Genomic DNA, 109202 nt, shown 5'->3' with positions numbered 1-109202 from the left:
GCGGTGCAGCACTTCCATCTGGCGCAGCGTCTCCACGCCCTCGGCGATGACGCGCAGGCCCAGGGCCCGCGCCAGCGCGATGATGGCCGTGACGACGGCCGAGCTTTGCGGCGTGATGCCCAGGTCGCGCACGAAGGTGCGGTCCACCTTCACTTCGGAGATGGGCAGCGTGGTCAGGTAGGCCAGCGACGAGTAGCCGGTGCCGAAGTCGTCGATGGAGATCTCCACGCCCACTTCGTTCAGACGGTGCAGAGACGGGATCACGTTCTGCAGGTCCTTCATCAGGTTGTTCTCGGTGATCTCGAGCTGGATGGACCGGTGGGGCACGCCGTAGGCGCTGACGCACTGGTGGATGTGCTCGACCAGATCGGTGCGCTCGAACAGCCGGCTGGGCAGGTTCACGGCGATGGAGTCGGCAAAGCCGAACTGCAGCGACCACAGCTTGGCCTGGCGGGCGGCTTCCTTCAGCGCCCATTCGGACAGCGGCACGATGAGGCCCGTCTCCTCGGCCAGCGGGATGAAGTCGGCCGGCGGCACCAGCACATTGCCGCGCTGCCAGCGCATCAGCGCCTCGGCGCCCACCATGCGGGCAGCGCGCACGTCGATCTTGGGCTGGTAGTGCAGCACGATCTCGTTGCGCTCCAGCGCCTTGTGCAGCGCGCTTTCCAGCTCCAGCTTCTGCTTGCCGTGGCCGGCCAGCTGCGGCGAGTACACGGCCGAGGCGTTGCGGCCCTGGCTCTTGACGGCGTACATGGCCACGTCGGAGTTGCGCAGCAGGTCGGCCATGCTCTGGCCGTCGCGTGGGTAGATGGCGATGCCGACGCTGGCCGTGACGAAGCATTCCTGGCCGCCGACGAAGATGGGCTCGCGCAACGCGTCCAGCACGCGCTGGGCCACGCGCTCGGCGTCGCGCTCGTCGGCCACCTCGGGCAGCAGCGCGACGAACTCGTCGCCGCCCAGGCGGCCCACGGCTTCAAGGCCGCGGTGGCTGCGGTTGGACAAGCCTTCCAGCACGCCTTCCATGATCTGGTCGGAATGGCGCACGCAGCTGCGCAGGCGGCGGCCGACCTCGATCAGCAGCTCGTCGCCGGCCGCGTGGCCCAGCGTGTCGTTGATGACTTTGAAGCGGTCCAGGTCGATCAGCAGCAGGCCCACTTCATGGCCGCCGCGGCGCGCGCTCTCGATGGCTCGCTCCACGCGCCAGATCAGCTGGCGGCGGTTGGGCAGGCCGGTCAGCGCGTCGAAATGCGCCAGCTGGCGGATGCGGTCCTCGGCCTGGCGGCGGTCGGTCACATCCTGCAGGATGCCGGTGTAGCCGCCCACCGCGCCTTGCTCGCTGAACTCGGGCTCGGCCTCGATGTGCACGACGCGCTGGCGGCCGTCGGGCAACGTCAGCGGCAGGTCGGTGATCAGCACCGAGGTGTGGGCGACGACGTCGCGCAGCAGGCGCAGGAAGACGTGGCGGTCGTCCGGGGGCACCATGCGCATGACGCTGAGGAAATCCAGCCGGTCCTGCGGGCCGCGGCCGAAGACACGCAGGCCCTCGGCGGAGATGGCAAAGCTGCCGGCCACGCCGCGCCGCCATTCGAAGCTGCCCATGCGGGCCAGATCCTGGGCGCGCGCCAGCTTGGCCTTGCTGCGCTCCAGCTCATGGCGCGTGCGCGAGCTGCGCAGCAGGTAGCGCAGCCGGCCGTCCAGCAGGCTCCACTGCGGCGACTTGACGAAGAAGTCGGTGGCACCCGCCTGGTAGGCACGGTTGATGGAGGCCTCGTCGTCGAGGCCGGTCAGCATCAGCACGGGCAGGGACTCGAAGCCCGGCGTGGCGCGCAGCAGCGAGCAGGTCTCGAAGCCGTCCAGCTCGGGCATCAGCGCGTCCAGCACGACGACGTCCGGCGCACGCGTGGACAGCTGGGCCAGCGCCTCGGTGCCGCTGGGCGCCTCCGTCACGTCGAAGCCGCGTTCGCGCAGCGCCGCCGCGGTCAGCAGCAGATTGACCTCGTCGTCATCGACCAGCAGGACGCGGGGACGCGTGGGCAGGTCGTCGATAGCTTGACCAGGTGGCAGCATGGGGCTGGGTGTCAAAGCAGCGCGGCCAGCGCCGCGCGTACTTGTTGGATGTCCTGGAGCATAGCGTCCAACTGCTCGGAAAGCCCGTCGATACGGCCATCGCGGGCCATGGCTTCGATGTCCGCGCAACGCGCCGACAGCGCCAGCGCGCCCAGGCTGGCCGACGAGGATTTCAAGGTGTGGCTGATATGGCGCACGACGGTGAGGTCAGGGGTGGTTCCCGCACGGGCTCGCGCCAGTTCGGGCAGCAAACGGTCCAATGAGCCGGAGAAGGCTGTCACGACGCGCTCCAGCAGCTTGTTGCTGCCACTCGGGTCAAGCTCGCGCAGGCGGCGGATCGCTTCGGGATCGAGCAGGGCTGCGGTGTTGGGAGCGGTCATGGTGGCTAGGCACTCGGCATGCTGCAAATGTATCGCGGCTGGGTGGGGGTAACAGCGCGAAGAAATGCACAGATTCCGGCCTATCCACACGCCTGTGCATATGCACGAAGCCTGCACGAACCCTGCACAAGCGCTGCCTACAATGCCCTGCATGAACAGCCTCAGCGACGACAGCGCGCCATCGCGCCGCCTGGAGCGGCGACTGCCGATGCGACTGCTGGTGCTGGGTCTGGCCGGGGCTGCGCTGCTGATGCTGCTGCTCGGCACGCTCGTCGTGCTGGCCCTGATGCGGGTCTGGGGTGGCGAGGTCGGCCTCGTGCATGCCGCCCTGGTGCTGACGGCTTTCTTCACCGGAGTCATGGTGCTCGCCGCGGCGGCGCTGGGCTGGCATGCCGGTGTGCGCCTGACGCGCCAGCGCCTGGCGGAGCCGCTGCGCGAGGTGCGTCAGCAATTGCTGATGCAAGCCCAGTTGCAGCGCGACTGGCAATGGGCGACGGACGCCCATCACCGCCTCGTGCGCTGGCATGCGCCCCAGGGCGCGCCGGCGTCCAGCTGGGTGGGGGCGGGCGCCAGCACCCAGCTGCTGTGGGATCGCTTTGCACCGGCGGAGCCTATGGCCGAGCTGCGCCAGCGGCTGGATGCCCACCAGCCCTTTGCCGAACTGCAGCTCGCCGCCGCCGATGGCGAGGCGCATTGGTGGCTGCGCGGCCTGCCCTGCATCGATTCGCACGGCCATTTCGCTGGCTATGTCGGCACGGCGCGGCCCGACGAGCCCCTGGCGCTCGCGGCGCCGGCGCAGCCCGACCTGGCTGCCGAGCAGGAGTCCTTCAGCTACACGGTCTCGCACGACCTGCGCGCGCCGCTGCGCGTCGTCGAGGGCTTTGCGCGCATCCTCAAGGAAGACTACGGCGGTCGCCTGGACCGCGTCGGCAACGACCACCTGGACCGTGTCATGAGTGCCGCGGCGCGCATGAACAGCATGATCGACGCGCTGCTGTCGCTGAGCCAGCTGTCCACGCGGCCGCTGGCGCGCCAGCCGGTCAACCTGTCGCAGCAGGCCGGCTATGTGATGGACGAGCTCAAGCGCGCGGCGCCGCAGCGGGACTTCGTGCTGGACATCGAGCCCGAGATGACGGTGCAGGGCGACCCCACGCTGCTGCGCATGGTGCTGGAGAACCTGCTGGGCAACGCCTGGAAGTACAGCGCCAAGGTCGATTGCGCGCAGATCCGCTTCGGCAGCGTCGAGCAGGGCGGGCGACGGACCTTCGTCGTGTCGGACAACGGGGCCGGCTTCGACATGCGCTTCGCGGAGCGCCTGTTCGGCGTGTTCCAGCGCCTGCACAGCGCCAGCGACTTCCAGGGCACGGGCGTGGGCCTGGCGCTGGTGCGGCGCATCATCCGCCGCCATGGCGGCGACATCTGGGCCGAGTCCGCGGTGGACGAGGGCGCGCGCTTCTACTTCACGTTGGGCTGAATGGCGGCACCTTGGCCGTTCCCCCGAGGGGAAGGCGATCCGGCTTCTTGGGGCGGCCCGGCGCCCGGCCCGCGCACAGGCCCTGCGGCCCAACGATGGGTCAGTCAGCGTTGCCCAGGGCGCGCCAGCAGCTCCAGCGCGTCGACGATGCGTCGGGCCTGCTCCTGCAGGCTGTGGTCGTCGGCGGCGGCAAGGCTCATCAGGCGGGACAGCGCTTCGTCTCGTGGCAGCGAGTAGCGGTGCATCAGCACACCGACGGCCAGGGCCGTAGCGTCAAGCGCCGGCAGCTCGGAGGGCAGCCCAGAGGGCGAGAAGGCCTCGGACAGCGCCGCGGGCGCCGTGGTGGCGGCGGCCGGTGCCGAGCGCGCGAACGCGGCCTCGACGGCGGGCACGATCTGCGAGATGTCCAGCGGCTTGACGAGGTAAGCGACGGCGCCCAGCTCCTTGACCTTGGCGACCGTGGCCTCGTCGGCGAAGGCGGACAGGAACATGAAGGGCGTCTGCAGGTACTCGCGCAGGTAGGCGGCGACGTCGAAGCCGGTCAGGCCTTCCATGCGGATGTCCAGCAGGGCCAGCTCGGGCCGGTGTTCGCGGGCCAGCAGGATGGCGTCGTCGCCGTTGTCGGCGTCGATGACCTCGAAACCCGCCTGCGTGAGCCCATAGCTCAGCGTTGCCAGCACCAGTCGGTCGTCGTCGACGACCAGGATCTTGCCCTTGCTCACCGCGCCCCTCAAGAACTTGATTTTGTGGCCGGATTGTGAACCACGCTCGGTGGAATCAGTTCCAGCCGGCAAACGACGTCGTCGCCCACCTGTTCCAGGCTCAGGATGGCGCTGCGCCGCGGCAGCAACGCGCGCACCAGGCCCAGGCCCGATACGCCGCTCTTCACGTTCTGCAGCGCGAAGCCCTCGGGCAGGCGGCCGGCATTGACGATCTCGACCGTCACGCCGGCCGTGTCGCAGATCAACTGGCAGCGCACCTGCGCTCCGTTGCTGTGGCGCAGCGCGTTGCCCAGCAGCTCGTTGAGGCTGAGCGCGATGGGGATGGCTTCGGCCTCGGGCAGGCACCAGTCGTCCATCAGCGCGCCACCCTCGGCGGCGGTGGTGATGACGCGGCCCTGCATGCGCTGCACCGAGCCGACGATGGCGTCGAACACGCGCTTGAGCTGCAGCGGCCCGCTCGCGCCCACCTGCAGGCCGTACACCTGGGCGATGGCCTGCACCTGGCCGACGGCCTCCTTCAGCACCGGCGCCACCTCGGGCCGGCGCACGGCGATCTGCTGCAGCAGGCCCGCCACACCCTGCAGGTTGTTCTTGATGCGGTGGTGCACCTCGCGCACCAGCAGCTCGCGCTGCGAGATCGCGGCCTGCAGCCGCGCGGCCTCGGCGGCGCGCTGCTCGGTCACGTCGCTGGCGACAACCAGCAGCAGTTCGGGCGTGTCGCCGCTGCCGAGGTTGTTCAGGTGCAGGAAGCGCGTGTCCCAGACGCGCGTGTTGGCGTCGCGGCCGAGGCGGTACTCGCGCTGCACGACGGCCAGCGACGCCAGCGCCTCGCGCATGTCGGCTCGCACGTGGTCGGCCTCGGTGTCGCCGAATAGCGCCGCCGGGCCGTGGCCCAGCAGCGTGTTCTCCGCGCGCCCGGCCATGGCCGCGGCGGCCTGGTTGAGCTTGACGATGTTCAGCGTGGCCGCGTCGTGCAGGCTGATGGCCAGCGGCGCGGCTTCGATGATGCGGGCCAGCGACGCCTGGGCGACGCGGCTCTGCGCCTCGGCCTGGCGGCGGCGGTCGATGTCCAGCAGTGCGTAGGTCAGCTGCGTTTCACCGTCCTCGCGCGGCGTCTGCACCGCGTTGCCGATGACCCAGAACTCGCGCCCGTCGCGGCCGCGCAGGCGGCACTCGAACACGTCGGCCCCGGGCTCGGCGTGGAAGGCATGCGCGTCGTCCTCGGGCGCCAGCACGCCCATGGGCTGGCCTTGCACGTCCTCCAGCTCGCAGCCGAACATGCGCCGCGCCGAGCGGTTCATCCACTCGATGCCGTTGGGCCCGACGGTGACGATGCCCACCAGCACGGAGTCCAGCACGGCGCGTTCGCTCTCGGCGCGCAGCAGCAGCGCGTTCTCGGCCTGGGCCTGGGCCGTCACATCCAGCGTGACGACCGAGGTCGAGCGCCGCCCGCCCGCCAGCAGCCCTGGGGCGACGCGGGTCAGCAGCCAGCGCCGCCCCAGCTCAGGGTGGCGCACGGCGTAGCGCACCTCGACGGGGTCGCCTTTCTTCAGCGCGCGCTGCAGGCGTTCGAACTCCGGCAGCGACGCGGGCTCGACGATGTCGCGGCTGATGCCTTGCAGCGAGCCGGCCGCACCGCCGTGGTTCTTGGCGCCCGCCTTGAAGGGCGAGCCCTTGCGGTGCGCCTTCAGCCAGCCCGCCTCGGGCTGGAAGGTCGCCAAGCCGACGGCTGCCGTGTCCATCAGCGCATCGATCTGCTGATGGGCCAGGTCACGCTCGTGCAGCGTGCTCTGGTCTTCCAGCGTCGCCAGCAGCAGCGCGCGGCCGCCATGGCGCCACAGGCGCAGCCGCGCCTGCAGCCAGCGCTGGCGACCTTGCGGGTCGACGAACTCGGCCTCGGTGACCAGCGGGCCGTCCTGCGGGCGCTGCGTCGTCAGCGCCGGCAGTGGCGCGCCGCGGTTCCAGCCCAGCAGCGCCTGCAGCAGGTCGGGCAGGTCGTTCAGGTGCCGGGGTGAGCCGGCGCACAAGGCCTCGAAGGCGGCGTTGTGGCGCAGCAGCGCGCCACCCAGGGCGTCGGCCAGCAGCAGCGGCAGCGGCGACAGCGCCAGCCATTCAGCCGTCGGCGGCTCACCCGGGTCCGCCGCGATCAGGCGGGCGTGCAGCAGCCAGTTGGGCCGGTCGCGCAGCAGGTGCAGCGTCGCGCGCTGGCCGTCGGCGAGCTTCAGCGGCGGTGCCGGCGGCGGCATGCGGCCGGCGTCTATGGCCTGGGCGGCATCGCGCAGCCAGGTCTCCAGCCGGCTGCCGGCGGCGTGGCGCAGCAGCCGCCAGCCCTCGGCGGCGTCGACGCCCAGCCATTCACGCGCGGCCGGGTTGGCGCGCAGCGCGGACAGGTCGGCCCGCAGCGTCAGCACGGGGTCGCCGACGAGGTCGAGCAGCGCTGAGGGGGCGGGGGAGCCGAACATCAGTCCGACAGGCGCGGCATGCTCATTCGAGCTGGGCGGCCTTGTGCAGCGCCCGCAGCACGCAGGCATTGATCTCGCCGGCGCCCAGCATCAGCGCGTCGGCGCTGTCGCGGTAGTCGAACACCGACTCGGCCTCCAGCGCGCGCACCAGCTGCAGATAGGGCTGGTACGGGCCGCTGTCGTCCACCAGCGCCTGGCGCACCCGATCGGGCACGGGGATGGACTGCAGCAGCTTCTCGAAAGGCTGCTTGAGCATGTGGTCCAGCAGCGAGAACAGGCCGCAGATGAACATCTCGTCGCGCTGCTCGCGCTCGCTCATGTTGTGCGCGAACTCCTCCATCAGCAGGCCGCGCCGCAGCGCGCCGAACATGATGGGCCGCATGCTGTGGTCCTTGCTGGCCGTCGTCAGCAGCAGCGCCAGCCAGCGCTTCATGCGCGCATAGCCCAGCAGCATGATGGCGTGGCGGAAGCTCGACACCTCCACCGGCAGGCCGAAGGCGGCGGAATTGAGGTAGCGCAGCAGCTTGAAGGCCAGGCTGGGGTCGCGCTTCAGGGTCTGTTCCAGGCGCTCGACGTCCTCGCCCTGGTCCACGCGCGACATCAGCTCGACGATGACTTGCAGGTCGGCGGCCATCTCGGTCTTGCTGGCGCCCGGCGTGGCCTCGTAAGGGCCGTCCATGGGCCAGCCGATGACGGCGCTGGCGCCGGCGCTGAAGCTGGCGTCGATGGCCTCGGCGCCGCGCACGCCGGCATGCACCAGCGTCAGGCCCGCCGGGGCGGCCTGGCCCGGCTCCAGCACGACCTGCTTGAACACGGCGGCGACGTCGGCCGGCAGCGCCGTCTGCGGCAGGCCCTTGAGCACGCCGGTGTGGCCGGCGGCCTTCAGCGCCGCCAGCGAGGCGGTGTGGACCGGGTCGGCCGCGATGAAGGCGGGCACCTCGATCTGCGTCGGCTGAGCCGGTGGCTGGGCCAGCACGGCGGCGAGCAAGGCCTCGCCCTGCGGGTTGATCAGCTCACCGCCGTTCGGCCAGGTGGCGGCCAGCGCGGCCAGCAGCTCGGCGTGGTCGATGCGGGCGTCGGCACGCAGCGGCACCAGCGTCAGGCGGGTGCTGGTGATGGTGCGCTGGCGGTCGATGACCGGGGCATAGCCCAGGGCGACACCGGGCAGGATGGCGTGATCGAGGGCGGCTGGGATGTTGTCGGACATGGCGCGGCACGGGGCTGGCGGTGAATGCGGCAGTCTGCCATGAGCCCCGCCGCCGCATGGGGACGATTCGTGACGAATTCAACCGCCGGCCGCGACACTCGGGCCATGGACCGTCCCCGCGTCAGCATCCGCCCCTGGGGCAGCGCGGCCGGCGTGGAGCGTTTCGAGGCGCATCTGGCCGGGCCGGGCTTCGCGCCGCACCGGCACGACTGCTATGCCGTGGGCCTGACGCTGAGCGGCGTGCAGCGCTTTCGTTACCGCGGCGCGACCTGGCATGGCCTGCCCGGCCAGGTCCATGTGCTGCACCCGGACGAACTGCACGACGGCCAGCCCGGCACGGCGGCCGGCTTCGGCTACCGCATGGTCTATCTGGACCCCGCCCTGGTCGGCGCGGCGCTGGGCGGCGCGCTGCCCTTTGTCGCCGCGCCGCTGCTGGACGGCGCGGACCTGTCGCCCTGGGATTTCGATGCGCCGCTGGACGAACTGGCCGCGCACGACCTCGCCCAGGCGCTGGCGGAGCTGCTGGCTGGCGCTTCCGGGGTCCGCCCGGCGACGGCGGGGCTGGACCGCCTGGCGTTGGGTCGCGTGCGCGAGCGCATCGCCGCCGCGCCCGAGCAGCTGCCGGCCATGGCCGAGCTGGAGGCCTGCGCGGGGCTGGACCGCTGGGCGCTGGCGCGGCAGTTCCGCCTGGCGTACGGCGTCAGCCCGAGTGGCTACCGCGTGCAGCGCCAGGTGGCGCGTGCTCAGGCGCTGTTGCGCGCGGGGTTGCCGTTGGCGGAGGTCGCGGCGGCCGCCGGCTTCAGCGACCAGAGCCACCTGGGCCGGCAGTTCCGCCGCGCGACCGGGCTCACGCCGGCGCAGTGGCGCGCGGCGCTCGCGCCTCCAGCGCGCGAATGACGGCGGCCATGTCGTCGCGGCCCAGGCCCAGCGCCTCGGCGGCGGCGAACAGCTGCAGACTGTCGTCCAGCAGCGGCGTGGCGGCGCCGGCGCTGCGCGCGGCCTCGGCGATCAGGCGGCAGTTCATCAGCACGTCGCCGATGGCGGCCTGCACGCCGAAATCCCGCGTGACGAGCTTGTGCAGCTTGATGCGCGACACCGCGCTTGCCATGGGGCCGGCGTCGAGCACGGCGTTCAGCAGGTCGAGGGCGACGCCTTGCCGGCTGGCGAAGTGCACGGCCTCGGCCAGGCCAGTGACCAGCGTGATGAGGTAGAGGTTGACCGACAGCTTGAGCCGCAGCGCGCCGGGCGTGGCGCCGCAGTCGAAAGCGTCCTTGCACAGCGGCGCGACCAGGTCGCGCACGCGGGCCACGTCGGCGGCGTCGCCGGCCAGCATGCAGACGAGCTGGCCGTTCTCGGCCGGCACGCGCGAGCCCGACACGGGCGCCTCGACATGGCGGCCGCCCGCCTCGCGAACGTCGGCCGCGAGGCCGGCGGAATACTCGGGCGCCGTCGTGCCCATGGTGACGAGGGTGCGGCCCTGCACGCGGCGCGCGAACTCGGGCGTGCCGCGCGCCAGCACGTCATCGGCGGCGGCTGCGTTGGCCAGCATCAGCAGCACGGTGTCGGCGTGCGCGAAAACCTCGGCCGCGCTGGCGGCGTGGTGCACGCCGGGCAGGCCGTTCAGCGCGGCGGTGCCGCTGCGGCTCCAGACCCGCAGCGGCTGGCCGGCAGCCGCGAGGCGACGTGCCATGGGCAAGCCCATGACACCCAGGCCGATGAATCCGATCTCCATGCGCGTCTCCCTGCCCATCCCTGGGCGGGTGTCACGCTAGCGCCGCGGGTCGGCGCCGTCTGGAAGGTTTGTGCAGCCCGCTTGTTCGACGGGCTCAGCCGCTGATGTACTGGAACAGCGACATGCGCTGCACCATCGCGTAGGTCTTCAGCGCGGTGTCGTAGCCGGTCTGCTGGTTCTGGAAGTCGGAGATGCCTTGCACCATGTCCAGGTCCTCGGCGGCGCTCTTCTCCTCGGTGCTGTACTGCTTCAGCGCGGCCAGTCGGGTCTCGGTGCCGTCGAGGTTGTTCAGCCGCTCGCCGACCTGGCTGCGTGCGTTCTGCAGGTTGCCCATGACGGCGTCGATGTCGCGCAGCCGGCCGGAGTTGCTCTGCGAGACCTGCGCGCCGGTGCGCAGCGGCGTCTTCAGCTCGGCGATGGCGCGGTCCATCACATCGAAGACCTTCAGCGAGTTGGTGGCCGGGGCGATGGAGAAGTTGTCGCCGTCCACCGGCGCGCCGGCAATGGCGACGGACATGCCGTCGAACTCGATGCTCTGGCCGGCCTTGAACGTGCCGGCCGCCGCTGCGGCGCCGGTGTCGACGTTGGTGACGGCGTAGGTCTGGGCGGGTGCGGTGCCGGCGATGTCGATGCGGTAGTTCTGGCCCGTCAGCAACGGCGGGTTGGTCACGCGGCCGGAATCGATCCAGCCGCTGGACGGCTGGGTGGGGTCGAGGCTGTTGGGGTTGGCGTCGGTGACGAAGCTGCCGTTGCCGCTGCGCGCTTCTTCCCAGGCGGCGCGGCCGTCGACGGTGAGCTGGAAGTTGTCGAGGTTGCCGGTCTGGATGTTGCCGGCCACGCCGACGTAGGCGACGCCGCCAGCCTGGTCCAGGAAGGGCGGGTTGGCCGAGCCCTGGCCGGAGAACAGGTAGCCGCCAGCGCCATCGGGCCTGTTGGCGATGGCCAGCAACTGGTCGCGTATGCCTTGCAGCTTGTTGGCCAGGCCCTTGCGCTCGGCGTCGGAGTAGCTGGCGTTGCCGGCCGAGATCATGGTCTCACGGGCCTGCTGCAGCAGTTCGTTGGCGTCGCCCAGGCCGGCCTCGGCCAGCGTCATGCTGTTGCGGCTGGCCTCCAGCGCGCGCTGGTTGGCCTCGACGCGGCCGATGGAGGCCAGCGCGCGCTCGGCACGCGCGGCGCCGGTGGGGTCGTCGCTGGCCAGCGCGATGCGCTTGCCGGACGTGAGCTGCTGCTGCTGTTCCTGCAGCGAGTTCTGGCGCCGCTGCAGGTTGGCGATGGAGGCGTCGAAGAGGTTGGCGGTGGAGAGTCTCATGGTCTACCTCGGAAGCCTTAGCGGGCGGCGATGCGCATCAGTTCGTCGAAAAGCGTTTGTGCGGTCTGCAGCACCTTGGCGGCGGCCTGATAGCCCTGCTGGAACTGCATCAGCCGTGAGGCCTCCTCGTCGAGGTTGACGCCGGCCTGGCCCGCGCGGTTGGCTTCGGCATCGCTGGCGACGCTGGTGGACACGCCGGACAGGTAGCTGGCGCTCTGCACGCGGGCGCCGACATCGCTCATCGCGCTGGCATAGGCGTCGGTGATGGTCGCACCGGGAGACAGGCTGCCGTCCGGCTGCAGGCGGCGGCCGACGAAGCCGTCGTTCTGGATGTTCAGGAAGGCCTTGGCGTTGCCGTTGTTGGTGGCCGTGTAGACGGTCGGGTCCAGCGAAACCTTGTCGCCCTTGCGCGGCACGCCGTTGGTGCGCAGCTCGAAGCCCAGGTCGATGCCGGCCGCGGGCTGGTTGCCGATGGCCTGGCCGGGGCTCCAGATGCCGGCGACGACGCTGCCGTCCGCCAGCGTCAGCGTGTACTGCAGGTTGGCGGCGTTGGCGGGGTCGGGGTCGCCGAACTCCAGCGTGATGGGCGCCTTGGTCGCGTCGAAGCTGCTGTTGACGGCGTAGATGCTGTCGACGCTGAGCGTGCCGGTGTTGTTGACGGACGTGGAGGCCGTCAGCGGCGACGCGGCGGCGATGCCGGCCGGGTTGTCCAGCACGCGGCGCATCTCGATCGCCGCGGAGCCGACTGGCTCGATGAGGAAGCTCTCGCCCACGGCGGGTGCCGCGGGGCTGAAGCTGAGCTTGAAGCCGTCCAGCGTGTCGCCGTCGTTGACCGTGCGCACCAGGCCGTCGGACAGGCGCGTCATCTCGTAGACACCCGGCGCGCTGGACGTCAGCTTGTAGCTGCTGGCCTGCAGCTGGCTGGCATTGACGATGGTGGCCTGCGCACCGCTGACGAAGCTGCCGTCGGGGTTGCGCTGGTTGCTGGCGGCAGCCAGCACGCGCGGCGGCGCGACGTTGAAGATGTTGGCGCCCTTGCCGGGCGGGTTGGACAGGTCCAGGCCCAGCGCGTTCTGGTCGTTGACGCGCGTGCCGATGGCCGCGGCCAGCTGGCCCAGCATGTTCTTGGCGTCCTGCAGGTCGTGGTTCTGGAAGGCGAGCAGGGCGGTCATGGAGCCGCCGGTCAGCACGCTTTCGTCCAGCGCGCGGTTGATGCCGCCTTCCTTCAGCGACAGCACGGCGCGTTGCGGGTCGTAGGCGTCTGCCGAGACCTGCAGCGACGAGGCCTGATTGCCCAGCACCAGGCGCTGACCGCCGCCGATGAAGACGCCCACGGTCTCGTCATCGGCCGCCAGCGTCGTCACGGCGACATGCTCGCCCAGCTGCGAGATCAGGCGCTCGCGCTGGTCCAGCAGGTCGTTGGGCGTGTGGCCGCTGCCGCGCGTTTTGGAGATCTGGTCGTTGATGTTGGCGATCTGCGCCGCGAGCTGGTTGACGACGGTGACCGTGGCCTTCAGGTCGCTGACGACGCCGGCCTGGATGTCGGAGAGCTGGGCGCCGGCGTTGGAGAAGCGCACGGCCAGCTCGCTGGCGCGGCCCAGTGCCACCTGGCGGGCCGAGGGGTCGCTGGGGCGGCTGGTCACGTCGACCATCGCGTTCAGGAACTGGCTGGCTGCATAGCCCAGGCCGTCGGTGCCGGGCGGGAAGATCTTTTCCATGCGCGCCAGCTGCTCGGCGCGCGTCGAGTCGGCCATGGCCGTGGACTTGGACGAGGCGGCTTCCTTGGTCAGGAACTCGTTGTGCGAGCGCACGACGGTCTGCACGTCCACACCCTTGCCGAAAAAGCCGGCGCCGGTGTACTGGCCGGGCGAGGTCGTCAGGACGACGGACTGGCGCGAGTAGCCGACCGTGTTCGCGTTGGCGATGTTCTGGCCGATGGTCTGCAATGCCGCCTGGTTGGCGAACATCGCGCGGGCGCCCAGCGAAAGCAAGCCTGCCATCGTTCAGTCCTCAGGCCATCAGCGTGCTCTGCACGCGTTGGGTGGTGTTGATCGTCTTGGCCAACTTCTCGGCATAGGCCGGGTCGGTCGCGTAGCCGGCCTGCTGCAGGCCGCGCGCGAACCCGGCCGCGTTGCCGTTCTGGGCCTGCGCCACGACCTTGGCGTAGCGGTCGTTGCTGCTGATCAGCTTGGCGTAGTCCTTGAAAGCCTCGTCGTAGCTGCCGTAGGCGCGGAACTTGGCCGTCACCTTGACGGCCTGTCCGTTGATGACCTCGGTGGTCTTCACGTCGACCGTCTTGCCCGTCCAGCCCGGCGTGGCCTTGATGCCGAACACGTTGTGGCTCTTGCTGCCGTCTGCCGCCGTGATTTCGCGCTTGCCCCAGCCGCTCTCGTGGGCTGCCTGGGCGACCATGAAGCTGGCCGGGATGCCGGTGGCGGCCGATGCCGCCTTGGCCGACGCGTCGTGCTGCTGGATGAAGCTCTGCACGTGGTTGGGGATGCCCTTGGTGGCCAGCGCCGGCAGCGCCTGGGCCAGCGTGGTCTGGCTGGCCTTCTTGACGCTTTCGGGCGACAGGTCCTGGATGCCCATCTGGCGCTGCAGCTGCTTCTGGATCGCCTCGGACAGTCCGCCAGGCAGGCCGCTCATCTTGCCGGCGAACTGGGTGTCCAGCATCTCCGTGCCCAGCTGCGTCGCGTTGTTGTCCAGCATGCCGCTGGACAGCGTGGACGCGCGCATGCTCTTCATGACTTCCTGCATGAAGAGCGATTCGAACTGCTTGGCCGTTTCGCGGATGCTGGCCTTGGGGTCGCGCGAGGCGGCCGCCTTGAGCGAATCGAGGCTGCCCAGGCTCTGGCCGGAAACGGATTGGAAGGACGACATCAGATCACCTCGAGCTCGGCATTCAAAGCGCCCGCGCTCTTCATGGCCTGCAGGATCGCGAGCAGATCCTGGGGCGTGGCGCCGAGGGAGTTCAGCGCCTTGACGACGTCCGACAGCCGCGCACCGGCCGGCATCTGGATGAGGCTGCCGGGCTCCTGGCGGATGGAGATGTCGGCCTTCTCGGCCACCGTCGTCTGGCCGCCCGACAGCGCATTGGGCTGGCTGATGATGGGCGTGGAATTGATGGTCACCGACAGGCTGCCGTGGGCCACGGCACAGGCCGACAGCGTGACGGCCTGATTCATGACGATGGAGCCGGTGCGGGCGTTGATGACCACGCGGGCCGCCGGTGTCGCCATGTCGAAGGCGAGGTTCTCGACGTCGGCCAGGAAGGCGACGCGCTCATCGGGCGTGGCCGGGGCGCGCACGCGCACGACGCGGCCGTCCAGCGCCTGGGCCACGCCGGCGCCCTTGGCCTTGTTGATGGCCTGGGCGACCGCGCGGGCGGTCGCGAAGTCGCTGCTGTTCAGGTCCAGCTGGATGCTGTCGCCCTGGGACAGGGGGGTCGGCACCGAGCGCTCCACCAACGCGCCCGCGGGGATGCGGCCGGCGCTGAGGTGATTGATCTGCACCTTGGAGCCGCCGGCGGAGGCGCCCGCGCCGCCGACCACCAGGTTGCCCTGGGCGATGGCGTAGACCTGGCCGTCCGCGCCGCGCAGGGGCGTCGCGATCAGCGTGCCGCCGCGCAGGCTCTTGGCGTTGCCGATGGAGGAGACATTGATGTCCAGTTGCTGGCCCGGCTGGGCGAACGGTGGCAGCGACGCCGTCACCATGACGGCGGCGATGTTGCGCGGCTGCATGGTCACGCCCTGGGGCAGCAGCACGCCGAACTGCTGCAGCATGGCTGTCAGGCTCTGGCCGGTGAAGGGCGCCTGCGTCGTCTGGTCGCCGGTGCCGTCCAGGCCCACGATCAGGCCGTAGCCCGTCAACGGGTTGGAGCGCACGCCGGCCACGGACGCGACTTCCTTGATGCGGGCGGCCTGGGCAGGGGCCACGGGCGCCAGCACGATGGCCAGGCTGAGGAGGAGGGATTGCAGGTACTTCACTCGACCGATTCTGCGGATGCTTGAGACCGCGAAGCCGACGAAAAGGGCAGCGTCGCCCCCCCTTTTCAAAACCGTAGCGGCGCCAGCCGCGCCGGGCGAGGGTTTTTTCACGCTGTAAGGAGCGCCCGCTTGGGCGGCCACTGGCGACCTTGGACAACTGAGGCGCAGACAGCACAGCGATCCTTGCCATCCTCCACGCCCGGCGTTCGCTGAAATCTGATCCCAGGCTACTGAAGCCGCCCGACCCGCCCGGTCCGGCGGCTTTTCCTTTGCAAGCTTGGGCTCAGGTCGACGGCTGCTTCGCGTGAGATCCTGTCAATCCCAATTTCGGCCCGTCCGAAAGCGGCAGAAGCGCCGGTATGGCGTCGCCGCCGGCGGTCGTGCTGCAGGTTTTCCCGCAGATCGCGCCGTTTGGCGGCTTTTCACACGGAATGCAGTGCCGGCGACCACCCAGTCCGGGGTGGTGGGGACAGGTTTCTGAATGTGTCTGTCAGTAAAGTTTTATTTGCCGACCGAGCTGCATTCGTTTGCAAGACCTGCCATGCCCCCGCCCTTCGAACCGCTGACCCTGGTTCATGTCGTGTTTTCGTCCCGCATCGCGGGCGGTGAGCGGCATTGCATCGACCTCGCCAACGCCCAGGCGGCGCTTGGCCACCGCGTCCACGTCATTGGCTCGGCCGGCTCGGCGGTCGCCGCTGCGCTGGCGCCGGGCGTGCGTTTTCATGGGCTGAAACTGCCGCTGCTGCGCGGCTGGCGCGTCGCGGCGCTGGCGCGCCGCCTGGGCGCCGACGTCTGCCACGGCCACCTCGGCCCGGCCTGCAAGGCGGTCGCCCATGCCGGCCGCGCGGCGCGCGTCGGCACGCTGCACGTCGGCTACAAGGCCCACCACCACGCGCGGCTGGACGGTCTGGTCTGCGTCAACCGTGCCCAGCACGAAGGCCTGCCTGCGGGCGACTCGCTGGCCAGCGTCATCTACAACTGGGCACCGGAGCGCGACGCCGCAGCCGCCGCCCGCCACACCGACCTGCGCGCCGAACTGGGCCTGGCGCCCGGCCAACTGCTGGTCGGCAGCGTCGGCCGCCTGCACGTCAGCAAGGGCATGGACTTGCTGATCGCCGGCTTCAAGGCCCACGCGCCGGCCGATGCCGTGCTGGCCATCCTGGGCGAGGGTCCGGACGAAGCCGCGCTGAAGGCGCTGGCGGCGGGCGACGCCCGCATCCGCCTGCTGGGCTATCGCAGCGACGTCGACCAGGCGCTGAAGTCCTTCGACCTGTTCGTGTCGCCGTCGCGCGAGGAAGCCTTCCCGCTGGCCATCCTGGAGGCCATGCGCGCCGGACGGCCCGTGCTGTCCACCGCCACGCAAGGCCCGCGCGAGATGCTGGCCGGCCAGCCGGCGCGGCTGGTGCCGGTCGGTGACGCGCAACTGCTGGGTCGCGCCATCGCCGAAGAACTGGTGCGGCTGCGCTCGCTGGCGCCGCAGCAGCGCGCCGTGCGTTATGCGACGGCCGCTTACGATCGCGCCAACGCGGTGGCCCGCACGCTGGGCTTCTACCGCGACGTCATGCTTCATCGGGCCGCCCTGGCCCAGCACTTCGAGGACGAGGACGAGGCCTACGCCGCCCAGCAGTTCTGATGTTCAAAAGGCCGCGCACCGACTTCTGGCAGGTCGGCATCGTTCCCGTTGCCCTTGAAGACCTCGATGCGCGCACGCTGAGCGCGGCGCGCGGCCACATCACCTGGTTGCCGGACGCCGGCCCCTGGCGCTACCTGGCCGACCCCTTCGGCCTGGTGCGCGGCGACGCCCTGCATGTCTTCGTGGAGGCCTATGACTACCGCATCAAGCGCGCCACGCTGGAGCGGCATGAGTTCGGGCTGGACGACCTGACCTGGCGCGGCCAGGCGACGGTGCTGGACCGGCCGTTTCATCTGTCCTACCCGCAGGTCTTTGAGCACGACGGCGAGACGTGGATGGTGCCGGAGAGCTACCAGGCGGGCGAGATCGCGCTGTACCGCGCGACGGACGCTTCGCTGGACCGCTGGGAGCGCGAATGCGCGCTGCTGGGCGGCCTGCCCGGCGCGGATGCGTCGCTGATCGAGCACCAGGGACGCTGGTGGATGTTCTACACACTGGTCGGAACTGGCGCACGGGACCAGCGCGAGCTGCACATTGCCCACGCCCCGGCGCTGACCGGGCCGTGGACGCCGTTGGCCGCCAATCCGGTGCGCGTCAATCGTGACGGCGCCCGGCCGGCAGGCCGCCCCTTCGTCGGCCGTGACGGCGTGCTGACGCTGCCGGTGCAGGACTGCTCCACCGGCTACGGCGGCGCGACCCGGCTGCTGCGCTTCCCGCGGCTGACGCCGGAGCGCGTCGACATCGAGGCCGCCACGGAGCGCTTGACCGGCGACCTCGCCAGCGACAGCCACACGGCCGGCCTGCACACGCTGACCGGTTGCGGCGGCCTGACGCTGATCGACGTGAAGCGCATCGACCGCTCGCGCGGCCGCCAATGGCTGGACATGAAACGTCGCGTAAAGCGCCTGTTGGGCGGCTGACACGGCCCATGCACAGGGCGGCCGTCGAGGTCTACCATGGGCCGTCATGAGCCCGCAGCCCACCCTGAGCGAACGCATCGCCGCGCTGACGGCGGCCTTGGAGCCCCAGGTCATCGCCTGGCGGCGCGACCTGCATCAGCACCCGGAGCTGGGCAACCGCGAGTTCCGCACCGCGTCCATCGTTGCCGAGCATCTGCGTTCGCTGGGTTTTGACGAGGTCAAGACGGGCGTCGCCCACACCGGTGTCGTCGGTCTGCTCAAGGGCGGCAAGCCCGGTGGTGTCGTCGCGCTGCGCGCCGACATGGACGGGCTGCCCGTCACCGAGGAGGTCGAGCTGCCGTTCGCGTCCAAGGCCCGTGCGGTCTGGAATGGCGAGGAGGTCGGCGTCATGCATGCCTGCGGGCATGACTGCCATGTCGCCATCCTGATGGGCGTGGCCAGCATCCTGGCCGGCCTGCGCGCCGACATCCCCGGCACGATCAAGTTCCTGTTCCAGCCCGCCGAGGAAATGCCGCCGGAGGGCGAGGAAGGCGGCGCGGCGCTGATGATCAAGGAAGGCGCGCTGGAGAACCCGACGCCCGGCGCCATCTTCGGCCTGCATGTCACGTCCCGTCAGCCGGCCGGTGTCATCGGCTACCGGCCCGGGCCGACGATGGCGAGCAGCGACAAGCTCAAGATCACCGTGCAGGGCAAGCAGACCCACGGCGCCGCGCCCTGGCTGGGTGTGGACCCCATCGTCACGTCGGCGCAGATCGTGCTGGGCCTGCAGACCATCGTCAGCCGCACGCTGGACCTGAACCGCGAGCCGGCCGTCGTCACCATCGGCGCGATCAAGGGCGGCGTGCGCGAGAACATCATCCCGGACTCGGTGGAGATGCGCGGCACCATCCGCAGCTTCGACGAGGGCATGCGCGACGCCATTCACGAGCGCGTCATCACGATGGCCGAGGGCATCTCGGCCGGGTCGCGCGCCACCTGCAAGGTCTGCATCACGAAGAACTACCCGGTGACGCGCAACGACCCGGTGCTGACGGAAGCGATGGTGCCCACGCTGACGCGCGTGGCCAGCACGGGTCCCCGCCCCATGGGCATCGAGGTCGTGCCCAAGGCGACCGGCGCGGAGGATTTCTCCTTCTTCCAGCGGCTGATCCCGGGCCTGTTCTTCTTCGTCGGCGTCACGCCGCCGGACATCGAGCCTAGCAAGGCCTACTCCAACCACTCGCCGCGCTTCATCGTCGACGAGCGCGGGCTGGAGGTGGGCGTCAGGGCGCTGGCCAACCTGGCCGTCGACTACCTTGCCAGCCAGGCGGGCTGATCCGACGCGGGCGCCGCCTCAGCTCGGGGCGATGTTCAAGAAGAAGCGTGACAGCCAGCCCACCGCGTGAGCGTCCGATGTGGCGCCGCGGCCGCGCTGCTCGATGCGCACGTTGGCGACCGATGTGGACGGCACGGCATTGCCCTGGGCAATCATGCGCGGGTCCACCTGGCCGGAGAAGCGCAGCACGTCGACATTGCGGTTCACGCCGATCTGCTTCTCGCCGCTGATCATCAGGTGGCCGTTGGGCAGCACGCCGGTGACGACCGCCGTGATGGCGCCGGTGAACTCGTTGGTGTTCTGGTTGCTGCCCTTGCCCTTGTTGTCATTGGCGGAGGTTGCTTCGGCCGTCGCACGGGCAAAGGCCTTGGGCGAGATGCCCGGCACGGCGCTGATGCCGGCGGACAGGCTGCCGGTCTTGCTCAGTTCGCTGGTGCTGGTCTGCGAGGCCGACACGCGCTCGGTGATGTTGATCGTCAGCGTGTCGCCCACCAGCCGCGCGCGGTGGTCTTCGAACAGCGGACGGTAGCTGGCCGCCTGGTAGATGGCGCCGTTGGACGCCGCCATCGGCTGCACCGGCGGCAGGTTGACGACGGGCGTATGCGCCAGCTCGACCTGGGGCTCGGGGTAGGGCGTGGCGCAGCCGACGAGCAGGGCGGTGGCGGCGAGCAGGGTGAGGGTCTTCATGGCGGAGGTGCTCAGATCTGGGCCAGCTTCTGCAGCATCTGGTCCGAGGTTTGGACTGCCTTGGAGTTCAGCTCGTAGGCGCGCTGGGTCTGGATCATCTGCACCAGCTCCTCGACGACATTGACGTTGGACGTTTCGACGAAGCCCTGCTGCAGCGCGCCCATGCCGTTGTTGTTGGGCGCGCCGGTGTTGGGCGTGCCGCTGGCGGCGGTTTCGGCGAACAGGTTCTGGCCCTTGGGGTCCAGGCCGGCCGGGTTCACGAAGTTGGCCAGCTGCAGCTGGCCGACGGTCTGCGGCGTGGCCTGGCCGGGCAGCGTCACGCTGACCGTGCCGTCGTTGCCGATGGTCAGGCTCTGCGCGTTCTGCGGGATCGTGACGCCGGGCAGCAGCGTGTAGCCATTGCTGGTGACCATCTGGCCGTTGGCGTTGAGCTGGAAGCTGCCGTCGCGGGTGTACGACGTGGTGCCATCGGGCATCTGGATCTGGAAGAAGCCGTCGCCCTTGATGGCCAGGTCCAGGTTGTTGCTGGTCTGCTGCAGGTTGCCCTGCGTGTAGATGCGCGCGGTGGCCACGGGGCGCACGCCCAGGCCCACCTGCAAGCCGGTGGGCAACGTCGTCTGCTCGGTGCTGTTGGCGCCGGCCTGGCGCATGTTCTGGTAGATCAGATCCTCGAAGACCGCGTGCGAGCGCTTGTAGCCGTTGGTGGCCACGTTGGCGAGGTTGTGCGAGATGTTGTCCAGCTGGGTCTGCTGGGCTTCCATGCCGGTCTTGGCGATCCAGAGCGAGCGCATCATGGCTGGGTTCCTTAGGTGCTGCCGAGCAGCTTGGCGGATTGCTGGCCCTGGGTCTGGGCGATCTGCAGCAGCTTCATCTGCTGCTCGAATTGGCGGCCCGCGGCGATCATGGACACCATGGTCTCGACGGGGCTGACGTTGGAGCCCTCCAGCGCGCCGTCCTGCAGGCGGGCGGCCTGGTTGGCGGGCAGGTCGCCGTCGGCGGCGCGGAACAGCCCGTCGTCCCCGCGCGTGAGCTGGTTGGGCGCCTCGGGCGTGACGAGCTTGAGCCGGCCGATGGTGGTGGGCTTCTGGTTGGGCGACTTGGCGCTGATGGTGCCGTCGCTGCCGATCTCCACCGCGCTGTTGGGCGGCACGTTGATGGGGCCGCCGTCGCCCAGCACGGGCAGGCCGTTGCGCATGACCAGCAAGCCTTCGGCATTCACGTCCAGCGAGCCGGCACGGGTGTAGGCCTCGGTGCCGTCGTTGGCCTGCACGGCCAGCCAGGCGTTGCCCTGCATGGCCACGTCCAGGTTGCGGCCGGTGGGCGTCAGCGGGCCCTGGGCGTCGTTGTAGCCGATGGTGGTTTCCAGCGCGAAGGCGCGCGTGGACGCGCCGTCGCCGCGCACCGGCACGGCGCGGAAGGCCTGCAGCTCGGCACGGAAGCCGTTGGTCGTGACGTTGGCGAGGTTGTGCGAGAGCACGTCCTGCCGCTGCATGGCCGCCTTCGCGCCGGCCATCGAGAGGTAGATCATGCGGTCCATCGCGCGTCCTCAGCCTTTGTCTTGATCAGCGCAGGTTGACGATGGTCTGCAGGACCTGGTCCTGCGTCTTGATCGTCTGCGCATTGGCTTGGTAGGCACGCTGCGCCGTCACCATGTTGACCAGCTCGGCGGTCAGGTCGACGTTGCTTTCCTCCAGCGCGCCGGACTGCAGCGCGCCCATGTTGCCGTCGCCCGGCACGCCGACGACGGCGTCGCCCGAGTTGACGGTGCGGATCCAGACGTTGCCGCCCATGGTCTGCAGGCCTTGCGGGTTGCGGAAGCTGGCCAGTTCGATCTGGCCGGCGGGCTTGCTCTGGCCGTTGGAGTAGCGGGCCTGGATGACGCCGTTGTTGGCGACCTGGATGCCGGTCAGCTGGCCCGGCGCGTAGCCGTCCTGCGTCAGGTTGGTCACGGCGAAGCTGCTGCCGTTCTCGGTGGCGCCGGTCATGTCGAGCTGGATGCCGGGGATGGCCAGCGTCGCATTGCCGCGCGCGCTGGTGGCGGCGGGAATGTTCATCGTGATGGGTGCCGTCGGGCTGGTCGGCGAGCCGCCGGTGGGCGGGAAGGTGATGGTGGTGTACGGCGCCGTCGGGTTGCCGAAGGCGTCCAGCGCGATCGCGGCGCCGCTGGCGTCGGTGTCGAAGGGCGTGCCGTTGGCGGTGGCGTAGACGTTCCAGGTGTCGCTGCCGTCGGCGGCGGTGGCGGACTTCTGGAAGTAGAAGGTCACGGCCACGTCCTGGCCCTTGGCGTCGTAGACGGTCATGGACGTCGCGTTGTTGTACGTTGCGCTGTCCTTCAAGTCCATGCCGGTCGCGGTGCCGCCGCCGGGCGCCGTGGTCTTCAGGCGGGAGTCGAGGTTGAATTCCATCTTGACGTCAGACGTCACAGCTGGCGGGATGCCGCCGGTGGGCAGCTGCAGCGGCTGCGCCGTGCCGGGCTGGATGACGCCGGCGCCGTTGGCCGGGTAGCCCATCAGCTTGAGCTGGTCGTTGTTGACGATGAAGCCGTCCTTGCTGACCTTGAACTGGCCATTGCGGCTGTAGCGCGTCGGGTTGACGCCGTCGCTGACCTGGAAGAAGCCGCCGCCGTTGATGGCGAGGTCCATCGGGTTCTCGGTCGTCGTGATGTTGCCCTGCGTGAACTGCTGGGCCACGGCTTGCAGGCTGGTACCGATGCCGACCTGGTTCTGACCCGCGCCGTTCAGCGCCGCCGCATAGACGTCGGAGAACTCGGCACGCGAGCCCTTGGCGCCGTAGGTGCCCGAGTTGGCGATGTTGTTGCCGATGACGTCGAGGTTCTTGGACGCGGCGTTGAGCCCGGAAAGGCCTTGCTGGAAGCTCATGTTGGAGTCCTTGCTGTCGTGCGGGAAGCGGGTGAAAAAGGGGGGCGGGGCGGGTCAGTTGACGGCCGAGACGCTGGTGTAGTCCACGGGGCCGAGGCGATCGAGATTGAGCTTGAGGCTGCCGTTCTCGCTGTAGACGGCGTTGACCTTGTCGTAGGCGTAGGTCGTCGACGGCACGGCCGCGGTGCCGTTGGTGGCCGTGATGCGGTACTTCACCTCGCTGCCGTTGGCGGCCAGGCTGCCGGCGTTCCAGGTGAAGGTCTGGCGGCCGGAGCCCTGGGCGCCGAGCTGCTGGGTGTCGATGACGTTGCCGGCAGCGCCGAGGATCTCGAGCTTCACGTTCTTGGCCGCGCCGTCCAGCTCGTAGCTGCCTTCGGCCACGCCTTCGGTGACTTCGATCTTGTCGCTGGGCACGCTGACCTCGCGGCCCACCAGCGAGATGGACTGCAGCGCCTGCATCTGGCCGAGCTGGCCGCCCAGGCCCTTGATGCTGGTGTCCAGCGTGGACAGGCTGGTCACCTGCTGGATCTGCGCCATCTGGCTCGTCACCTGGGCGTTGTCCATCGGGTTCAGCGGGTCCTGGTTGTTCATCTGTGCGACGAGCAGCTTCAGGAAGCGGTCCTGGGTTTCGGCGGCGTTCTTGGCGGAGACGGTCGGGGCGCCCGTCGTGCTGCCGTTGAGTGCGGTGATGTCCATCAGCTTTGACCCAGTTGGAGGGTCTTGAGCAGCAGGCTCTTGGCCGTGCTCATCACCTCGATGTTGTTTTGATAGGAGCGCGACGCCGAGATCATGTTGACCATCTCTTCCACCGTGTTCACGTTGGAATAGGTCACATAGCCATCGGCGTCTGCCTGCGGATGCTTGGGGTCGTGGACGCGGCGGCCGGGCGTCTGGTCTTCGCTGATGTTGGTCACGCGCACGCCAGCGTTGCCGCTGTCGTTGCCCGCGCCCATCAGCGCCGTCTGGAAGACGACCTGGCGTGCCTTGTAGGCCTGGCCGTCGGGGCCGGCCACCGTGTCGGCGTTGGCCAGGTTGCTGGCCACCACGTTGAGTCGCTGGCTCTGCGCGCTGACCGCGCTGCCGGCGACATTGAAGATCTGGAACATGGACATGGTCTAGTTCTCCTCAGCCTTGGTTGGGCGACTTCATCGCGTCCAGCGTCGTGCGCACGGAGCTGTTGATGAATCGCAGCGTGGCTTCGTACTTCACCGAGTTGTCCGCGAAGCTGGCGCGCTCGCGGTCCATGTCCACGCCGTTGCTGTCCAGGCTGGTCTGGGACTGCAGCGCGTATTCCTTGCCGCTTTCGCCGCGGGCGCCGGCCAGCGGCGCGATGTGGCCGCGCTGGGTGGCGGCAAGCGCGCCGGGCGTGCCGACTTCGCCGGTGGCCTCGCGCAGCGCCCGGGCGAAGTCGATCTCGCGGGCCTGGTAGCCCGGCGTGTCGGCATTGGCGATGTTGCTGGCGAGCAGGCGCTGGCGCTCCGCCCGCAGCGTGAGCGCCTGGGTCTGGAAATTCAGCGTGTCGGTGAGTCGGTTCAACATCTGGGGCCTCTTTCGAGGGAGCGAAGCGGGAAAGCTCCTTGCGCAAATTGTCTGAACCAGGGCCGAAAACATGAGCGGGATTAGCGGCAGCAAAGCAGCTCAATTCCGACCTAGCGAATGCCTCCCCATCTCTAGAGTGGCGGCCATGCTGCGTCGAATTGCGTTCCTGCTGTGCTGTCTGTTCACCGGGCTTTGTGCCCAGGCCCAGACGGCGCCCCAGACCGTCCTTGACCCCGCGCTCATCGAGCGCGTGCGCCAGCTTGCCGAGACCGCTGCCCGGGCGGCGGTGCCCCCCAACACCCGCGTCGCCGTCGAGATCGGCGCGCTGGACGCCCGGCTGCGCCTGGCGCCCTGCCAGCAGATCCAGCCCTACCTGCCGCCCGGCATGGCCGTCTGGGGCCGCAGCCGCATCGGCCTGCGCTGCACGGATGGCGTCGCGCGCTGGAACGTCACGCTGCCGGTGCGCGTCGCCGTCTTCGGCCGCGCGGTCGTCGCCAGCGGCCCGCTGCCGGCGGGCGTGAATTTGTCTCAAGACCAGCTCGCGCTGGCCGATATCGATATCGCAGCCGAACCGGGCGCCGTGTTCACCGACCCCGCCCTGCTGGTGGGCCGGGTGCTGGCGCGGCCGGTGGCGGCCTCCGAGGCCTTGCGCGCGCCGGCGTTGAAGTCGCGCCAATGGTTTGCGGCCGGCGAGACCGTGCAGGTGCGTGTCGCCGGCGAGGGTTTTGCGCTGTCGTCGGAGGCGCAGGCCATGAGTGCCGGCATCGAGGGCCAGGAGGTTCGCGTGCGCTTCGAGAGTGGGCGCGTGGCCAGCGGCCGGGCGGTCGGCGAGCGCAAAGTGGAGCTGCTGCTGTGAGCCGGGCACCACGGATCGCCGGAGCTGGCGGCAAAAAACCGCCAATTCCCGCTCAAGTTCCTAGGCTGGGGGCCGATACAAGGGGAAACTCCCCTGCAATGCCCCATGCGGGGTCCGCCCCGCACCCTGGAGAAGCTCATGAAGATCGGTAACAGCCCTGAAGGAAGCGCCGGCCCGGCCAAGGCCGAGCAGCGCCCCGCCGCGCGAAAGCCGGAGGCTTCGGTCACGACCGACACCGTCCGCCAGACGGCAGCCGCGCCGGCGCCCAGCGCCCAGGTCGCCATTTCCAGCGCCGCCCAGCTGGCCGCCAGCGCCGGCCCGGACGACGGCAGCTTCGACGCCGCCAAGGTCCAGCGCATCTCGCAAGCCATCTCCGAGGGCAAGTTCACGATCAACGCCAGTGCGATTGCGGACAAGTTGGTCTCGAATGCGCAAGAATTGCTGAGTGCGCGCGCCAACAAGCACTAATCCAATGACAGCCATCGCCTCGTCCACCCCGCTCAGCCCCGAACTTGAACAGCCGTTGCTTGCTGTCGAGGCGGCGCTGAACCAGCTAGGCGATGCGCTGGCCCGCCGCGATGCCGCGGCCATCGAGCAGCATTCGGCCGAGCTGCACCAGCACCTGGCGCGCGCGGTGCAAAGCTTCAGCGAAGCCGCCCGCACCGGCAGCGTGCCCGCCGCGCTGCGCAACCGCCTGGTGCGTGCCGGTGGCCTGCTGGCTGCCCAGCGTGAGACGCTGGCCCGCGGCAACGCGTCGCTGGACCGCGCGCTGGACGTGCTGATCCCCAGCGAGCCCACCGGCCTGTATGGCGCCGGCGGCAAGGCCGAGCGCCGCAGCGTGGGCGGCGGCAGCTTCACGGCCTGAAGCGCACAGCCGCAACGAAAGCCACCTCGCGAGGTGGCTTTTTTGTGCCCGCTGGCCTCAGTTGCGGCCGGCCATCACGCCGCCGTCCACGTCCCACACCGCGCCGGTGACCCAGCTTGCCTGCTCCGACAGCAGGAAGGCGACGACGCTGGCGACATCCCGCGGCTGGCCCACGCGACCCAGCGGGTGGAAGCCGTCAAAGCCGCGCAGCGTCGTCTCGACCTGGTCCTTGGCGATGAAGCTCTCGTAAATCGGCGTCGCGACGACGGCCGGCGCGACCGCGTTGACGCGGATGCCGTGCGGCGCCAGCTCCATCGCCAGATGCTGGGTCAGCGCGTGCAGGCCGGCCTTGGCCATGGAATACGCCGAGGACGGCGTGGCCGCGACGGCCTGCCTGGCCCACATGGAGCCGATGCTGACGATGGCACCCGGGCGCTGGCTCTCCACCCACTGGCGCGCAACCGCCTGGGTCAGGAAGAAGCTGGCCCGGTTGAGGTCGTGATAGGCGTCGTAGTCGGCCGGCTCATGGGCGAGGAAGGGCTTGGGCACGAACACGCCGGACGCGTTGACGAACAGGTCGACGTCCCGGTGCGGCCCGTGCAGTGCCTGCGTGACGGCCTCGAAACCCGCCGGCGTCGTGATGTCCGCGGCGATGGTGGCCACGCGGTCCGGCGCATCCAGCCGCTCGACCACGGCCTGCAGCTTGGCGACGCTGCGCCCCACCAGCACCAGGTGGGCGCCCTGGGCGAGCAGATCGGCTGCCACCTGGGCGCCAATGCCGCTGCCGCCGCCGATGATGAGCGCCTTGCGGCCGCTGAAGTTCTGGGTCATTTTCATCTCCTTTGACTACCATCCAATTGGTAGGTATTGCGGGCGGAAAAATACCCGTGGGTGCACCTCCGCGCCGCGCGGTGCCGGGTTGGGAATGTTGAGAGCGCCGGCTGCTACGGCCAGCAGAGATTGAGCATGGCGCGGCCGACGGTGGACGGGCCCTGGTCGTTGGCCAGGCCGCGGCCCACGACCATCGCGCCTTCGAGGGCGCAGAGATAGGCGCGCGCCAACGCCTCGGGCTGGCTGGCCCGGCTCAGGGCGCCCTCGCGCTGGCCCAGCTCGAAGGCCTCCTGCAGCCAGCGCAGGTTGATGCCGAAGAAGCGCGCCACCTCGTCGCGTACGGCCTCGGGCAGGTCATGCGCCTCGGCGCCCAGCATGCCGCAGACGCACAGGCGGCGCTCGCGGGCGAAGGTGCTGTCGAACAGCGCGGCGTAGGCGGCAAGCCGGTCACGGGCACGCGCGTGGCTGCCGTCGATGCGCAGCAACTCCTCGCGGAAGCGGTGCGTGTAGCGCTGCACCACCATGGCGGCCAGGTCCGCCTTGGTCGGGAAGTGGTGGTGCACGCTGGGCTTCTTGATGCCCACCTGCTGCGCCACGTCGTCGTAGGAAAAGCCGTTGTAGCCCTGCTGCTGCAGCAGGCCCTCGGCGGCGTCGACGACGCGTTCGGCTGCGGGGCTCAGTTCGGAGAAATGCTTCATGGCGGGCCGGCAAGGCGCCGGCACAAAGTCGATGCACGGAATTTACCTACCAATTGGTAGGTTCGTCAAGCGGCGCGTTCGCCTCAGGTCGTGGCCTTGCGGCGCACCGAGTCCAGGTAGGCGTGGCCGTCCGGCGGCAGGCCGCTGCGCTGGGAGGCCCAGATCATCTCGCCCAGCGCGTCCATCGCCGCGTGATGCGCGTCGTGGCGCGAGTTGCGCCGTGCCGTCAGCAGATCGATGGCCTGGCGGATGCCGGAAGGCTGGTCGATGGCGTGCTGCTCGGTGATGGTGAGGTGCATGGACAGGTGCAGGAAGGGGTTGGTACGGCCTTCCTCCACCGTGTAGACCTTCTCCAGCGCGGCGGCCTCGTCGGCGAGCTCCTCGTGGTACTCGGGATGCTCGGCAATCCAGTCCGCGGCGAGGGCTTCCATCGGGATCAGCGGCGCGCCATCGCGCCATTTGCGGTAGGTGGCGCAGAAGAAGCGCCTGACTTCGAGCTGGGACGGGGCGAACATGGCCGCAATTGTCGCCGGCCGAGCAGCAGGGCCAGGCCCGCCACCATCAGCAGCCCCGCGCCCGGCTCGGGCACCGGCGTCGCGAAGTCCCAGCCGCTGGCGCCCACCGTGTTGAGGCCGGCGACCGACGGGACCAGTTGGTAGCCGGCGGAGTGGGCGAAGTCGGCCTCGGCGTAGCGACCCAGCCGCGCGTAGTCGCTGACCGAGGCGCCCACGGCCAGCATGCCGGTGACGAAGATGGTGCGGCCCACCTCGGTGTCCAGCGTGAGCTGGAAGGTGCCCGGTGCCTCGCGGCTGGCGTCCCAGCTGCGGATCTTGACCTCGCGGGTGGTCAGGTCGCCCAGCCGGGCCTCGGCCACGCCGTAGGCCGACAGAAAGCCACCGATCTCGAAGCTGGGGTTGGACAGGTGGCCGCCGACGCTGAAGTTGATCGTGTAGCTGACCGGCGTGCCCACGGCCAGCCCGGCGCCGGTGACGGCGATGCTGTCGTAGAAGTTGCCCTGCACAGTGGCGCCGGCATAGCCATAGTTGACGCGGTTGCCGGCCAGGTCGCAGCAGTAGGGAAAGCTGCCCGAGGCGAAGGCGCGCAGCAGGCCGACGCGCCCTTCGAAGCGGCCGATGCCATGCCCGCCGGCATGGCTGGCGATCTCGTACAGGTGTTGCGTCTGCGCCAGCCGCGGGTCGTCGCGCAGGTCCAGGTTGGGCGTGAAGCGCTGCTCGCCGTCACCGGGGGCGAGGAAGCTGGTGGCGTGCACGTTCATGTTCACGAGCAGCTGCGAATTGATGGCGGCGGCCGGCAGGCTGGCGGCCAGCAGCAAGGACAAGGCAAGAGCGCGGGCGGGCATGGAGGCTCCCTGGAGCAGCGCCAACAGCGGCGCACCTCCACACACGCAAGCCGGCCGCGAAACCGGCCACGCAAGTTAGGGGGCGGGGCAGCCGGGCAGGCCGGCTTCTGCGGCCAGGGCGCCTGCGGCGGGCGCATCGCTGCCGCAGCGGCGGGCGATGAGGGCGGCCAGCGGCTGCTGCAGGAAGGCGGCGCGCAGGCCCGTGCTGCCGCGCAGCAGTTGCAGCGCCTGGGCTTCGTCCTGCGGTGCGTCGACGAGGCTGGCGCGGTGCAGCAGCTGGCGCGCGTGGTCGCTGGCGATGTAGGGCCGGGCGTGCGCGACATGGGCCAGCGCCTGGTTGACGGCGGCCAGCGCCTCGTCGCGCCGGCCGGTCGACGCCAGCAGCTCGCTCACGGCCAGCCACGTGGCGGCGTGGCCGCTGTCGTTGGGCGCATCGGCGGCATAGCGGGCCAGCGCCTCGCGCAGCAGGCGTTCGCGCTCGGCGGGTGCGGCGCCCTGGCGCTGGCGCAGGTCGTGCCGGGCCAGCCACCACTCGGCGCGCAGCAGGCCGCGCGCGGGCAGGGCGCTGTCCAGCTCGGCCAGCAGCGCCGCGCTCGCAGCCAGGTCGCCTTCGGCCAGCAGCGGCCAGATCAGCCCCATGCCGGCGTACAGGCTGCGCTCATGGCCCGCGCCCAGGCGCGCCTTCAGCAACCGGTAGCGCCGCTCGCTCAGCACGCGGCTGCGCTTGGCCTCGCCAAGGTAGTCGTGCAGCGTGGCGGTGATGCGCAGCAGCTCGTCTGCCGTGTCGGGGTCGGTGGGCAGCGTGGCCTCGATGCGGGCCATGCGCTCGGCCAGCAGGCGGCGCAGCGCGGCCTCGGGCTGGGCGGCATCGGGCGCGCGGCGGTCCAGCGTCTTGAAGAGGTCCAGCAGATAGGCGTTGGCGGCCTCGGCGCGGCGGGCCTCGCGCCGGGCGCTGTCGGCCTGCCACAGTGCGGCGGTCAGGCCGATCAGCAGGGCCGCGGCGCCCAGCAGCGGCAGGCGCTGGCGGCGCAGGAAGCAAGCCAGCCGGTAAAGAGGCGCGCCGGGCAGCGCGGCCACGGGGCGGTGGTCCAGCAGGCAGTGGATGTCGGCGGCCAGCGCCTCGACGTCGGCATAGCGCGCCGCCGGCTCAAGGGCTTGGGCACGCGCGATGACGGCGGCCAGCGCGCGGCCGCGCTCGGCGGGCGACACCAGCGCGGCCAGCACGCCGCCCAGGCCGTAGACGTCGGCCGCAACGGTGAGCACCTCGCCGCGCTGCTGCTCGGGCGCCGCCAGCCCGGGCGTGAAGGCGCGCGGGCCTTGGGTGTGCAGCAGGCGGGCGATGCCGAAGTCCAGCAGCTTCACGCGGCCGTCGTCGCCGACGAGGATGTTGCCGGGCTTGAGGTCGGCGTGCAGCACCAGGCGGGCGTGCGCGTGGCGCACGGCGTCCAGCACCTGCAGGAAGGCGATCAGGCGTGCGCGCAGGGGTTGGTTCGCCAGCGCCTCGGTGATGGGCCGGCCGGCCACCCATTCGAGCGCGAGCCAGGGCTGGCCGTCTTGGCTGCCGGCGTCGTAGAGCCGCGCGATGTGCGGGTGCTCCAGGCCGATCAGCAGCGCACGCTCCTCGTCCAGCCGCTCGCTGAGGCGCTGGCCCGGCCGCGGCAGCTTCAGCGCCGCGCGGCGGCCCGCCAGCGGCCCGTCCACCTGCTCGGCACCCCAGACCTCGGCCATGCCGCCGGCGCCGATGCGCTCGATCAGCCGGTAAGGTCCGATGCGCTGGCCCGGTGCGGCGAGGGCGGTCGCCGCGTCCAGCGCCGGCAGCTCGGCCTCGCTGTCGTGCGCCCGCAGCAGCGCGCGCAACGGCGTGGCGATCTCGTCGGCCAGTTGCGCGATCCATGCTTCACGCGCGTCGGCCGCCAGGGCCAGCGCTTCGTCGAACGCGGCCGACACCCGCGGCCACAGCGCGGGCGGGATGGCTTCAGGCATCGAGTTGCATCAGCAGGAAAGCGCGCGCCTTGGCCCAGTGGCGGCGCACGGTGCGTTCGCTCAGGCCCAGCGCTTCGGCGGTCTCGACCTCGGTGTAGCCGCCGAAGAAACGCAGCTCGACGACATGCGCCAGCGCCGGGTCCATCGTGGCCAGGGCATCGAGCGCGACGTCCAGCGCCAGCAGCCGGTCGGCGTCGGCTTCGGGCGTGGCGGCATCCACGATGGCCGTGTCCCAGCTCAGCGCCTGCCAGTCGCCGCCGTGGCGTTGGGCCTGGCGGCGGCGCAGGTGGTCGATGACGATGTGGCGCATCGTCTTGGCGGCCAGCGCGTAGAAGTGGCGCCGGTCCGCCAGCGGTGTGGGCGAACCCTGGGCCAGGCGCAGAAAGCCTTCGTGCAGCAGCTCCTCGGTCGCGAGGCTGGGCGCACCCGGCCCGCGCAGCCTGGCGCGGGCGATGCGGCGCAGCTCGGGGTAGACCAGCGGCCAGGCGGCCTGGGCAGCAGCGTCATCGCCCTGGCGGGCGGCATCGAGCAGGGCGGTAAGGCGATCGGCGTTCATCGCGCGTAGTCCATGCCGCGTCGCCACATCTCGGTCATGTCGGCGAGCAGCGGCCGGGGGATGCGCGCATCCTGTCTGGCCAGCGCCAGCGTGTCGCGCAGCGCGTCGGCGATGCGCGCGAGCACGGGCGCGGGCTGGGCCACGCCGCAGACCTGGCGACCAAACCGCAGCAACTCCTCGGTGGTCGGGTAGGCGCGGCTCTGGCCGCGGCCGGCGAACAGGCGCAGCGCCAGCGTGCGGTCCTCCTCGCTCTCGGCGCCCGTCCAGCGCTGGTAGCGGTAGATGGCCGTCGTGACGACGTCGTACATCGGCGCCAGCCGCGCGCCCCAGGCCTCGTCGTAGCCGACGCCGAAGTTCTTCAGATGCCCGTCGCCATTGCGCACCATCACCGTGAAGGCCACCTGCTCGAAGAAGCGCGTCAGGTCGACGGCAGGCAGGGCCAGCGCCTTGAGTGCCTGCACGACGGTTTCGTAGCTGCCCTGGTACTTGCGGTCGGACAGCGTGTCGCGCACGGACAGGCCCATCAACGCGGCCACGTCCTCGAAACCCAGGCGCCGGCCGTCGGGCTGCAGGTCGAAGCGTTCGAGCACGAGCAACTGGCCGTCGTCCGACAGTGCATGCACCGGCACGGCGATGCCGGCGCGCGCTGCGGCCTGCAGGCACAGGAACTCGTTGGCGGCCAGGCCAGGGTAGGCCTCGGAGCCGGCCTTGACGATGAGGTTGGGCACCGGGATCGTGGCGCGGTCGGGCAGCATCAGCTTGGGCTGCATGCCGGAGATGCCAAAGGCGGTGCCGAAGCCGGTGGACAGGTAGGCGGCCACCAGGTCGTCGAACAGCGCTGGGCTGTAGGGCAGGCGCAGCAGCTCGGCCTGCGTCATCGGGGCGAGCGGCAAGGGCGTGTCGGCGTCGGGCAGGTGAAAGCCCAGCCGGCCGATGCCGTTGTCCCCCACCAGGCCCAGCAGATGCATGGCAGTGAGGGGTTGCTTGGGGTGGAGCGCGCGCAGACGCTCGAACAGATAGCCCTCCGGCAGGTTCTGGTCCATGACCGGGAACAGCGCGTTGCTGCGGTACAGCAGCTGGCGCGGAGGCATCAGCAGGCCCACCGATGGCTGCTCGTCGTCGTCGCGGCGGTAGCTGAAGACGAGCTGGGACTCGCGGCGCAGGTCGCCGCAGGGCGTGCCGTTCAAGTCCACGCGCAGATGCCGCACGCGCTCGGGAAACGGCTCAGGCCGCGTCGTCGTCATGGGCGTCGGCCGCAGCGTCTGTCGCAAAACGGCGCTGCATTTCTTCCAGCGTGGGCAGGCCCGCGGGCTGCAGCGCGAGGCTCAGGCCCAGCGCGCGCAGGATGTCCAGCAGCGCGCTGACCGTCACGTCCTCGCCGCGTTCAAGCCGGTAGAGGATGTCCCGGCTGCGGCCGGCGCGCGTGGCCACGTCGACGGCCGTGAGGCCGTGCTGCTGGCGGTGCGCCTTGAGCGCGGCGCCCAGGTCGGTGGGGAGACGCAGGGTGTCCATAGTTCTGGACATTTTGAAGGATTCCGCTCAAAACGTCCAGAATTCAGGTCAATCCTGGGGTGACGGCCTGTCCCAGCCGCCACGCTGCGCCTTGCGGTGCGCATCCTCGGCGTCACGCTCGGCGGCCAGCAATTGCTCGAACTGCTGCCGGCCCAACCGGGCGGCGGCGATCAACGCACCCTCGTCGCCCTGCAGTGGCACCATGCTGTTGAGCACGTCGATGTTGTGGCGCCTGAAACGCATGGCCTGGCGGCGCGCGGCGTGGGGCTCCATGCCGGTCAGCTCCAGCACGCTGCGGGCGCTCATCAGCGCGGAGTCAAAGGTCTCGCGTTCGATGTGACGCACGCCGGCCTCGTGCAGCTGGTAGTAGTGCTGCACGTTGCGCGCCCGGGCGACGATGGTGAGCTGCGGGAAATGCTCGCGCGCCAGCTCGGCGATCTCGACGCTCTGGCCGATGTCGTCGATGGCGATGACCAGGATGCGTGCCGTGGCGGCACCGGCGGTCTTCAGCATGTCCAGCCGGGTGGCGTCGCCGTAGTGCACGGTCCATTCGAAACGGCGCAGGCTTTCGATGGCCTCGGAGTCGTGGTCCAGCACGGTCGCCTCGATGCCGTTGGCGCGCAGCATGCGGGCCACGACCTGACCGTAGCGGCCGCTGCCGGCAATGATGATGGGTGCGGGCGGCGGTGGCGGCGCCTCGCCGCGCTTCCTGGCGCCGCGGCGAGCGAGCTTCTGCGACATCAGCCGGTCGCCGCCGGTCAGCAGCAGCGGCGTCAGCGCCAGCGACAGCGCGATGGACGCGACCAGCGCCGAGTTCTGCGCCGCGTTGATCATCCCCTCGCTCTGCGCCAGCTGGAACACGACGAAGCCGAACTCGCCGCCCTGGGCCAGCAGGATGACGAAGGCGGGCCGCTCGACCAGCGGGATCTTCATCGCCTTGGACATCGCGACGAGCACGAAGATCTTGCAGGCCAGCAGCGCCGTGACGAGCAGCACGACCAGGCCCGGCTGGGCGGCCACGGCCTTCAGGTCCAGCCCCATGCCGACGGCGATGAAGAACAGGCCCAGCAGCAGGCCTTTGAACGGTTCCAGGTCGGTCTCCAGCTCGCGGCGGTATTCGCTCTCGGCCAGCAGCACGCCGGCCAGGAAGGCGCCCAGCGCCATCGACAGGCCCACCAGCTGCATCAGCGCCGCCGTGCCCAGCACCAGCAGCAGGGCCGCGGCGGTGAAGATCTCGGGTGTCTTGCTGTGCGCGATCCAGCGCAGGGCCGGGCGCAGCAGCAGGCGGCCGCCGAAGACGATGACGACGATGGCACCGATGGCCTTGCCTGCCGCCAGCCAGGTGGCGCCGCCGTCATCGTCATGCGCGCCGCTGAGCGCCAGCACGGGCACCAGGGCCAGCACCGGGATGGCGGCGATGTCCTGCAGCAGCGCGACGGACAAGATGCTCTCGCCCGCGGTCGTGCGGCCGAGGTTGCGCTCGGCCATCACGGCCAGCGCGACGGCGGTGGACGACATCGCCAGGCCCAGGCTGACGACGACAGCCAGTCGCCACGGGTGGCCAGTGGCCAGGCCCACGGCCGTCAGCACCGCCGCGCAGCCCAGCAATTGCACGCTGCCCCAGCCGAAGATGGGCCGGCGCATGGCCCACAGCCGCTTGGGCTCCAGCTCCAGGCCGACGAGGAAGAGCATCAGCACGACGCCCAGTTCGGCCACCTCGGGGATGGCGGTGGACTCGGGGATCAGCCCCAGCACCGCCGGCCCGATCAGCACGCCGGCGACCAGGTAGCCCAGGATGGAGCCCAGGCGCAGCCAGCGCGCCAGCGGCACGGCCAGCACGGCGGCGGCGAGGAACACAAGCGGAAGCTGCAACCAGTTGCCGTGGCTCATTCGTCGCTCCCGGCATCCAGTGTCGAGAACAGCGGCGGCCGCTCGTCCAGCGCCACTGCCTCCTCGTCGCCGACGGCCGGCTCGGCGATGTGCTGGCACCACTCGGGGTAGTGCGCCAGCCGCTTCACGAACAGCTCGGCGTGGGCCGTGATCTCGGCGTCCGTCGCGCGGTGGGCCGCGTGCAGGATCTGCGGCGGCAGGTAGTTCATGCCGCAGGTGCGTGCGGACTGCTGGTAGGGCAGCAGGAACTCGGTGATGGGGTGGTGGTTGTGGCCGCCGGGCGCATAGGCCTCGGCACCGCCGCCGGTGGAGGCCACCAGCCAGAAGTCCTTGCCGTGCAGCGCCGTGCCGCCGGGGCCATAGGCCCAGCCCAGGCGTGGCACCTCGTCCAGCCAGAGCTTCTGCAGCGCCGGCATGCTGTACCAGTAGATGGGGTGCAGCATGACGACGAGCTTGGCGGCTTCCAGTGCGCGTTGCTCGGCGTCGATGTGGATGTGGAAGTCCGGGTAGAGACGGTAGAGGTCACGCAGCTCGACGCGCCCGGCCGCGGGCGAGGCGCGCAGTGCGTCGAGCACGGTGCGCGTCGCGTGGGAGCGGGCGAGGTCGGGGTGGGCGGCGAGGACGAGGATGTCGCGGGCGGTACTGTCAGGCATGGCCGGCTAGGTTACCGTGCCCGCTCGACAGCTCACATCTGGTCAGCCCGAATGCGCATCTTCGAGACTCTTTCCGATCTTCAAGCCTTGATCGGCCAGCCCCTGGGCCATAGCGACTGGATCACCGTCGACCAGGCCCGCGTGAATGCCTTTGCCGAGACGACCGAGGACCGGCAGTGGATACACATCGACCCCGAGCGCGCGAAGGACGGGCCGTTCGGCGGGCCCATCGTGCATGGCTTCCTGACGCTGGCGCTGATTCCGTATTTCTTCGAGACCGGCTTCTCGGTGCGCGAGACGCGCATGGTCGTCAACTACGGCCTGAACAAGGTGCGCTTCACGGCGCCGGTGCCAGTGGGCAGCCGGCTGCGCGCGGGGTTCAAGCTGCTGGCCATGGACGCGGTGGCCGGCGGGGCGATGCAGCTGACGGTGGAAGTGGCCATCGAGCGCGAGGGCTCGGCGAAGCCGGTCTGCGTGGCGGAGAGCCTGGCGCGGCACTTTCGCTGAGCCCGTCGTCCAGGGCATACCTTGGAGCGACCCGGCGCCCGGCCCCAGGACTGCTGAAATGGCCGGCTAGCATCGCGGCTTCTCCGACAACCGCCTCCGTGCTGCCCCATGGCCTCCAGCCTGCTCGTTCTGCTCGACGACATCACCACCGTCCTTGACGACGTGGCGACCATGACCAAGGTCGCGGCTAAGAAGACGGCCGGTGTGCTGGGCGACGACCTGGCGCTGAATGCGCAGCAGGTCACCGGCGTCAATGCCGACCGCGAGCTGCCGGTCGTCTGGGCGGTGGCCAAGGGCTCGATGCTCAACAAGGCCATCCTGGTGCCGGCAGCGCTGGCCATCTCGGCCTTTGCGCCCTGGGCCATCACGCCGCTGCTGATGATCGGCGGCGCCTACCTGTGCTTCGAGGGCTTCGAGAAGCTGGCGCACAAGTTCCTGCACAGCCCCGAGGAAGACCAGGCCCACCACGAGGAGCTGGTCAAGGCCATCGCCGACCCCAAAGTCGACATGGCGACCTTTGAACGTGACAAAGTCAAGGGCGCCATCCGCACCGACTTCATCCTGTCCGCCGAGATCATCGTCATCGCGCTGGGCACGGTGGCCAGCGCGCCGCTGCAGACCCAGCTGGCCGTGCTGGTGGCCGTGTCCATCGCGATGACGGTGGGCGTCTACGGCTTCGTGGCCGGCATCGTCAAGATGGACGATGCGGGGCTGTGGCTGACCCGACGCGGCGGCGCGGTGAAGCAGGCCTTGGGCCGCTTCCTGCTGGCCGCCGCGCCGCGGCTGATGAAGTTGCTGACCGTGTTGGGCACGGCGGCGATGTTCCTCGTCGGCGGGGGCATCCTCGTGCACGGCATCTCGCCGCTGCACCATGCCATCGCGCGCCTGGCCGAGGGCAAGGCCTGGCTCGTGTCGGCCCTGCTGGAGAACGGCGCGAATGCGCTGGTGGGCGTGGCGGCCGGTGCGCTGGTGCTGGCCGGTGTGATGGCCGTGCAGAAGCTGCGCGGCAAATGATGCGTCGGACTCAGTTGGCCGAGTAGGCGAGCCGCACGTAGATCGGCGCGAACGCCTCCGCCTGCGTGATCTCCAGCAGGCGCTCTTTCGCCAGCTCCAGCATCGCGATGAAGGTGACGACGACGACCGCGTGGCCGCGGGTCACGTCGAACAGGTGCTCGAACTCGACAAAGCGCTGGCCCTGCAGGCGGCGCAGCACGATGCTCATGTGCTCGCGCACCGACAGCTGCTCGCGGCTGATCTTGTGGTGCTGGTTGAGCTTGGCGCGCTTCAGGATGTCCAGCCACGCCTCGCGCAGGTCGTTGGTGTCGACGTCGGGGAAGCTGGGCGTCAGCGACTGCTCGATGTGCACCTGGGCGCGCAGGAAGTCGCGGCCCAGCACGGGCAGGCGGTCCAGCCGCGCGGCGGCCAGCTTCATCTGCTCGTACTCCAGCAGGCGGCGTACGAGTTCAGCACGCGGGTCCTCGACCTCCTTGCCGTCCTCGCTTTTCTTGGGCGGCAGCAGCATGCGCGACTTGATCTCGATCAGCATCGCGGCCATCAACAGGTATTCGCTGGCCAGCTCCAGGTTGTGGCGGCGGATCTGCTCGACGTAGCTCAGGTACTGGCGCGTCACGTCGGCCAGCGGGATGTCGAGGATGTTGAAGTTCTGCTTGCGGATCAGGTACAGCAGCAGGTCCAGCGGCCCCTGGAAGGCCTCCAGGAAGACCTCCAGTGCATCCGGCGGGATGTAGAGGTCCAGCGGCATCTGGAACAGCGGCTCGCCGTACAGGCGCGCCACCGCGACCGCGTCGACCACCTCGGGCAACCCCGAGTCGGCAGACGCGGCTTGGCTGGCTTCGTCAGCCATGGCCGTCAAGGCTTACTTGCCGGAGGTCTGGTAGACGTAGGGCTGCTGGGGCACCTTAGCGTCGTTGAAGTCGGCCTGGGCGGCGCGGTCCTGGGGCTTGTCCCACAGCAGGGCGCGGCCGGCGCGCTGTTCGGCTTCCAGCGTGGGGCGCTGGGCCTTGAGCTGTTCGATGAAGGAGGTGACTTCGGACTTGTAGGGCTTCCAGAACAGCGGCATGGTGGTCTCGCAAACGAATCCACTCATTTTAGTCGGTGGGCCTGGCGCGCAGCCGGCCCAGGTCGTCCAGAGTCGGTACGGCGCCCAGAAAGGCCAGCATCGCCGCCAGCGGCAGCGTGGCCGCATAGCCCAGCGCCTTGAAGGCCCAGGCGCCGGTCACGCCGCCCACGGCGAAGGCCAGCAGCAGCCCGGCCAGCAGGCGCAGCTTGGCCGCGTTGCCGTGCACGGGCGTGCCGCCCAGGCCATAGAGGAAGCGGCCGATCTCGATGCCGATGTCGGTGACGATGCCGGTGACATGGGTGGTGCGGATCTCGGCGCGCGAGACCTTGGTGATCAGCGCGTTCTGCAGCCCCATCGTGAAGCACAGCACCGCCACGGCGGCCGGGATGAACAAGGCGTCCATGCCCGCCAGCCAGGCGCCCATGAGCCCGAAGACGACCAGGCAGGCGGCCTCCAGCAGCAGTGGCAGCGCGAAGATGCTGTGGGCCTGGCGCTGCCGCCCGAAGTTGACCAGCAGCGACGTGCAGGCCGCACCAGCGCCGAAGGCCAGCAGCGCGCCGATGGCGGTGACCAGCGCCTGCGGCTGGCCCAGCACGAGGCCGTCGGCCGCGGCCGAGACCATGCCGGTCATGTGCGAGGTGTATTGCTGCACGGCGAGGAAGCCGCCGGCGTTGGTGGCGCCGGCGACGAAGGCCAGCATCCAGCCCAGGTGGGCATTGCCCGAGGCGGTGCGTTCGGCCGCGAGCAGGCGGCGCGCGTAATGGGTGGGCATGGCGGGCTCAGCGAGTGGGCGCGGCCCATTCTCGCTGGCGCCCGCGGCGCATCAGCGCACGCGCATGCCGGGCTGGGCGCCGGGGTAGGGCTCCAACACGAAGATGCCGGGGGTGGCCTTCTCATCGGCGTGGCTGGCGGCCAGCACCATGCCCTCGCTGATGCCGAACTTCATCTTGCGCGGCGCGAGGTTGGCGACCAGCACGGTCAGCTTGCCTTCCAGGTCCTCGGGCTTGTAGGCCGACTTGATGCCGCTGAAGACATTGCGCATGCGGCCTTCGCCCGCGTCCAGCGTCAGGCGCAGCAGCTTGTCCGAGCCTTCGACGTGTTCCGCCTTGACGATCCTGGCGATGCGCAGGTCCACCTTGACGAAGTCGTCGATCTTGATCTCGGCGGCGATGTCCTCGCCGCCCGGGCTGACGTGGGCCGGGGCGGGCGCCTCGAACAGCTGCTCGACCTTGGCCAGGTCAACGCGCTGCATCAGGTGCTGGTAGGCGCCGATCTGGTGGGCGCCCAGCGCGCGGGCGCTGTCGTGCCATTCCAGCGGGTCGACCTTCAGGAAGGCCTCGACCTGCGTGGCCAGCGCCGGCAGCACGGGCTTGAGGTAGATGGTCAGCAGCCGGAAGGCCTCGATGCAGACGCTGCAGACGTCGTGCAGCGCCGCGTCCATGCCGTCCTGCTTGGCCAGTTCCCAGGGCTTGTGCTGGTCGACGAACTCGTTGACCTTGTCGGCCAGCGCCATGATCTCGCGCAGCGCCTTGCCGAACTCGCGCGTCTCGTACAGCTCCGCGATGGCGCTTGCCTGGCCGCGCAGCGCGTCCAGCAGCATGCGGCCCTCGACGCCCAGGTCGCCGCTGAGGTGGCCGCCGAAGCGCTTGGTCAGGAAGCCCGCGGCGCGCGACGCGATGTTGATGAACTTGCCGACCAGGTCGCTGTTGACGCGGGCCGCGAAGTCCTCGGGGTTGAAGTCGATGTCCTCGACCTTGGCATTGAGCTTGGCGGCGATGTAGTAGCGCAGCCATTCGGCGTTCAGGCCCAGGCCCAGGTACTTCAGCGGGTCCAGGCCGGTGCCGCGGCTCTTGCTCATCTTCTCGCCGCCGTTGACGGTCATGAAGCCGTGCACGAAGACATGGTTGGGCGTCTTGCGGCCGCTGAAATGCAGCATGGCCGGCCAGAACAGCGTGTGGAAGTAGGTGATGTCCTTGCCGATGAAGTGCACCTGCTCCACGGACGGGTCGGCAATGAACGCATCGAAGTCCTTGCCCAGCTTGCCGAAGTAGTTCTTCAGCGACGCGAGGTAGCCGATGGGGGCGTCCAGCCAGACGTAGAAGTACTTGCCCGGCGCGTCCGGGATCTCGATGCCGAAGTAGGGCGCGTCACGGCTGATGTCCCAGTCGCTGAGACGGTTCTTGCCCTCTTCATCGGGCTCGAACCACTCGCGGATCTTGTTCAGCACCTCCGGCTGCAGGCGGCCGGGCTCCTGCGTCCACTGCGTCAGGAAGTCGACGCAGCGCGGGTCGCTGAGCTTGAAGAAATAGTGTTCGCTGGTCTTGAGCACCGGCGTCGCGCCGGACAGCACCGAATACGGGTTCTTCAGCTCGGTGGGCGCGTAGACGGCGCCGCAGACCTCGCAGGAGTCGCCGTATTGGTCCTTCGCGCCGCACTTGGGGCACTCGCCCTTGATGAAGCGGTCCGGCAGGAACATGGCCTTGTCCGGGTCGAAGAACTGCTCGATGGTCTTGGTGGAGATCAGCTCGTTGTGGCGCAGCGCCAGGTAGACCGACTTGGACAGCTCGTGGTTCTCCGGGCCGTCGGTGGAATGCCAGTTGTCGAAGCTGATGTGAAAGCCGTCCAGGTACTGCTTGCGGCCGGCCGCGATGCCGGCGACGAAGTCCTGGGGCGTCTTGCCGGCCTTCTCGGCCGCGATCATGATCGGCGCGCCGTGGGCGTCGTCCGCGCAGACGAAGTGCACCTGCGAGCCCGCCATGCGCTGAAAGCGAACCCAGATGTCGGCCTGGGTGTACTCCATGATGTGGCCGATGTGGAAACCGGCGTTGGCATAGGGCAGGGCGGTGGTGACAAAGAGCTGGCGGGACATGGGCGCGGTGAACGGGACGGGGCAGGGAAACGGAAGATTTTAGGTTTGCGGTTCCGCGGGGTTGGCGGGGTCGGCGGTGGAGGCCTCGCCATCAGCTTGCGGTTCGTCCGGCGCGCTGCCGTCATCCGGCTTGCCACTGAGCTTGCGCTGGCGCTTCTCTTCGGCCTTGCGTTTCTTGGCCAGTTCGCGCTGGCGTTTCTCGTAGCTGTAGTTCGGTGCGGCCAAGGGCGGTCTCCTGCGAGCGCCCGCACGTGCGGGCAACTCCCAATGTAACCGGCCCGTCTTCGGCTCAAGCCCCCGTACTTGGCAAGGAAAGCTACAGAACGCCTCAACGAAGACGGCTAAGTCACTGATTCGTAACACTTCTGAAAGCTATCCACCGAGTCTGTGGAAAACTTTGTGGAGAACTGCCCTCCGTCGACGCCAAGCCCTTGTGTGATGCGGCTCCGCTTAGGTTGCCCATTTTTTGAGCAGCGCAAAGTCGTCTATATGAATCAATCACTTAGCGTTATGGCACGGGGCGCGGGGCGGTCGCCGCGCGTCAGGGTCCAAAACGCTTGACGGGTGCCAGATATGGGGATAAGTCAAGCCGCGGCGGGCGGATGTCACGGGTCTTGATGACATCGGCATCCAGGTTGTCCCCGTCACCTGTGGACAAGTCTGTGGGGCAACTGCCCACAGCGACGCTAAGTGCTTGATCGGCTGCCAATGGCGTCGCTGTGCCCGAATTTGAGGCGGTGCTTGGGGGCAGTCCCCAACAGGCCCGCTGAAAGCCCGCAGCTAAACTCGCGCCCTTTTGAAGGGCTGGCTGGGGCAGATGGCGGACAACACGAGGGAGAACGGCGGGCGCAAGGCCACATCGCGCACCGGTGCGTTCGAATTGAAGTCGCGCCGCTTCAGCCTGCTGGGCCTGGTGCTGCACAGCGCCGACATGGCCGAGGTCGCCGCCGACTGGGCCGCGCGCGCCGGCCAGGGCGGTTTCGAGCATGAGCCCGTCGTCATCGACCTGAGCCTGGTCCCGCGCGCCACAGCGCCGGCGGCTGCGCCGGTGGAAGGCCAGGCGCCGCTGGCGCTGGACGGCCCGGCGCCGGTCGACCTGAGAGCCATCGTCGAGCTGCTGCGCGCCAGCCAGCTGCAGCCGGTGGCCGTGGCCGGCGCCACCGCCGACGAGCTGGCGCTGGCGCATGAATTGGGCCTGGCCGACGCGGCCGACGAACCGGCCGCCGAACGCGCAGCGCCCGTGGAGAGCGTGCGCGAGGTGGTCCGCGAAGTCATCGTCGAGCGCATCGTCGAAAAACCCGCCGCGCCCGCGCCGACGCTGATCATCGACAAGCCGCTGCGCTCCGGCCAGCGCATCTATGCCAAGGGCGGTGACCTGGTCGTGCTGGCGCTGGTGAACCATGGCGCCGAGGTCATTGCTGACGGCAGCGTGCATGTCTATGCGCCGCTGCGTGGCAAAGCCATCGCCGGTGCGCGCGGCGACACGTCGGCGCGCATCTACGCCCACAGCCTGGAGGCGGAGCTGCTGTCGATTGCCGGCATCTACCGCACGACCGAGAACCCGCTGCCGGCCGACGTGGCGGGCAAGCCGGCGCAGGTCCTGCTCGATGGCGAGAAGCTGCTGATGCAGCCGCTTGCCCTCTGAACCACCCCATTGCACTGAACGAACAGGAAAGCTCCAGATGACCAAGATCGTCGTCGTCACCTCCGGCAAGGGCGGGGTCGGCAAGACCACCACCAGCGCGAGCTTCGCCACCGGCCTCGCGATGCGTGGCCTCAAGACCTGCGTCATCGACTTCGACGTGGGCCTGCGCAACCTCGACCTGATCATGGGCGTCGAGCGCCGCGTCGTCTACGACCTGATCAACGTCGTCAACGACGAGATCAAGCTGACCCAGGCGCTGATTAAGGACAAGCAGCTGGACAAGCTCTACATCCTGGCCGCCTCGCAGACGCGCGACAAGGACGCGCTGAAGCAGGAAGGCGTGGAGCGCGTGCTCAACGAGCTGAAGGCAATGGAGTTCGACTACATCGTCTGCGACTCGCCGGCCGGCATCGAGACCGGCGCGCTGATGGCCATGCACTACGCCGACGAGGCGCTGGTGGTGACCAACCCCGAGGTGTCCTCGGTGCGCGACTCGGACCGCATCCTGGGCATGCTGTCCAGCAAGACCAAGCGCGCCATCGAAGGCGGCGACCCGGTCAAGGAACACCTGCTCATCACCCGCTACAACCCCAACCGGGTCGAAGGCGGCCAGATGCTGAGCCTGGACGACATCCACGAGATCCTGCGCACGCCGCTGATCGGTGTCATCCCGGAGAGCGAGAGCGTGCTGCAGGCGTCCAACCAGGGCACGCCGGCCATCCACCTGGCCGAGACCGATGTGGCCGAGGCCTACAAGGACGTTGTCGCGCGCTTCCTCGGCGAAGACAAGCCGATGCGCTTCACCGAGGCCGTCAAGCCCAGCTGGTTCAAGCGCGTCTTCGGCGCCAAGTGAGGGGAGCCACGCGATGGGATTCCTGAACTTCTTCCTCGGCGAAAAGAAGAGCTCGGCCAGCGTCGCCAAGGAGCGGCTGCAGCTCATCCTCGCGCACGAGCGCAATGGCCGCAGTTCCAGCCCTGACTACCTGCCGCAGCTGCAGCGCGAGCTGGTGGCCGTCATCAGCAAGTACGTGTCGATCAACCCGGACGACATCAAGGTGCACATGGAGCGCCAGGGCGACCTGGAGGTGCTCGAAGTCAAGATCGAGTTGCCGGAACCCGGCGGCCGCTGACCTGCTTACCGCGCGGCGCGGGCCTGCTCGCGCCGCATGAACAGGTACAGGCTTTCCACCTTGGCGCGCGCCCACGGTGTCTTGCGCAGGAACTTCAGGCTCGACGACACGCTGGGATCGACCTGGAAGCACTTGATGGCGATGCGCTGGCCCAGCTCGGGCCAGCCGAAATGCTCGACCAGCGCGGTCACGATGGCCTCCAGCGTCAGGCCGTGCAGCGGGTCTTTGGACTGGTTGGTTTGCATGGGCTGCCCTGCGCTAAGCAGGTGGTTTCGGTAGTAGGTATTAGGTATCAGGTATCCGGGCCCAGCGCCGGGCCGCTCCCAAGCCGGCCCGCGATGGCGATGTGCATGCGGCTCAATGCCGCGTGCATCGCCGTCCCCTCGGGGGACCTGCTGGATTTGCCCGCGTTCAGCGTGGCAAGGCCGGACGAGGGGCTCATCTACTCATGCGTGAACTGGTCTGAGTTCTTGCCCTTGTACTGGGCGTAGTAGCGCTTGATTTCGGCCATGTCGGCTTCGACGTCGCCGGTGGGCCGAAACAGCGGCCCGAGGCCCACCAGCTTGCGTGGGTAGTCCATGAAAGCCATGACGATGGGCAGCTCGGCGGTCACGGCGATCCAGTAGAAGCCGGTTTTCCAGTAGATGGTCTTGCTGCGCGTGCCCTCGGGCGGCACGATGAGCTGCACCGGGCCGTCGGCGTTCTTCAGCGCCTCGGCCGACGCGGCCACCAGATTGTTGTTCTTGCTGCGGTCCACCGGGATGCCGCCCAGCCAGCGCATCACCCCGCCGAACGGGAACCTGAAGATTGATGTCTTGCCCATCCAGTAGGGCGTCAGGCGCAGCGCGAAGGCGGCGAACAAGGTGTAGGGCAGGTCCCAGTTGCTGGTGTGCGGCGCGGCGATGAAGACGCTCTTGCGCGCCTCGGGCGTCAGCGCGCCCTGCACGGTCCAGCCCGCCAGCTTCAGCCAGACGAGCGAGAAACCGCGCAGCAGGGTGCTGACGACGGGGGTCGTGAAGATGGTGCGGTGCATGGCCGTGATTGTCCCCGCCGCGATGGCTGCCTCAATCTGAGGCAAGACAAGAAAAGCCCTGTTGTGCCAAGCACTTGCAGCTTTCGCCCGCAGCCTGTTCACGGGTTTGTCCACAGCTGCTGTGGATGGCGCGCGCGGCCTGTGCCTTCGTTCGTGCAGTCCGTCGCACATGGGCTTGCCTCGGCCGGCATCCGCCACGATGCTGGCCGGCGTCCCACTCAACAGCCTTCCCGCATGCGTCACCCACAGATTCCCCTGACCGTCCTGTTGTCGCTGCTGCTCGGCGCGGCCCATGCGGGCCAGCCCGCCGCGCCGGCTGCGATGGCGGCCTATGCCGACAAGCTGCTCGACGAGCAGAAGCTCAACCGCGACGGACCGGGCGTCACCGTGCTGGTCGCGCGCGGCGACCAGCTGCTCTACAAAGGCGCGCGCGGCATGGCCAGCATCGAGCTGGGTGTGCCCATGCAACCCGACCAGCTGATGCGCATTGGTTCGGTCACCAAGCAGTTCGCCGCGGCCACGCTGCTCAAGCAGATCGACGAAGGCAAGGCCAGGCTGGATGACCCGCTGTCCAGGTTCCTGCCCGACTATCCCGACGGTGGCCGCATCACGCTGCGCCAGTTGCTCAACCACACCTCGGGCATCAAGAGCTACACGGGCATCCCGGGCTACATGCTCAACCCGGTCCGCCGCGACCTGAGCACGGCCGAACTCATCAAGGAGTTCAAGGGGCAGCCGGTGGATTTCCAGCCCGGTGAGAAGTGGGCCTACAACAATTCCGGCTACGTGCTGGTCGGCGCGGTCGTCGAAGCCATCTCGGGCAAGAGCTGGCACCAGCAGCTGGACGACGCGCTGCTCAAGCCCGCGCAGATCACCAGCGTGCACTACCAGGCCGGCGACAAGCTCTTCAAGGGCATGGCGCAGGGCTACACGCTGAACAGCCAGCGCGAGGTGGCGCCGGCCGGCATCGTCAGCATGACCCAGCCCCATGCGGCCGGCGCGCTGATCGCCAACACGGAAGGCCTGTGGCGCTGGAACCAGGCGCTGCATGGCGGCAAGCTGATCAGCAAGGCCAGCTACGACGGCATGATCACGCCCGTGTCGCCAGCCAAGGCGCACCGCTACGGCTTTGGCATCGGCACCGGCACGCTGCGCGGCCAGCCGCTGTTGACACATGGCGGCGGCATCCACGGCTTCGTCTCGACGCTGAACTACCTGCCGCAGACCCAGACGACGGTGGTGATCCTGCGCAACAGCGATGGGCCCGGGTTCGCGATGGACACGGTGTCGCGCAAGCTGGCCGCGTTCGCCATCGGTGAACCGTTTGCCGAGCAAACGCCGGTGGCCGTGCCGGCCGAGCAGCTGAAGGCCGCCGAGGGCGTCTACACCCGGGACGACCAGAGCCGCACGCTGCGCGTCAAGGATGGCGTGCTGACCAACCAGCGCACGGGTGGTGGCGTCGGCCCCCTCGTGGCCTTGGGCAATGGCCGCTACAGCTTCCCCGGTTCGCTGACGGAGTTGCAGGTCGAACGCGGTGCCGATGGCAAGGCCACGGGCTTGAGCGTCTTCAACAACGGCGAGGACGACGCCGAACGCTGGACGCGCACCGGTGACCTGCCCGCGGAGCGCGCGTTCATGCCGCTGAGTGCCGCGCAGCAGCAGGCCTTGCTGGGCGACTACAGCTCGCCCCAGTTCTCCGTCAAGGTCTTCATCGACGACAAGAGTGGCCGCCTGCTGGGCCAGGCACCGGGTCAGCCGGCCTTCGAGCTCAAGGCCAGCACGCCGCGCCGGCTGCACGTGACCGAGGTCGATGCCCAGCTCGACTTCAGCCCCGAGGACGGCCAGGCGGTGTCCGTCACGCTGACCCAGGGTGGCAACAAGCTCGTGATGCCCAGGAAGTAGCGCCCGTTCACACCCACTGCAGCGTCACGTCGCTGCGTGGGCAGGCCACGCAAGGCAGCACCCAGCCCTCGGCCTTCTCCTCGGCCGACAAGCCCGGCCAGGGGATGCTGTGCTCGACGCTGCCCTGCAGCAGCCGCGAGATGCAGGTGCGGCAGGTGCCGTTGCGGCACGACCAGGGCAGCGTGACGCCCGCGGCCAGGCCCGCCAGCATCAGCGGCTGATCGGCGGCGCAGTCGAATACCTCGCCGCCGGGCAGCAGCGTCACGCGGAACAGGGCTGTCTCGGACATGACCGTCATCATGCCGCCAGCGCCGCTAGCATGCGCTTGCCGGTTCGCAAGACCGGCAGCGTTCTCAGGGCGGGGCGGAATTCCCCACCGGCGGTATTTGCGCAAGCAAGAGCCCGCGAGCGCCTTCGCCGCTGCGCGGTGAAGGGTCAGCAGACCTGGTGCGATGCCAGGGCCGACGGTCACAGTCCGGATGAAAGAGATCGCGTTGTGTCGGCGTCTCCGTGCAAGCGGTGGCGCCGCTGCTGCGTGCGCTTGCCCTGATTCTGGAAAAACCGTCTTTCAAGAGGACACCATGAATCAGACCCTCAATCCCAGCTTCAACCTCAGCCGCGTGCCGCGCGTCGCCATCGTCGCCGCCAGCTGGCACAAGGACATCGTCGGCGTCGCCGTGTCGGCCATCCGCCATGAATTCGACCGATGTCGAATCCCCTCGGACCAGGTCACCGTCGTCGATGTGCCCGGCGCCTTCGAGATCCCGCTGCATGCCAAACGCCTCGCGCGCAGCGGCCGCTTCGATGCCGTCATCGCCTGCGGCCTGGTCGTGGACGGTGGCATCTACCGGCATGACTTCGTCGCCCAGGCCGTCATCAGTGCGCTGATGCAGGTGCAGCTGGACACCGACGTGCCGGTGTTCTCGGCCGTGCTGACGCCGCACCACTTCCACGAGCATGGCGAGCACAAGCGCTTCTTCGCCGAGCATTTCTCCACCAAGGGCCAGGAGGTGGCGCGTGCCTGCCTCGCGACAATAGCGAGCCTGGACCAGCTGAACTCGCTGGCCGCCTGACCCGCTACCCGCGCGGCGCCACCCCGGCGCCGCGCCTTGATTCCCCACTGCATGCTTGCCGCCCGCTACCTCGCCGGCTATCCGCCCGAACTGATCGCCCAAGCGGAGCAACTGCGCCTGGACGGCCGCCTGGCCGACCACCTGGCCCGCCGGCTGCCCGAGCGCCACGAGGTGCGCAGCGATACCGCGCTGTTCGCCTACGTGCAGGACCTGAAGGCCCGCCACCTGCGCAACGCCGAGCCGCTGAACTTCGTCGGCTACGACGCCAAGCTGCGTGTGCTGCAGCACGCCCTCGGAACGCACACGCGCCGCGCGCAGGTGCAGGGCAGCAAGCTGAAGATGCGCCGCGAGATCCGTGTTGCGACGCTGTTCAAGGACGCGCCCGCCGCGCTGCTGCGCATGATCGTCGTGCACGAGCTGGCGCACCTGCGCGAGCTGGAGCACAACAAGCCCTTCTACAAGCTCTGCCAGCACATGGAGCCGGACTACTTCCAGCTCGAGTTCGACCTGCGGCTGTACCTGATGAACCAGGAGAACACGCCGTGATTCTTCTCGCCCCCATGGAGGGCCTGCTGGACCACATCCTGCGCGACGTGCTGACCCGCGTGGGCGGCGTGGACCGCTGCGTGAGCGAGTTCATCCGCGTGACCGACCAGCTGCTGCCCAGCCGCGTGTTCACGCGCATCGTGCCCGAGCTGAGGAATGGCGGCCGCACGCTGGCTGGCGTGCCAGTGCACCCGCAGCTGCTGGGCTCGGACGTGACCTGCCTGGCCGAGAACGCCGGCCGGCTGGCCGAACTCAAGCCCGAGGGCATCGACCTGAACTTCGGCTGCCCCGCCAAATGCGTGAACCGCCACCGCGGCGGCGCCGTGCTGCTGGACGAGCCCGAGCTGATCCACGAGATCGTCGCCGCCGTGCGCCGCGCGGTGCCGGCCGACGTGATGGTGTCCGCCAAGATGCGCCTGGGCTACATGGACGACAGCCGCACGCTGGAGGTGGCGCGCGCCATCCACGCGGCCGGCGCGCAGGAGATCGTCGTGCACGCGCGCACCAAGGCCGATGGCTACAAGCCGCCGGCCTACTGGGAACGCATCGCCGCCGTGCGCGAGGCCGTGCCGCTGACCATCATCGCCAACGGCGAGATCTGGACGGTGGAGCATGCCGAGCTGGCACGCGAGCGCAGCGGCTGCGAGCACCTGATGCTGGGGCGCGGCATGGTGGCCGACCCGGGCCTGGCGCTGCGCGTGGCCGGCCAGCGCGACATACCCGTGCCGTGGGCCGAACTGCTGCCGCTGATGCAGGTGTTCTTCGACCAGGTGCGCGCCACCGTCGCCGCACGCCACCAGGGCGGGCGGCTCAAGCAGTGGCTGCACTACCTGAAGCGCGCCTACCCCGAAGCCGACGCGGCGTACGCCGAACTGCGCACGGTCAACGACGCGGACGAATTGGCCAAGCGGCTGTTCGCCTGAAGAAGGAACGCGACCATGAAAAGATGCATGCTCGGTTTGACCGTCGGCTTTGCGCTGCTCGGCGCTGCAAAGGCGCAGTCCGTGCACCCCAGCATCCCCGACGCGGATCTGCCGGCCCTCGTCGCCGAGCTCGACGTGCGGCACTTCGATGCCTTCAACCACTGTGACACGGCCACGCTGCTGGCGCTCTACGCGCCCGACGTGGAGTTCTTCCACGACCTCAGTGGTCGCGTCCTGAACCGCGAGCAGTTCATCCAGGCCGTGCAGAAGAACATCTGCGGCAAGGTGCAGCGCCGCTTGATCGAAGGCACGATGGAGGTCTATCCGATGGCCAGGATTGGCGCCATCCAGATGGGCCGGCACTGCTTCCTCGAAGCCGGCAAGGCGGACTGCATCCAGCAGGGCCGCTACTACATCCTGTGGCGCTTTGACGGCAGCACCTGGCAGATCGCCAGGGTGTTCAGCTACGACCACCGGCCGATGACTGCCCCCTGATGCTTCCCGGCGCCGCTGAGCCACGGCATCGGCCTGCGCCGCCCTTGCGGGTGGGCCGGCGCCGAAAGCCTCGGGATCAGCTCGGCTGCTTGGTGATGCGCAGATAGGGCTTGGGCGCCTTCCAGCCCTGCGGGAACAGCGTCTTCGCGTCTTCGTCCGACACCGAGCCGGCAATGATGACGTCGTCGCCCTGCTTCCAGTTCACGGGCGTTGCGACCTTGTGCTTGGCGGTCAGCTGCATGCTGTCCAGCACGCGCAGGATCTCGTCGAAGTTGCGGCCCGTCGTCATCGGGTAGGTCAGCATCAGCTTGATGCGCTTGTCCGGGCCGACGATGAAGACCGAGCGCACGGTGGCGTTGGTCGCGGCGGTGCGGCCCTCGGACGTGCCCTCGATGTCGGCCGGCAGCATGTTGTACAGCTTGGCCACGGCCAGATCATGGTCGCCGATCATGGGGTACTTGGGCAGGTGGCCCTGGGTCTCCTCGATGTCGGCGGCCCAGCGGTGGTGGTTGTCCACCGGGTCCACCGACAGGCCGATCAGCTTGGCGTTGCGCTTGGTGAACTCGGGCTCGATCTTGGCCATGTAGCCCAGCTCGGTCGTGCACACCGGCGTGAAGTCCTTGGGGTGGGAGAAAAGCACGGCCCACTTGTCGCCGATCCAGTCGTGGAACTTGATCTCGCCTTGCGTGGTCTGGGCGGTGAAGTCGGGGGCGATGTCGTTGATGCGCAGGGACATGGAAGTTCTCCAACGAAGGGGCGGGGCGTGAATGATAGGAAGGAAGCAAGTACCTGTTGCGCATGAGCTTGTTCGCGCAGCGTCTATCGATGCCCGAACGCCGCCCGGTAGGCGCGCGGCGCCAACCCCAGCCGGGCCTGGAAATGATGGCGCAGCGTCTGCACGCTGCCGAAGCCGGCCTGCGCGGCGACGCTCTCGACGGGCAGGGCGCTGCCTTCCAGCAGCCGCTGCGCCTCGGCCACGCGCTCGGCGATCAGCCAGTCGCCGGGCGACTGGCCGGTGGCCTCGGTGAAGCGGCGCAGAAGCGTGCGCGGGCTCATCGCGCCGGCTTCGGCCATGCGCTCCAGCGTCCACGGCGCACGCAGGTCGGCGCGCACCTGGTCCATCACGCCGGCCAGCCGGTTCGTGCGGTCCCTGGGCACGGGCCGCTCGATGAACTGCGCCTGGCCGCCGCCGCGGTGCGCCGGCATGACGAGGCGGCGCGCGACGCTGTTGGCGGCGTCCACGCCGAAGTCGCTGCGCACCAGGTGCAGCATCAGGTCGATGCCTGCGGCGCTGCCGGCCGACGTGAACACGCGATCGCCCTCGACGTAGAGCACGCTGGCGTCCACGGCGATGGCCGGGTGACGCGCGCGCAGCTTGTCGGCGTAGCGCCAGTGCGTCGCCGCGCGGCGGCCGTCCAGCAGCCCGGTGGCGGCCAGCACAAAGGCGCCTGAGCAGATGGACGCCAGGCGCGCGCCGCGCTGCCAGGCCTTGCGCAACCGCTTGGCCAACGCGTCGGGCACCGGCACGTCCGCGCCCTTCCAGCCGGCCATGACGATGAGGTCGGCCTGGTCCAGCAGCTCCAGGCCGCCGTCGCTGGTCACCGTCAGCCCGCCGTGCGCGCGCAGCGGGCCGGGCTCGATGGCGGCGCTGGCGAAGCGGTACCAGCCCGGCCCCATCTCCGGCCGCGCCAGGCCGAAGACCTCGGCGGCGATGGCGAACTCGAAGGTGCACAGGCCGTCGTAGATCGGCGCGACCGCCAGCGGCCCGGTGGTTGGCTTGGTGGCGTTTGGCGTGATCTTGTCGATGTTGGTCATTGGCGCCAATTGTGGCGGCAACGCGGCTTGGCGACCATGGCTCCACCTTTCAACGGAGCCCACCATGCCCTCTCACGTGACCGCTGTTCCCGCCGCCCCGGCCGCTGCCGCCGAGGCCCACTTCGCCGCCGAGTTCGCCTTCGAGACCGACTGCTGGGACGTGCATGACGGCCTCGCCGCCGGCACGCCCGACTTCGTGCTGCTGGACGTGCGCTCGGCCGAGCTGTTCGCGCGCGGCCATGTGCCCGGCGCCATCCACTTCCCGCACGGCAAGCTGGTCGAGAGCAAGCTCGCCGCCTGGCCGATGGACACGCTGTTCGTCACCTACTGCGCCGGCCCGCACTGCAACGGCGCGGCCCGCGGCGCGCTGCGGCTCGCGCGGCTGGGCCGGCCGGTGAAGATCATGGCCGGCGGCATCACCGGCTGGCTGGACGAGGGCTTCGAGCTGGCGACAGTGGCCGCGCAAGCCGCCTGACAGCGGGGCGGCAAGCACGGCCGAACCCGGGCTTGCCGAGGCCTGAATGCGGCGCCCCGCGCGGGCGAAGGACACTAGCGGCCATGAGCGCCGTGTCTGCCGATGAACTGCCCCAGCTGAGCCGTCTGCTCGACGAAGCGCTGGCGCTGACGCCGCCTGAGCGCGAGAGCTGGCTGGCGGCGCTGCCGCCCACGGCACTGCGTGAGCAGCTGGCGTTTCTGCTGACCAGTCACGACGAGCTGCAGCGCCAGGAGGGCGGCTTTCTCGAGCGCCTGCCGGCGCTGCACAGGCTGGTGGCGGAGCCACTGACCGGCCAGGCCGGCGACCGCGTGGGCCCCTACCGGCTGCTGGGCTCGCTGGGGCGGGGTGGCATGGGCGAGGTCTGGCTGGCCGAGCGGGCCGACGGCCTGTTCGAGCGCCAGGTGGCGCTCAAGCTGCCGCGCCGGCGCTGGAGCAGCGAGGCCTCGGCGCACGAGCAGTTCCGCCGCGAGACCGGCATGGTCGCGCGGCTGGAGCACCCGCGCATCGCCCGGCTCTACGACGCCGGCCTGCATGCCGACGCCGACGGCAGCCTGCGCCCCTACCTGGYCATGGCCTTCGTCGAAGGCCGGCCGCTGGACGAGGCCGCCGCCGCGCTGCCGCTGCCGCAGCGGCTGCGCCTGTTCGTGGCCGTCGTGCGCACGGTGGCCTACGCGCACAGCCGGCTGGTGCTGCACCGCGACCTCAAGCCGGCCAATGTGCTGGTCGACGCGGAGCACCGGCCGCACCTGCTGGACTTCGGCATCGCGGCCGTGCTGGGCGCTGCCACCAGCGACACGCCGCTGGCCTGCACGCCGCGCTATGCGGCGCCCGAGCTGCGCACGGGCGGTGAACTCAGCGTGCAGGTCGACGTCTACGCGCTGGGCATCATGCTGACGGAGCTGCTGAGCGAGCCCGACGCCGACCTGGCCGCCATCGCTGCTCGCGCCCGCGCCGATGACCCTGCGCAGCGCTACGCCAGCGCCGACGCGCTGGCCGACGAGATCGAGCGCTGGCTGCGCCACGAGCCGGTGCAAGCCCGCCCAGCGGGGCCGCTGCGGCGGGTGCGGCTGGCGTTGCGCCGCCACGGCCGGGCCTGGGCGCTGGGGGCGCTGATCGTGGGCGTTGTCGGCGCGCTGGCGTTGCAGCTGGCCGGCCAGCACGAGCGCGCCGCGCGCGCGGCCGAGCGCGAGCGCATCGCCACCAGCTTCGTCACGGAGATGTTCCGCTTCGGCACCCAGCCGCAGGCCCGCCAGCCGCGTGGCGAAGGCCAGGTGCCGCTGCTGGAGCAGGGCGCCCGCCTCATCGAAGAGCGCTTTGCCGGCGACCCGGCCCAGCAGGCCCGGCTCTACCGCGTGCTGGGCGACGCCTATGCCGCGATGGGCGCCGCCCCGCTGGCCGTGAACCTGCGCGAGCGCGAGCTGGCCTCGCTGCGCCAGCAGGCCGGCACCGAGGCCGCGCAGCACGAGGCCCATCTGCAGCTGGCCCGCGCCGAGCTGGACGCCGGCCGCCCGGACGAGGCCTTGCCGGCGCTGCAAGGCCTGGCCACGCCGTCGCCTACCGAGCGGCTGCTGCAGGCCCGCGCGCTGGTCGACCTGGGCCGCATGGACGAGGCCGAGCGCCTGCTCGCGGCGCTGCCCGCGACGCTGACCGGCAGCGCCGACCGCGCCTGGCGCCGGCTGCTGCGCGGCGAACTGCTGAACCGGCGCGGCCAGGAGGCCGAGGCCATTGCCGAGTTCCAGGCCGCCACCACCGAGGCCGGCGACCCGCTGGACGCCGCAGAGGCCGGGCTGCGCGGCGCGCGCTGGGCCGCCCAGCAGGGTCGCCACGACGAGGCCCTGGCGCTGCTGCAGCCGGCGCTGGCCACCTTGCGCGGCAGCGGCGGGCTGTACGCGGTGCGCGCCGAGGTCGGGGCCATCAATGTCTGGAACGCGATGTTCGGCACGACGCGCTCCATGCCGTTCGAACGCGTGCGTGCCGAGCTGGAGGCCGGCATCCAGCGCTTGCAGGCGCTGGGGGACGGCGTGCCGCCGCTGCTGATGGGCGAGGCGCAAGGCCACCTGGGCGGGCTGCTGCTGCACTGGGGCGACGTGGAGCATGCCGTGCCGCTGATCGAGGCCGACTACGCGCAGCGCCAGGTCGTGCTGCACCGGCCCGTGGAGCTGACCATCGCCCACGGCCGGGCCGGCAGCGCCGCCCAGGACCAGGGCCGCCACGACGTGGCCGCCCAGCGGCTGGCGCTGCGCCGCCAGGCCCGCATCGCGGCCGGCAAGGGCGCCCACCCCATGGTGGCCGGCGACGTGCGCATGCAGGCGCTGAACGCCAGCATGGCCGGCGACACGGCCGGCGCGCTGCGCCTGCTGGACGAGGCGCCGTCGCCCGAGGCCTTGAAGGCCGCCGGCCACGATCCGACCACCTACTCGCGCATCCTGCGCGAGGCCCACGCCCGCGTGCTTGTCGACACCGGCGATGCGGCCCGGGCGCGCGAGGCGCTGGCGCTGGCCACGCGCACCGAGGTCAGGCCGCCGGACGCCATGCTGACCGCCGGCTTCGCCACCGGTGCCGAGCTGCTGCGGGCCGAAGCCGAGTGCCTGCAGCCCGACGCCCGCGCCGGGCTGCGCCGCATGCGCGCGTTGCTGGCCGGGTTGGACATGCCGCACCACCCGGCGGCGCCGCAGATCGCGCGCCTGCACGGTGTCGCGGCGCTGTGCGCGCGCCGCGCCGGTGCGCCGGCACTGGCCGCGCGCTGGGAGGGCCTGGCGCGCGCGGCATTGCAGGCGCAACCCGGCGTCAGCCCCTACTTCAGCGCGCCACTGCGGGCACTGGACGCGCAAGGCGGCCGCCGGCGTTGACGGGCCGTGGCGCGGCTAGCATGTCGCGATGAAGATCCTCATGACCTTGCTTGCCAGCGTCTGCGCCATCAGCGCCGCCGCTGCGCAAACCCCCTCCCTCAGTCTTGAACGCATCACCGCCGACCCGCCGCTGGCCGGCCGCCTGCCCCGTCAGGCGGAGGTCTCGCCCGGCGGGCAATGGGTCAGCCTGCTGCGGCCGTCCGCGACGGACAGCGAAGTGCTGGAGCTCTGGGCCCAGCCTGCCGGCGGTGGCGAGCCCCGCAAGCTCGTCAGCGCGGCCGACCTGCTCGGCGGCGCCGAACAGAAGCTCAGCGAGGCCGAGAAGATGGCACTGGAGCGCCAGCGCATCAACCAGCGCGGCATCACCGGCTACCAGTGGTGCGGCAGCGACGACGGCGCGCTGCTGTTCCCGTTGTCGGGTGACCTCTACCTGGTGCGGCTGACGGCCGCCGGCCCGCAGGCGCAAAAGCTCGCGTTGGCCTCGGGCGCGCCCAAGCTGGAGCCGCGCTGTGCGCCGGACGGCAAGAGCCTGGCCTATGTGCAGGGCGGCAACCTGTTCGTCTTGCCGCTGACTGCCGATGCCAGGCCGCGCCAGCTGACGACGGACGGCGGCGGCACGCTGTCCTGGGGGCTGGCCGAGTTCATCGCCGCCGAGGAGTTGGGGCGCCAGCGTGGCTATTGGTGGAGCAAGGACGGCAAGTCGCTGCTGGCGCTGCGCGTGGACGAGTCCGGCGTGGCGGTGAAGACGCGCGCGCAGATCTTTGCCGACCGCACGGCCATGACCGAGCAGCGCTACCCGGCGGCCGGCGAAGCCAATGCCAAGGTCACGGCCGCCGTCATCGATGCGACCAGCGGCCAGCGCCGCGAACTGCCGCTGCCGCAGGCGGCCGAGTACATCTCGCGCGCCGGCTGGTTTGCCGACGGCACGCCCTGGCTGCAGTGGTTCACACGCGACCAGACGCGGCTGACGCTGACCGAGTTCAAGGGAGCCGCGCCGCGCGACATCACCGTCGAGACCGACCCCGCCTGGGTCGAGGGGCACGACGACCTCATCGAGACGCCGCGCGGCCTGCTGTGGTCCAGCGAGGCCTCGGGCCGGCGCCAACTGCTGCTGGTCGACCGCGCCAGTGGCGCCCGCACGCCGCTGACGCAGATGCCCGAGGCGGTGGCCCACGCCATCTGCGCCAACGCGCAGAGCGTCGTGTTCGCCGCTGCGGGCGACCGCGGCAAGAGCCAGGAGCTGTACAGCCTGCCCCTGGCCGGCGGCCGGGCGCTGATGCTGCCGGGCGCCGCCAACCGCCAGTGGCGCGACGCCAAGGCTGACAGCGATTGCAGTCGCCTGCTGGTCACGCGCTCCGCCTGGGGGCAGCCGCCGCGGCTGGAACTGCGTGGCCTTGCTGACGGCACGGCCATCGCGCTGGCCGGCGACGCACCCGACGCCGCGCTGCGGCAGTACACGAACACGCCGCTGGCGCTGGACCTGACGGCCGCCGACGGCCGCACGGGGCTGAACGCCTTCTACTTCCCGCCGCAGGACCGCCGCGAGGGCAAGCATCCGGTCCTCGTGCTGGCCTACGGCGGCCCGGGCTCGACCACCGTCAACTGGGGCTGGGGCCGCGACATGCCCTTGATCGCCTACTGGCAGCAGCGCGGCTACGGCGTGATGACGCTGGACACGCGCGGCATGCAGCACCGCGACCGCGACTTCACGCGCGCCCATCACGGCAGCTTTGGCAAGAACGAGGTCGCCGACCTGTTCGCCGCCGTGCGCCAGCTGCCCGGCCGCGTGCCGGGCGTGGACGCGGCGCGCATCGGCTTCTTCGGTTGGAGCTATGGCGGCTTCCTCGGCGCGCGGGCGATGCTGGACGCCGACACGCCGTTTGCCGCCGCCGTGGCCGTGGCGCCAGTGACCGACTGGACGCTCTATGACACCGCCTACACGGAGCGCTACCTCGGCATGCCGGACGGCGGCAAGGCGGCCACGTACGCCAGCGCCAGCCTGCCGGCGCGCGCATCGCTGCTGGCCAAGCCGCTGCTGCTGGTGCACGGCACGGCCGACGACAACGTGCTGTTTGAGCACACGCTGCGGCTGGTTGAGGCCTTGCAGACCGCCGGCAAGACCTTCGACCTGCAGATCTACCCGGGCAAGGCGCACGGCATCGCCGGCCGCGCGGCGCGGCTGCACCTGTACCGCACGATGGACGCGTTCTTCGAGCGGCATCTGAGGCCGGGCCCATGACGCTGGTCTATTCCACCGACGTCGGCCGCGTCTGCCCGGGCTGCGGCCAGCCGGCCGCGCAATGCGTGTGCAAGGCCAAGGTGCGGCCGGCGGGCGACGGCATCGTGCGCGTCAGCCGCGAGACGGCCGGCCGCAAGGGCAAGGGCGTCACCGTCGTCAAGGGTCTGCCGCTGGACGACGCGGCACTGACCGCGCTGGGCAAGCAGCTGAAAGCCCTCTGCGGCAGCGGTGGCACGGTCAAGGACGGCGTCGTCGAGATCCAGGGCGACCACCTGGACAAGCTGCTGGCCTGGCTGAAGGCGCGGCCCGAGGGCTGGACTGTCAAGCGCACGGGCGGCTGAATGCCGCGGCAAGCCGCCAGCAATGCCGGTGCCCGCACGACGCGGCTCCCGATCTGTTCCGGCGTCTTCGTGAAGAACCTCGTCGTCCTGAGGTGCCTGTCGTTCCATGCCGCTGTCCTGGGTGCGCCCGAGATCGCGACGGCGGCGGACTACTGAGCCATCTGGCGCGCCTTCTCGCGCGCCATGTAGTTGTTGTGGGCCACGTCGCGCTCGCGCTGCTGGCGCGCCTCGCGCGTCTCCCAGTCGCCGCAGCTGAAGAACGAGCCGCCGAACAGCCAGCCCATGACGCTGGAATCGTCCACCGCGCGGGCCTCGCCGCCGGTGCAGATCATGGCCGCCTTGGAGCCGCTTTCCGCGGTCAGCACTTCCTGCACGAGCATGGAACGCGACAGCAGCACGCAGGCCGGCATGCCGACGGCCAGCAGCACACCGCCGATGACAAAACCCTTGGCCCAGCGCGGCAGTGCCGAGCTGGGCGCCGCCGTCACGTTGGGTCGGGCAGCGGCGGTCGTGCCGGGGGCGGGCGGCCGTGCAAACGGCACCGTCGCCGTGAAGGTGGTGCCCGCCGTGGCCGTGGCGGCCGACGTGCGCGTGCGGTCGCTGGCGCGCGTGCCGGCGCCGCTCAGCAACCGGGCCTTGCCGGGCTGGGGCGGGGTGGGCGAGGGAGGGGCGGTGGGCATGCGGCAGGGGGCGTACGGACTTCGCCGAGCATGCTAGTAGGGCAGGTCGGCGGGCATCGTGACGAATTGAAAGTCTGCGACCCTGTTGATCCGCGGGTGTGCAGCAATTCACGATCCGGCGCGCGCACCCCGCCAACGACAATCGCGGCATGACCGATACCGCCTTTTCCCAACTGCCGCTGAGCCCCGCCATGCTGGCCAACCTCGACCAGCTCGGCTACGCGCAGATGACGCCCATCCAGGCCGCCAGCCTGCCGCTGGCCCTCGCCGGCAAGGATGTCATCGGCGAGGCCCGCACCGGCAGCGGCAAGACGGCCGCCTTCGCCATCGCGCTGCTGCACCGGCTGGATGCCGCCGAAACGCGGGTGCAGGCCCTGGTGCTGTGCCCTACGCGCGAGCTGGCCGACCAGGTCACACAGGAGATCCGCCGCCTCGCCCGCGCGGCCGACAACATCAAGGTGCTGAGCCTGTGCGGCGGCTCGCCGATGAAGCCGCAGATCGAGAGCCTGTCCTTCGGCGCCCACATCGCCGTGGGCACGCCGGGCCGGCTGATCGACCACCTGGAGCGCGACACGCTCAACCTCTCGGCGCTGAACACGCTGGTGCTGGACGAAGCCGACCGCATGCTGGACATGGGCTTCCTGGACGACATCAAGGCGATTGCCAAGCGCGCGCCGGCCAGGCGGCAGACGCTGCTGTTCTCGGCCACCTTCCCGGAAGGCGTGACCGAGATCGCGCAGAAGTTCATGCGCGAGCCGCAGACGGTGAAGATGGCCGGCTCCGCCAGCGCCGCGGCATCCACCATCCGCCAGATCGCCTTCGAGGTGACCGAGGACCAGCGGCTGGATGCCGTGCCGCGCCTGCTGCGCGCCTTCCGGCCCGAGTCGACGATCGCCTTCTGCAACACCAAGCAGCAGTGTCGCGACCTGGAGGCCGTGCTGGCGGGCCAGGGCTTCATCGCGCTGGCGCTGCACGGCGACCTGGAGCAGCGCGACCGCGACCAGGTGCTGATCCAGTTCGCCAACCGCAGCGCCTCGGTGCTGGTGGCCACCGACGTGGCCGCGCGCGGGCTGGACATCGCCAACCTGGCCTGCGTCATCAACGTGGACATCAGCGCCGACGTTGAGCAGCACGTGCACCGCATCGGCCGCACCGGCCGCGCGGGCGCGCAAGGTCTGGCGCTGAGCCTGGCGAGCCTGGACGAGATGGGCCGCATCGGCCGCATCGAGCAGCTGCAGGATGAGGAGTTCGTCTGGCAGCCGCTGGGCGACCTGAGCGACGCGCCTGGCGGCCCGCTGCTGCCGGCCATGGACACGCTGCAGATCCTGGGCGGGCGCAAGGAGAAGATCCGCCCCGGCGACATCCTCGGCGCGTTGACCGGCGAGGCGGGCTTTGCCGGCACGCAGATCGGCAAGATCAATGTCACCGACTTCCACAGTTATGTTGCAGTGCAGCGCGACATCGCCGCCGAGGCCGTGCGCCGGTTGTCCGTGGGCAAGCTCAAGGGGCGCAAGGTCAAGGTCAGGCGGCTGGCCGACCTGGGCGACTGAGCCCTGCCTAACGCGCCATTTGGTGCGCTGCAATATGTTCTGACGCCTCTGGCGGGGCTACATTGGCCGCGTGTCCGCCTCGCCTCACCACCTGATCCGCAGACGTCGTCTGCTGATGGGCATGCCGGCGTTGCTGGTGGCCGGCCGGGCCTGGGCGCAGGAACTGATCATCACGCTGCGCGCGCCCGACAGCGACAGCGATCTGCGCAACGCCTTCGTCCGCGACGCCGTCAAGCTGGCGCTGGACAAGACCCGCGCCAGCGACGGCCCCTACCGGCTGCAGCGGTCGCTGCCGATGAACAAGCAGCGCGCGCTGCTGGAAGCCGGCAAACGCGCGGTGCCGAACTTTCTCGTCGTCACCGGGCCCGACGTGGGCCGGGCCGCCGGCCTGACGCCGGTGCTCTTTCCCATCCACCTCGGGGTGAACCGCTACCGCGTTTGCTTCGTTCACGCGCCGCGCCAGGCGGCCGTGCGCGAGGCCGCCGACCTGCGCGCCGTCGCGCGGCTGCGCCATGTGCAGGGGCGGGACTGGCCCGACGTGGCCGTGCTGCGCGCCAACGGCTTCTCCGTCACCGAGGTCAACACCTACGACTCGATGTTCGAGCTGGTGGCCCTGGGCCGCGCCGACCTGTTCTGCCGCAACGTGCTGGAGGTGGGCCATGAGGTCAGGTCGCATGCCAGCGTCCAGGGCCTGGCGCTGGACGACAGCCTGCTGCTGACCTACGACTTGCCGCAGTACCTCTACACGCACCCTGGCAACCACCAGGCCATCGAGCGCGTGGGCCGCGGGCTGCGGGCAGCCTTTGCCGACGGATCGCTGCAGACCTTGCTGCGCGGCTATCTGCAGCCGGACCTGGGCCTGTTGCAGCTGCCGCGGCGCCGTTTGATCACGCTCAAGACGCCCCAGGCGGCCATCGTCGAGATGAACGACAAGCCTTTCCAGATCGACCTGCTGCGGGCCCCGCCCCGCCGGTGACCCTTGCGGCGTGACATCTTGGCGCGCGGCCCGTCATCCGCGGGGTCTGAAGCGCGGTATGCGACCTATTCACGCGCAACGCGGGGATGCGGCGCCTAGTCTGGTTGCAAGACGAGGTGCCCCATGAACTCACGCCCCATGCCCTTGATGAGCGACGCCTACGAACTGCGGTTCGAATCCCTGTTCCAGGCCGGCCGCGCGCTCGCGTTTCCGTGCGATCCGCACGGCGGCGTATCACTGGACGCGCTGAGCGACCGGGCGCGGCAGAACTATCTGTTTGCCCGCGCGGTGGTGGGCCGGGAGTACGCGACGCCGATCGTGTTGCGCTGTGGTGGTGCGCGGGACTGACGGTTCACGCGCCGCCTGTCACCTGGACGATCCGCGCGGCGGCTGCCGTCCGCCGCTGACAGCAGCCGCCCGGCAGCTCCGACAATCGGCGCATGTCTCATGCTGTGTCTCGTCTGCGCGCCGCCCGTCTGGCAAGCGCCACCAAGCCCTTCCTGGCTCGCGGTGGCTTCAAACGCGAGCGCTGCGGCGGCTGCCGGCTGGTCCCAACGCACTGCATGTGCGCCTTGCGCCCTGCGGTGAACACGCGCGCCGCGGTGTGCTTGCTGATGGCCGACATCGAGCCACTGAAGCCCACCAACACTGGTTGGCTGATCGCCGACACGGTCGCAGACACCTTCGCTTTTGGCTGGTCGCGAACCGAAGCTGACCCCGCGCTCATCGCCCTGTTGAGCGATCCGACCTGGGATTGCTACGTCGTGTTCCCAGGCCAGTACGCCGCGCCGGAACGCGTGGTTCACGCCGTTCAGCCGCACGCTGCAGGTCTGGACGGCAACGTCAAGCGCCCGCTGTTCATCCTGCTGGACGGCACCTGGTCCGAGGCGCGAAAGATGTTCAGCCGAAGCCCCTACCTCAACCACATGCCCGTGCTCAGCCTGGCGCCTGCCGTGGCTTCCGAGTACAGGCTGCGTCGCTCACATTGCGGCGACCATTTCTGCACCAGCGAGGTCGCCGCGCAGTGTCTGAGGCTCGCGGGCGACGAGGTCGCGGGAGCGACGCTTCAAGCCTACCTCGGCGTCTTCACGCATCACTACCTTCAGGCGAGGAACCAGTTGCCCGTCGTCTGGGAAGGTGAGGCACATCGGCACCTGGAGGCGTTGATGGCATCGTCCACCTTCCAACAGGACCTTTCTCACAGCCTGCCCGCAGCAGACGCGTTTCCCACCTGAAATACCTGGGCGCACTCCCGGGATCGGCCTGGATGGCGACATGGGCAGGCAGCACGCCGCCGCGCCGCTGGCTGCTCAGTCGGTCGGTCCGTCTGCTGGCCGGGACCGCTGCGCCAGCAGGCGCTTGCGCACCGCATGGATGTTGTTGCGCAGCGCGTAGAGCTCTTCGGCATAGGACAGCGGCACCGCAATGCGGTGTGTGACACGGTCCAACTCGTCCAGCTCGTCGAGCAAAGCCTCCCGCTTGCCTGTGCCGGTTTCCAGCTTGGCTTCCACCTCGCGCAGCCGCGCATACCAGCGGAACACGCGCGAGCGCACGCGGAAGGTGTAGAGCGGCGGCACCACGCGCGACAGCGGCAGCATCAGCACCAGCAGGCCGCCGATCACCAGCCACATGCGTTCCAGCAGATTGCCGGCCCAGAAGGGCAGGAAGCGCGCCCAGGCCGGCGGCGTGCCGTTGATCGCACGGTCGCCCTCGGCGCTGACCGGCAGCTCGCTGGTGCGGGTGTTGGGGAAGTCGCGCGCGCCATTGAACCAGCCGGCCTCGCTGTGCTGGCCCAGGGCCGCCTGTGCGAACAGCTGGCGCAGCGCAGGGTGCGTCTGCTCGCGCGCCAGCAGTGCGGTGGTGGTGGCCAGCAGCGGCACATCGTGAGGTGGTAAATCGGCGGCCAGGTCCACCACACCGCGCGGCAAACTCACGGTGGACAGGAAGGGCAGGTGGCGCGAATAGGCCTCGTTCTGCTCGAAGGCCATCAGCGCAATGGCCGGGTCGCGCAGCAGCGCACGGATCAGGCCCGCCTGCGGCGCCGAGATCAGCACCGTGGCGTCCAGCCGGCCCTGGCGCAGGGCCGCGCCGGCGGCTTCGGGTGCCAGATTGGACAGCCGCAGATCGGTCGACTTCAGCTGGTTCAGCGCCAGCAGCTTCTCAACGATCTGCGGTACACCGCTGCCGTCCTGATCCACATTGACTCGCAGGCCGCGCAACTGATCCAGGCGCTGCAGTTCGCCGCCGGGCTGGCGGCGCGCGATGCCAAGATCGCGGCGGTAGAAGATCCAGATCGGCTCGTAGAACAGGCTGCCCAGCGAGACGATGCCGGCCTCGGTATCGGCCGCCGGATCGGTCATGCCGCCGCGCACGAAGCCCACATCGGCCGTGCCCGCGCGCAGATGGGCCAGATCGTCCTGCGCGCCTTCGCTGGCAATCAGCTCCACCTGGATGCGCTCGCGCGCCAGCGCCTTCGCATAGCCCTCACCGAAGCCGGCGTAGGCACTTCCGGCCGGGCCGGTGGCCAGTCTCACCTGGCGCGGCGGCTGCGGGTCCAGCCACCAGTAGGCCGCTACCAGCAGGCCTCCGCCCAGCAGCAGCAGCGGGCCCATCGAGACCATCATGTCGCGCAGCGTCTGCAGCAGCAGGCGCAGGCTGCGGGTGGCATGCCATTGCTTAATCGGGGTCATGGATTGCCGTCCTGAGCGGCCAATATCTGGGCCTGCCGGTTGCAGAGTCGCTCGCACGCCTGAGCGCCCGCATGGGTCGTGGCCGCAAGGGTGAGCATGATCGTGATGCCGAGGCATCGCATGGGCTGGGCCTTTGCCGATGGAGGACCGACCCATCGTATTCGAGGCGTGCTGGCCGGACTGTTGCGCCCGCTTTCGCTGCGGAGCCGACGTCGGCCTCAGGCTGATTGCAGTCGGTCAGATTCGGCACGCCAATGACCGCTATCGCCACAACACCTTCCACAGCACCGGTGCTTGGCGTGGAACCTACGCGCCGTAGGCTGCCATGAACACTCGTACGGCCTCGCGCAGAAGCGCCCTGTCTTCCTTGGAATCCGGCATCTCGAGCTTCAGCAGTCCACGGATGTGCCCTGAGCCCAGGAACATCGACAGGAACAGGTCCGCTGCCTGAAGCGGGTTACGTACCTTCAGCGTGCCCGCCGAGTGGGCAAGGCGCAGGTAGGCAGCCAGCTCGCCGTTCACGCGCTCCGGACCTTCCTTGTAGAACGCAAGGCAGGTTTCCGGCTGCGCGCCCGCGACGCCGTAGACAGCGCGCATCGCGCCCAGGGCGTCCCCGCGCGCCAGCGCAAGAAATCGGGTGCCCACCGCCAGCAGTGCCTGCTCAGGGTGGTCCGGGTCCAGCGCCCCGGCGCCCGGGGCCTCCGCCACCACCGCCGCCGTCCTGTCGCGCACGACGGCCTGGAACAGCCCCTCCTTGGAGCCGAAGTTGCTGTAGACGGTCATCTTGGAGACACCGGCGTCCGCGGCGATGGCATCCACGCTGGCGCGCTCCAGGCCATGCTCGTTGAAGTGCGTTCGCGCCGCTTCCAGGATGCGCCTGCAGCGCTCGGGATCGCGTGGCCGCCCGCGCTGGGGCTTGGGAGCGGGAACGGGAGCGTGGGCCATGGGTAATTTAGTGGACTTGACAGTTCACTATATATGCACCACATTACTGTACTAACTTGTCCAGTAATAAACAGACCCATGACTTCCTCCTCCCGGCGCGACCGCAGATCGGTCCCCGCGACAACCCGCCTCCTGTCGCTCGCGGCATTGGTCGCGCTGTCGGCGTGCTCGACACCCGCCGTGCAGGCTCCGGCGCCCTCGGTGCCCCTCGCGGCCGCGTTTGCCAACAGCCCTACGGCACAGGCGGAAGGTGCAGCCGCGGGCGCTGCGTGGTGGGCCACCTGGGGAGATCCCGCTCTCACCGCGCTGGTTGAGGAGGCGCTGGGCGCCAACCAGGACATCGCCATCGCGCTCCAGCGCGTCGCCCAGACCCGCGCGGGCGCGGATGCCCAGGCCTCCCGCCTGTGGCCGGCGGTGGGCGTGCAGGCATCGGCCTCGCGCAGCGAGAGCGGCCTGCCGGCAGCGGTCAAGCAAGGCCAACCCGACACCCGCGCACTGCGCGCCGGCATCGACGTGGCCTGGGAAATCGACCTGGCAGGCGGCGTGCGGGCCGCGCGCGATGCGGCGCAGGCCGACACCACGGCGGCGGCTGCAGGCGTGCAAGGCGCCCGGCTGCTGGTCGCCAGCGAGGTGGCGCGCCAATACTTCGTGCTGCGCAGCGCCCATGAGAGGCTGCGCATCGTGCAGGCCCTGGCGAAGGCGCAACAGGACACCGCCAGCCGCGTGGAAAGCCGGCTGCGCGAAGGCCAGGCCAGTGCGTTCGACCACGACCGCGCGCGCGCCGAAGCCGACGCGCTGGAGGCCCAGGTGCCGGCGCTGCGGATGCTGGTCGGCACCACGCAGACCCAGCTGGCCGTGCTGCGCGGCCGCAACCCGTCGGCGCGCGTTGTCGACGTCGACAACGGCTTCGCGTGGCCGGCGGCGCGCGCCATCGCGGCGGGCCAGCCCAGCGAGCTGCTGCGGCGCCGCCCCGACCTGGTCGCCGCCGAGGCGCGCGTCGGTGCCGAGGCGCTGCGCACGGCCGAGGCCCGCGCCCAGTGGTGGCCCAAGCTGTTCCTGAGCGCCTTGGTGGGCCGCCAGGACTTGCGGCTCAACGCGCTCGATCTCGCGCCCGTTCACTTCTCCAACGTCGCGCTGGCCTTCGCGATGCCGGTCTTCAACGCCGGCCGGATCGACGCCGGCGTTCGCGTGCAGTCCGCGCGCGCCGACGAGGCCTTGCTCGTCTGGCAGAAGGCGGTGCTGGTGGCGGTCCAGGAGGTCGAGGACAGCCTGCTCGTGCGCACGCAGGAGGCCGAGCGCAACGCGGCCCTCGCGCTCACCGTCGAACACCGCCGCCGTTCGCTGCAGCGCGCCGAGTCGCTGCAGCGCGAAGGACAGATCGACCTGCTGACCCTGCTGGACGTGCAGCGCTCCGTGCTGGCCAGTGAACTGGCCTTGTCGGAGGGCCGCCTGCAGCAGGTGCTGGCCGACGTGCAGCTCTACAAAGCCCTGGGCGGTGGGTTCTCCATCACGCAGCCCGGCACCGATATGACTTCAATTACCGCAAGGACGTCGCGATGAACGCCCCGTTGATCAACATCTTCCCCGCCCTCTCGCTCTCGAGCATCGCGGCCGCCAGCCTGCTGCTGACGGCCTGCAGCGAACCGCCCGCGCCGGCCGCCATCGTGAAGCCGGTCTTCGTGACGACCGTGACACCGGCCAACGCCGCGCAGACCCGCAGCTTCACGTCGGTGGTCCGTGCCCGCGTGGAGACGGAGCTGGGTTTCCGCACAGGAGGCAAGGTGGTCGAGCGACTCGTGGAAGTCGGTGACAGCGTCAAGGCAGGCCAGGTCCTGGCCCGCCTTGACCCCGCCGATTACCAGCTGGCCGTGAAGGCGGCCGCGGACCAGGTGCAGGCCGCGTCCGTGGATGCTCGGCAGGCCGCTTCCGACGAGGCGCGCTTTCGCCGGCTGCTGGCGGACGGATCGGTCGGCGCCGCCGACCACGAGCGGCAGAAGGCGCGGGCCGACGCCGCCGCAGCGCGCCTGGACCAAGCGAATCGCCAGCTCGAACTTGCGCGCAATCGCGAGGCCTACGCCACGCTGGTGGCTCCCTACGCAGGCGTCGTCACGACGCTGCGCTTCGAGCGCGGCCAAGTGGTCGCGGAAGGCCAGCCCGTGCTGTCGCTGGCCCGTGACGGCGAACGCGAGATCGTCGCCGAGCTGCCCGAGGATTGGCTCGGCCGGGCGCGCAGCCTGGCCGCCACGGCGGCCCCCTGGAACGATGCGAAATCGCAGGTCCGCCTCGTGCTGCGCGAGCTCTCGCCGCAGGCCAGCGTTCAAGGCCGGACCTACCGCGCGCGCTATTCAGCCGCGTCTGACTCGCGTGCGCCCATGGATGCGCTGCCGTTGGGCAGCACGATGCAGTTGACGCTGTCAGGGCCGCAGGCCGGCCTCGCGACCGCAGTGTTGCCCGTGAGTGCCTTGGTCAAGGGCAGCGGCCCCGCCGGCGTGTGGACGGTGAACGCCAAGGGGTCGGGCCTCGTATTCACACCGGTCCAGGTGGTGGCCATCGACGACGCCACCGTTCGGGTCACGGGCGTGACCTCGGGCAGCAAGGTCGTCAGCGTGGGCGCTCAGAAGCTCGACGCGGGCACTGCCGTGCGCGCCATCGAGCGTGCCCCCGACGCCGCAATGGCCTCTGTCGCGAAGAGCAGCTCATGAAGCGCTTCAATCTCTCCGAGTGGGCCGTCACGCACCGGCCGATGGTGCTGTTCCTGATCATCGTGACGCTCATCGTCGGCGGCATTTCTTTCAGCAGGCTGGGCCGGCTGGAAGACCCGAACTTCGACGTGCCGCAGATGACGGCCATCGTCGTTTGGCCCGGCGCCACTGCGCAGGACGTGCAGGACCAGGTGCTCAACCGCATCGAGCGCCGGCTCCAGGAGCTTGATCACTTCGACTACGTGCGCAGCTTCTCGCGCCAGGGCTACGGTGGTATCACGCTGTGGATGAAAGGCGGCAGCAGCAAGGAGGAGCTGGTGAACGCCTGGTACCAGGCGCGCAAGAAGATCGGCGACATGCGCCAGGAGTTTCCCGAGGGCGTGCGCGGGCCGTTCTTCAACGACGAGTACAACGACCGCTACAGCGTGCTGTATGCGTTGAGCGCACCCGAACTGTCGATGGCCGAACTGCTGACGCTCACCGAGGACGTGAAGCGGCGCCTGCAGAGCGTGCCCGGTGCCGCCAAGGTGGACGTGCTGAGCAAGCAGGCCGAGCGGGTGTATGTGGAGGTGTCGACCCGGCGCCTGGCGTCGCTCGGCATCGCGCCGACGGCGGTGTTCGATGCGCTGGCGCGCCAGAACCTGGTGACGCCCGCCGGTTCGGCCGACGCCACGCACGACCGTGTGCAGGTGCGCGTGGACGGCGGGCTCAAGAGCGCGGCGGACGTTGCCAACGTGACGCTGGAGGTCGGTGGTCAATTGCTGCGGCTGGCCGACATCGCCACCGTGCGCAGCGGCTATGAGGACCCGCCCAGCTTCAGCATCCGTCACAACGGCGTGCCGGTCCTGGCCATCGGCGTGACCATGCAGCAAAACGGCAATGTGCTGGACTTCGGCAAGGCGCTGGAGCAGCGGCTGGCCCAGATCAAGCAAGAGATCCCGGCGGGGGTCGAGATCCAGCAATACGCCGACCAGCCGCGCGTGGTGGCCGAGTCGGTCTGGGAGTTCGAGCGCTCGTTCCTGGAGGCGTTGGCGATCGTGCTGGCCGTGTCCTTCCTGTTCCTCGGCTGGCGCACCGGCATCGTGGTGGCGGCGTCGGTGCCGCTGGTGCTCGCGCTGGTCGCGGGGGTCATGTATGCCGCCGGTTGGAACCTCGATCGCATTTCGCTCGGGGCGCTGATCATCGCGCTGGGCCTGCTGGTGGACGACGCCATCATCGCCGTCGAGATGATGGTGGTGAAGCTGGAAGAAGGCTGGGACCGCCTGCGCGCGGCCACCTACGCCTACACGTCCACCGCGTTTCCGATGTTGACCGGCACGCTGGTCACGGCCGCGGGCTTCATGCCAGTGGGCTTCGCCAAGTCGATCGCCGGCCAGTACGCGGGCGGCATCTTCTGGGTGGTGGGAACGGCGCTGATCCTGTCGTGGCTGGTGGCGGTGGTCTTCACGCCTTACCTGGGCGTGTTGCTGCTGCCGAAGAACCTGGCGAGCCAACACGAACACGGCAAACACCGCGACCCCTACGACCGGCCCGTCTACCGCCGGTTGCGCGGCATCGTCGACTGGGCGGTGCATCGCCGGGCCTGGGTGCTCGCAATCACGGTGCTGGTGTTCGCCATGTCCGGAGCCGGCATGCTGGCGGTGCAGCAGCAGTTCTTCCCCACCGCTTCGCGGCCGGAGCTGCTCGTGGACCTGCGCCTGCGCGAAGGCGCGTCGTTCGCCGCCACGTCCGCCCAGGTGAAGCTGCTTGAGGCCCGGCTGGCGAAGGACCCGGACATCGAGTTCTTCACCGCCTACACCGGCGGCGGCACGCCGCGCTTCTACCTGTCGATCCAGCCGGAGTTGCCGAACCCCGGCTTCGCCCAGTTCGTGATCAAGACGGCGGGAACCGAGCAGCGCGAGCGCGTGCGCGCCCGCCTGATGGAGCTGTTCGCCAAGGACGAGGCACTCCCGGACGTCAACGCACGCGTCACCCGCCTGGAGTTCGGCCCACCGGTGGGCTTCCCGGTGCAGTTCCGCGTGATCGGTCCGGACGAGGCGCAGGTGCGCGAGATCGCCTACCGCGTGCGGGACACGGTGCGCCAGAGCCCGTTGGTGCGCGACACGCAGCTGGACTGGAACGAACAGGTCCGCACCATGAAAGTTCATGTCGACCAGGACAAGGCGCGGCTGCTGGGCCTGTCCACCGCGGACATCCAGGGCCTGGTGCAGACCGCGCTAGACGGTGCGCCGGTGACGCAGATCCGTCGCGGCGAGGAACTCATCGATGTGGTCGTGCGGGCGACGCCCGACGAGCGCAAGCGCATAGGCCAGCTGGGGGATCTGCAATTGTTCACGCGCAGCGGCGCCACCGTGCCGTTGTCGCAGGTGGCCCGCGTCGAGCCGAGCTTTGAAGAGCCGGTGCTGTGGCGGCGCAACCGCGACATGGCGCTGACCGTGCGCAGCGACGTCGTCGATGGCGTGCAGGGCCCCGACGCCACGGCGCACATCCGGCCCTCGCTCAAGCCGATCATCGACAGCCTGCCCGCGGGCTACCGCATCGAGGAAGGCGGCGCCATCGAGGAGAGCGACAAGGCAAACAAGGCACTGTTCGCGGTGTTCCCGGCGATGTTCGCGGTGATGCTGACGCTGCTGATGATCCAGCTGCAGAGCTTCTCGCGCCTGTTCATGGTGTTCATGACGGCGCCGCTGGCGCTGGTGGGTGTGGTGCCGGCGCTGCTGCTGTTCAATGCCCCGTTCGGCTTCGTCGCGCTGCTCGGTGTGATCGCCCTGAGCGGCATGATCATGCGCAACTCCATCATCCTGGTCGACCAGATCGACCAGGACGTCGCGCGCGGCGTGGCGCCGTGGAATGCCATCGTCGAGGCCACGGTGCGGCGCTCTCGTCCGGTGGTGCTGACGGCGGCCGCCGCCGTGCTGGCGATGATCCCGCTCACGCACAGCGTCTTCTGGGGACCGATGGCCATCGCGATCATGGGCGGCCTGGTGGTGGCCACGGCCCTGACCCTCGTCTTCGTGCCGGCGCTGTATGCGGCCTGGTTCCGCATCCGGCGCGACAGCCCCGCACACGCGCCTGCAGAAGCGGCGCCAGCGCTCGCCGCACGACTTGCTGACGGAGGGGCTCAAGCCTGAGCACCCCGAAGTCGCGACCTTTCCCAGCCGCCCCCACACATCCCCTTCACGTAGCCCATCACCATGAATGACGTCATCATCATCGGCGGCAGCTTTGCCGGCCTCGCCGCCGCCCTGCAGCTCGGCCGTGCCGGCCGCAAGGTCACCGTCCTCGATACCGGCCTGCCGCGCAATCGCTTCGCCGGCCACTCGCATGGCCTGCTCGGACACGATCACAAGCCGCCGCTGGACATCCTGGCCGAGGCGCGGCGGCAACTGGCGCGCTATCCCGCGATCAAGCTGGTCAATGCGCGGGCCGACAGCGTCGCCGGCGCCATCGACGATTTCTCCGTCCTCACCGGCGATGGTCAAACCCTGGGCGCGCGCCGCGTGATCCTGAGCTATGGCGTCACCGACCAGATGCCCGATGTGCCGGGCTTTGCCGAAAGTTGGGGTACGTCCATCGTGCCCTGCCCGTACTGCGACGGATTTGAGGTCGCCGGCCGGCATTGGGGCCTCGTCTGGTCCAGCCCGCAGTCGCACCAGTCCGCCAGGCTGTTCCTCGATTGGACCGACAAGTTGACGGTCTTCGCCGATGGGCACGACATTGCGCCCGATATCCAGGCCGACCTGGCGCGCCGCAAGATTCCTGTCGTCGATGGCCGCATCATCGGGATCGCCCATTACCAGGGCCATATCGCCACCGTCAATGTCGAGTCAGGCCTTAATGTCGCGGTCGACGTCCTGTTCGCCCATCCGCGCAACAAGCCGTCCGCTAGGCTGCATGAGTCCCTGGGCCTCGCCACGGTCGATACGCCCGTGGGCATCGCCCTCAAGGTCGACGAGCGCCGCCAAACCAGCATGTCCGGCATCTACGCCGCCGGCGATCTCGCCACGCCCTTCCTGCCCTCGGTCACCCAGGCGACGTGGCAGGGCGCGATGGCAGGCATCTTCGCCCAACAGTCGATGCTGACCTGAGTACGTTGATCCCTTCTGCGGTGCCCGCGGGCTACCGCCAGAAGGGCGAACCCCGCTAGGGCGCGATCCGCGTCAGCAGCGGCATCCACATGTCGAAAAGTCGCGCGTGCATTGGCACGCGTGGGGCCGCGCTTCGCCCTCATTCATCTGAATCAACCAGAGATCTTCATGACCAACCAAGCTGTAGTCCTGATCACAGGCGGTTCCTCCGGCATCGGGCTCGCGGCAGCCAAGAAGTTCGTCGCGCGCGGCAGCCGCGTCTTCGGCACGGTTCGCAACCTCCAGAAGGCCACCCCGATCGCTGGTGTCGAGCTGGTCGAGATGGACGTTCGCAGCGACGCCTCGGTGCGCGCCGGCGTGCTGACGGTGATCAGCCGCGCCGGGCAGGTCGATGTCCTCATCAACAACGCCGGCGTCAACATGATCGGCGCGGTGGAGGAGACCATGCCTGCCGAGGCGGACTCCCTGTTCGACACCAATGTGCTGGGCGTTCTCAGAGTCTCGCAGGCGGTCCTGCCGCACATGCGGGAGCAGCGGCAGGGCAGGATCATCAACGTCAGCTCCGTGCTGGGTTTCCTGCCGGGACCCTATATGGGCCTCTACACCGCATCCAAGCACGCCCTCGAAGGGCTGTCGGAATCCTTAGATCACGAGGTGCGCCAGTTCGGCATCCGCTTGACGCTGGTCCAGCCTTCCTACACGAAGACCAGCCTCGAGGCCAACACGCCCCCCGTGGCCACGTTGATCAAGGCCTACGACACAGAACGCCAGCGGGTCACGCGGTCGTTCTCCACCAATGTCAATGGCGGCGATGACCCGGCGACCGTCGCCAACACCATCGTCGATGCGGCTTTCGGCGCCTGGCGGATGCGCCGCACGCCCCCGGGCCAGGCCTCGCTGCTGACCAAGCTGCGCCGCTTCATGCCTGCCGGTCCTGTCGACAAGAGCCTGCGCAAGCAGCTGGGCCTGGGCTGAGACCAGACCGGTGTTATTCCCTTCGGCAAGTCATTGCCGAGCAACGCCCCAAGCGGGGCCAACCCTGTTGGCGTCCACGTCAACAAGATATATGTGAGGCATCAATGTTCCCTAAGACTATCTACTCTGTCGGTGTCCTTCTTGCCCTGGCAGCGCCGCTGTGCGTCGCCCAGCAGCCTACGCAGGAGAGCCAGAAGAAAGTTGAGAAGCCTGTCGCCGCACCGCCCACGCAGAAAAACTGTCGCAACATCAGTGCGGAGATTCGTTCGGGCGCCCCTCTCACACGCGAGACCGTGATCGCTGAGTTGGTCCGCGCGCGGGCAGAGGGTGAAATGGATTTCCACATCAGCTCCACTCCGCCTGCTGTCTATCGGCCGATGTGTGAGCTGACCCCTAAGGCGGATATTGCTCCGGTGAAAGCCAGGTAGGAACACCGCATCAGTCTCAAGGGCGGGTCGATGCGCAAGGTGACCCGGTTGCCGTTGTCCCGTTCCGATGCGCGTTGCTGGTCACGTCGACCGCGCCCACGACCGGCATTGAGAGAGACGGCGCATGTCGCGCATGACGGTCTTGACGGCCGAGGTCACTGAATCTCGTTTGACCTGGTGTGCCTGAACGGCAGGACTGCAATGCGCCAAGCCGGACACGGAGCGTCCAAGGATTGCAACGGGTCGCTTGCGTGAGTTCTGGGGCGCTGGAAGCGGAAATCAGTCCGATGCCAGAGTCGGCTAAGCCCGCTTGAGTTCAGGTAGTGGCGGGTCTAGCCACCAGACAGGTCAGTCAAAGCTTCACCCGGCCGGCGCCTGAATGACCGGAACGAGGTGAGTACCGGTCGGACAACGCACGGCATTGACCGGCCGAGATCGATGCAATGCGGTCATCACACGGCGAGCCGCCTCACTTCGCGAAGCTGTCCTTCAAGCCCGTGATCTTGTTGAAAACAGGTTTGTCGGCGCGGTGGTCCACGCGGTCGGTCACGAAGTAGCCGTGACGCTCGAACTGCCAGCGCTGGTCGGCCGCCGCGCCGGCCAGTGACGGCTCGACAAAGGCCTGCACGATGCGCAGCGAGTTCGGATTGACGAACTCGAGGAAGTCGCGGCCGCCGGCATCGGGCTGGGCCTCGGCGAACAGGCGCTCGTACAGGCGCACTTCCGCCTGCACGGCTTCGTGCGCGCCCACCCAGCCGATGGTGCCCTTGACCTTGACGGCATCCGCGCCGGGCGTGCCGCTCTTGGTGTCGGGGATGACGGTCGCCAGCACGGCCGTGACCTGGCCGGCGGCGTCCTTCTCGGCGCCCGTGCACTCGATGATGTAGCCGGCCTTCAGGCGGACCTTGTTGCCGGGGAACAGGCGGAAGTAGCCCTTGGGTGGCACTTCGACAAAGTCCTCGGCCTCGATCCACAGCTCGGGGCCGAGCGAGAACTTGCGTTGGCCCAGCTCGGGCTTGTGCGGATGCGCCGCCGTCTCGCAGGGCTCGCGGTGGTCGGCGCTGCCGAACACGTCGGCGTAGTTGGTCAGCTTGAGCTTCAGCGGCTGCAGCACGGCAAACGCGCGTGGCGCCTGCGGCTCCAGGTCGGCGCGCAGCGCCTGGTCAAGCACGGTGTCGTCGATCCAGGCGTTCTGCTTGCTGGCGCCGGTGGCCTCGACCATCGCGCGCAGGCTGGCCGGCGTGAAGCCGCGGCGGCGCAGGCCCACCAGCGTCGGCATGCGCGGGTCGTCCCAGCCGCTGACATGCTTCTCTTCCACCAACTGGCGCAACTTGCGCTTGCTGGTGACGACGTAGTTCAGGTTCAGGCGGCCGAACTCGATCTGCTGCGGCAGCGGGCGGGCGAGCATGCCGAGGTCGGCGAGGTGGTTCAACAGCCAGTCGTAGAAGGGGCGCTGGTCCTCGAACTCCAGCGTGCAGATGCTGTGCGTGATGCGCTCCAGCGCGTCCTCGATGGGGTGGGCGTAGGTGTACATCGGGTAAATGCACCACTTGTCGCCGGTCGCGTGGTGTTCCGCATGCTTGATGCGGTACAGCGTCGGGTCGCGCAGGTTGATGTTGGGCGACGCCATGTCGATCTTGGCGCGCAGCACCATGGCGCCGTCGGCATGCTGGCCGTCGCGCATCTCGCGAAAGCGCGCCAGGTTCTCGGCGGGCGTGCGGCTGCGGAAGGGGCTGTCGACGCCGGGACGGCCGAAGTCGCCGCGGTTGGCGCGCATGTCCTCGGCGCTCTGCTCGTCGACATAGGCATGGCCGGCGTTGATCAGCGCCTCGGCGGCGGCGTACATGAAGTCGAAGTAGCTGCTGGCTTCGAAGAGGTTGTCACCCCACGACCAGCCCAGCCACTGCACCATCTCCTTGATGGCGTTGACGTACTCCAGCTCCTCTTTCTCGGGGTTGGTGTCGTCGAAGCGCAGGTGGCAGGCGCCGCCGTAGTCGCGTGCCAGGCCGAAATTCAGGCAGATGGCCTTGGCGTGGCCGATGTGCAGGTAGCCATTGGGCTCGGGCGGGAAGCGCGTGCGGATGCGCGCCTCGTCCAGCGGGCCGGCCGCGTGGTGAGCGGCGTCGCCGGGCGTGCCGGCGAAGTGGCGGCCGGCGAAGGCGCCGGTCTCGAGATCGTTTTCGATGCGCTGGCGCAGGAAATTCGTCGCGGGGGTTGCGGCGGGGGCGGCAGCAGAAGCGTTTTGGCTCATCGTCGGCTCTGGAAATGGAATCGGGCCGTGTTCCAGGCCCGTGATGGCGCCGATTCTAAGGACGCTACCGCCGCTCCACCCGCAGCGGCAGCCGCACATGCGCGAGGGAGATGCTGATCCAGACTGCGACGCTGAAATACAGCGTCATCCAGACGACCTCGCTGCGCCAGTGTGCCCAGTCGTGCGACACATGCCAGCGGCTGGCGGCGTCCGCCACACCGGCGGCCAGCGTCGGATAGGCCCGGCCGGCCGCTTCATCGGCCAGCCAGCGCGCCCAGTACATGGGCACGTCCACCGTGAACATGTAGGCCGCGTAGAGCAGGCCGGCCGCGCTGGCCAGGCCCAGCCAGCGCCGGCCGCGTGCGCTGGCCTGAGGCCACATCGCCAGCATCGCCAGCACACTGAGCAGCGCGGCCAGGCCCCACAGGCTCTCCTCGACGACGTGGCCGATGTTGCGTGTCGTCAGCACCGCGTACCAGGAGTGCACCTCGGCCACCGCGATCAGCGGCAGCACGGCGTGGGCCACCCACAGGCTGGCGCGATGCCCCGTGGACAGCGCCGCGCCGCGCAGCAGCAGCGCCCATTGGGCGGCAAAGCTCAGCTCGGCCAGCGTGGCGACGGTGCGGCCGACCAGCACGCTGGAGGCCCAGGAGTCCACCATGACGACGCGCGGCACATCGAACACCGGCAGCAGGCAGCGGTAGCCGCAGCCCAGCACATACAGCGCCGACAGCAGCAGCTGCAGCCGCTGGTGGGGCCAGGTCGTGCCGTCGGGCCGGTTGCGGTGCAGCCAGGCGGTCGAGGCCGTCCAGGCGATCAGGTTGAGCCCGGCGATGGCACAGAGCAGATGCCACCAGGACAGCGTGTTGGCGTCGGCCATGGCAATCCTCCTCAAGCCGCCTTGCGCGGCCGGCCGGTCTTGACCGGTGCCAGCCCGTCCAGCGCCGCGGCCAGCGCCGGCGCGTCCAGCTTGGCCAGTGCCTGCAGGCCGGCGCGCAGCAGCTCGCTCTTCTTGGCCTCGCGCTTGACGTCGTGCAGCCGGTGCTTGAGCTCAGCGATCAGTGCGTAGTCGGCCGCGGGCATCGTGAAGCCATCGCGCACGAGCTTGAGGCGCTCTTCGGGGTCGGGTTTGCGGGCGTGGGGCATATCGGTCAGAAACGATGGAAACCGTTTATACGGTTTTCATCGTCCACCCGCTACCTCGCGCCTACAGGGCTTTGAAACGATTTGCGTGCACGCGGCTGACGGTCAGCTTCTCGGGCCGCTGGCGCAGCTCCAGCAGCACGGTGCCGTTCTCCTGACGCAGCGCGCGGGCCACGGCATCGATGTGCACGACGGTGGAGCGGTGCACCTGCCAGAAGCGGTCGGCGTCCAGCTGTGGCAGCAGCTCGCGCAGCGACACGCGCACCCAGTAGTCGCGCGCCGCCGTGACGGCGCGCACGTATTTGTCGGCGGCCTCCAGGTAGACGATGTCGTCCATGGGCACCAGCTCGATGGCGTCGCCCACGGCGGCCTGCAGGTGGCGCAGCCGCGGCGTCGGGGTGACGGCCTGGCTGAGCAGCTGGCGCAACGAGTCCAGCGTCGTGTCGGCGGCCGCAGGCTGCGTCAGGCGGGCCTGCAGCCGCGCGACGCACTGCGCCAGCCGCTCGGGCGTGACGGGCTTGAGCAGGTAGTCGGCCGCCGCGGCCTCGAAGGCCTGCAGCGCGTACTGGTCGTAGGCCGTCACGAAGACGAACAGGGGCAGGGCGCCCGCGTCGTCCGGCCAGTCCTCGCTGATGGCCTGGGCGGCCTCCAGCCCCGTCATGCCCGGCATGCGGATGTCCAGGAAGCAGACCTGCGGCCGGTGCTGCAGCGCCAGTTCGACGGCGGCCGTGCCGCTGCCGGCCATGGCGGCGATGCGCAGCCCGGGCCAGGCGGCGGCCAGTTCGGCGCGCAGGTTCTCGGCCAGCAGGGGTTCGTCTTCGGCGATCAGGGCGGTGGTCATGACGGGATCTCGATGCGGGCGACGCTGCCGCCGCCAGGCTGGGATTGCAGGTTGAAGGCGGCCGCGTCGCCGTAGCGCTGTGCCAGGCGCTCGCGCACCTGGGCCAAGCCGAAACCGGTGCCGACGCCGGCGAGCTCGCTGGCCGACGCGACGCCGATGCCGCTGTCGGCCACCTCCAGCACCAGCCGGGCGGCTTCTCGCCTGGCCGTCACGCGCAGCTCGCCGCCGTCCACGTGCGGCTCCAGCCCATGCTTGATGGCGTTCTCCACCAGCGGCTGCAGCAGCAGCGGCGGGATGGCGATGCCGCTCAGCCCGGCGGGCAGGTCCAGCGTGACGCGCAGCCGCTCGCCCATGCGCAGCTGCATCAGCGCGAGGTAGTCGGACAGGCGCTGGAACTCGTCGGCCAGCGGATGCTCGGTCGCGCGGCTGGCCTGCAGCGTGGCGCGCAGGTAATCGATCAGGCGGTCCAGCATGCGCTGGGCCTCGTCCGGCCGCAGCTTGATCAGCACGCGCAAGTGGGCCAGCGTGTTGAACAGCATGTGCGGCTCCAGCTGGCTTTGCAGCAGCGTCAGCCGCGCCTCGGCCGCCTGGCGCTGTGCCTGGGCCTGCTCCAGCCGCATGGCGTTCAGCCGGAACAGCGAGAAGAAGAACGACGTGCCCAGCACCGCCATCAGCAACACGAAGCCAATGGACAGCCAGGCGCGGCTGTCGGCCAGTTGCCAGGGCCGCGTGGCGTGCCGGCCGCTGATCAGGTCGCCCAGCCACAGGCCGCCGGCATAGCCGGCCAGCGCGCCCACCACGACGCAGGGCGCCACCCAGCCCCAGCCCACCCAGCCGTGGCGCAGCGCCGGCAGGTCGCCGCGCCAACGCCGCAGCAGGTGGGCCAGGCCGGTCATCAGCAGCCAGATGTAAAGCGAGATCTGCGCGCCGACGGTGAACGAATACAACATGGCCACGCCGAAGCTGCCGCCCTGCATCAGGTAGTTCAGCAGGCCGACGAAGACGCAGATGAGGACGGTGCCGCCGACATGCGTCGGCCAGCCGTGGTGGCGTTCGGAAGGCGTCATGGGGCCAGCATCATGCCGCGCGGGCAGCCGCGCCAGCCGCTTGCGACGAGCGGGGACGGCGCGGCGCGAGTGGGGCTCAGTGGCCGCCGCCGAGCTTGAACACGCCCACCACCTCGTTCATGCGCTGGGCCTGGCTGCGCAGGCTGTCGGCCGCCGCGGCGGCTTCTTCGACGAGGGCGGCGTTCTGCTGCGTGACGCGGTCCAGCTGCTGCACGGCCTCGCTGACCTGGCCGATGCCGGTCGTCTGTTCCTGCGTCGCGGAGCCGATCTCGGCGATCAGGTCGGCCACGCGCCGCACCTGCGAGACGATCTCGGTCATCGTGCTGCCGGCCTCGCCGACCAGGCGCGAGCCGGTGTCGACGTTGTCCACGCTCTGGCCGATCAGGCCCTTGATCTCGCGCGCCGCCTGCGCGCTGCGCTGGGCCAGCGCCCGCACCTCGCCGGCGACGACCGCGAAGCCGCGGCCCTGCTCGCCGGCGCGCGCCGCCTCGACGGCGGCGTTCAGCGCGAGGATGTTGGTCTGGAAGGCGATGCCGTCGATGGTGCCGATGATGTCGGCGATCTTGCGCGAGCTGCTGCTGATGTCGCCCATGGTTGCAATGACCTGCTGCACGACGGCGCCGCCACGCGCGGCCACGCCGCTGGCCGATTCGGCCAGTTGGGTCGCCGTCTGCGCGGTGTCCGCGTTCTGGCGCACGGTGGCGTTCATCTGCTCCATGGACGCGGCCGTTTCCTCCAGGTTGGCGGCCTGCTCTTCGGTGCGCTGCGACAGGTCGGCGTTGCCGGACGCGATCTCACCGGCGCCGGTCAGGATGGAGTCGGCGCCGCTGCGCACCTGGCGCACGATGTTGACCAGGCCGTCATTCATCTGGCCCAGGGCCGCGAGCAGCGTGGCGATCTCGTCGCGGCCGTCGGCGGTGATGGCCGTCGTCAGGTCGCCACCCGCCACGGCCTGCGCGAAGCCGACCGCGCGTCGCACCGGTTCGGTGATGGAGCGCGTGATCAGCCAGGCCAGCGTGCCGCCCAGCAGCAGCGCGACGGCGGTCAGCACGGCGGTGGTGGCCACGGCCGCGGCGCGGGTGTCCTGGCCGCGCTGGTACTCGGCGGCGGCCTCGTCGACCTGCAGCTTGACGAGCTGGTCCGACAACTCGCGGGCCTTGGCGGCCAGCGGCAGCGTCTTCTCTTCGTAGATCTGCAGCGCGGTGCTCATGCCGCCGGTGGACAGCGCGTTGGCGACCGGCAGCAGGCCTTCGTCGATGTAGGCCTTGCGCGTGACGGTGAAGCGCTGGGCCAGCTCCTTCTCCTGCTCGGTGAGGTGCGTGGCCAGATAGCCGTCCAGCAGCTGCTGGCCGCGCTTGAGGTTGGTGCTCAGCTCCTCGCTGCGCCGCTTGATCTCGTCAAAACCCGGCGCGCGCAGCATCTCGACGATGACCAGGCGATTGCGGGTGGAGAGGTTGTTCAACTCGCCGAGCTGGGCCAGCGGGATGGTGCGGTCCTTGTAGACCGTCTCCAGCCCCGCCGCGACGCGGTAGATGCCCCGCACACTGACGGCAGACACCACCAGCATCAGCACCAGCACGACCGCAAACGCGATACCGAGCCGGCTACCGATGCGCAATTGCTTCAGAGCATTCATGCCACTCCCCTTTGACGAGGTTGTCTCCTCGGGCGCTGGGAGTCTGCATGAACGGCTCCGTGCCGTCGACCGGATCAGCGCCGGCGTGAGCCACTTCCACCGAGGATGCTGCCCAATACGCCACGAATGATCTCGCGGCCCACCGCCGAGCCGATGCTGCGCACGGCCGATTTGGCGGCTGCTTCGGCCAGCCCCGGGTGGCGGCCACCGCGTGGACCGGTGGTGCCGAACAGCACGTCCTTGAGGCCGCCCAGCATGCCGCCGCCTTCTTCGGCCGGCGCCGGCTGAGCCGTGCCGCCCTTGAAGACGCTGCCCGCTTCGGCCGCCATGCCGCCGCCTGCGGGCGCCGCGGGCTTGCCCGCCAGCTTCTCGTAGGCGGATTCGCGGTCCAGATGCTTTTCATAGACGCCGGCGACCAGCGAGTTGGCCACCAGCGCCTGGCGCTGCGCCGGCGTGATCGGGCCGATCTGGCTGCCTGGCGGCAGCACGAAGACGCGTTCGGTGATGCTGGGCCGGCCCTTCTCGTCGAGCAGGCTGACCAGCGCCTCGCCAACGGCCAGCTCGGTGATGGCGGTGGCGATGTCCAGCCCCGGCTTGGCGCGCATCGTGTCGGCGGCGCTCTTGACGGCTTTCTGGTCGCGCGGCGTGAAGGCGCGCAGCGCATGCTGCACGCGGTTGCCCAGCTGGCCCAGCACCGCGTCGGGGATGTCGAGCGGGTTCTGCGTCACGAAGTACACGCCGACGCCCTTGGAGCGCACCAGGCGCACAACCAGCTCGATGCGCTCGACCAGCGCGTCCGGCGCGTCCTTGAACAACAGGTGGGCCTCGTCGAAGAAGAACACCAGCTTCGGTCGCTCCAGGTCGCCCACCTCGGGCAGCGTCTCGAACAGCTCGGACAGCATCCACAGCAGGAAGGTCGCGTACAGCCGCGGCGCGTTCATCAGCTTGTCGGCGGCCAGCACGTTGATGACGCCCAGGCCGCCTTCGGTCTGCATGAAGTCGGCGATGTTGAGCATGGGCTCGCCGAAGAACTTGTCGCCGCCCTGGGCCTCGATCTGCAGCAGGCCGCGCTGGATGGCGCCCACGCTGGCGGCTGACACGTTGCCGTACTGCGTCGTGAACTGACTCGCGTTGTCGCCCACGTGCTGCAGCATCGCGCGCAGGTCCTTCAGGTCCAGCAGCAGGAGGCCGTTGTCGTCGGCGATCTTGAACACCATCTGCAGCACGCCGGCCTGCGTCTCGTTGAGCGCCAGCATGCGGGCCAGCAGCAGCGGGCCCATGTCGGACACGGTGGCGCGCACCGGGTGGCCTTGCTCGCCGAACACATCCCACAGCGTGGTGGGGCAGGCCAGCTTCTCGGGTGCGTCGATGCCGCGGTCCTTCAGCGTGGCCAGCAGCTTCTCGCTGGGGTTGCCGGCCTGGCTGATGCCGGTCAGGTCGCCCTTCACGTCGGCCATGAAGACGGGCACGCCCAGCTTGCTGAAACTCTCGGCGAGCTTTTGCAGGCTGATGGTCTTGCCGGTGCCCGTGGCGCCGGTGATCAGGCCGTGGCGATTGGCCAGCGCGGGCAGCAGCAGGCACTCGATCTCGGCGTGTCGGGCGAGCAGGATGGGATCGGCGGGCATGGGCGGTCTCCGGAGCAAGGGCAGGTCGGCGCGGCGAGTCTAGCGGTCCGCCGGGCCCGCTTCGCCTCGCCAATGGCACCTCCGCGCCGGGCGTCGCCACGCCGACCGGCGGCCGCTCAGGTCGCGCGGCGCCTGCGCAGGCCCAACAGCCCCAGGCCGCCCAGCAACAGCAGGCCGGACGCGGGTTCCGGCACCGGCGCCAGGTGCACGTCGGTGACGGCCAGCGCCGACGCGCCGAGCGTGTCCACGCTGTCGAACACGCCCAGGCTCACGCTGTGGGCCCCTGCGCTCAGCGGCGCGCTGGTGAAGGTCAGGTAGGCCGTCTCGTCGAACAGCGGCGAGGTCGAGCTGCCCAGCAGGGTCGCACTGTTGACGCTGGTCAGCTTGATGAAGGTGGTGTTGTCCAGCACCACGTAGGCCGTGTCATCGGCTGGGCTGCCCTGCGGGTCGTTGCTCATGAACTTCCACTGGAAGACCAGCCGATCGCCGGCCACGGCCGTGAAATCCGTGCGCAGGCCGGAGCCCACGGTGGCGTTCAGCCCGGTCAGCGTTCCGGCGCCCAGCCCGGCGAAGGTTTCCAGCGTGGCCGCCGCCACGGCGCTGCCGCCGAACAGGAAGCCGGACGTGTCGGCCGTGCCGAGCACGGCATGGGCGGTAAACCCGACGGGGGGCGCGCCGAACTGGGCCGTCGTGTCCACGGCGACGTTGCCGGCCTTGGTCCAACCGGTCAGGTCGCCGCTGCCGAAGCCGCCGTTGGCGACGCCCGCGGCCAGCGCCGTCGATGCCACGAAGCTCAGGCTCAGCGCCGCGAGGGTGAATTTGAATTGCTTCATCAGGGTCTCCATGAAAACAAGGTAGGGAAGGGCGGCGCCTTCAGCGCACGGTGCCGACCTGGGTGACCTGCAGCGTGCTTTGCTCGCCGACTTCCAGGCCGGCCTTCACGCAATCCAGCGGGTTGGTGCTGACGCCGGGCTTGAACGACACCGACTGGCGCGAGCGCAGGTTGGTGCAGGTGACCTTGGCGATGTCCAGGCCGCCGATCTGCACGGCCGGCTGCGGTGTGTTGACCAGCGCCACCTGCGAGACCTGCACCCTGTCCCCGTGCACGGAGACCAGGCCGGCCTTCTCGCAGTCGAAGCTGCCATCGGTGTTGGCGTTGACGCTCACCGACTGCCGCGTGTTCAGGTTGGAGCACACCACCTTGCCGCGCAGCAGGCCGATCAGCGCACCGTCCACGGGCTTGGCGCGTTTGCCGGCCACCTGCAGGAAGACGTGGGTGACGAGGTCCTGGTTGATGAAGGCCTTCTTCTCGGCGTCCCACTGCAGCGCGTTGGGTTCGACCAGGTCGCCCTCGAGGAAGACCGACGCGCCGGGGAAGGGGTCCGTCGCCAGCGCGCCACGCACATCGGCATTGACTTCCTGCGCACCGGCCGTGGCGTCCCCGGCGTTCGGGCCGCGGAACTTGATGCGCACGTTGTGCCCGTCCTTGAGCAGGTTGCCCAGCACGAAGCGGGCCTCGCCGGGCTTCTCGGGCGAGCCGGCCGGGAGCTCCGTGGCCGTCGGCAACTGCAGCTGCCGCCAGGGCGTGATGGGCTCCTGCTGGTTGTCGAACAGCTTCACCCCACCGGTGGCGTCGAACAACATGCTGTCGATGTGCGCAGGCCGTGGCAGCACGAAGCCCCGCCAGTTGCGCAGCACCAGGTTGGCCGCGGCGAGGTTGGCCAGGCCCAGCGTGAAGGTGCCGTCCGCCGACAGCGTGCCGGTGTCGAAGGTCGGCACGCGCGGATGCAGCGGCAGCGCCGAGCCACCGGCATCCAGCAGCGTCGCGTCGACGATGACGACCTGGTCCGAGGTGTTCAGGATGTCGGCCTGCGCGAAATGCGTGCCGATGTGGAACTGCTCGGCGCCGCGCACCTGGCCGGCAATGCTGCCGGGCTGGTTCGGGCTGGCCCAACCCTTGGCGGACTGCCAGGTGACGAAGAAGCGGTTGAAGCTGGCGCCCTTGTAGGTCCGCGTGCCGGACGCCACCACGCTGGGCGGGTTCCAGGGGCTCAGCGAGCCGGTGTAGGTGGACACCGGCGTGAGCGTAGCGCTGTGGCTGAGCACCTCCATGCGCAGCCGCGAGGCCGTTGCCGAGTTCGGGTTGACGAAGTCCCAGTTGGCCAGCGACTGCAGCGTCAGGCCGACGTTGTTGGCCAGGATGCCGAAGTCCTGGTCGCTGAAATGGCGGCGTTCGCCGACGCGGTTGGTGCAGGGCATGGAGGGCCCCGCCGGCATGATGTGGTGGACGAAAGCGTCCTCGCCGGTGTGCACCACCGCGCTGTGCGAGAGGCCGTAGTTGTGCCCGGCCTCGTGTGCGGCCGTGCCGCCGATGCCCAGCGCCCAGCGGTCCAGCGTGTTGCCGCCGCCGGAGAGCTCGGCGCTGCAGAACACGCCGTAGGAGCCGCCGAAGACACGGGCGTGGTCGATGACGTCAGCGTCGCCGGTGTCCACCGCCTCGGCGATGCCGAACAGCGAGGGATCGGTGTCCGCACCGATCGCGACGATATTGCGCCGCGCCGGCGGCGCCCCCAGCGAGTCCGGGTTGGTCGTCGTGGGTGGCAGCACCTGGACGTTGAACTCGCAGTAGTCGGTGGCCACCACGTCGAAGATGCGGTCACGCAGCTGGGCTGTCGTGCCGGCGGGTGCGCCGGGCAGCGAGCCGATGGCGAAGGTCCGCGCCGGCGAGACGTTCGTCGCGTAGTTCGGGAAGGTGGCGTCGTTGGCCGTCGGGTAGTAGAGGAAGAGCTTGTTCGGCTTCATCGCGTCGATGGCGCCGTAGTTGTGATAGCAGGTCGGGGCGGCCTGGGCGGACGTGGCGATCAGCACCGCGCCGAAGCAGCCGGCGAGTTTGAAGCGGGTGGGTAGGCGAATCATGAAAACTCCTTTGAACACAGCCCTGCGGGCAGGGACGCCTCAAACCTAGGCGGCGGCTTTTCCCGCTTCATCCCCCGTGCGCCATTCATCGGAAGGATGACTGGCGCTCCTAGGGGGACGCTGTTAGGGGGCTGGTTCTAGGGGGCTTTCGAGGCCCGTGTACCGCAAATCCCCGTGGTTAGGGTCGCGAGGCGCTATCGATGCGTGAGGCGCGTCGCAAAAGGGTCATGCGCACGTTGAAATGCGCGGCCGCGCATGCATCGGTGCCCGCGGCAGGCTGGTCCAGCTTCGTTCGGGGGGGTGTCCGAGGCCGGGGCGTGGGAGGCGGCCTCGTAGAATCGAGGGTTGCATGGCACCAGCGCCATGTGCCAAAGGAGCTAGAGCCACATGGCCGGACATTCCAAATGGGCCAACATCCAGCATCGCAAAGGCCGCCAGGACGAGAAGCGCGGCAAGATCTGGACCCGCATCATCCGTGAGATCACCGTGGCCGCGCGCCAGGGCGGCCCCGACATCAAGGACAACCCGCGCCTGCGTCTGGCCGTCGACAAGGCCAAGGCCGCCAACATGCCGGCCGATCGCATCAAGTACAACATCGACAAGGCCAGCGGCAACATCGATGGCTTGACCTACGAGGAAATCCGCTACGAGGGCTATGGCATCGCCGGCGCGGCCATCATGATCGACACGATGACGGACAACAAGGTCCGCACCGTGGCCGAGGTGCGCCACGCCTTCAGCAAATACGGCGGCAACATGGGCACGGACGGCTCGGTGGCCTTCCAGTTCAAGCATTGCGGCCAGCTGCTGTTCGCGCCCGGCACGTCGGAAGACAAGGTCATGGAAGTGGCGCTGGACGCCGGCGCCGAGGACGTCATCACCGGTGACGACGGCGCCATCGAGGTCTTGACCTCGCCCGCCGACTACGAGGCTGTCAAGGCCGCATTGGAAGCCGCCGGCCTCGTGCCGGAGCTGTCGGAAGTGACCATGCGCCCCGAGAACGCCATCGAGCTGACCGGCGAGGACGCCGAGCGCATGCAAAAGCTGCTGGATGTCATCGAAGACCTGGACGATGTGCAAGCCGTCTATCACAACGCCGAGCTGAACTGATGCGAGTTTTAGTCATTGGCAATGGTGGCCGCGAACACGCGCTGGCCTGGAAGCTGGCCCAGGGAGAGCGGGTCAGCCAGGTCTATGTGGCGCCCGGCAACGGCGGCACCGCGCGCGACGAGCGCCTGGAGAACGTGCCCATCACCGACGTGAAGGCGCTGGCCGACTTCGCCGTCGAACAGAAGATCACGCTGACCGTCGTCGGCCCCGAGGCGGCGCTGGCTGCCGGCGTCGTCGACGAGTTCCGCTCGCGCGGGCTGCGCATCTTCGGCCCGACCAAGGCCGCGGCCCAGCTGGAAAGCTCCAAGGCCTTCGCCAAGGACTTCATGAAGCGTCACGGCATCCCGACGGCGGCCTACGAGACCTTCACCGACCCGGCCGCCGCCCACGCCTACGTGGACGGCCGCGGCGCCCCCATCGTCATCAAGGCCGATGGCCTGGCGGCGGGCAAGGGCGTCGTCGTCGCGATGACGCTGGACGAGGCCCACGAGGCGATCTCGTGGATCCTGGAAGACAACAAGCTGGGCGTGACGCACAACGCCGGTGGCGCGCGCGTCGTCATCGAGGACTTCCTCGCCGGCGAGGAGGCCAGCTTCATCGTCGTCTGCGACGGCCGGCAGGTCGTGTCGCTCGCCACCAGCCAGGACCACAAGCGCCTGCTGGACGGCGACGCCGGCCCCAACACCGGTGGCATGGGCGCCTACTCGCCCGCGCCGGTCGTCACGCCGAACGTGCATGCCAAGGTCATGCACGAGATCATCCAGCCGACCATCGCCGGCATGGCGCGAGACGGCCACCCGTTCACCGGATTCCTGTACGCCGGGCTGATGATCGACGACCAGGGCCAGCCGCGCACCGTCGAGTTCAACACCCGCATGGGCGACCCCGAGACGCAGCCCATCATGATGCGGCTCAAGAGCGACCTGTTCGAGCTGTTGATGCACGCGACGGACGGCACGCTGGACCAGGTCGAACTGCAGTGGGACCGCCGCGTCGCGCTGGGCGTCGTGCTCGCCGCCGAGGGCTATCCGCTGAACCCGCGCAAGGGCGACGCCATCACCGGGCTGCCCGACGACGAGGACGAGGCCATGGTCTTCCACGCCGGCACGGCGGCGGTCGACGGCCAGTTGCTGACCAGCGGCGGCCGCGTGCTGTGCGTGACGGCGCTGGGCGAGTCCGCCCGCACCGCCGCGCAGCGGGCGTACGAGCTGGCCGCCGGCATCCAGTTCGCCGGCCGGCAGTTCCGTTCGGACATCGGCCACCGGGCCATCAAGCGTTGATCACTGCGCCCGCCGTCCTGACCGGGTCGCTGCGCCCGCACGGCCGAGAGAGCCGGCTGGCACGCTGGGTGCTCGGCCTGTTCGGCTGGACGGTGGACGCACCCGGCGTGCCGGCGGAGCAGGGCGTCATCCTGGTCTATCCGCACACGTCCAACTGGGACTTCGTCATCGGCCTGCTGGCCAAGTGGGCGATCGGCATCGAGCTGCGCTTCTGGGGCAAGGACGGCCTCTTCAAGGCGCCGTTGATCGGCCACTGGATGCGCTGGATCGGCGGCGTGGGCGTGGATCGCAGCAGCTCGCACGGCATCGTGGCCGACACGGTGCGGCAGATGCAGGCCGCCGCGGCGCGCGGCGAGCGCTTCTGGCTGGCGGCCGCGCCCGAGGGCACGCGCTCGCTGGCGACCGGCTGGCGCACCGGCGCCTACCAGGTGGCCGTGCAGGCCGGCGTGCCGGTGGGCTTGTGCTATTTCGACTTCCAGCGCCGCCTCGTGTCGTTGACCCGCTTTGTGCAGCTGACCGGCAACGTGCCCGCTGATTTCGCCTGTTTTGCGGACTACCTCGGTTCACGCGTGGGCAAACGCCCCGAGCTGGCCAGCCCCATTCAGCCCAAGGTGCCGCGCGCATGAACACACAAGCCGTTCGCGACTATCTGCTGGGACTGCAGCAACGCATCGTCACCGCGCTGGAGGCGGTCGACGGCAACGCCTTCCTGAGCGACGGCTGGACCCGCGAGCCCGGTGGCCGGCTGGAGGGCGACGGCTTGTCGCGCCTCATCGAGGGCGGCGCCGTCTTCGAGCGCGGCGGTGTGAACTTCTCGCACGTGAAGGGCCGCGTGCTGCCGCCGTCGGCCACGCAGCACCGCCCTGAGCTGGCCGGCGCGCCGTTCGAGGCGATGGGCGTGTCGCTGGTCATGCACCCGCACAACCCCTTCGTGCCGACCGTGCACATGAACGTGCGCATGTTCGCGGCGCTGCCGCCGGATGCCCCGGCGGTGACCTGGTTTGGCGGCGGCATGGACCTGACGCCCTACTACGGCTACGAGCGCGACGCGCAGCACTTCCACCGTGTCTGCCGCGATGCGCTCAGCGCCCACGGCGCCGAACTGCATCCGAAGTTCAAGACCTGGTGCGACGACTACTTCTTCCTGAAGCACCGCCAGGAGCCGCGCGGCGTCGGTGGCATCTTCTTCGACGACTTTGCCGACGGTGGCTTCGATGCCGGCTTCGCGCTGATACGGGCGGTCGGCGACGCCTTCCTGGCCGCCTACCAGCCCATCGTCGAACGCCGGCAGGGCTATGCCTACGGCGAGCGCGAGCGCGACTTCCAGGCCTATCGCCGCGGCAGGTATGTCGAGTTCAATCTCGTCTGGGACCGCGGCACGCTGTTTGGCCTGCAATCCGGCGGCCGCACCGAATCCATCCTGATGTCCATGCCGCCGCAGGTGAAATGGCGCTACGACTGGGCGCCCGAGCCGGGCACGCCCGAGGCGCGGCTGTATACCGACTTCCTGCGCCCGCGCGACTGGGCCGATGAAACCCCGACTGCACTTTGGTTGTGAAGCTAGCACTCTTCGGCGGCAGTTTCGACCCGCCCCACCTCGGCCACCTGGCCTTCGCCCGCTTCGCGCTGGACGCGCTGGCGCCCGACCGCCTGGTCTGGCTGCCCGCCGGCCGGCAATGGCAGAAGCCCGACCAGATCATGGCCGCGGCCGTGCACCGGGCCGGCATGCTCAAGCGCCTGACCGCCGGCGAGCCCCGTTTCGTCATCGACGAGCGTGAACTGCACCGCCGCGGCCCCAGCTTCACGGCCGACACGCTGCGCGAGTTCGCCGCCCAGTACCCGGGCACAGAGCTGATGTTCCTGATCGGCCAGGACCAGTACGCCCGGCTGCCGACCTGGTACCAGGTCGAGACCGTCACCGCGCTGGCCACGCTGGTCGTCGTACCGCGCGCGGGCGAGGCCGTCGTCACGCCGCCGGGCCTGCCCGCGCACCGGCTGCAGGTGCTGGCTTTGCCCGAAACTCCCCTTTCGTCCACCGCCGTACGCGATGCCATCGCGCACGGCGAGGACATCAGCCCCATGGTGGGCGCCGAGGTGGCGAGCTATATTGCCTCGCACCGCCTCTACGAGAAGAAGTACTGAATGGACATCCGCAAGCTGCAACGCGCCATCGTCGATGGTCTCGAGGACGTGAAGGCCCAGAACATCGTCGTGTTCAACACCGAACACCTGTCGCCGCTGTTCGAGCGCGTCATCGTCGCCTCGGGCACCAGCAACCGGCAGACCAAGGCGCTCGCGTCCAGCGTGCGTGAAACGGTCAAGGGCCGCGGCATGCAGGTCATGCGCACGGAGGGCGAGGACAACGGCGAATGGATCATCGTCGACTGCGGCGCTGCCGTCGTCCACGTGATGCAGCCGGCCATCCGCGACTACTACCACCTCGAAGAGATCTGGGGCGACAAGCCCGTCAAGCTCAAGCTCGGCAGCAGCGAGACCAAGCTGGTGAAGGCCTCCGAGGAACCCGCCGCAGCGCCGGTCAAGACGGCGCGCAAGGGCACGGCCTCCAAGCCGATCACCGCCAAACCCGCCCCCAAACCGGCGGCCAAGGTCAGCAACAAGGCCGTGCCTTCGGCCGCCGCCAAGAAGGCGGTGGCCAAGAAGGCTGCGGTGGGCACCCAGGCGCCCAAGAAGGGCGTGACCCGCAGCGTGGGCGTGAAGACGGCCGCTCCGGTCAAGACCCTGAAGGTCGGCGCAGGCCAGGGCGTTGGCAAGGCGGCGGCGGCCAAACGGGCCAAGCCTGCCGCCAAACCGGCCGCCAAGGCAGCGCCCCGCGCGCCCGCCAAACCCGCCGGCCGCGCGTCGCCCAAGAAGGGCTGATGCGGCTGCTGCTCGTCGCGGTAGGCCAGCGCCAGCCGGCCTGGGCCGACACGGCCTACGAGGACTTCGCCAAGCGCTTCCCGCCCGAACTGAAGCTGGAGCTGAAGGCGGTCAAGGCCGAGACGCGCGGCAGCAAGACGGCCGAGCAGCTGATGGCCGCCGAAGCGGCACGCATCGAGGCGGCCCTGCCCAAGGGAGTGCGCCGCATCATCCTGGACGAGCGCGGCGAACGCCGCACGTCGATGCAACTGGCCGAGCGCCTGAAGCTGTGGATGGGCGAGGGCCGCGACGCGGCCCTCATCATCGGCGGGCCGGACGGCCTGCACCCCGACCTGAAGGCCACCGCCGACGAGACGCTGCGCCTGTCGGACCTGACGCTGCCGCACGCCTTCGCCCGCGTGCTGCTGGCCGAAGGCCTGTACCGCGCCTGGACCGTGACGACCGGCCATCCGTATCACCGCGAATGAAGCCCTTCATCTACCTCGCCTCGCAGAGCCCGCGCCGCAGCCAGTTGCTGGCACAGCTGGGCGTGGCCCATGAGCTGCTGCTGCCCGGCGCCGATGAAGACGCCGAAGCGCTGGAGGCCGTGCAGGCCGGCGAGAAGCCCGAGGCCTATTGCGCGCGGGTCACTTCGGCCAAGCTGGACGCGGCGCTCGTGCGACTGGCCACGCGCGGTCTGCCGCCTGCGCCCATCCTGTGCGCCGACACGACGGTGGCTGTCGATGACCTCATCCTCGGCAAGCCTGCCGACGACGCCGATGCGCGCCGCATGCTGGGTCTGCTGGGCGGTCGCGAGCACCGGGTCATCACCGCCGTGGCAGTGGCCGATGGCGGCCGCCGTGCGGCGGCCTTGAACGTGTCGCATGTGGAGTTCGCGCCGCTGGATGCCGCGCAGATCGACCGCTATGTCGCCAGCCGCGAACCCTTCGGCAAGGCCGGCGCCTATGCCATCCAGAGCCAGGCAGCGGCCTGGATCGTGAAGATTGCCGGAAGCTACTCGGGCATCATGGGGTTGCCCCTCTTTGAGACGGCGCAGCTGCTAGAACAATTCGACTTTGAGTTTTGATGCGTGCCGCCTCTGCACGGCGGCACGCATCAGCATTCAAAGGTTCGCGATGGAAGACATCCTGATCAATTGGTCCCCGCAGGAGACGCGGGTGGCCGTGGTCGAGAACGGCGCCGTGCAGGAACTGCACGTCGAGCGCACGTTGGAACGGGGACTGGTCGGCAACGTCTACCTCGGCAAGGTCGTGCGCGTGCTGCCTGGCATGCAGTCGGCCTTCATCGACATCGGCCTGGAGCGCGCGGCCTTCCTTCACGTGGCGGACCTGCACAGCGCCTCGCAGTTTGGCCATGGCCGCCATGCGCAGAGCCCGGACACGCCGCCCACGCCCATCGAGCGCCTGGTCTTCGAAGGCCAGCCGCTGACCGTGCAAGTCATCAAGGACCCCATCGGCACCAAGGGCGCGCGGCTGTCCAGTCAGATCAGCATCGCCGGCCGCATGCTGGTCTACCTGCCGCAGGACGAGCACATCGGCATCAGCCAGAAGATCGGCTCGCCCGAGGCGCGCGAGGCGTTGCGCGCGCGCATGCAGGTGCTGGTAGGCAGCAAGGAGGAGGGCGGCGGTGGCGGCTTCATCCTGCGCACCAACGCGGAAGATGCGTCGGACGAGGAGCTGGCCGCCGACATCGCCTACCTGCGCAAGACCTGGCAGCGGATCCGCACCGGCGCGCTGACGACACCACCGGCCAGCCTGCTGCACCAGGATCTGAGCCTGGTCGAGCGCGTGCTGCGCGACCTGACCAACGAGCGTACGGGCCACATCCGCATCGACTCCAAGATGCAGTACGACGTGCTGCGCGCCTTTGGCGAGACCTTCATGCCGGCCGCGACGGCCAAGCTGGAGCATTACCGCGGCGAGCGGCCCATCTTCGACCTGTGCAACGTCGACGCCGAGATCGCGCGGGCACTGGCGCGCAAGGTGGAGCTGAAGTCCGGCGGCTCGCTGGTGTTCGACCAGACCGAGGCGATGACCACCATTGACGTCAACACCGGTGGCTTCGTTGGTGCCAAGAACTTCGACGACACCATCTTCAAGACCAATCTTGAAGCGGCAGGCTCCATCGCCCGCCAGCTGCGCCTGCGCAACCTGGGCGGCATCATCATCGTCGACTTCATTGACATGACCCGCGAGGAGCACAAGACCGCGGTGCTGGCCGAGTTCCGCAAGCAGCTGGGTCGCGACCGCACCAAGGTCACGGTCGGCGGCTTCACGCAGCTGGGCCTGGTGGAGATGACGCGCAAGCGCACGCGCGAGTCGCTGGCGCGCATGCTGTGCGAGCCCTGCCCGACCTGCGAGGGCCGCGGCCAGGTGAAGACGGCGCGCTCGGTCTGCTACGACATCCTGCGCGAGATCCTGCGCGAGGCGCGGCAGTTCTCGCCGCGCGAGTTCCGCGTCGTCGCGGCGGCCAACGTCGTCGAGATGATGCTGGACGAGGAAAGCGCCCATCTGGCGGGCCTGTCGGACTTCATCGGCAAGCCCATTTCGCTGACCGCGGAGCCGACCAACCAGACCGAGCATTACGACATCGTCCTGCTCTGAACGCCCGGCCGCGGCGATGCGGCCTTGTCTGACGTTACAACTTGCGCGGCTGCGGCAAAATCGCGCGCCATGCTCGAACCTCTCGCGTACGTCTCCCGCCGCCGCAGCCTTGCGGCCCTGGCCGCCTTCGGTGCCGGCCCGGCACTCGCGCAACTGCGCATCGACATCGCCGGCGTCGGCGGCACCCGGGTGCCGGTGGCCATCGTCGATTTCCGCGACGAGTCCAAGTCGCCCCAGCCCATCGCTGCCATCGTGCGCGCCGACCTGGAACGCAGCGGCCTGTTCCGCAGCGTCGACGCGCCTGGCGGCCTGGCCGAGACCAGCAGCCCGGTCTGGCCCGACTGGCGCGCCCGCCAGGCCGACGCGCTGGCCGCCGGCTCGGTCAACCGCCTGGCCGACGGCCGGCTGGACATCCGCTTCAAGCTCTGGGACGTCGTCAAGGGTGCGGAACTGGTCGGCGAGGCCCATGCCGTGCTGCCCGAGGACGCGCGACTGGCGGCCCACCGCATCGCCGACACCATCTACCAGAAGCTGACCGGCGAGCGCGGCGTGTTCGCCACGCGCATGGCCTACGTCACCAAGGCCGGCCCGCGCTACAGCCTGGTCATCGCCGATGCGGACGGCGAGGGCGCCAAGGTCGCGCTGGCCAGCCCCGACCCCATCATCTCGCCGGCCTGGGCGCCCAACGGCCGCGAGCTGGCCTACGTGTCGTTCGAGAGCCGCAAGGCCACCGTGCGCATCCAGGACGTGCAGACCGGCGGCCGCCGCGTGCTGGCCGACTTCAAGGGCACCAACAGCGCACCGGCTTGGTCGCCAGACGGCCAGCAGCTCGTGCTCAGCCTGTCGCGCGACGGTGGCACGCAGCTCTTCGTCATCAACCGCGACGGCTCGGGCCTCAGGCGCCTGACGCAGAGCGGCGCCATCGACACCGAGGCCTGCTACGCGCCCGACGGCAGCAAGATCTATTTCGTCAGCGACCGCGGCGGCGGCCCACAGGTCTACCGCATGCCCGCCAGCGGCGGCACGGCCGAGCGCGTCACCTTCAACGGCAGCTACAACATCAGCCCGGCCGTCAGCCCGGATGGCCGCACGCTGGCCTTCATCACCCGCACCAGCGGCGCGTTCCGCCTGTGCGTGATGGACCTCGGCACCGGCCAGGTCCAGCAGATCAGCGACGCCAACGACGACGAGAGCCCAGCGTTCTCACCCAACGGCAAGCTCATCGTCTACGCCAGCCGCGCCGGCGGCAAGGAAGTGCTGATGACGACCACGCTGGACGGCAAGTTCAAGACACCGCTGCTTGTCACATTGGCTGAGGTTCGTGAGCCCACATGGGGCCCATTTACGCGCCAGTAACTTGACAGTTCGCACCATGTTGGACAATGCCACGCCCGTGCCACTGCTGGCCGCGCCCCCATCCCCCCGCCCCCTGTCTGTTGTGGAGACTACTCGAATGAAACTGACCCGCTTTGCGCTCCCCCTGATCGCCGCAGCCGCCCTGGCTGGCTGCAGCTCCGCCGTCAAGCTGGACGAGCCCGCGCCGGTCGAGACGCGCACGCCGACGGCCCCCCCGTCGACCGCGTCGCAAGGCACGACCGCACCGGCCGCCGAGTCGCGCGTCGCCACCGTCGACCTGAACGCCCAGTACACCGAGCAGGTCAAGGACAAGCGCGTCGTCTATTTCGACTTCGACAGTGACATCGTCAAAGAGGAATACCGCGGCCTCGTCGACATCCACGCCAAGCGTCTGAACAACAACAAGCGCCTGGCGCTGAACCTCGAAGGCCACACCGACGAGCGCGGCGGCCGCGAATACAACCTGGCCCTGGGCCAGCGCCGTGCCGAGGCCGTTGCCAAGTCGCTGACGCTGCTGGGCGTTGGTGGCTCCCAGGTCGAAGCCGTCAGCTTCGGCAAGGAGCGCCCGGCCGCGCAAGGCAGCAGTGAAGAAGCCTGGGCCAAGAACCGCCGCGTCGAGCTCAAGGACAAGTGATGCGCGGTCTGCGTCTGTCGTTTGTCGCTCTGGCTGCGGGCCTTGCCTTCATGCAGCCGGCCCGCGCGGGCCTGTTCGAGGATGACGAAGCCCGCAAGGCCATCCTCGAACTGCGCGCCAAGGTCCAGGCCAACGAGGACGCGGCCAAGCGGAACTTCGAGCAGCTCAACGCGCTCGTGCAGGATCAGCTCCAGCCGCTGCGCCGCAGCATGCTGGACCTGAACGGCCAGATCGACGCGTTGCGCGCCGAGATCGCCAAGCTGCGCGGCGCCAACGAGCAGCTGGCCCGCGACCTGGCCGACACGCAGCGCAAGCTGACCGACCAGTCGCAGTCCGTCGAAGCGCGGCTGAAGCCGCTGGAGCCGCAGAAGGTCAGCCTGGATGGCCGCGAGTTCCAGGTCAACCCGGACGAGCGCAGCCAGTACGAAGCCGCCATCGGCCTGGTGCGCCGTGGTGACTTCACCGAGGCCGTCGGCGCGTTGAATGCCTTCCTGAAGCGTTATCCCGCCAGCGGCTACATCGACTCGGTGCGCTTCTGGCTCGGCAATGCGCAGTACGGCAAGCGCGACTACAAGGACGCGATCGCCACGTTCAAGGCCTTCATCGCCGGCAACCCGGACCATCCGCGCGCCGGTGAAGCCCTGCTCGCGCTGGCCAACTGCCAGATCGAGCTGAAGGACAACAAGGCCGCGCGCCGCAGCCTGGAAGACCTCATCAAGGCCTATCCCGGCACCGAAGCGGCCCAAGCGGGCAAAGAGCGCCTGGCCGCACTGAAGTGATGACGACAGGTCAGCTCGACGCTGATCTGGAGCGTCGCTTTGGCGGCCTGCGCCGCCTGCACGGGGACGCCGCCTACCAGCGCCTGCGCACCGCACGTTTTGCGGTCGTCGGCCTGGGCGGCGTCGGCTCCTGGGCCGTCGAGGCGCTGGCCCGCAGCGGTGCGGCCGAGCTGACGCTGATCGACCTGGACCAGGTCTCCGAATCCAACATCAACCGCCAGATCCAGGCTTTGGGTTCGACCGTGGGCATGGCCAAGGCCGAGGCGCTGCGGCTGCGCATCGCCGACATCCACCCCGGCTGCGCGGTGCGCGTCGTCGAGGAGTTCGTCGAGCCCGACAACTGGCCCGCGCTGATCGGCACTGCCGAGTTCGACGGCCTCATCGACTGCTGCGACCAGGTCCGCGCCAAGGCCACGCTGGCCGCCTGGGCCACCGCGCGCGGCCTGCCGTTCGTCACCGTCGGCGCCGCTGGTGGCAAGCGCGAGCCGCATCGCGTGCAGATCGACGACCTCAGCGCGACCACGCACGACCCGCTGCTCGCGTCGCTGCGCCAGCGCCTGCGCAAGCACCACGCCGCGCCGCGCGCGGGCAAGATGGACGTGGCCTGCGTCTACTCGCGCGAGCCGGTGCACATGCCCGAGCCAGGTGAGGGTGCCGAATGCGAGGTGGATGGCAGCCTGAACTGCCACGGCTACGGCTCCAGCGTCACCGTCACGGCGACCTTCGGCCTGTGCGCCGCCGCCGAGCTGCAGCGATTGCATCTGGCGGCTGAGAAAAACAATCTGAAAAACTTGCTGGAGCTGTAAAAAGCTGCCTATAATGGCAGGCTCTGCTTGACGCGGGATGTTAGCTCAGTCGGTAGAGCAGCGGACTTTTAATCCGTTGGTCGCAGGTTCGAATCCTGCACATCCCACCAGGTTTTATGGCGGTGATTCAGCAGAATCCACGCTACAATCACTGGCTCAGCAAGGCGCAAGCCGAACTGAATCAGGGCTCTTAGCTCAGTTGGTAGAGCAGCGGACTCTTAATCCGTAGGTCGAGTGTTCGAGTCACTCAGGGCCCACCAAATCAGCTTCCGGCAACGTCCGGTAGCGCAAAAACCCCTTACGAAGCAACGCGTAAGGGGTTTTTTGTTGCCTGTGCGGGCAAGCCTGGACACCCCCAAGAGGCCGCCGCGTCTTCGGACAAGCCCCCGGGATAATGGGCCGAGACATGCCTGCAGCACCCAAGCCACGACCGGCGAAAGCCGCCCCCGCCACGCCGTGAAGCGCCTCCTGAGTCCCCTGATGGTGGGCCGGGCCAGCGAGCTTGGCGTGCTGGCGGACGCGTTCGCCGAGGCCTGCGTGGGAGCGATGCGCACCATCGTGATCAGCGCGGAAGGCGGCGGCGGCAAGAGCCGGCTGATCCGGGAAGCGACGGAACGTCTCGACGGCCAGGCGCTGGTGCTGACCGGCTGGTGCGTCGAGCAAGGCGAGCCGGGACTGCCGTTCGCGCCGTTTGTCTCGGCGGTGCGGCGCCTGGTGCAGCAGCGAGGGGTCGCCGACCTCGTCACGCTCATCGGGCACGCCGGCGTGCGTGAGCTGGCGCGGCTGCTGCCGGAGCTGGGCCCGGCGCCATCGGAGGGCGACCCGGGCATGGCGCGTTCGCGGCTGTTCGAGTCCATGCGCCTGCTGCTTGAAAGCCTGGCCGCCCAGGCGCCGGTGGTGCTGGTGCTGGAAGACCTGCATTGGGCCGATCGCGCGACACGCGACCTCCTCGTCTACCTGTCCCGCAACCTGCACGGCGCTCGCCTGCTGCTGCTCGTGTCGTACCGGACCGAGGCCCTGGCGGGAGCGCACCCGCTGCGCAGCGAGCTGGCGGAGCTGGTCAGGATAGACGGCGTGACGACGCTCGCGCTGCCGCGCCTGTCGCGCGCCGATGTGGCGCTGCACCTGAGCGCCATGCTGGGCCAGGAGGCGGCGCCCGACGTCGTAAACGCCGTCCATGCCCGGGGCGGTGGCGTGCCGCTGTTCACCGAGGCACTGGTCACCCAGACGGGTGCCGTGCGGACGCGGCTGACGGGTTCGCTGCGCGATCTGCTGCTGGGTGCGGTGAACGAGTTGCCCGAGCAGGCCCGCGAGATCCTGCACGCGATGGCGGTGGGTGGGTTTCGCGTCGGGCATGGCCTGCTGGCCGCCGTCGTGGGCACCGATGGACTGGATGCCGCGCTGAGGGCGGCGGTCGCGTCCAACGTGGTGGTCACGACCGATGACGGCGGCTACGCCTTCCGCCATGCGTTGATCCGGGAGGCGATTCGCGACGACCTGCTGCCCGGCGAACGGCAGCGGCTGCACCGCGCCTTCGCCGAGGCGTTGGAGGCCGATGCGTCGCTGGCCGCGGACGCCTGGGTGGCGGCCAGCATCGCCTTGCACTGGCGCGCGGCGGATGACCCCGCCCGAGCGCTCGACGCGGCTTGGCGGGCCGCGCAGCAAGCCACGGTCCGTTTGGCCTATGCCGAGCAGCTGACGATGCTCGAACATGCGCTGGAACTGTGGCCACGCGTCGCGCCGGCGCAGCGCCCGCGGGGCGTCGACCGCGCGCGGATGCTCGAGGCCGCGGCCGACGCCGCCTGCTGGGCCGTCGAGCCCGAACGGGGGCAGCGACTCGTCGAAGCCGGTCTCGCGGAGCTCGATGCGGCGACCGAAGGCGAGCGCATGGCCGCGCTGCTGCTGGAGCGCGCCATGATGCGCCAGCAAGGCATGCATGCGGGCGAGGTGGACGACCTTCGTGAGGCGCTGCGTCTGGCCGCGGCGCCCACGCGCACGCGGGCGGCGGCGCTCGGCCAGCTCTGCCGCGCGCTGGCCGTGCACGGTCGCGTCGACGAACTACGGGCGCCCGCGGATGAGCTGGACTCGCTGGCGGCGCAACTCGGCGAGGCCGAGTGGCGGGTTGAGTCCTTGGTGTCCAGCGCGCTGACCCGGCCCGCCTGCGACGAGGTCGCGGTGGTGCTGCTGCAACGAGGCTTGAGCGACGCGCAGACGGGTGCCTCGGGGCGCATGGAGATGATTGCCCGCGTCGCGCTGGCCGATCTGCTCGATGCGCGCGGCGAGCACGCAGCCGCCGTCGAGGCCGCCGGCGTGGCTTGGCAGCGGGCACGCCAGCTTGGGCAGGCGCGCTACATGGGCGCATCCGTCGCGCAGCTGCTTGCCCGCGCGCTGATGGCCGTCGGGCGCTGGGATGACGCGCTCGACCTGATTGCCGAAGCGCTCGAGCTGGATCCCTCGCCGCTTGGTGGCCTGCAGTTGTCGCAGGTGGGTGGCCTGATCGCGGTCGGTCGCGGCAATCTGGCCACGGCGGCGCATGCGCTGAAGACCCTGGAGGCTGCCGAAGGGGTTCGACAGGACGCGCCGCGCCGCGCTGCCGCCCAAGCCCAGTTGTCGATGGCGATTGCGCTGCTTCAAGGCGAAACGGCCGCAGCCGTCGAGGCCGGCCATCGCATCGGTTCGCTCAGGGGATGGCTGCCGCCACGGCTGCTCTGGCCGCTGATCGCCCATGCCTGGCGCGCCTGTGCCGAGTCAGGCCGGGCCGACGCGCTGCGCGATCTGCTGCGGGAGTCGTCCGAGCATCTGGTGCAGCCCGGTTCGGTGGAGCTTGCCTGCGCGCTGACGGCCCAGGCCGAGCAGGCCCGCCTGGGTGGTCGCCCGGACGTGGGCGCCTGGGGCGCCGCGGTCGCGGCCTGGCAGCAGGTCGGCAACCTGCCGTGGTTGGCCTATGCGCTGATGCGACAGGGCTCGGCCCTGCTCGCGGCCGGTGACCGTGGCGAAGCGACCGTGACCTTGCGCCGCGCGGCACAGATCGCGCGGCAACTGGGCGCCGAGCCGCTGAGCGGGCAGCTCGCCACCGTGGCCAGCCGGGGCCGGGTCGAACTCTGGCCGGATGAGGGCGTGCCCTCGGCCTCGCTCCAGGGCCTGACGGTGCGTGAGGTCGAGGTGTTGAAGCTGGTCGTCCAGGGGCGCTCGAACCGCGAGATCGCCGCGGCGCTGTTCATCACCGTGAAGACCGCCAGCGTGCACGTGTCGAACATCCTGGCCAAGCTGGAGGTGCCGTCGCGCGGCGCCGCCGCGGCGGCGGCGCATCGGCTGGGCCTGGCCGGCGTTGCTTGACGCACGAGTCGGCTACTAGGCGACGTCGCGCTGCAGCGACCGGATGTCGGCGATCAGTTCAGGGAAGGCCTTGGCAGAGAAGGAATGGCCGCGATCGGTGAAGGCGCGTGACGTCGCGCCCGGGAGCTTGTCCGCCCACCGGGCCAGGTGCGAGAAGGGCACCCACTCGTCGTCCTTGCTGTGATACATCACGATCGCCCCCATGCTGGGCAAGGCCGCGGCGAAGTCGACGGCCAGCTCGAAGTCGTCGCCGCCCCAGTCGCCATCAGCGCATTTGTACGGCGCGCCGACCAGGAACAGGCCGGCCAGCGACAAGTCGCGGCGCTCTTCTGCCAGGTACTTCAGCACCGCCGCGCCGCCCAGCGAATGGGCCACGACGATGCGCGGCTCACCGAACGTTTTCAGCTCGGCCGCCATCTCGTCCTTCCATGTGCCGTAGGCGATGTTCTCCAGGCCGGTGAACTTGGGATACCTGAGCGCGTGGTCCGGCGCGATGGCGTTCTCCAGATAGGTGGCCAAGGCCTGGTCCTCGGCGTGTGCGCCCTCGCCAGCGCCCTGAATGAACAAGATGTCATGGTTCTGCATGGATTGAACTCCTGGGTTGAATGGATGTGATGGATCGTTTGGGCTGCGGTCTAGCCTTGTGCGGGCGACGCGGTCTCCATGCTTCGTGGCCCCCGCGACGTGGCCAGCCAGGAGCCGCACAGGATGAGGGCGAAGGCGACGAGGATGCGACCCTCGAGCGGCTCGCCGAGCAGCACCACGCCCGCGGCGACGGCCACGGCCGGCGACGCGTAGGTGATGACGACGGCCCGCTCCGAGCCGATCTCGCGTATCAGCAGGAAGAAGGCCGCGAAGGCGACCGCGGTGCAGGCGATGCCCAGCGCGACGATCGCGCCGCTGGACTGCGTGCTGGGCCATGCCGCGGGCCAGCTGCCCAGGGCCGGTGCCAGATAGGTCAGCGCCGTGGCGGCCAGGCATGCCGTCGTCATCGGTATCGCCGGGACATCGCTGAGCCAGCGCGCGGCGATCATCGACCCGCCCGCATAGCAGGCGGCCGCCAGCAGCACCTCCAGCACGGACACCAGGTCGCCGTCGAGTGCCGGCAGCGCCAGCGTCGCGACGCCCGCGAGACCGCACAGCAGGCCGGCGAAGCGGCTGGCGCCGAGGCTGTCGTGGTCGCGGCGCAGCCGATTCAGTGCCACGGTGATGATGGGCGTGGCGGCCACCAGCAGCCCGGCCATGGAACTGCTGATGCGCAGCTCGCCGTGCACGATCAAGCCCTGGGGCACGATCATCTCGACGACCGCGAAGGCGAGGATGGGCCGCCAGTGCGCCCGTACCGCGGCAAAGCCGTCGCCGCGCAGCGCGAACGGCAGCAGCACCGCGGCGCCCAGCGCAGCGCGGGCAAAGACGATGAAGGGCACCGACACTTCCGCGACGGCCACCTTGATCAGCAGATAGGGGATGCCCCAGAGCACGCTGAGCAGGATGAACAGGGTCAGGCCGCGCCGGCTCATGACGCCCGCCTGGCCAGAAAGCTGACCCAGTCGTTGCCATCGCCGCCCACGCTCTCGGCCTGCCACGCGACCGACAGGGCCGCCGCGGCGAGCCGTTCGGCGAAGCGCTCGCCGTGCCAGCACACGGTGAGGCAGTCGTCGTCCGTCTCGCCTTCGCCCTGGCGCATCGCCACCAGGAAGGCCCCGCCGGGCTTCAGCGCCGCGTGGATCTTGTGCAGCACGGCATCGATCTGCTCGCGGTCGACATGGATCAGCACGCCCATGGCGAGCACGCCGTCGTAGGGGCCGCCGAGTTCGTCGGTCATCACATTCAGCAGCTCGGCCGTCTTGCCGCGCTCCGCCATCAGGTCCAGGAAGGCTTGTGTGGCGTCGGTGCGCCGCACGACCGCGCCGAGCGACTCGACGAAGTCCGCGTCGCGCCCCGTGCCGGAGCCGATCTCCAGCACCGACCCGCCGTGCGGCAGGCGCTGCACCAGGCGCCGCAGCGCGGCCTGGATATGCGGCGGGCGCTGCGCGTGGACCAGCGTGTCGTACTGGCGCGCATACGCTTCGTAGGACTGCACGGTTCGCCGCGTGTTCGCCGCGGCAGTGGCGGTCAGCTTTGGCATCGCTTCCTTTCCAGTGATCGATGCGTTCAGCGTAGGTCTAAGGCATGGCAGGGCTCATGGGGCAAATTGCCTAGGCGCAGCGGCCGCGCGGGCTAGGCAAAAGCCCGGAGGCCGGTGCGCCACCGGTCCTGGCGATCAGGCGGGCAGTGCTGTCGCCGGGTCTTGCCGCAGCAGGCGGTCCCACCACGGCGTGTCGCCGATCTCCGCGCGCAGATGGTCGATGAACAGCCGGGCCTTGGCCGCGTGGCTGCGCCCCGGCAGGCGCACGGCGTGGATGCCCGGCATGCCGGGTGAGGCGGGCGCGCTGGCCTCCTCGGGAAAGAGGGCGACCAGTTCGCCCGAGCGCAGCTGGTCGCAGACGACCCAGGTGGCGATGTGCATGATGCCCAGCCCCTGCAGCGCGGCCTGCAGCATGCCGTCCTTGTCATCGGTGCGGAATGGCCCGCGCACCGGCAGCGGCTGGTTGCGGTTGATGCCGGCATAGCGCCAGACGAAGCTGGGTGCCGGCGGCGTCGCGACCGTGATGCAGGCATGGTCCAGCAGGTCCAGCGGACTGGCGGGGCGGCCGGCGCGGGCCAGGTAGGCGGGGCTGGCGCAGGTGACCAGGCGCACGGGCGCCAGCGTCGTCGCGCGCAGGTCGCTGTCGGGCAGCAGGCCGATGCGGATGGCGACGTCCATGCGCTGCTCGGACAGGTCCACGATCTGGTCGAACAGGTGCAGGTCGACCTCGATGTCCGGATAACGGCGCAGGAAGCTGGCCAGCGCGCCCACCACATGCTTGCGACCGAACACCGTGGGTGCCGTCACGGTCAGCAGGCCGCGCGGCTCGGCGTCGCTGGCATGGATGGCCTCCTTGGCGCCGGCCAGCTCGCCCAGGATGTTGCGCACCCGCGGCAGGAACTGCTCGCCCGCGTCGGTCAGCGCCAGGCGGCGCGGGCTGCGGTGGAAGAGCTTGGAGCCCAGTTCCGCCTCCAGCGCGTCGATCTTGCGCGTGACCGAGGACACGGCCACGTCCTGGCGCCGCGCGACTTCGGAGAAGCTGCCGGCGGCCGCGACGGCGAGAAAGGTCTCGAAGGCTTCGATCATGGTTCTTTGCGTTGATCGCAAGCGATGTTTGCGTTTGGCGTGATTGTTCCGGGAAACGCAAAGAAAAACAATGCGCTCCGTTCCGAACTTCCCTCACCGACGCGGCCTGCGGGCCGCCAGCCGAAAGCCCCAGATGACCTCATCCTCTCTCTTCCCCACGCCGTCGCGCCGCCGCCAGACGGCGCTTGGCCGTCTCGCGCTGCTGACCGCCGCGCTGGCCATCGCCGGCATCGCCGGCATCAGCCTGCCCGCGCCGGCGCAGGCCGCGGCGCCCCAGCTCAAGACCCAGGCCCCGGGCTGGTATCGCCTGATGGTGGGCAGCGTCGAGGTCACGTCGCTGAGCGACGGCACCGTGGGCCTGCCCGTCGACCAGATCCTGCACGCCCCGGCCGGCCGCGTGGCCGAGGGTCTGAAGCAGAACTTCCAGCAGACGCCGCTGGAGACCTCGGTCAACGCCTGGCTGATCAACACCGGCAGCCGCCTGGTGCTGGTGGACGCCGGCGCCGGCACGCTGTTCGGGCCGACGCTGGGCAAGCTGGCGGCGCAGATCCGCGCGGCCGGCTACCAGCCCGAGCAGGTCGACGACGTGTTGATCACCCACATGCACCCCGACCACGTCGGCGGTCTCGCGGCCGATGGCAAGCGCCTGTTCGCCAACGCCACCGTGCACGCCGACAAGGCGGATGCGGACTTCTGGCTGTCGCAAGCCCGTGCCGATGCGGCGCCTGCCGACGCCAAGGGCTTCTTCCAGGGCGCGGTGGCCTCGCTGACGCCTTATGTGAAGGCGGGCCGCTTCAAGCCCTTCGAGCGTGACGGCGAGGTGGTGCCCGGCATCCGCGCGATGTCGGCCCATGGCCACACGGCCGGCCACGCGGTCTACGCCGTGGAGAGCCAGGGCCAGCGCCTCGTGCTGATCGGCGACCTGATCCACGTCGCGTCCGTGCAGCTGGCGTCACCGGAGGTGACCATCGCCTTCGACACCGACGAGCCCGAGGCCGCGGCGACCCGCGCCCGCGTGTTCGCCGAGCTGGCCAGGGACGGCAGCCTGGTGGCCGTGTCGCACTTCAGCTTCCCCGGCGTGGGGCGGCTGCGCCAGGCCGGCACCGGCTGGCGCTGGGTGCCGCTGGACTACAGCGGCCAGGTGCGCTGAGCCCGCCGGGGCGGGGTCAGAGCGAGCGGATGCTGGCGCCGAGGCTGCCCGGCGGGTGGTGCTCGTTGAACAGCTGCCAGAGCCGCCCCGCGCGGGCGGCCTGCGCAAAGGCCTGAGACAGCGTGCGGCGGTCGGCCTCGGTCAGTGCGTGGCGGGAGAGGTAGACCCCGCTCTCGGCCCAGCCCATGTCCTCCAGCGACTCCACCCGCACCTGCTTGAGCAGCGGGGCCAGGTCGGCATCACCGACCAGCGTGCCGATGAAGATGGTGGCCGCCATGACGCTGCCGTGGGCCAGGCCGGCTCGCAGCGCGCGGGCCACGCCGGCGGCGTCCGGTTCCTCGATGAGGCGGCGCTGCGCGCGCAGTGCCGCGATGGCCCGGTCATACACCGCTCCGAAGGTGAAGCCGCGCACGACCGCCAGCTTGTAGTCGGGCCGGGCGATCAGCTCGGCGAGCGAGCGCGGCGCCGCGGCCTGCCGGGGTGCGGTCGTCAGCGTCAGCAGGCTGGCGCGCACCTGGATGAGCGGCACGAACTCGCCGTCGCGCTCGCGCGTGGGCGAGGCCGACGCGGGGATCAGCAGATCGGCCTGGCCGGACTCGAACATCTTCTGCAGCCGCGCGCGTGGCACGCGCTGGAACAGGAACTCGCAGCCGGCGGCAGCGCCCAGCTCGCGCAGCAGCGTCGGGTAGATGCCGGTGGCGCGCTCGCCGTCGAAGCTGACGCTCAGGCCCACGGGCGCCATCGGCACCTCGATGGCACGGCTGCAGCCCGCCTCGGCGGAGCCCGCCGCCAGCAGGCTCGCCATCCACCCAGCCCATCGTGCCTTTGCGTTCATGCCCCTCGGTCCCGAGATGCCTCGACCGCATTGTGCGGCCCCGGCGCGGCGCGGCGTTCCAGCAGGTCGAAGGCCAGTTGCACGACGATGGCCAGCGCCGCGGCGGGCAGGGCGCCGGCCAGCATCAGCGCGCTGTCGTTGACGGCCAGCCCCGCGACGATGCGCTCGCCCAGGCCGCCGGCGCCGACAAACGCCGCCACCGTCGCCGTGCCCACGTTGGTCACGGCCGCCGTCTTCACGCCGGCCATCAGCGTGGGCAGCGCCAGCGGCAGCTCGATGGCGCGCAGCGTCTGGCCCGGCGTCAGGCCCAGCGCCAGTGCGGCCTGGGGCAGGCCCGCCGACACCGCCTGCAGGCCGGCATGCGTGTTGCGCACGATGGGCAGCAGCGCGTAGACGAACAGCGCCAGCAGCGCCGGCAGGAAGCCGATGCGCCCGACCAGCGCGATCAGGAAGGCCAGCAGCGCCAGCGACGGCAGCGTCTGCAGCAGGCCCACGACGGCCATCACCGGCGCCGCCAGCCGCGGCAGCCGGTGCGCCGCGATGCCCAGCGGCACCGCCACCACGACGGCCAGCGCCAGCGAGGCCAGCACCAGCGCCAGGTGCTGGGCCAACAGCGCGGCCAGGTCGGGCGCCAGCAGCCGCGCCATGAAGCCTTGCGGTGGCTGCGGCTGCGCTGCGGCCGCCGTGCCGGCCAGGAAGCCGCGCGCCACGTCGGCAAACGGCTGGCCCTGCAGCTCCGCGGCCGCGTTGAGGCGGATCATGGTCGCCTCCGGCAGCCGGCCGGCAAGCGGTTGCAGCGGCTGGTCGTCGACCGCCGCGCGCATCAGCAGCACGGCGTCGTAGCGCGGGAAGAAGGCGCGGTCGTCGCGCAGCACGCGCACCGGCTGGCGGGCCAGCTGGGCGTCGGTCGTGTAGACGTCGATCAGGTCGACCTGGCCCCGAGCCAGCGCCTGGTAGGCCAGGCCATGGTCCAGCCCGGCGCCGGGCTGCAGCTTCAGGCCATAGGCCTGCTGCAGCGCCGGCCAGCCATCGGCGCGCGCGACGAACTCGTGCGACAGGCCCAGCTTCAGCGTCGTCGCCTTGGCCGCCAGCTCGGAGATCGTCGCGATGCCCAGCCGCGCCGCGTCGGCCTCGCGCATGGCCAGCGCATAGCTGTTGTTGAAGCCCAGCGGCACGGCGGCTTTCAGGCCCAGCGGTGCCAGCCAGGCATTGATCTGTGCCAGCGGCGCCTGCGCGTCGGCCGGCGACTCGCGCTTGAGCAGCTCGCGCACGATGGTGCCGGTGTACTCGGGGTAGACATCGATCTGCCCCTGCTGCAGCGCCGCGGCCAGGATGGCCGTGTTGCCCAGGCCCTGGCGGTGCTCGGCGGGCACGCCCTTTGCCGCCAGCGTCTGCGTGACGATTTCGCCCAGCAGATAGCTTTCGGTGAAGCGCTTGGACCCCACCTTCAGCGGCGCGGCCTGGGCGACGCCCAGCAGCAGCGCGACGGCCGCGACGGCGAAACGGAGCAACCTGACGTTCATGGCCGCGATGGTGCCTCAGTGCGCGTAGGAGGCTGCCTACGACCGTCGGAGACCGTCTCTGAATGCAACTTCGCGTGTCCAGGTCTAAAGTTGAGGTCAACCCCGAAGGAGCCCACCCAATGTCCCGAGCCACCGATCACTTGTTGCGTCAGCATCTGGACAGCCTGGGTACGCATCTGCGTCAATGCCGCACGCTGTCTGACCGCAGCCAGCGCGCCCTGTTCTCACTGGAGTTTCTGGACGCGGCCGTGGGCCAGCGTCTGTTCACCACCGTCGTGCTAGGCAGCGTCGTCATGGCGCTCTTCCTGTCGTTCACGGCCTGACGGCCGACCCGCCAGCTTGTAACAGAGCGGCCCCTCGGGGCCGCTTTTTTGTGCCTGTCCGGCCTCAAACCAGCAGCGCCGGCTCGGCCCGCGCGCTGGTGGCGCGCTCGGCGGCGGGCACCCACAACCGGATTTCGCCGGACAGCGCCGCCAGCGGCAGCGTCGTGCCGGGCTCCAGGCGCCGGTAACCCGGTGGCGGGCTGGCGGACGGCGCGGCCCGCTGCACCAGCACCTCCACGCTGCGCCCGTCCACGCGCAGCCGCACCTGGGCCTGGGGCCAGTGCGGCGGCAGGCAGGGCTGCACGCTGACGAGGCCGCCGCTCAGCCGCACGCCGCACAGCGATTCGACGGCCGCGCGCAGCAGCCAGCCGGCCGCGCCGGTGTACCAGCTCCAGCCGCCGCGGCCGGCATGGGGAGATGCGGTCTCGATGTCGCCGGCCACCGCGAACGGCTCCAGCCCATAGGTGGCGCCATGCGCGCCGCGGTGTGCCGGGCTGATGGCCGTGAACGCCGCCCAGGCGCGCTCGGCCTGGCCCAGCTTGGCACTGGCCATCAGCGCCCACACGGCGGCGTGGTTGTACTGGCCGCCGTTCTCGCGCACGCCACCCGGGTAGGCCTGGATGTAGCCGGCCGGCGGCTGATGGTCCTTCAGCGGTGGCCACAGCAGGCGCAGCAGGTGGGCGTCACGGTCGTGCAGCTCGTGCCAGGCGCTGTCCAGCGCCTGCCTGGCGCGCTCGGGCTGCGCGGCGCCGGTCAGCACGGCCCAGGCCTGCACGATCAGGTCGATGCGGCATTCCTTGGCGCTGTGCGTGCCCAGCACGCTGCCGTCGTCGAACCAGCCGCGGCGGTACCAGTCGCCGTCCCAGGCGTTGGCGTCCAGCGCGGCGGACAAGGCCTTGCGGGCCTGGCGCCAGCGTTCGGCGCGCGCCTGCTCGCCGCGGGCGACGGCGATGGGGTGCAGCGCGTCGATGACGGCGCACAGGAAGAAGCCCATCCACACCGATTCGCCGCGGCCCTCGGCACCGACGCGGTTCATGCCGTCGTTCCAGTCACCGGTGCCGAACAGCGGCAGGCCGTGCGCACCCACGGGCAGGCTCACCTCGATGGCGCGGGCCGCGTGCTCGAACAGCGTGGCCGTCTCGCTGCTGATGCCCGGCGTTTCGTAGATGTCCTCGGCACCTTCGGGCACGGTTCGGCCTTCCAGGAAGGGGGCCTGTTCGTCGGCCAGCGCCGTGTCGCCGGTGCGCTCGGTGTACAGCGCCAGCGCCAGCGCCAGCCACAGCCGGTCGTCGGCGAAATGCGTGCGCACGCCGGCGCCCGCCGGCTCGTGCCACCAGTGCTGCACGTCGCCGGCGGCGAACTGGCGCGTGGCGTGCAGGCGGATCTGCGCGGCCAGCCGCTCCGGCGCGTGCTGCACCAGCGCCATCGCGTCCTGCAGCTGGTCACGGAAGCCGAACGCGCCACCGGCCTGGTAGAAGCCCGCGCGCGCCCAGACGCGGCAGCCCAGCACCTGCGTCGGCAGCCAGTGGTTGACCAGCGCGTCGAAGGCGGCATCGGGCGTGGCCACCTGCACCGGCGCGCTCAAGGCCCGCCATACCTGGCGCTGCGCGGCCAGGCGGTGCAGCGGGTCCACCGGCCAGGCGCTGCGGGCCTGTTCGCGCGCGGCCGCCAGGTTGGGCGCATGGCCCAGCAACACGGTGGCATGCCAGGCATGGCCGGCCTCCAGCCGCAGCGGCACGGCCAGCAGTGCGGCGGGGTCGGTGCCCGGGCCGGCCTGGCCGTCCAGCGCGTGCGGCATGACCAGCCGGCCCTCGTCATCGAACAGCAGCCGGCGGTCACCGCTGGCCTCCACGGCCGCGTCCCAGGGCTTGGGCGGGTTCAGGTCGGGCGTGAAGGTGGCCTCCTCGGGCCAGGGCCACAGCGCCTGGTCTTCCGCCAGCTCGGGGACTTGCTCGGCGCGCACGTCGCCGCTGCGCACCGGGCGCAGCGCCATCCAGGCCGTCTGGCCGCCAAAGCCGTTCAGGCCGTCGGCCTGCGTGGCCAGGGCCAGCAGCGGCGCGGCGCCTTCCGACGGCAACGGCGCCTCCAGCCGCGTGACGACGCTGCGGCGCGCGCCGCTGTCGGCACCCAGCTGCCACTGCGCGGCGGCCAGCAGGCGCAGCTGGCGCGGGGCCGTGCCGGGCAGCGCGTGCAGCTCCACCTGGCATTGCCGCACGGCGCTCACGGCGTCCACTGTCCAGCGCAGCCGCACGACCAGGCCCGGCAGCGTGAATGCCAGCGCCGTCGCGCCGGGCGCGTGGGCCACGGTCTGGTGCGCGCTGGCGCGGCCCAGCAGCCAGGCCTGGCCGCTGTCCAGGCAGTGCAGGATCAGCCATTCGCCGGGCGAGTCCAGCAGCGCGTCGTTGGACCAGGGCGTGATCTGGTGCAGCCGGCTGTTGCCGGCCCAGGCCATGCCGGCGCCGCGCTCCGACACCTGGCAGCCGAAGTCCGCGTTGGCGATGACGTTGACCCAGGGCCGCGGCGGCTGCACGCCGGGTGCCAGCTCGAAGCGGCACGCGCCGCTGTCGGCATCGAAATCGCTGGCCGGCGGCGCCGTGCCGGGGCCGACCGGGTCGGCGGCCCGCCACAGCACATGGCTGGCGCCGGCGCCGCGGCGCGCGCGGGCGGCCTGCTCGTGTGCGGCGCCCAGGCGCTCCAGCTGCTGGGCCAGCGGCCGGCCGTCGGCAAACCAGCGCACGCGGGCCAGCAGGTTCAGCGCGAAGCGCGTGTCGTCCTGCACGGCGCCGTCGGACAGCACGTGCAGCTTGGCGCGGCCGCGCACCTGCTCGGCCAGCGAGCGCAGCGCGCGCGACACCGGCGCCAGGTAGGAGGCCGGCTCCGCATCCAGCACGACGATGTCCACCGGCAGCGGGCTGCCCTGGGCCTGCAGCAGCGCGCACAGCTCGCGCACCATCAGCACGCCGGTGGCGTCGGCCACGCGGATCAGGATGATGGGCGCGTCGCCCGACACGCCGTGGCGCCACAGCGCGTCACGCTGGAAGCTGCCCTCCAGCGCCGGCACGCCGTCGCGCGCGGCCTGCGAGGTCAGCAGCGTCTGCAGCGCCAGGCCCGCACGCCAGGCGCCCGGGGCCAGGCCAGCACCCTGCGTGCGCACGCCGGCCATCGTGTGCGCCAGCGTCAGCGTGCGTTCGCACAGCGCCGGCTGGGCCAGCTTGTCGAGCAGGTGGGTCAGCGTCTGCGACTCCGGCGCGGCGGCGGTCGCCAGCGTCAGCGTGATGCGCGCGCCGGGCGGCAGCGTCAGCGCGAAGTGCAGCAGCGAGATCGGGTCGTTGCCCGTGTCCAGCGGCCCGGCATCGGTGCTCAGGCCCGGCACCGTGCCGGCCAGCAGCGTGCGCGCATCGGCG

The 109202-nt window shown here is 70.0% G+C and carries 104 protein-coding genes, 2 tRNA genes and 1 riboswitch (1 of these 107 running past the window's edge); of the genes, 50 read left to right on the top strand and 56 right to left on the bottom strand.

The annotated features are described in order from the left end of the window. Both AC1D29_RS27975 and AC1D29_RS27970 read right to left on the bottom strand, forming a co-directional pair. A protein-coding gene (locus AC1D29_RS27975; protein ID WP_477903752.1) for a putative bifunctional diguanylate cyclase/phosphodiesterase crosses the window boundary here: on the bottom strand, positions 1-2067 show its 5' portion. The gene continues 153 nt to the left of window position 1, outside the view; 2067 of the gene's 2220 nt are visible here — the first part of the coding sequence; it begins with the start codon at positions 2065-2067; the stop codon falls past the left edge of the window. Between the two features lie 11 nt (positions 2068-2078). Then, positions 2079-2447: an Hpt domain-containing protein gene (locus AC1D29_RS27970; protein ID WP_477903750.1), complete on the bottom strand. Its 369-nt coding sequence runs from the start codon at positions 2445-2447 to the stop codon at positions 2079-2081. Positions 2448-2598: 151 nt separating this feature from the next. On the opposite strand from AC1D29_RS27970, the gene AC1D29_RS27965 reads away from it, so the two are divergent. After that, the gene (locus AC1D29_RS27965) at positions 2599-3921 is read left to right on the top strand and encodes a sensor histidine kinase (RefSeq protein ID WP_477903748.1); all 1323 of its coding nucleotides are present in this window, start codon (positions 2599-2601) and stop codon (positions 3919-3921) included. Between the two features lie 104 nt (positions 3922-4025). On the opposite strand, the gene AC1D29_RS27960 is transcribed toward AC1D29_RS27965, so the two are convergent. The 3 genes from AC1D29_RS27960 to AC1D29_RS27950 are packed head-to-tail and all read right to left on the bottom strand — an operon-like array spanning position 4026 to position 8312. Next, positions 4026-4643: a response regulator gene (locus AC1D29_RS27960; protein WP_477903746.1), complete on the bottom strand. Its 618-nt coding sequence runs from the start codon at positions 4641-4643 to the stop codon at positions 4026-4028. Positions 4644-4651: 8 nt separating this feature from the next. Beyond that, positions 4652-7105 (bottom strand): PAS domain-containing sensor histidine kinase, encoded by a 2454-nt coding sequence (locus AC1D29_RS27955; protein WP_477903744.1) that lies wholly within the window; start codon positions 7103-7105, stop codon positions 4652-4654. Between the two features lie 22 nt (positions 7106-7127). Then, positions 7128-8312, bottom strand: a complete 1185-nt coding sequence (locus AC1D29_RS27950) for an EAL and HDOD domain-containing protein (RefSeq protein ID WP_477903742.1) — start codon at positions 8310-8312, stop codon at positions 7128-7130. Between the two features lie 105 nt (positions 8313-8417). Here AC1D29_RS27950 and AC1D29_RS27945 point away from each other — a divergent pair, with 105 nt between their 5' ends. Continuing rightward, on the top strand, positions 8418-9209 hold the full coding sequence (locus AC1D29_RS27945; protein WP_477903740.1) for a helix-turn-helix domain-containing protein: 792 nt from the start codon (positions 8418-8420) through the stop codon (positions 9207-9209). Here the strand turns inward: AC1D29_RS27945 and AC1D29_RS27940 are convergent. From AC1D29_RS27940 to AC1D29_RS27920, 5 genes are all read right to left on the bottom strand, one after another. Next, on the bottom strand, positions 9160-10044 hold the full coding sequence (locus AC1D29_RS27940; protein ID WP_477903738.1) for an NAD(P)-dependent oxidoreductase: 885 nt from the start codon (positions 10042-10044) through the stop codon (positions 9160-9162). The genes AC1D29_RS27945 and AC1D29_RS27940 overlap by 50 nt on opposite strands. 94 nt (positions 10045-10138) lie before the next feature. After that, on the bottom strand, positions 10139-11353 hold the full coding sequence (gene flgL / locus AC1D29_RS27935; RefSeq protein WP_477903736.1) for a flagellar hook-associated protein FlgL: 1215 nt from the start codon (positions 11351-11353) through the stop codon (positions 10139-10141). A 17-nt stretch (positions 11354-11370) separates the two neighbouring features. Continuing rightward, positions 11371-13353 (bottom strand): flagellar hook-associated protein FlgK, encoded by a 1983-nt coding sequence (gene flgK / locus AC1D29_RS27930; RefSeq protein WP_477903734.1) that lies wholly within the window; start codon positions 13351-13353, stop codon positions 11371-11373. A gap of 10 nt (positions 13354-13363) precedes the next feature. Beyond that, a complete protein-coding gene (gene flgJ / locus AC1D29_RS27925) occupies positions 13364-14233 on the bottom strand; it encodes a flagellar assembly peptidoglycan hydrolase FlgJ (protein WP_477903732.1) in 870 nt (289 codons plus the stop codon). Next, the gene (locus tag AC1D29_RS27920; protein WP_477903851.1) at positions 14233-15330 is read right to left on the bottom strand and encodes a flagellar basal body P-ring protein FlgI; all 1098 of its coding nucleotides are present in this window, start codon (positions 15328-15330) and stop codon (positions 14233-14235) included. Before AC1D29_RS27920 ends, flgJ begins: the two co-directional genes overlap by 1 nt. 550 nt (positions 15331-15880) lie before the next feature. Here AC1D29_RS27920 and AC1D29_RS27915 point away from each other — a divergent pair. Genes AC1D29_RS27915 through AC1D29_RS27905 form a run of 3 tightly spaced genes read left to right on the top strand, consistent with a single transcriptional unit; the run spans position 15881 to position 19207 of the window. Further along, positions 15881-16972: a glycosyltransferase gene (locus tag AC1D29_RS27915; RefSeq protein WP_477903730.1), complete on the top strand. Its 1092-nt coding sequence runs from the start codon at positions 15881-15883 to the stop codon at positions 16970-16972. Next, positions 16972-17892, top strand: a complete 921-nt coding sequence (locus tag AC1D29_RS27910; RefSeq protein WP_477903728.1) for a glucosamine inositolphosphorylceramide transferase family protein — start codon at positions 16972-16974, stop codon at positions 17890-17892. The genes AC1D29_RS27915 and AC1D29_RS27910 overlap by 1 nt, the downstream gene beginning before the upstream one ends. 46 nt (positions 17893-17938) lie before the next feature. Next, positions 17939-19207, top strand: a complete 1269-nt coding sequence (locus AC1D29_RS27905) for an amidohydrolase (protein ID WP_477903726.1) — start codon at positions 17939-17941, stop codon at positions 19205-19207. An 18-nt stretch (positions 19208-19225) separates the two neighbouring features. Here AC1D29_RS27905 and AC1D29_RS27900 read toward each other — a convergent pair whose 3' ends face one another. From AC1D29_RS27900 to flgB, 7 genes are read right to left on the bottom strand one after another with little or no spacing between them, the layout of a single operon-like run. Next, positions 19226-19894, bottom strand: coding sequence for a flagellar basal body L-ring protein FlgH (locus AC1D29_RS27900; RefSeq protein ID WP_477903724.1), 669 nt, complete (start codon positions 19892-19894; stop codon positions 19226-19228). Between the two features lie 11 nt (positions 19895-19905). After that, positions 19906-20688 carry a flagellar basal-body rod protein FlgG gene (gene flgG / locus AC1D29_RS27895; RefSeq protein ID WP_477903722.1) on the bottom strand — a complete coding sequence of 261 codons (783 nt, stop codon included), beginning with the start codon at positions 20686-20688 and terminating at the stop codon, positions 19906-19908. Positions 20689-20699: 11 nt separating this feature from the next. Next, the gene (gene flgF, locus AC1D29_RS27890; RefSeq protein WP_477903720.1) at positions 20700-21431 is read right to left on the bottom strand and encodes a flagellar basal-body rod protein FlgF; all 732 of its coding nucleotides are present in this window, start codon (positions 21429-21431) and stop codon (positions 20700-20702) included. 25 nt (positions 21432-21456) lie between these two features. Further along, on the bottom strand, positions 21457-22773 hold the full coding sequence (gene flgE, locus AC1D29_RS27885) for a flagellar hook protein FlgE (protein WP_477903718.1): 1317 nt from the start codon (positions 22771-22773) through the stop codon (positions 21457-21459). Between the two features lie 54 nt (positions 22774-22827). Continuing rightward, positions 22828-23469: a flagellar hook assembly protein FlgD gene (locus tag AC1D29_RS27880; protein WP_477903716.1), complete on the bottom strand. Its 642-nt coding sequence runs from the start codon at positions 23467-23469 to the stop codon at positions 22828-22830. Further along, complete coding sequence (flgC, locus tag AC1D29_RS27875; RefSeq protein ID WP_477903714.1) at positions 23469-23885, bottom strand: flagellar basal body rod protein FlgC; 417 nt, start codon at positions 23883-23885, stop codon at positions 23469-23471. Before flgC ends, AC1D29_RS27880 begins: the two co-directional genes overlap by 1 nt. Before the next feature lie 13 nt (positions 23886-23898). Then, on the bottom strand, positions 23899-24312 hold the full coding sequence (flgB, locus tag AC1D29_RS27870; RefSeq protein ID WP_477903712.1) for a flagellar basal body rod protein FlgB: 414 nt from the start codon (positions 24310-24312) through the stop codon (positions 23899-23901). A 145-nt stretch (positions 24313-24457) separates the two neighbouring features. Between flgB and flgA the strand changes: the two genes are divergently transcribed. From flgA to AC1D29_RS27855, 3 genes are all read left to right on the top strand, one after another. Then, positions 24458-25168, top strand: coding sequence for a flagellar basal body P-ring formation chaperone FlgA (gene flgA / locus AC1D29_RS27865; RefSeq protein WP_477903710.1), 711 nt, complete (start codon positions 24458-24460; stop codon positions 25166-25168). Positions 25169-25306: 138 nt separating this feature from the next. Beyond that, positions 25307-25636: a flagellar biosynthesis anti-sigma factor FlgM gene (gene flgM, locus AC1D29_RS27860; protein ID WP_477903708.1), complete on the top strand. Its 330-nt coding sequence runs from the start codon at positions 25307-25309 to the stop codon at positions 25634-25636. 4 nt (positions 25637-25640) lie between these two features. After that, a complete protein-coding gene (locus AC1D29_RS27855; protein WP_477903706.1) occupies positions 25641-26033 on the top strand; it encodes a hypothetical protein in 393 nt (130 codons plus the stop codon). Positions 26034-26090: 57 nt separating this feature from the next. Here the strand turns inward: AC1D29_RS27855 and AC1D29_RS27850 are convergent, their stop codons facing one another. From AC1D29_RS27850 to kefF, 10 genes are all read right to left on the bottom strand, one after another. Next, entirely contained in the window at positions 26091-26864 is a 774-nt protein-coding gene (locus tag AC1D29_RS27850) for an SDR family NAD(P)-dependent oxidoreductase (protein WP_477903704.1), read from the bottom strand. Between the two features lie 113 nt (positions 26865-26977). Beyond that, positions 26978-27562, bottom strand: coding sequence for a TetR/AcrR family transcriptional regulator (locus tag AC1D29_RS27845; RefSeq protein ID WP_477903702.1), 585 nt, complete (start codon positions 27560-27562; stop codon positions 26978-26980). A gap of 83 nt (positions 27563-27645) precedes the next feature. Next, positions 27646-28077, bottom strand: coding sequence for a DUF1841 family protein (locus AC1D29_RS27840; RefSeq protein WP_477903700.1), 432 nt, complete (start codon positions 28075-28077; stop codon positions 27646-27648). After that, positions 27999-28922 carry a hypothetical protein gene (locus tag AC1D29_RS27835; protein WP_477903698.1) on the bottom strand — a complete coding sequence of 308 codons (924 nt, stop codon included), beginning with the start codon at positions 28920-28922 and terminating at the stop codon, positions 27999-28001. The genes AC1D29_RS27840 and AC1D29_RS27835 overlap by 79 nt, the downstream gene beginning before the upstream one ends. 75 nt (positions 28923-28997) lie before the next feature. After that, positions 28998-30905: a serine/threonine-protein kinase gene (locus AC1D29_RS27830; protein ID WP_477903696.1), complete on the bottom strand. Its 1908-nt coding sequence runs from the start codon at positions 30903-30905 to the stop codon at positions 28998-29000. Then, positions 30898-31461: an ECF-type sigma factor gene (locus tag AC1D29_RS27825; RefSeq protein WP_477903694.1), complete on the bottom strand. Its 564-nt coding sequence runs from the start codon at positions 31459-31461 to the stop codon at positions 30898-30900. The genes AC1D29_RS27830 and AC1D29_RS27825 overlap by 8 nt, the downstream gene beginning before the upstream one ends. Further along, positions 31458-32705 carry a type II toxin-antitoxin system HipA family toxin gene (locus AC1D29_RS27820; RefSeq protein WP_477903692.1) on the bottom strand — a complete coding sequence of 416 codons (1248 nt, stop codon included), beginning with the start codon at positions 32703-32705 and terminating at the stop codon, positions 31458-31460. Before AC1D29_RS27820 ends, AC1D29_RS27825 begins: the two co-directional genes overlap by 4 nt. Further along, entirely contained in the window at positions 32686-32973 is a 288-nt protein-coding gene (locus AC1D29_RS27815) for a helix-turn-helix domain-containing protein (protein WP_477903690.1), read from the bottom strand. Before AC1D29_RS27815 ends, AC1D29_RS27820 begins: the two co-directional genes overlap by 20 nt. A gap of 48 nt (positions 32974-33021) precedes the next feature. Then, positions 33022-34863: a glutathione-regulated potassium-efflux system protein KefC gene (gene kefC, locus AC1D29_RS27810; RefSeq protein ID WP_477903688.1), complete on the bottom strand. Its 1842-nt coding sequence runs from the start codon at positions 34861-34863 to the stop codon at positions 33022-33024. Then, positions 34860-35516: a glutathione-regulated potassium-efflux system oxidoreductase KefF gene (gene kefF, locus AC1D29_RS27805; RefSeq protein ID WP_477903686.1), complete on the bottom strand. Its 657-nt coding sequence runs from the start codon at positions 35514-35516 to the stop codon at positions 34860-34862. The genes kefC and kefF overlap by 4 nt, the downstream gene beginning before the upstream one ends. 51 nt (positions 35517-35567) lie before the next feature. Between kefF and AC1D29_RS27800 the strand changes: the two genes are divergently transcribed. Further along, positions 35568-36023: a MaoC family dehydratase gene (locus AC1D29_RS27800; RefSeq protein WP_477903684.1), complete on the top strand. Its 456-nt coding sequence runs from the start codon at positions 35568-35570 to the stop codon at positions 36021-36023. A 108-nt stretch (positions 36024-36131) separates the two neighbouring features. Continuing rightward, entirely contained in the window at positions 36132-37037 is a 906-nt protein-coding gene (locus AC1D29_RS27795) for a DUF808 domain-containing protein (RefSeq protein WP_477903682.1), read from the top strand. 10 nt (positions 37038-37047) lie between these two features. On the opposite strand, the gene AC1D29_RS27790 is transcribed toward AC1D29_RS27795, so the two are convergent. The 5 genes from AC1D29_RS27790 to AC1D29_RS27770 are packed head-to-tail and all read right to left on the bottom strand — an operon-like array spanning position 37048 to position 41197. Continuing rightward, entirely contained in the window at positions 37048-37887 is an 840-nt protein-coding gene (locus AC1D29_RS27790; RefSeq protein WP_477903680.1) for a segregation and condensation protein A, read from the bottom strand. A gap of 12 nt (positions 37888-37899) precedes the next feature. Beyond that, positions 37900-38103 carry a DUF3460 family protein gene (locus AC1D29_RS27785; RefSeq protein WP_477903678.1) on the bottom strand — a complete coding sequence of 68 codons (204 nt, stop codon included), beginning with the start codon at positions 38101-38103 and terminating at the stop codon, positions 37900-37902. Between the two features lie 28 nt (positions 38104-38131). Next, positions 38132-38875 carry a YoaK family protein gene (locus AC1D29_RS27780; RefSeq protein ID WP_477903676.1) on the bottom strand — a complete coding sequence of 248 codons (744 nt, stop codon included), beginning with the start codon at positions 38873-38875 and terminating at the stop codon, positions 38132-38134. A 51-nt stretch (positions 38876-38926) separates the two neighbouring features. Next, positions 38927-40972, bottom strand: coding sequence for a methionine--tRNA ligase (gene metG / locus AC1D29_RS27775; protein WP_477903674.1), 2046 nt, complete (start codon positions 40970-40972; stop codon positions 38927-38929). A 39-nt stretch (positions 40973-41011) separates the two neighbouring features. Continuing rightward, positions 41012-41197 carry a hypothetical protein gene (locus tag AC1D29_RS27770; protein WP_477903672.1) on the bottom strand — a complete coding sequence of 62 codons (186 nt, stop codon included), beginning with the start codon at positions 41195-41197 and terminating at the stop codon, positions 41012-41014. Between the two features lie 592 nt (positions 41198-41789). Between AC1D29_RS27770 and minC the strand changes: the two genes are divergently transcribed. The 3 genes from minC to minE are packed head-to-tail and all read left to right on the top strand — an operon-like array spanning position 41790 to position 43747. Next, the gene (gene minC, locus AC1D29_RS27765) at positions 41790-42617 is read left to right on the top strand and encodes a septum site-determining protein MinC (RefSeq protein WP_477903670.1); all 828 of its coding nucleotides are present in this window, start codon (positions 41790-41792) and stop codon (positions 42615-42617) included. Positions 42618-42654: 37 nt separating this feature from the next. Then, positions 42655-43470: a septum site-determining protein MinD gene (gene minD / locus AC1D29_RS27760; protein WP_477903668.1), complete on the top strand. Its 816-nt coding sequence runs from the start codon at positions 42655-42657 to the stop codon at positions 43468-43470. A 13-nt stretch (positions 43471-43483) separates the two neighbouring features. Next, a complete protein-coding gene (gene minE, locus AC1D29_RS27755) occupies positions 43484-43747 on the top strand; it encodes a cell division topological specificity factor MinE (RefSeq protein WP_056877362.1) in 264 nt (87 codons plus the stop codon). A gap of 5 nt (positions 43748-43752) precedes the next feature. On the opposite strand, the gene AC1D29_RS27750 is transcribed toward minE, so the two are convergent. Then, entirely contained in the window at positions 43753-43992 is a 240-nt protein-coding gene (locus AC1D29_RS27750) for a VF530 family protein (RefSeq protein ID WP_477903665.1), read from the bottom strand. Between the two features lie 197 nt (positions 43993-44189). Then, positions 44190-44780 carry a lysophospholipid acyltransferase family protein gene (locus AC1D29_RS27745; RefSeq protein WP_477903663.1) on the bottom strand — a complete coding sequence of 197 codons (591 nt, stop codon included), beginning with the start codon at positions 44778-44780 and terminating at the stop codon, positions 44190-44192. Positions 44781-45014: 234 nt separating this feature from the next. Here AC1D29_RS27745 and AC1D29_RS27740 point away from each other — a divergent pair, with 234 nt between their 5' ends. Then, positions 45015-46682, top strand: a complete 1668-nt coding sequence (locus tag AC1D29_RS27740) for a serine hydrolase domain-containing protein (protein ID WP_477903661.1) — start codon at positions 45015-45017, stop codon at positions 46680-46682. Positions 46683-46689: 7 nt separating this feature from the next. Here the strand turns inward: AC1D29_RS27740 and AC1D29_RS27735 are convergent, their stop codons facing one another. Next, positions 46690-46971, bottom strand: a complete 282-nt coding sequence (locus AC1D29_RS27735; protein ID WP_477903659.1) for a 2Fe-2S iron-sulfur cluster-binding protein — start codon at positions 46969-46971, stop codon at positions 46690-46692. 56 nt (positions 46972-47027) lie between these two features. After that, positions 47028-47177: riboswitch (FMN riboswitch) on the top strand. Positions 47178-47263: 86 nt separating this feature from the next. Between AC1D29_RS27735 and AC1D29_RS27730 the strand changes: the two genes are divergently transcribed. The 4 genes from AC1D29_RS27730 to AC1D29_RS27715 are packed head-to-tail and all read left to right on the top strand — an operon-like array spanning position 47264 to position 49719. Then, complete coding sequence (locus tag AC1D29_RS27730) at positions 47264-47755, top strand: 6,7-dimethyl-8-ribityllumazine synthase (RefSeq protein WP_477903657.1); 492 nt, start codon at positions 47264-47266, stop codon at positions 47753-47755. Between the two features lie 51 nt (positions 47756-47806). Continuing rightward, entirely contained in the window at positions 47807-48301 is a 495-nt protein-coding gene (locus AC1D29_RS27725) for a YgjP-like metallopeptidase domain-containing protein (protein WP_477903655.1), read from the top strand. A gap of 14 nt (positions 48302-48315) precedes the next feature. After that, positions 48316-49224 carry a tRNA dihydrouridine synthase gene (locus AC1D29_RS27720; protein ID WP_477903849.1) on the top strand — a complete coding sequence of 303 codons (909 nt, stop codon included), beginning with the start codon at positions 48316-48318 and terminating at the stop codon, positions 49222-49224. A gap of 27 nt (positions 49225-49251) precedes the next feature. Next, positions 49252-49719 (top strand): nuclear transport factor 2 family protein, encoded by a 468-nt coding sequence (locus AC1D29_RS27715; protein WP_477903653.1) that lies wholly within the window; start codon positions 49252-49254, stop codon positions 49717-49719. Between the two features lie 76 nt (positions 49720-49795). Here AC1D29_RS27715 and AC1D29_RS27710 read toward each other — a convergent pair whose 3' ends face one another. Together AC1D29_RS27710 and ftrA are read right to left on the bottom strand one after the other, a co-directional pair. Then, a complete protein-coding gene (locus AC1D29_RS27710; protein WP_477903651.1) occupies positions 49796-50455 on the bottom strand; it encodes a peroxiredoxin in 660 nt (219 codons plus the stop codon). Between the two features lie 83 nt (positions 50456-50538). Continuing rightward, positions 50539-51534, bottom strand: a complete 996-nt coding sequence (gene ftrA / locus AC1D29_RS27705; protein WP_477903649.1) for a transcriptional regulator FtrA — start codon at positions 51532-51534, stop codon at positions 50539-50541. Between the two features lie 64 nt (positions 51535-51598). Here ftrA and AC1D29_RS27700 point away from each other — a divergent pair, with 64 nt between their 5' ends. The 5 genes from AC1D29_RS27700 (at position 51599) to AC1D29_RS27680 (ending at position 57615) form a co-directional block, all read left to right on the top strand. Further along, complete coding sequence (locus tag AC1D29_RS27700; protein WP_477903647.1) at positions 51599-52009, top strand: rhodanese-like domain-containing protein; 411 nt, start codon at positions 51599-51601, stop codon at positions 52007-52009. An 83-nt stretch (positions 52010-52092) separates the two neighbouring features. After that, entirely contained in the window at positions 52093-54879 is a 2787-nt protein-coding gene (locus tag AC1D29_RS27695) for a protein kinase domain-containing protein (RefSeq protein ID WP_477903645.1), read from the top strand. Between the two features lie 40 nt (positions 54880-54919). Beyond that, positions 54920-57118: a S9 family peptidase gene (locus tag AC1D29_RS27690; RefSeq protein ID WP_477903643.1), complete on the top strand. Its 2199-nt coding sequence runs from the start codon at positions 54920-54922 to the stop codon at positions 57116-57118. Further along, a complete protein-coding gene (locus AC1D29_RS27685) occupies positions 57115-57459 on the top strand; it encodes a translation initiation factor Sui1 (protein WP_477903641.1) in 345 nt (114 codons plus the stop codon). Before AC1D29_RS27690 ends, AC1D29_RS27685 begins: the two co-directional genes overlap by 4 nt. Beyond that, positions 57460-57615, top strand: coding sequence for a hypothetical protein (locus AC1D29_RS27680; protein WP_477903639.1), 156 nt, complete (start codon positions 57460-57462; stop codon positions 57613-57615). On the opposite strand, the gene AC1D29_RS27675 is transcribed toward AC1D29_RS27680, so the two are convergent. After that, positions 57609-58139 (bottom strand): hypothetical protein, encoded by a 531-nt coding sequence (locus AC1D29_RS27675; RefSeq protein WP_477903637.1) that lies wholly within the window; start codon positions 58137-58139, stop codon positions 57609-57611. The genes AC1D29_RS27680 and AC1D29_RS27675 overlap by 7 nt on opposite strands. Before the next feature lie 149 nt (positions 58140-58288). On the opposite strand from AC1D29_RS27675, the gene dbpA reads away from it, so the two are divergent. The 4 genes from dbpA (at position 58289) to AC1D29_RS27655 (ending at position 61900) form a co-directional block, all read left to right on the top strand. Then, positions 58289-59689: an ATP-dependent RNA helicase DbpA gene (gene dbpA, locus AC1D29_RS27670; RefSeq protein ID WP_477903635.1), complete on the top strand. Its 1401-nt coding sequence runs from the start codon at positions 58289-58291 to the stop codon at positions 59687-59689. Between the two features lie 70 nt (positions 59690-59759). Then, complete coding sequence (locus AC1D29_RS27665) at positions 59760-60665, top strand: hypothetical protein (RefSeq protein WP_477903633.1); 906 nt, start codon at positions 59760-59762, stop codon at positions 60663-60665. Positions 60666-60812: 147 nt separating this feature from the next. Continuing rightward, a complete protein-coding gene (locus tag AC1D29_RS27660) occupies positions 60813-61013 on the top strand; it encodes a hypothetical protein (protein WP_477903631.1) in 201 nt (66 codons plus the stop codon). A 92-nt stretch (positions 61014-61105) separates the two neighbouring features. Continuing rightward, positions 61106-61900 carry a tRNA-uridine aminocarboxypropyltransferase gene (locus AC1D29_RS27655; protein ID WP_477903629.1) on the top strand — a complete coding sequence of 265 codons (795 nt, stop codon included), beginning with the start codon at positions 61106-61108 and terminating at the stop codon, positions 61898-61900. 75 nt (positions 61901-61975) lie between these two features. Here AC1D29_RS27655 and AC1D29_RS27650 read toward each other — a convergent pair whose 3' ends face one another. Both AC1D29_RS27650 and AC1D29_RS27645 read right to left on the bottom strand, forming a co-directional pair. Next, positions 61976-63355 (bottom strand): TAXI family TRAP transporter solute-binding subunit, encoded by a 1380-nt coding sequence (locus AC1D29_RS27650; protein ID WP_477903627.1) that lies wholly within the window; start codon positions 63353-63355, stop codon positions 61976-61978. Between the two features lie 306 nt (positions 63356-63661). Continuing rightward, positions 63662-64300 carry a TetR/AcrR family transcriptional regulator gene (locus AC1D29_RS27645; RefSeq protein ID WP_477903625.1) on the bottom strand — a complete coding sequence of 213 codons (639 nt, stop codon included), beginning with the start codon at positions 64298-64300 and terminating at the stop codon, positions 63662-63664. A 33-nt stretch (positions 64301-64333) separates the two neighbouring features. Between AC1D29_RS27645 and AC1D29_RS27640 the strand changes: the two genes are divergently transcribed. From AC1D29_RS27640 to AC1D29_RS27620, 5 genes are all read left to right on the top strand, one after another. Beyond that, positions 64334-65860 (top strand): efflux transporter outer membrane subunit, encoded by a 1527-nt coding sequence (locus AC1D29_RS27640; RefSeq protein WP_477903623.1) that lies wholly within the window; start codon positions 64334-64336, stop codon positions 65858-65860. Further along, positions 65857-67002, top strand: coding sequence for an efflux RND transporter periplasmic adaptor subunit (locus AC1D29_RS27635; protein ID WP_477903621.1), 1146 nt, complete (start codon positions 65857-65859; stop codon positions 67000-67002). The genes AC1D29_RS27640 and AC1D29_RS27635 overlap by 4 nt, the downstream gene beginning before the upstream one ends. Further along, positions 66999-70133, top strand: a complete 3135-nt coding sequence (locus tag AC1D29_RS27630; RefSeq protein WP_477903619.1) for an efflux RND transporter permease subunit — start codon at positions 66999-67001, stop codon at positions 70131-70133. Before AC1D29_RS27635 ends, AC1D29_RS27630 begins: the two co-directional genes overlap by 4 nt. 63 nt (positions 70134-70196) lie before the next feature. After that, on the top strand, positions 70197-71090 hold the full coding sequence (locus tag AC1D29_RS27625) for an NAD(P)/FAD-dependent oxidoreductase (RefSeq protein WP_477903617.1): 894 nt from the start codon (positions 70197-70199) through the stop codon (positions 71088-71090). Between the two features lie 168 nt (positions 71091-71258). Beyond that, on the top strand, positions 71259-72065 hold the full coding sequence (locus AC1D29_RS27620) for an oxidoreductase (protein WP_477903615.1): 807 nt from the start codon (positions 71259-71261) through the stop codon (positions 72063-72065). Positions 72066-72962: 897 nt separating this feature from the next. On the opposite strand, the gene AC1D29_RS27615 is transcribed toward AC1D29_RS27620, so the two are convergent. The 9 genes from AC1D29_RS27615 to AC1D29_RS27575 all read right to left on the bottom strand — a co-directional run bounded on the left by AC1D29_RS27615 (position 72963) and on the right by AC1D29_RS27575 (position 83972). Continuing rightward, entirely contained in the window at positions 72963-74744 is a 1782-nt protein-coding gene (locus AC1D29_RS27615; protein WP_477903613.1) for a glutamine--tRNA ligase/YqeY domain fusion protein, read from the bottom strand. A 64-nt stretch (positions 74745-74808) separates the two neighbouring features. Continuing rightward, a complete protein-coding gene (locus tag AC1D29_RS27610) occupies positions 74809-75624 on the bottom strand; it encodes a hypothetical protein (protein ID WP_477903611.1) in 816 nt (271 codons plus the stop codon). A gap of 11 nt (positions 75625-75635) precedes the next feature. After that, a complete protein-coding gene (locus tag AC1D29_RS27605; protein ID WP_477903609.1) occupies positions 75636-75890 on the bottom strand; it encodes a hypothetical protein in 255 nt (84 codons plus the stop codon). Between the two features lie 61 nt (positions 75891-75951). Continuing rightward, entirely contained in the window at positions 75952-76728 is a 777-nt protein-coding gene (locus AC1D29_RS27600) for a LytR/AlgR family response regulator transcription factor (RefSeq protein ID WP_477903607.1), read from the bottom strand. Next, positions 76725-77795: a sensor histidine kinase gene (locus tag AC1D29_RS27595; protein WP_477903605.1), complete on the bottom strand. Its 1071-nt coding sequence runs from the start codon at positions 77793-77795 to the stop codon at positions 76725-76727. Before AC1D29_RS27595 ends, AC1D29_RS27600 begins: the two co-directional genes overlap by 4 nt. A 76-nt stretch (positions 77796-77871) precedes the next feature. Then, positions 77872-79431 carry a methyl-accepting chemotaxis protein gene (locus AC1D29_RS27590; protein WP_477903603.1) on the bottom strand — a complete coding sequence of 520 codons (1560 nt, stop codon included), beginning with the start codon at positions 79429-79431 and terminating at the stop codon, positions 77872-77874. Between the two features lie 74 nt (positions 79432-79505). Next, positions 79506-81056: a helicase HerA-like domain-containing protein gene (locus AC1D29_RS27585; RefSeq protein ID WP_477903601.1), complete on the bottom strand. Its 1551-nt coding sequence runs from the start codon at positions 81054-81056 to the stop codon at positions 79506-79508. A gap of 116 nt (positions 81057-81172) precedes the next feature. Continuing rightward, positions 81173-81889, bottom strand: a complete 717-nt coding sequence (locus AC1D29_RS27580; RefSeq protein WP_477903599.1) for a PEP-CTERM sorting domain-containing protein — start codon at positions 81887-81889, stop codon at positions 81173-81175. Between the two features lie 40 nt (positions 81890-81929). After that, the gene (locus AC1D29_RS27575) at positions 81930-83972 is read right to left on the bottom strand and encodes a hypothetical protein (protein WP_477903597.1); all 2043 of its coding nucleotides are present in this window, start codon (positions 83970-83972) and stop codon (positions 81930-81932) included. Positions 83973-84359: 387 nt separating this feature from the next. Here AC1D29_RS27575 and AC1D29_RS27570 point away from each other — a divergent pair, with 387 nt between their 5' ends. From AC1D29_RS27570 to AC1D29_RS27495, 16 genes are all read left to right on the top strand, one after another. Next, positions 84360-85082 (top strand): YebC/PmpR family DNA-binding transcriptional regulator, encoded by a 723-nt coding sequence (locus AC1D29_RS27570; RefSeq protein WP_477903595.1) that lies wholly within the window; start codon positions 84360-84362, stop codon positions 85080-85082. After that, on the top strand, positions 85082-86362 hold the full coding sequence (purD, locus tag AC1D29_RS27565) for a phosphoribosylamine--glycine ligase (RefSeq protein WP_477903593.1): 1281 nt from the start codon (positions 85082-85084) through the stop codon (positions 86360-86362). The genes AC1D29_RS27570 and purD overlap by 1 nt, the downstream gene beginning before the upstream one ends. Next, positions 86359-86988 (top strand): 1-acyl-sn-glycerol-3-phosphate acyltransferase, encoded by a 630-nt coding sequence (locus tag AC1D29_RS27560; RefSeq protein WP_477903591.1) that lies wholly within the window; start codon positions 86359-86361, stop codon positions 86986-86988. Before purD ends, AC1D29_RS27560 begins: the two co-directional genes overlap by 4 nt. Beyond that, positions 86985-87920, top strand: a complete 936-nt coding sequence (gene hemF, locus AC1D29_RS27555; protein ID WP_477903590.1) for an oxygen-dependent coproporphyrinogen oxidase — start codon at positions 86985-86987, stop codon at positions 87918-87920. The genes AC1D29_RS27560 and hemF overlap by 4 nt, the downstream gene beginning before the upstream one ends. Beyond that, positions 87917-88504, top strand: coding sequence for a nicotinate-nucleotide adenylyltransferase (nadD, locus tag AC1D29_RS27550; RefSeq protein ID WP_477903588.1), 588 nt, complete (start codon positions 87917-87919; stop codon positions 88502-88504). The genes hemF and nadD overlap by 4 nt, the downstream gene beginning before the upstream one ends. Further along, the gene (gene rsfS, locus AC1D29_RS27545; protein ID WP_477903586.1) at positions 88505-89239 is read left to right on the top strand and encodes a ribosome silencing factor; all 735 of its coding nucleotides are present in this window, start codon (positions 88505-88507) and stop codon (positions 89237-89239) included. After that, positions 89239-89706 carry a 23S rRNA (pseudouridine(1915)-N(3))-methyltransferase RlmH gene (rlmH, locus tag AC1D29_RS27540; RefSeq protein WP_477903584.1) on the top strand — a complete coding sequence of 156 codons (468 nt, stop codon included), beginning with the start codon at positions 89239-89241 and terminating at the stop codon, positions 89704-89706. Before rsfS ends, rlmH begins: the two co-directional genes overlap by 1 nt. Then, the gene (locus tag AC1D29_RS27535; protein WP_477903582.1) at positions 89703-90305 is read left to right on the top strand and encodes a Maf family protein; all 603 of its coding nucleotides are present in this window, start codon (positions 89703-89705) and stop codon (positions 90303-90305) included. Before rlmH ends, AC1D29_RS27535 begins: the two co-directional genes overlap by 4 nt. A 49-nt stretch (positions 90306-90354) precedes the next feature. After that, complete coding sequence (gene rng / locus AC1D29_RS27530; RefSeq protein WP_477903580.1) at positions 90355-91842, top strand: ribonuclease G; 1488 nt, start codon at positions 90355-90357, stop codon at positions 91840-91842. Positions 91843-91911: 69 nt separating this feature from the next. Further along, positions 91912-93198: a Tol-Pal system beta propeller repeat protein TolB gene (gene tolB / locus AC1D29_RS27525; RefSeq protein ID WP_477903578.1), complete on the top strand. Its 1287-nt coding sequence runs from the start codon at positions 91912-91914 to the stop codon at positions 93196-93198. 97 nt (positions 93199-93295) lie between these two features. Next, entirely contained in the window at positions 93296-93832 is a 537-nt protein-coding gene (gene pal, locus AC1D29_RS27520; protein ID WP_477903576.1) for a peptidoglycan-associated lipoprotein Pal, read from the top strand. Continuing rightward, on the top strand, positions 93832-94611 hold the full coding sequence (gene ybgF, locus AC1D29_RS27515; RefSeq protein WP_477903574.1) for a tol-pal system protein YbgF: 780 nt from the start codon (positions 93832-93834) through the stop codon (positions 94609-94611). Before pal ends, ybgF begins: the two co-directional genes overlap by 1 nt. Then, on the top strand, positions 94611-95417 hold the full coding sequence (locus AC1D29_RS27510) for a tRNA threonylcarbamoyladenosine dehydratase (protein ID WP_477903572.1): 807 nt from the start codon (positions 94611-94613) through the stop codon (positions 95415-95417). The genes ybgF and AC1D29_RS27510 overlap by 1 nt, the downstream gene beginning before the upstream one ends. A gap of 34 nt (positions 95418-95451) precedes the next feature. Next, positions 95452-95527: transfer RNA gene (locus AC1D29_RS27505), tRNA-Lys, on the top strand. Positions 95528-95601: 74 nt separating this feature from the next. Further along, positions 95602-95677, top strand: a tRNA-Lys gene (locus AC1D29_RS27500). A 196-nt stretch (positions 95678-95873) separates the two neighbouring features. After that, positions 95874-98753, top strand: a complete 2880-nt coding sequence (locus AC1D29_RS27495) for a helix-turn-helix transcriptional regulator (protein ID WP_477903570.1) — start codon at positions 95874-95876, stop codon at positions 98751-98753. Between the two features lie 15 nt (positions 98754-98768). Here AC1D29_RS27495 and AC1D29_RS27490 read toward each other — a convergent pair whose 3' ends face one another. The 4 genes from AC1D29_RS27490 to AC1D29_RS27475 all read right to left on the bottom strand — a co-directional run bounded on the left by AC1D29_RS27490 (position 98769) and on the right by AC1D29_RS27475 (position 101967). Next, entirely contained in the window at positions 98769-99338 is a 570-nt protein-coding gene (locus AC1D29_RS27490; protein ID WP_477903568.1) for an alpha/beta hydrolase, read from the bottom strand. A gap of 50 nt (positions 99339-99388) precedes the next feature. Continuing rightward, positions 99389-100273, bottom strand: a complete 885-nt coding sequence (locus AC1D29_RS27485; protein WP_477903566.1) for a DMT family transporter — start codon at positions 100271-100273, stop codon at positions 99389-99391. Continuing rightward, positions 100270-100881: a class I SAM-dependent DNA methyltransferase gene (locus AC1D29_RS27480; protein ID WP_477903564.1), complete on the bottom strand. Its 612-nt coding sequence runs from the start codon at positions 100879-100881 to the stop codon at positions 100270-100272. Before AC1D29_RS27480 ends, AC1D29_RS27485 begins: the two co-directional genes overlap by 4 nt. Before the next feature lie 135 nt (positions 100882-101016). Next, positions 101017-101967, bottom strand: coding sequence for a LysR family transcriptional regulator (locus tag AC1D29_RS27475; RefSeq protein WP_477903562.1), 951 nt, complete (start codon positions 101965-101967; stop codon positions 101017-101019). A 133-nt stretch (positions 101968-102100) separates the two neighbouring features. Between AC1D29_RS27475 and AC1D29_RS27470 the strand changes: the two genes are divergently transcribed. Continuing rightward, positions 102101-103117 carry an MBL fold metallo-hydrolase gene (locus AC1D29_RS27470; RefSeq protein WP_477903560.1) on the top strand — a complete coding sequence of 339 codons (1017 nt, stop codon included), beginning with the start codon at positions 102101-102103 and terminating at the stop codon, positions 103115-103117. 16 nt (positions 103118-103133) lie between these two features. Here the strand turns inward: AC1D29_RS27470 and AC1D29_RS27465 are convergent, their stop codons facing one another. After that, positions 103134-103922, bottom strand: coding sequence for a substrate-binding periplasmic protein (locus AC1D29_RS27465; RefSeq protein ID WP_477903558.1), 789 nt, complete (start codon positions 103920-103922; stop codon positions 103134-103136). A gap of 26 nt (positions 103923-103948) precedes the next feature. After that, complete coding sequence (locus tag AC1D29_RS27460) at positions 103949-105475, bottom strand: glycine betaine ABC transporter substrate-binding protein (RefSeq protein ID WP_477903556.1); 1527 nt, start codon at positions 105473-105475, stop codon at positions 103949-103951. A gap of 119 nt (positions 105476-105594) precedes the next feature. On the opposite strand from AC1D29_RS27460, the gene AC1D29_RS27455 reads away from it, so the two are divergent. Beyond that, on the top strand, positions 105595-105798 hold the full coding sequence (locus AC1D29_RS27455) for a hypothetical protein (RefSeq protein ID WP_477903554.1): 204 nt from the start codon (positions 105595-105597) through the stop codon (positions 105796-105798). 64 nt (positions 105799-105862) lie between these two features. Here AC1D29_RS27455 and AC1D29_RS27450 read toward each other — a convergent pair. Beyond that, positions 105863-109202, bottom strand: a 3340-nt coding sequence (locus tag AC1D29_RS27450) for a GH36-type glycosyl hydrolase domain-containing protein (RefSeq protein ID WP_477903552.1), incomplete at its 5' end; no start/stop codon positions are given.

The sequence above is a fragment of the Roseateles sp. P1_C6 genome, assembly GCF_056406315.1.
This window is presented reverse-complemented; position numbering and strand designations above follow the sequence as displayed.

Bases quoted from the DNA above. Each gene is read 5' to 3' on its own strand.
- AC1D29_RS27510 (WP_477903572.1), top strand. From the start codon at position 94,611: ATGACGACAGGTCAGCTCGACGCTGATCTGGAGCGTCGCTTTGGCGGC.
- flgJ (WP_477903732.1), bottom strand. From the start codon at position 14,233: ATGTCGTCCTTCCAATCCGTTTCCGGCCAGAGCCTGGGCAGCCTCGAT.
- AC1D29_RS27740 (WP_477903661.1), top strand. From the start codon at position 45,015: ATGCGTCACCCACAGATTCCCCTGACCGTCCTGTTGTCGCTGCTGCTC.
- metG (WP_477903674.1), bottom strand. From the start codon at position 40,972: ATGTCCCGCCAGCTCTTTGTCACCACCGCCCTGCCCTATGCCAACGCC.
- AC1D29_RS27455 (WP_477903554.1), top strand. From the start codon at position 105,595: ATGTCCCGAGCCACCGATCACTTGTTGCGTCAGCATCTGGACAGCCTG.
- rsfS (WP_477903586.1), top strand. From the start codon at position 88,505: ATGGACATCCGCAAGCTGCAACGCGCCATCGTCGATGGTCTCGAGGAC.
- AC1D29_RS27725 (WP_477903655.1), top strand. From the start codon at position 47,807: ATGCTTGCCGCCCGCTACCTCGCCGGCTATCCGCCCGAACTGATCGCC.
- AC1D29_RS27795 (WP_477903682.1), top strand. From the start codon at position 36,132: ATGGCCTCCAGCCTGCTCGTTCTGCTCGACGACATCACCACCGTCCTT.
- AC1D29_RS27820 (WP_477903692.1), bottom strand. From the start codon at position 32,705: ATGACGACGACGCGGCCTGAGCCGTTTCCCGAGCGCGTGCGGCATCTG.
- AC1D29_RS27590 (WP_477903603.1), bottom strand. From the start codon at position 79,431: ATGAATGCTCTGAAGCAATTGCGCATCGGTAGCCGGCTCGGTATCGCG.
- AC1D29_RS27830 (WP_477903696.1), bottom strand. From the start codon at position 30,905: ATGCCTGAAGCCATCCCGCCCGCGCTGTGGCCGCGGGTGTCGGCCGCG.
- AC1D29_RS27685 (WP_477903641.1), top strand. From the start codon at position 57,115: ATGACGCTGGTCTATTCCACCGACGTCGGCCGCGTCTGCCCGGGCTGC.
- ftrA (WP_477903649.1), bottom strand. From the start codon at position 51,534: ATGACCAACATCGACAAGATCACGCCAAACGCCACCAAGCCAACCACC.
- purD (WP_477903593.1), top strand. From the start codon at position 85,082: ATGCGAGTTTTAGTCATTGGCAATGGTGGCCGCGAACACGCGCTGGCC.
- flgG (WP_477903722.1), bottom strand. From the start codon at position 20,688: ATGATGCGCTCGCTCTGGATCGCCAAGACCGGCATGGAAGCCCAGCAG.
- AC1D29_RS27790 (WP_477903680.1), bottom strand. From the start codon at position 37,887: ATGGCTGACGAAGCCAGCCAAGCCGCGTCTGCCGACTCGGGGTTGCCC.
- AC1D29_RS27745 (WP_477903663.1), bottom strand. From the start codon at position 44,780: ATGCACCGCACCATCTTCACGACCCCCGTCGTCAGCACCCTGCTGCGC.
- AC1D29_RS27650 (WP_477903627.1), bottom strand. From the start codon at position 63,355: ATGACCCCGATTAAGCAATGGCATGCCACCCGCAGCCTGCGCCTGCTG.
- rlmH (WP_477903584.1), top strand. From the start codon at position 89,239: ATGCGGCTGCTGCTCGTCGCGGTAGGCCAGCGCCAGCCGGCCTGGGCC.
- AC1D29_RS27570 (WP_477903595.1), top strand. From the start codon at position 84,360: ATGGCCGGACATTCCAAATGGGCCAACATCCAGCATCGCAAAGGCCGC.
- AC1D29_RS27675 (WP_477903637.1), bottom strand. From the start codon at position 58,139: ATGCCCACCGCCCCTCCCTCGCCCACCCCGCCCCAGCCCGGCAAGGCC.
- AC1D29_RS27710 (WP_477903651.1), bottom strand. From the start codon at position 50,455: ATGTCCCTGCGCATCAACGACATCGCCCCCGACTTCACCGCCCAGACC.
- flgE (WP_477903718.1), bottom strand. From the start codon at position 22,773: ATGAGCTTCCAGCAAGGCCTTTCCGGGCTCAACGCCGCGTCCAAGAAC.
- AC1D29_RS27845 (WP_477903702.1), bottom strand. From the start codon at position 27,562: ATGAAGCATTTCTCCGAACTGAGCCCCGCAGCCGAACGCGTCGTCGAC.
- AC1D29_RS27640 (WP_477903623.1), top strand. From the start codon at position 64,334: ATGCACCACATTACTGTACTAACTTGTCCAGTAATAAACAGACCCATG.
- AC1D29_RS27840 (WP_477903700.1), bottom strand. From the start codon at position 28,077: ATGTTCGCCCCGTCCCAGCTCGAAGTCAGGCGCTTCTTCTGCGCCACC.
- AC1D29_RS27575 (WP_477903597.1), bottom strand. From the start codon at position 83,972: ATGATTCGCCTACCCACCCGCTTCAAACTCGCCGGCTGCTTCGGCGCG.
- AC1D29_RS27945 (WP_477903740.1), top strand. From the start codon at position 8,418: ATGGACCGTCCCCGCGTCAGCATCCGCCCCTGGGGCAGCGCGGCCGGC.
- AC1D29_RS27880 (WP_477903716.1), bottom strand. From the start codon at position 23,469: ATGGACATCACCGCACTCAACGGCAGCACGACGGGCGCCCCGACCGTC.
- flgB (WP_477903712.1), bottom strand. From the start codon at position 24,312: ATGTTGAACCGACTCACCGACACGCTGAATTTCCAGACCCAGGCGCTC.
- AC1D29_RS27475 (WP_477903562.1), bottom strand. From the start codon at position 101,967: ATGATCGAAGCCTTCGAGACCTTTCTCGCCGTCGCGGCCGCCGGCAGC.
- AC1D29_RS27720 (WP_477903849.1), top strand. From the start codon at position 48,316: ATGGAGGGCCTGCTGGACCACATCCTGCGCGACGTGCTGACCCGCGTG.
- AC1D29_RS27660 (WP_477903631.1), top strand. From the start codon at position 60,813: ATGAGCGACGCCTACGAACTGCGGTTCGAATCCCTGTTCCAGGCCGGC.
- AC1D29_RS27910 (WP_477903728.1), top strand. From the start codon at position 16,972: ATGTTCAAAAGGCCGCGCACCGACTTCTGGCAGGTCGGCATCGTTCCC.
- AC1D29_RS27915 (WP_477903730.1), top strand. From the start codon at position 15,881: ATGCCCCCGCCCTTCGAACCGCTGACCCTGGTTCATGTCGTGTTTTCG.
- AC1D29_RS27585 (WP_477903601.1), bottom strand. From the start codon at position 81,056: ATGCCCGCCGATCCCATCCTGCTCGCCCGACACGCCGAGATCGAGTGC.
- ybgF (WP_477903574.1), top strand. From the start codon at position 93,832: ATGCGCGGTCTGCGTCTGTCGTTTGTCGCTCTGGCTGCGGGCCTTGCC.
- AC1D29_RS27680 (WP_477903639.1), top strand. From the start codon at position 57,460: ATGCCGCGGCAAGCCGCCAGCAATGCCGGTGCCCGCACGACGCGGCTC.
- rng (WP_477903580.1), top strand. From the start codon at position 90,355: ATGGAAGACATCCTGATCAATTGGTCCCCGCAGGAGACGCGGGTGGCC.
- AC1D29_RS27480 (WP_477903564.1), bottom strand. From the start codon at position 100,881: ATGCCAAAGCTGACCGCCACTGCCGCGGCGAACACGCGGCGAACCGTG.
- AC1D29_RS27625 (WP_477903617.1), top strand. From the start codon at position 70,197: ATGAATGACGTCATCATCATCGGCGGCAGCTTTGCCGGCCTCGCCGCC.
- AC1D29_RS27950 (WP_477903742.1), bottom strand. From the start codon at position 8,312: ATGTCCGACAACATCCCAGCCGCCCTCGATCACGCCATCCTGCCCGGT.
- AC1D29_RS27635 (WP_477903621.1), top strand. From the start codon at position 65,857: ATGAACGCCCCGTTGATCAACATCTTCCCCGCCCTCTCGCTCTCGAGC.
- AC1D29_RS27460 (WP_477903556.1), bottom strand. From the start codon at position 105,475: ATGAACGTCAGGTTGCTCCGTTTCGCCGTCGCGGCCGTCGCGCTGCTG.
- pal (WP_477903576.1), top strand. From the start codon at position 93,296: ATGAAACTGACCCGCTTTGCGCTCCCCCTGATCGCCGCAGCCGCCCTG.
- flgM (WP_477903708.1), top strand. From the start codon at position 25,307: ATGAAGATCGGTAACAGCCCTGAAGGAAGCGCCGGCCCGGCCAAGGCC.
- minE (WP_056877362.1), top strand. From the start codon at position 43,484: ATGGGATTCCTGAACTTCTTCCTCGGCGAAAAGAAGAGCTCGGCCAGC.
- flgA (WP_477903710.1), top strand. From the start codon at position 24,458: ATGCTGCGTCGAATTGCGTTCCTGCTGTGCTGTCTGTTCACCGGGCTT.
- AC1D29_RS27900 (WP_477903724.1), bottom strand. From the start codon at position 19,894: ATGAAGACCCTCACCCTGCTCGCCGCCACCGCCCTGCTCGTCGGCTGC.
- hemF (WP_477903590.1), top strand. From the start codon at position 86,985: ATGAACACACAAGCCGTTCGCGACTATCTGCTGGGACTGCAGCAACGC.
- flgF (WP_477903720.1), bottom strand. From the start codon at position 21,431: ATGGACCGCATGATCTACCTCTCGATGGCCGGCGCGAAGGCGGCCATG.
- AC1D29_RS27955 (WP_477903744.1), bottom strand. From the start codon at position 7,105: ATGTTCGGCTCCCCCGCCCCCTCAGCGCTGCTCGACCTCGTCGGCGAC.
- AC1D29_RS27715 (WP_477903653.1), top strand. From the start codon at position 49,252: ATGCTCGGTTTGACCGTCGGCTTTGCGCTGCTCGGCGCTGCAAAGGCG.
- AC1D29_RS27615 (WP_477903613.1), bottom strand. From the start codon at position 74,744: ATGAGCCAAAACGCTTCTGCTGCCGCCCCCGCCGCAACCCCCGCGACG.
- AC1D29_RS27835 (WP_477903698.1), bottom strand. From the start codon at position 28,922: ATGCCCGCCCGCGCTCTTGCCTTGTCCTTGCTGCTGGCCGCCAGCCTG.
- AC1D29_RS27535 (WP_477903582.1), top strand. From the start codon at position 89,703: ATGAAGCCCTTCATCTACCTCGCCTCGCAGAGCCCGCGCCGCAGCCAG.
- kefC (WP_477903688.1), bottom strand. From the start codon at position 34,863: ATGAGCCACGGCAACTGGTTGCAGCTTCCGCTTGTGTTCCTCGCCGCC.
- flgC (WP_477903714.1), bottom strand. From the start codon at position 23,885: ATGTCCATGTTCCAGATCTTCAATGTCGCCGGCAGCGCGGTCAGCGCG.
- AC1D29_RS27645 (WP_477903625.1), bottom strand. From the start codon at position 64,300: ATGGCCCACGCTCCCGTTCCCGCTCCCAAGCCCCAGCGCGGGCGGCCA.
- AC1D29_RS27470 (WP_477903560.1), top strand. From the start codon at position 102,101: ATGACCTCATCCTCTCTCTTCCCCACGCCGTCGCGCCGCCGCCAGACG.
- AC1D29_RS27610 (WP_477903611.1), bottom strand. From the start codon at position 75,624: ATGGCCGACGCCAACACGCTGTCCTGGTGGCATCTGCTCTGTGCCATC.
- AC1D29_RS27970 (WP_477903750.1), bottom strand. From the start codon at position 2,447: ATGACCGCTCCCAACACCGCAGCCCTGCTCGATCCCGAAGCGATCCGC.
- AC1D29_RS27620 (WP_477903615.1), top strand. From the start codon at position 71,259: ATGACCAACCAAGCTGTAGTCCTGATCACAGGCGGTTCCTCCGGCATC.
- AC1D29_RS27815 (WP_477903690.1), bottom strand. From the start codon at position 32,973: ATGGACACCCTGCGTCTCCCCACCGACCTGGGCGCCGCGCTCAAGGCG.
- AC1D29_RS27485 (WP_477903566.1), bottom strand. From the start codon at position 100,273: ATGAGCCGGCGCGGCCTGACCCTGTTCATCCTGCTCAGCGTGCTCTGG.
- AC1D29_RS27750 (WP_477903665.1), bottom strand. From the start codon at position 43,992: ATGCAAACCAACCAGTCCAAAGACCCGCTGCACGGCCTGACGCTGGAG.
- AC1D29_RS27780 (WP_477903676.1), bottom strand. From the start codon at position 38,875: ATGCCCACCCATTACGCGCGCCGCCTGCTCGCGGCCGAACGCACCGCC.
- AC1D29_RS27735 (WP_477903659.1), bottom strand. From the start codon at position 46,971: ATGTCCGAGACAGCCCTGTTCCGCGTGACGCTGCTGCCCGGCGGCGAG.
- minC (WP_477903670.1), top strand. From the start codon at position 41,790: ATGGCGGACAACACGAGGGAGAACGGCGGGCGCAAGGCCACATCGCGC.
- AC1D29_RS27855 (WP_477903706.1), top strand. From the start codon at position 25,641: ATGACAGCCATCGCCTCGTCCACCCCGCTCAGCCCCGAACTTGAACAG.
- AC1D29_RS27730 (WP_477903657.1), top strand. From the start codon at position 47,264: ATGAATCAGACCCTCAATCCCAGCTTCAACCTCAGCCGCGTGCCGCGC.
- dbpA (WP_477903635.1), top strand. From the start codon at position 58,289: ATGACCGATACCGCCTTTTCCCAACTGCCGCTGAGCCCCGCCATGCTG.
- AC1D29_RS27600 (WP_477903607.1), bottom strand. From the start codon at position 76,728: ATGACCACCGCCCTGATCGCCGAAGACGAACCCCTGCTGGCCGAGAAC.
- AC1D29_RS27490 (WP_477903568.1), bottom strand. From the start codon at position 99,338: ATGCAGAACCATGACATCTTGTTCATTCAGGGCGCTGGCGAGGGCGCA.
- AC1D29_RS27905 (WP_477903726.1), top strand. From the start codon at position 17,939: ATGAGCCCGCAGCCCACCCTGAGCGAACGCATCGCCGCGCTGACGGCG.
- AC1D29_RS27690 (WP_477903643.1), top strand. From the start codon at position 54,920: ATGACCTTGCTTGCCAGCGTCTGCGCCATCAGCGCCGCCGCTGCGCAA.
- AC1D29_RS27465 (WP_477903558.1), bottom strand. From the start codon at position 103,922: ATGGCGAGCCTGCTGGCGGCGGGCTCCGCCGAGGCGGGCTGCAGCCGT.
- AC1D29_RS27940 (WP_477903738.1), bottom strand. From the start codon at position 10,044: ATGGAGATCGGATTCATCGGCCTGGGTGTCATGGGCTTGCCCATGGCA.
- flgK (WP_477903734.1), bottom strand. From the start codon at position 13,353: ATGGCAGGCTTGCTTTCGCTGGGCGCCCGCGCGATGTTCGCCAACCAG.
- AC1D29_RS27580 (WP_477903599.1), bottom strand. From the start codon at position 81,889: ATGAAGCAATTCAAATTCACCCTCGCGGCGCTGAGCCTGAGCTTCGTG.
- AC1D29_RS27605 (WP_477903609.1), bottom strand. From the start codon at position 75,890: ATGCCCCACGCCCGCAAACCCGACCCCGAAGAGCGCCTCAAGCTCGTG.
- AC1D29_RS27825 (WP_477903694.1), bottom strand. From the start codon at position 31,461: ATGAACGCCGATCGCCTTACCGCCCTGCTCGATGCCGCCCGCCAGGGC.
- AC1D29_RS27655 (WP_477903629.1), top strand. From the start codon at position 61,106: ATGTCTCATGCTGTGTCTCGTCTGCGCGCCGCCCGTCTGGCAAGCGCC.
- kefF (WP_477903686.1), bottom strand. From the start codon at position 35,516: ATGCCTGACAGTACCGCCCGCGACATCCTCGTCCTCGCCGCCCACCCC.
- AC1D29_RS27965 (WP_477903748.1), top strand. From the start codon at position 2,599: ATGAACAGCCTCAGCGACGACAGCGCGCCATCGCGCCGCCTGGAGCGG.
- AC1D29_RS27785 (WP_477903678.1), bottom strand. From the start codon at position 38,103: ATGCCGCTGTTCTGGAAGCCCTACAAGTCCGAAGTCACCTCCTTCATC.
- AC1D29_RS27595 (WP_477903605.1), bottom strand. From the start codon at position 77,795: ATGACGCCTTCCGAACGCCACCACGGCTGGCCGACGCATGTCGGCGGC.
- AC1D29_RS27630 (WP_477903619.1), top strand. From the start codon at position 66,999: ATGAAGCGCTTCAATCTCTCCGAGTGGGCCGTCACGCACCGGCCGATG.
- AC1D29_RS27850 (WP_477903704.1), bottom strand. From the start codon at position 26,864: ATGACCCAGAACTTCAGCGGCCGCAAGGCGCTCATCATCGGCGGCGGC.
- AC1D29_RS27700 (WP_477903647.1), top strand. From the start codon at position 51,599: ATGCCCTCTCACGTGACCGCTGTTCCCGCCGCCCCGGCCGCTGCCGCC.
- AC1D29_RS27800 (WP_477903684.1), top strand. From the start codon at position 35,568: ATGCGCATCTTCGAGACTCTTTCCGATCTTCAAGCCTTGATCGGCCAG.
- flgL (WP_477903736.1), bottom strand. From the start codon at position 11,353: ATGAGACTCTCCACCGCCAACCTCTTCGACGCCTCCATCGCCAACCTG.
- minD (WP_477903668.1), top strand. From the start codon at position 42,655: ATGACCAAGATCGTCGTCGTCACCTCCGGCAAGGGCGGGGTCGGCAAG.
- tolB (WP_477903578.1), top strand. From the start codon at position 91,912: ATGCTCGAACCTCTCGCGTACGTCTCCCGCCGCCGCAGCCTTGCGGCC.